The following is an 88,523-nucleotide window of genomic DNA, read 5'->3' on the forward strand; positions in this document are numbered from 1 at the left end:
TAATACAAATTGTATTAAAACCGTCCGGGGATTCCTATTTGTCTTCAATTATGCAGCAGGCAGTGGGGAAATCACTGCGTTAGGATCAATTTCAGGCTGCTGTGTTTCCCCGCTGGAAGGTGCGGTGGTTGTCTCCTCCGGGATCACCGGCGTGGTGCTGGGGACTCCGCCGGTTTCAGGAGAGGTTCCCGGCGTTGTTCCGGGGGGCGTTCCCGGCGCTGTTTCCGGTGGAACAGGCTCAGAGGAGGTTCCTCCGGTGGGCACGCTGGGCAGAGCGGGACCTTTTACAATGATTTTGTTGCGAACCTTGTAGTCGCTGCCGGCTTCATAGCTGCTGGAGATCAGCTTTCCATTGCCGTCATAAAGGTTGCGATAGGTTTCCACCTTATAACCTGTGTAGGGTGTGGTTTTCACCGTCTGCGTCCCGGCCGGAAGCGTAGGGTCGTCTTCGTAAATGGTTTCATACTCGGTGGTGGAGAGAACCTTGTTGGTCATTTTCACGGTGACGTCGTCAGTCTTGGTTCCGTACAGCGTCATGGTGAGATATCCTTTGGACAGCACCGCCTGAATCTTAATGGGGTAATTCGTGTTGTTGCGAAAGCGGTAATTCGGGCCGCCCCAGCTGACGGTGGCATCCATCCCCTTGGGAATGTATGCCGGAACATAGCGGTGGGCATACCGCTCCACAATTTCCAGATTGGATTTCAGCGTGGCCAGATACAGCGTGGAAGAGGGCTGACACACGCCGCCGCCGATCTCGTCCACCGTTTCACCCTGCACATAGGCGGGCGCGGCCTGATAGCCCCGGGCGGAGGTCCGCTGACCCACCACCTCGTTATAGTCAAAGATGTCCCCGGAGTTTAGAACCGTTCCGTTGACAGCGGCGGAGGACAGCTTCACGTTGCTGATGCGGGCGGCGCTGCCGCCCACGTGGGTGGTATAGGACCCCAGCTCATCCCGAAACAGGACGGGCTTCAGTTCTTCCGCCGTGACGGCGGGGTATTCAATCGCAGCCGAAATTTCCACCGTGCTCCCCGGGGCAGCGGAATCCATCGTGGATTGGGCTACAGCCACGTCAAACTCCGCTCCGGTCCGCTCGGGAATGATGGAGCGCGTTTCAGGATCGTAGCCCGCGTTCTTCATTTCACCGGATACTTGATCGTAGATTTCCTGCGCCGACATGGTTTGGGCCGTCTCAGTGGAATAGGGAACGTCCAGAGAAAGATCGGTGTCCCATTCGCCTGCCGCCAGATGTTTTGCCAGTATTTCCGAATCAATGGACCTGCCGTCTTTTGCCATGTGAACCATGAGAGCGGAATCCGCCACTTCATAGGAGGTGTCTTCTTTGGGATAAGAGAGGGAATCCGTTGCCGCCTGCGCCGCAGATGCGGTTTTATCCGCATCTAAAGAGATCAGACCGGCGGCGCTGCAAGAGACGCCGTGATTGGTCAGGTACCGCCAACCAAGGGTTAGAAAATTGCCCTTCAGGTTTTTTTGATAAGCGCTCTGCGCCAGCGCAGAGGTGTCCGCCGTGATTCCCAGATCGGCCAGAGCAATTTTGGCGTCCGGCGTATCGGCCCGCTCCGGCGCTTCTTCCAGACTGCCGTCGTAGAGATAGACGCCAATCTTCAGCTTTGGAAGGGTGGAGTCCAGCTTTCGCGCAGCCTGTGTCACGGTCAGCCCGCTCAGGTCCTGTCCCAGAACCTCGGTGCCCCTCCAGATTGCGCCGCTGTTTGCAGCGTAGGCGCATAGTCCCATGTACCCAGCCGTCAGCGCACCCAGCACGCATAAAAGGACAACCGGTAATTTGGAATGTTTTTTCCGCTGCTCCTGTACTTCCACTGTATTCATGGATTCCTCCCTATACGTGATTCGCCCCAAAATGGGACGGAAAAGTCTTAACTTACATCAGTATAGCACGTTTTCGGAGGAATGACGTTACAATCCTGTAACAATGCCGGGGCCTTGACATGGGCATCCCGGGGGATGCGAATGGTAAGGATGATTGCCTCATCCGTTTCCTCCCGCTGACTTTTGGCGTCAATCCCAGCGCTTTGAATCATCTGCAGCCCGTGATCCACGCTGTTGAGAAACAGCCGGACGTCCTTGATGATGTATGTACGCCGCCCTTTCATGGGAGGACGGCGCAGAGCCTCTATCCGCCGCTGGACATACTGCTCTGTCTGGGCCACGTTCAGTCCCGCCGCTGCGGCGTGATTTGCGGCGGCGAGCCGCTCATCCTCGCTGTCCAGCTGCAGCAATGCCCGGGCGTGGCGCTCGGTCAGCCCGCCCTCGGACAGAACCTTGCGGCACACAGGCGTGAGCCGCAGAATGCGCAGCTTGTTGGCAAGGGTAGAGGGGGAGAGCCCCAGCTTTTTTGCCGCCGCGCCCTGCGTCATGCCCGTTTTTTCCAAAAAGGCCGCAATGGCTTCCGCCTCCTCGAAATAGTGCAGATCTTCCCGCTGCAAATTCTCTACCAGCGCCAAAAGGGCCGCTCCGGCATCGTTGGCGGCCCACTCAAGACAGGGAACGGCGGCGAGCCCCGCCAGCTTCGCCGCCCGAAGGCGGCGTTCCCCGGCCACCAGTTCCCAGTGGTTTTCATCCTGCTGGCGCACAGTGAGAGGCTGCAAAATTCCGTTCTCACGAATGGAGGCGGCCAGCGCCTCCAGCCCTGCCGGATTAAACCCCTGCCGCGGCTGAGACGGATTGGGAGAAATGCTTTCCACCGGCAGCATCAGGACCCGCTGTTCCAATTCCATAAAAACGCCCCCTTTTCACAATTTCCTATATTTTACAGATGAGTAGTAAAAAAAGGACGCTTTTTTCGTCGAACTGAATAAAAATCTATGGCAATCTAAAGAAATAGCGCGCGCAAGGGGAGGGAAGAAACTGATTTAACAGAAAAAAGACGACAACGCGGCACGGAGAAGGCTTGACCGCTGAAAGGTTTGCGCCGTTTTTGCGGATTACGGAAAGGCAGAAATATCAAAAAACAACCGGAAACGAACCTTTCGTTTCCGGTTGTTTTCGTAAGAGTCCCATTTCAGGCGGCGCCATGTTCCGCATCGTATGCGGCCTGATCCGCCTGTCCGGCTTTTGTCCGGCGCAGGAGCTTCACCACGAACGCCAGCATAATCTGAGTAAAGATGGGAGAAAAGGCCACGGGGAACAGGACGTCCGCCGGGAAATACTGGGCCGCAAGCACTGCTCCGGCACTGATGTTCCGAAGACCCACGATGATGGTCATGGTCTGGCAGGAGGGGAATTCCAAATGCATGACTTTGTGGGCCACAAACCATCCCAGCAGATACGCGAACACGCACAGCCCAACCAGCACGACGATTACCAGCAAAAGCGTCCGGTTAAACTCCTTCAAAAACGGAGCCACGCCCGTGGAGTTGGAAATGATGATGCAGAACATCACCAGCTTTGCCAGCGGGGATAGGCGGGGCTTCCACGCCGCGGCAACGCGGCCATCCCGGATATGGTGGCACAGCAGGGCGAGGGCGGCAGGGAGTGCCACCATGAAAAGAAGATCCATCATCATCCCACCGGCATCCATCTCCACCATAGAGCCCACCAGAATTTTCATGCTGAGAGGGACAACCACGGGGGCAAACAGAGTATCCAGCAGCACGGCCGACAGACACAGCGGCAGATCGCCCCGGCCAATGGTCACCCACATCAAGGACGCCACGCCGGTAGGCAGTACAAAGTTCAGCACCAGCCCGGTGGTAAACAGAGGGTGGTTGGGGAACAAAAGCGTACAAAGGCCCAGACACAGCGCCGGGAGCACAATGTGCAGCAGGGCCAGCATCACCAGCACCGGAACGGGATGGGTAATGACATGGCCGATTTGGCGAAAGCTGCAGCCCAGCGTGTTGATAAAGGTCATCACCGCAAAGAGCGCGGGGGTGATGGGAACCAGAAAGCTGAGGGGTTCGCAAAAAAAGACGCCAAGCCCCAGACACACGAGAGTGAACCAGATGATCTTATCTGAGAGAAATTGGTCAAGCTTTTGCAGTTTTTCCATACCCGCTCCTCAGCGGCAGGTGTAGGCAAACCAGCCGCTTTCCTGCCGAGTCTCTAAAATTGCCCAGCCGCTGCGGCGTAATCCGTCCGCCACCTCCACGGCCCGGTCGTCGATGATACCGGAGCAGAGGAACAGCCCCCGGGGCTTTAAAAACTGCCGCACCATGGGCGCAAGGCCCAAAATCACGTCCGCCACGATGTTGGCCACCACAATGTCATAGTCTCCGCCAAGGTCTTTTTGCAGCTGCCCGTCACGGAGTACGTCTCCCACACGAACGGTGTACCGGTCCTTGCCAATGGCGTTAAGGGCGGCGTTTTCATAGGCCACATCCAAGCACTTGTCGTCAATATCCACCGCTTGGGCAGAAACGGCGCCCAGCTTCAGCGCGGCGATGGAGAGAATGCCGCTTCCGCAGCCCAGATCCAGCACGGTGTCGCCGGGCTTCACCGTCTGCTCCAGTGCCTGAAGGCACAGCTGCGTGGTGGCGTGGCTTCCGGTGCCAAAGGCAAGGCCCGGGTCCAGGATCAGGGGCACGCGGCCCTTGCAGTCGGTGGAGTCCTTCTCCCATTCCGGAATCACCAGCAGGCGGCTGCCGATCTCAATGGGCTTGTAATATTTTTGCCAGCCGAAGGCCCAGTCCTCCTCCTTCAAATTATCCAGTGTCATCAGCAGAGGGCCGCAATCCGGGTGAGCGGGCTTAAAGTCGGCCAGAGCCACACGGATCTCGCCCAGCCGGGCAAAGCCCGCCTCGTTTTCCTCCAGATAAAAGGTGATCCGGGACGCACCGGCCTCTTTTTTCAAAAGTTCCTCGTCCACATAGTCCCAGCTCTTCCGGTTTTCCTCCAGAAATTCATGAAACTCCGTCTCGTCGTCGATCACCACATCGTCGATGCCGAGCCCGGAGAGAAATGCCGCCACCGTCTCCAGCCCGCTGTGGTTCGTCTGAATGTGTATTTCCATCCAACCCATGGATATTCTCCTCCGTTTTCTAAAGTCGCGTTTCTTCTATTCTGAGCCGTCTCCGCCTGCGTATCCGGCGGTTTGGAGCGGCCTGTCGAAGGCGGATGAAATGGATTGCCGGGGGTAATTCATCCGCAAATGATAAAAAAGCCCCGTGCGCCCTCCGAAAAGCGGAGGGCGGCTCCGGGACTTTTTCAGCTGTTTATCTGCTCTTTCCCAAGAAGAACAGCGCAATGGTACCGGGGCCGGAATGGCTGCCGATCACAGGCCCCACATAGTTGATGAAAATGTCCTTCGTGCCGAACCGGCGGCGCACCTCGTCCGCCACAAATTGAGCGTCCGCCTCGCAGTCGCCGTGGCTGATAAACACGGTTTGATTGCCAGGGTCCACCGCGCTCTTTTCCATCTCGTCCACCACGGCCAGCAAAGATGCCCGCCGCCCCCGAACCTTGCTGATGGGGATCAGACGGCCCTCATCGTCCACATGAAGCACAGGCTTTACAGACAGCATGGTGCCAAACAGCGCCGCGGCGGCGCTGACCCGCCCGCCCCGCTTCAGGTGGTTCAGGTCATCCACCGTGAACCAATGGCAGACGCGGCCCCGCGTTTCCATGGCAAAGTCGTATACTTCCTCCAGTGTTTTGCCCTGCTTTTTCTGCTGGGCGCAAAGCCATGTCAAAAGTCCCTGTCCCAAAGAGGCGCAGAGGGTATCAACCGTCAAAATCTTCCGGTCGGGAAACTCACCCTTCAAATCTTCCGCCGCAATGACAGAGGATTGATAGGTGGTGGACAGGGCGGAGGAAAAGCTGAGGGATAAAATGTCCTTTCCGGATTCCAGAATGGTCCGCATGGCAACCTCAAAGTCCCCCACGCTGACGGCGGAGGTGGTGACGGTTTCCCCGCTGCGCACCTGCTCGTAAAACGCATGGAAGGGGATCTCCCGTCCGTCCAGATAGTTGCGGTAATCCTGCTCCTTCAAATGGAACATCAGCGGCAAAACGCACAGTCCCAGCTCCTGCGCCATCTGGTCGGTCATGTCGCAGCAGCTGTCGGTTAAAATCACAAAGTCCGGCATTAGATGGCCTCCTCCTCTTTTTTCTGCTTGGCCCGTTTTTCACGGGCCGGTTTTTCGCCGCTTTCGCCTCTCTGGGCGCGCAGCAGCGTTACATACCGGCGGCTGGCTGCCCCGGCGGCATAACTCAAAAGGGCAAAATGGATGGCGGAGTCCGCCAGCTTTTCCGGGTCCTGATACCGGTCCATCTGGTCGGCGGTCAGCGTCATCGAGGAGTCCAGACTTTGGCAAAAGGTCTGATATCCGGCCTCCACACTGCCAGAGTCCTTTAACTCCTGATCCAGCAGCAGCTTCATGTCCTTGGTGGAGAGTACCTGCTTGAGTACGCAGATCACCGTTAAATAGGCCAGATGCTCCCGGCTGTATTTTTTCCCGTCAGCCCGGGGCAGAAGCCCGCCTTTTGTATAATTGTTCACCATGGCGGCGGTCAGCCCGTCGTCTCCGTCAAAGCGCAGGACTTGACGATCCATGTAATTCAGCACCTGATCCATATACAGGGAAAAGTCCGGCAGCTGGTCCCAGTCCACCGGTCGCTGCTGACGCAGCCGCTCCTGTAATTCCGCTTGATCTTCCATTGTGCGTCTCCCTTCCGCGTAAATTTGATTCACAGCAAGAATAACACAATTATCTGGTTTTGTAAATCAGATTTTACGGAAACCGATATTATATAAACGACAAATTTTCCCTTATTTCCCCACGCAAAACCGGGAGAAGATGGCAGAGACGATATCCTCGCGGGCCGTGCGACCCGTCAATTCGCCCAGCGCGTTCATGGCCTCCTCGGTATCGGTGAGAATCACGTCCGGGGTCAGCCCGGATTCCAGCGCGTTCAGTCCCCGCCGGATAGCGTCCCGTGCCCGGGAGACTGCGTCCGTCTGCCGGGGGTCGGTCAAAAGCTCGCCGGGATTCCCCGCATCCGTGGGGAACAGCGCCGCGACCGCATTTTCTAAAACGTCCAGCCCCTCGCCGGTGGCGGAGGAAACACAGACCGATGCGGCAGGGGGATTCGCAAGCGCCGGGGGAATTTTCGGAATGGGAACCGACACGCCCATCAAGTCCGACTTGGAAACCACCAAAATCCAATGGGGACAGGCGGCGGCCAGCTCCAACGCGGTGTAATCCTCCGGAGAAAAGACGGCGAAACCGGCGGCTGCGTTCACCAACGCCGTGCCGTCCACCACCGCAAGCGCCAGATCGGCGGATTTCAAAGCGACCTTGGACCGCTCCACGCCCAGCTTTTCCACCCGGTCCTCCGTATCACGGATTCCGGCGGTGTCGATCAGCCGCAGCAGCACGCCGCCGCATAAAACAGATTCTTCCACCGTGTCCCGGGTGGTGCCGGGCACATCGGTGACAAGGCACCGGTCAAAGCCCGCCAGCGCGTTCAGAAGGGAGGACTTTCCGGCGTTGGGCCGGCCCACGATGGCGGTGCGGACGCCGGACTTTAAAAGCCGGCCCCGACCGCAGGTGGCAAGCAGGCGGGTGAGAACCTCATCCGATTGGCGGAGGGAGGATTTGATCTCGTCCAGCTCCAAATCCTCAATGTCCTCGTCCGGATAGTCTACCACTGCGTAAAACTGAGAGGCCATAGCCGTCAGCGCATCATATACGCCGGACAGCGCCCGGCCCAGCGCCCCGTCCAGCTGGGCGGCGGCATTTCGGGCGGCGGCGGGCGTCTCCGCGTCAATCAGGTCGATCACGGCCTCCGCCTGTGTTAAATCCAGTTTGCCATTTAAAAACGCCCGCTTTGTGAATTCCCCGGCCCGCGCCTGCCGCGCTCCGGCGGCAAAGAGGGCGGAGAGAATTTCCCCCATGGCCACGGGGGAGCCGTGGCAGTGAAGCTCCGCGCTGTCCTCTCCGGTGTAGCTGCCGGGGGCGGGAAAGCGGACGGCCATGCCGCTGTCCAGCACGCGGCCCTGCGCATCCAGCAAGTCGCCCAAAAACAGCTTGCGCGGCTCCAGCTCGGAGACAATTTTTCGGCACTTCGGGCAAAAGACCCGATTCAATACCGCGTCGGTCCCCGGACCGGAGACGCGGATCACGCCGATGGCGGTGGGGACTTTTCCGGTAGCGATAGCGGCAATGGTATCCATGACAAGCTCCTTTCGGCGGTTTTCGCCGGGTCTGCGTCAAATCGCGCAAAACAGCGGGGTCGGGGCTTTCACCCCGCCCCCGCATTTCAGGCAAAATCGGAAGATTACTGAATAGGCTCGCCCTTGGCCTTCTTGGCCTCGATTTCCTTCATGGCGTCCTTGTGAGAGAGGTTCCAGCGGCCCTTCTCGTCGATCTCCATAAACTTGACCCACATCATGTCGCCCACCTTGCAGGCGTCCTCCACCTTTTCAATGCGGTGGTCAGCCAGCTTGGAGATGTGGCACAGGCCGTCCTTGCCGGGAGCGATCTCGATGAACACACCAAAGGTCATCATCCGCACCACGCGGCCGTAGTACAGCTTGCCAACCTCGGGAACGAAGACGATATCGTCGATGCACTTCTTGGCGGCGTCGCAGGCGGTGGAGTCGGCGGCGGCAATGAAGATGGAACCGTCGTCATTGATGTCCACCTTCGCGCCGGTGTCGGCCACGATCTTCTGGATGACGGAGCCGCCCTTGCCGATGACCTCACGGATGCGGTCGGGATCAATGTGCATGGTAATCATTTTGGGGGCGTAACGAGATACTTCCTTGCGAGGCTCGGCAATACAGGGAATCATCACCTGATCGAGAATCTCGCACCGGGCGTCAAAGGTGATGTCCAGCGCGTTGCGGATAATCTCCATGGTCAGTCCGTCGTTCTTCAGGTCCATCTGAATGGCGGTGATGCCCTTCTTGGTGCCAGCCACCTTGAAGTCCATTTCGCCGTGGAAATCCTCCACGCCCTGAATGTCGATAAAGGTGGTAAAGCCGCCGTTGTCGTCCTGAATCAGGCCGCAGGAGATGCCTGCCACGGGAGCCTTGATGGGTACGCCCGCGTCCATCAGAGCCAGCGTGGAGCCGCAGATGGAACCCTGAGAGGTGGAACCGTTGGAGGAAACGACCTCGGAAACAACACGGATGGCATAGGGGAAGTCCTCCACAGAGGGCAGCACGGGGACCAGCGCGCGCTCAGCCAGCGCACCGTGGCCGATCTCGCGGCGGCCGGGGCTACGGGCGGACTTTGCTTCGCCGACGGAGTAGCCGGGGAAGTTGTAGTGGTGCATATAGCGCTTTTCCGTCTCCTCCCAGATGGTGTCCAGCTTCTGGTTGGCGGAGAGGGTGTCCAGCGTGCAGGCGGAGAGCACCTGCGTTTGACCGCGAGTGAACAGGCCGGAGCCGTGAACCCGGGGCAGAAGGCCAACCTCCGCGCCCAGAGGACGGATCTCGTTCTTCTGCCGGCCGTCCACACGGTGGCCTTCCAGCAGCCATGCCTTGACAATCTTCTTCTGGAACTTATAGGTGATCTCGTCCAGATACTGATCCATGGTGGGATATTCTTCGAGGAACAGCTCGTGCCACTTCTCGATCAGAGCGTTCCAGCGAGTCTCGCGAACGTTCTTGTCGTCGGTGTCCATGGCGGCCTTGGCGTCGTCCATAGTGGCGGCAACGATCTTGTCGAACAGTTCCTGATTGAAATCAGCGTGGGGATATTCAAACTTGGCCTTGCCGATTTCAGAAACCATCTGGTTAATCAAGGCGATCTGCTTCTGGTTTTCCTCGTGGGCGGCCTTAATGGCGGCGTACATGGTGTCGTTGTCCACCTCGTTGGCGCCGGCTTCAATCATGACGACCTTCTCGCCGGTGGAAACCACGGTTACGTCCAGATCGCTGACCTTGCCCTGCTCGTTGTTGGGGTTGAAGACCAGCTTGCCGTCCACAAGGCCCACCTTCAGAGCGGCCACGGGGCCGTTCCAAGGAATGTCGGAAATAGCCAGAGCCGCGGAGGTGCCGATCAGAGCCGCGATCTCGGGGGAGCAGTCCCGGTCCATGCTCATGACGGTGGCCATGATGGAAACGTCGTTGCGGAAGTCGTGGGGGAACAGGGGGCGGATGGGCCGGTCAATAACGCGGCTGGTAAGAACGCCCTTTTCGCCGGGACGACCCTCGCGGCGGTTGAAGGAGCCGGGGATGCGGCCCACGGAGTACATCTTCTCCTCAAAGTCCACGCTCAGGGGGAAAAAGTCGATCCCGTCCCGGGGACGGGCGGAGGCGGTGGCGCACACCAGCACTCGGGTGTCGCCGTAGCCCACCATGACGGCGGCGTTGGCCAGCTCTGCCAGCTTGCCCACTTCCAGAGTCAGGGGGCGGCCGGCCAGATCCATCTCATACTTGTGATAGCCGGGGTATTGACGCTTGGTAATAATGGTTGACATGTTGCTTCTCCTTAAAATTAATTTTTTCGCGCAATGCCAGCCATTTAGCACTTGAAAAAAAGCCTTCGTATTTCGTCTCCCGTAAAAAAACGCCGAGCGGCGAAATGAGCGAGCTTTGACCTTTAGGCCGAAGCGAGGGATACGGAGCATACGAGGACGCGAAGACGCTTTTTCAACTGCTAAAGGCATTTTGGCGGCGCGAAATCTATGAAAAGGGGGCGGCGCGGAAAACCCACGCCGCCCACGGTTCATCTTACTTACGGATACCCAGCTTGGCAATCAGGGCGCGATAGCGCTCGATGTCCTTCTTCTGCAGGTAGTCCAGCAGGTTCCGCCGCTTACCGACCATCATGATCAGACCCCGGTTGGAGTGCTTGTCCTGAGGGTTGGCCTTCATGTGCTGAGTGAGGGTGTTGATCCGCTCAGTCAGAATGGCGATCTGAACCTCGGGAGAGCCGGTGTCCGTTGCATGAGTGCGGTTTGCGTCGATGATAGCGGTCTTTTCTTCTTTGCGCAGCATAATTGTATCCACCTTTTAAAAAAATTACCCACAGGACTGCGCGCCGGGCAGGTGTCGCCACGGGACGAAGCGCTGGGGCGCCGCATATTTGCGTGCTTAGTCACTATATCATAAGGATACCCGGTTGTAAAGGAGTTTTTCGCGGTCTGACCAGAAAAATCCGCTTGACAATTTTAAGGGGCCATGATAATCTAACTGTACTAATACGGATAATACAGTTCGCCTTTGGCGGACAAACGGAGGTGGAGAGATGATCAGCCTGAATTATCGGGATTCGCGGCCCATCTATGAGCAGATTAAGGATGAACTGCGAAAACTGATCGTCACCGGTGCGCTGGCGGCGGGAGAAAAACTGCCGTCGGTGCGCGCGCTGGCTACCCAGCTCAGCATCAACCCGAACACCATTCAAAGGGCCTATAACGATCTGGAGGCGGAGGGGTATATTTACTCCGTGCCGGGCAAAGGGAGCTTTGCCAGCGACCGGGGGGACGCAGACGCGGCCCGGCGGGGACTGCTGGAAGAAAAGGTACGGGAGCTGCTCCGGGAGCTGCGGGTATTGGGCGTCACGCAGGAGGAACTGATGGCGCTGCTGAAAGAGAGGGAAGCGACATGATCGAAATTCGGGACGCGGTGAAAAAGTTTGATGGCTTTGCGGCGCTGGACGGCGTGACGCTGACGGTGCCCAAGGGTGCGGTATACGGACTGGTGGGACCCAACGGCGCGGGCAAGTCCACGCTGCTGCGGAGTCTGAACGGCGTATATAAGGTGGACAGCGGCGCGGTGACCATCGAGGGGGAGTCCATTTGGGAAAACCCGGCGCTGAAGGCACGGGTCAGCTCTATCCCGGACGACTGGTATTACTTTTTGCAGTCCAGTACACAGGATATGATGAAGCTTTATCGGGGAACTTATTCCACTTTTTCCATGGAACGCTATAAAAAATTAGAATCGGCGTTTCCCATTGACCCCAAAAAGCCCATTCGGCACCTCAGCAAGGGTATGCAGAAGCAGGCGGCCTTTTGGCTGACCATGAGCTGTATGCCGGACTATCTGCTGCTGGATGAGCCGGTGGACGGCTTGGACCCGGTGATGCGGCGGCAGGTCTGGTCTTTGGTGCTGGACGATGTGGCGGAGCGTGGCACCACGGTGCTGGTTTCCAGCCACAACCTGCGGGAGCTGGAGGATGTCTGCGACCATGTGGGAATTCTGGATCATGGCAAGGTGCTTCTGGAGCGGTCTTTGGCCCAGCTGCAGGATAACATGGTCAAGCTTCAGGTGGTGTTCCCCGATGGGATGACGGAGGTTCCCGCAGACCTTCCGGTGCTTCACGCGGCAAAGATGGGCCGCATCCATACCCTCATTATGCGGATGAATGCCGAAAAGGCCACGGAGCTGTTGACGCGGTATCATCCCCTGCTGGTGGATGCCGTGCCGCTTACGCTGGAGGAGATTTTTATTTACGAGTTGGGAGGCGCGGACTATGCAGTCAAAGACATTGTCCTCTAAGGGGCTGTTCAGCCCCGCCCTGTTTCGCAACAACCTGAGCCGCTTCTGGCCCCTTTGGATGCTGTATTTGGCAGTGTGGCTGCTGGCCATGCCGGCAGTGCAGTTTTTGCAGCTGTTTGGTCACAACCGCCACTGGATGGAGGAGGGGGAACTGTGCTTCGACGCGCTGGGCGGTGTGCTGGCCATGTCCGAAAGCGGCGGGACGATCATTGCCCTAATTTTTGGCGTACTATTTGCCATGGCGCTGTTTTCTTATCTGGTTTCCGCGCGTTCCGTGAGCTATGCCCACGCGCTGCCTGTCAAGCGGGAGGGATTATTCCTCACCCACTATCTCACGGGCGTGGGCGTGTTTTTGATGGTTCACGCACTGGCGGCAGTGCTGACTGCGGCCATCTGGGCTGTTGCCGGTGTACAGCAGGTGTGGATTATCGGCGTGTGGTTCCTGTCTACCACGGGGCAGATGCTGTTCTTTTACAGCTTTGCCGTCTTTTGCGCCATGTTCGCCGGGCAGCTTTTGGCCATCCCTGCGTTTTACGGAATCTTTAATGTACTGGTCTTGGGCGTGAGAGAGCTGATTAGTATGCTCTGCGAAATGTTTATCTACGGCTGGAACGGAATGAACGAATCTGCCGCCGTCACATGGTTGACACCGGCCTACAAGTTGGCGAGCCAGCTGGGGGATATCTGGGCACGCGACGCGCAGGGATACCGGACGGGGATTGTGTCGGAGGAAATCCAGCGGAGTCTGGGCGTGGTGAGTGTTTACGCGCTGGCGGGTGTGGTGCTGGCTGTGTGTGCGCTTCTGGTGTACCAACGCCGCCGCAGCGAGACTGCCGGCGACGTGGTGGCCATCGGCTGGGCACGGCCCATCTTCCGGTACGGCGTGGGCGCTTGCTGCGCGCTGAGCTTCGGACAGCTGATGTACGCCATCTTATGGAGTTCCTTTGGCGGTAGCGAAAACTCCGTCGTCGCGCTAGCAGTGTGCATGATTCTGGTGGGCCTTGTGGGCTATTTTGGGGCGGAAATGCTGCTGCAAAAGTCCTTCCGCATTTTGAAAAAAGGCTGGAAGGGCGGAGTGATCCTCTCTGCGGCGCTGATTGTGCTGTGTATCGGATTCTCTGTGGATTTGCTGGGCATTGAGAAGCGCGTCCCGGCGGCGGCGGACGTGGAAACACTGGATTTCGGAATTTACAGTGCCAGCTCGGTCAACGGCAGCACCGCCGATCCGGAGATGATTCAGCGCTTTTTGTCCATCCATCAGAGCTTGGCGGATCAGCAGCCGAAATACAACTGGCAGGATGAGGATACGGAGAGCATTACCGTTCGGCTGCGTTACATGCTGAAAAACGGGAAAACACTGTCCCGATATTATAGCCTCACCTATCAAAAGCAGGGGCCGAACGAGGAGGTTCTGACCCAGTTGGCTTTGCTGGCGAGCGACGCCGCCGTGCGGCGGGCCGATCTGGAGAATCAGATGTTGAACCGGCTGGACCGTCTGACCAGTGCGGAAATTCAGCTGTATCAAACGGCGGACATGAGGGGCCAGACCATGAGTTTTGATGCCGATACCGCCCAAACTCTGCTGGACGCGCTGGAGGCAGACATTGACGCGGGTCACGCGGGGATGGACGCCATGGACTCCGCTCGCTGGTACGAGAATACCTATACGAACCGTCTGACGTTCTACTATCGGGTGAAAACCACGCCGGATTCCCACCGGAGGGATGAGAGCGATTCGTTCTATTTGGAATTTTCCAAAAACTACACGAATCTGATTGCGGCACTGGAAGCGGCAGGTGTGGATACCGATATGCTGGTAACTTATCAGGAGAATGACGCCATATCCGACGGCTCAATGCCGGCTAAGAGTGCCTACGAATCCGCACAGGAGGGAATCGGCGGGGCATACGAAACCCCCGATTCCGGGACTTCTGTCGCCATTATCGGCGGGGCGGACGGCCCCACACAGGTGATCGTAGCCGACGAACCGGTTCCCGCCGATACTGCGGTGGGAGGCTGAGTCCATGGCGCGCAGAGAAAAAAAGCGCATAAATCCGCGTTTTGTAGCGCTGTGTCTTGCGGCGGTTTTTGCGATCTCCGCCGGAGGATTTGGGATTTGGCAGCTGCTGCACCCCGGCGTTCCGGGGAAAAATGTGAAGGCGCCGGACTATGTAACTGAGGACCTGCTGACGGAAAATCCGTGGTCCCGGCCCGGCACGGAGCTGGAGAAGATCAGCGGCGTGGTGATCCACTACGTGGGCAACCCCGGAACCTCCGCCGAAGCCAACCGCAGCTATTTTGAAAGCCTGAAGGACGGGACGGAGGACATCTACGCCAGCGCTCACTTTATTGTGGGGCTGGAGGGTGAGGTGATCCAGTGCATCCCCATGACGGAGTGGGCCTATGCGTCCAACCAGCGCAACGAGGACACCCTTTCCATCGAGGTCTGCCACCCGGACGACACGGGGATGTTTTCCCCCGTGACTTATGACCGGTTGGTGGAGTTGACGGCGTGGCTGTGCGACACGTTTGACCTGACGACCGCCGATGTGATTCGGCACTACGATGTGTCCGGCAAGGACTGCCCGAAGTATTATGTGGAGAATGAGGATGCGTGGCAGCAATTTCTGGAAGATGTGAACAACGCCATAGCGGCCTTGAAAGAGGCGCGGGCGAACGAAAAAAGTTGAGAGAGCTGAAACTTTTCCTGTATAAAAAGCGTCTAATAAAATGAATGCGGCGGAGAGGGATTCCGCCGGAGAGAATTGTGTGTATGTGTAGAAACCTGTATTTTTAAACGCAGACGGCTGGTTGGGCGACAAAATTGCTTTGTCTGCGAATGCGGGTTCTAAATGAAAAGAAGGGAGTTCTCCTATGGAAACCACAAGAAATGTTATGCTTTGGCGGGTTTGGGTAGATACCGTGAACCGCATCGTCTCCTTCCACGAGGCGGAGGGCTTCCGGCCTATTGAATTTCGCAGCCGGGAGATGTTTTTGTCCTGCGTGGATGAATACACGGGACAGCACTACCGGTATCAGTAAGCGGCAGCGCCGCTGTATGCTCCATGTCCCTTTCACGAACCATGAAAATTCATCTTGACAAATTGAGAAAACCGGGTATAGTATAATGTACAATAGAATATCCGGCGTGGAAAAGGACGAGTAAGACCCCACCCCCTGCACAGAGAGCGGCCCGTTTTGGTGGAAGGGCAGTCAGCGAAGGGGTTTGAAAATCACCTTGGAGCCTCCTGCTGAAAGACGACGCGAGTAAGCGTGGACGATTGACCTTCGTTACCGGGTCGGCCTGTGGATGCAGGCTGTGAGTGGCTTTTCCTGCGAGGGGAAGGCAACGAGAGTGGTACCGCAGAGTGTTTTTTCGCACCCTGTCTCTTTGGAGACAGGGTGCTTTCTTTTTGGAGAAATGCCATTTCTCCAAAAAGAAGACACCAGTCTGAGGACTGGTGAACGTGTCCCGGGCGCTTGCGTCGCGGAATTTTGACCATGTATATGCCGCGGTCAAACTGATTTCAATTTTTTCGGCTGTACCGAAATTCTGTGAAACCATACGATCAACAAATATTTATCATATAGGAGGAACTGAGATGGATTACAACAAGACCATTAATCTGCCGAAAACCGACTTTCCCATGCGGGCGGGCCTGCCCAAGCGGGAGCCGGAGATGCTCAAGCGTTGGGAAGAGCAGGATCTTTATAACGAGCTTTTGAAAAAGAACGAGGGCAAGCCCCTCTTCAACCTGCACGATGGCCCTCCGTTCTCCAACGGTAACCTTCATATGGGTCATGCGCTGAACAAGGCCCTGAAGGATTTCATCACCCGGTCCTATGCCATGCGGGGCTATTACACCCCCTATATCCCCGGCTGGGATAACCACGGAATGCCCATCGAATCCGCCATCATCAAGCAGAACAAGCTGGACCGCAAAGCCATGAGCGTGCCGGAGTTCCGCACGGCCTGCCACGAGTTTGCCGACCATTATGTGGACGTACAGCGGGACGGCTTTAAGCGCATGGGCGTGGTGGGCGACTGGGAGCATCCCTATAAGACCATGGACCCCTCGTTTGAAGCGGACGAAGTCCGTGTTTTCGGCCAGATGTATCAGAAGGGCTATATCTACAAGGGCCTCAAGCCCGTGTATTGGTGCCCACGGGACGAAACCGCGCTGGCCGAGGCGGAGATCGAGTATAAGGACGATCCCTGCACCACCGTTTATGTGAAGTTCCCCATGAAGGACGACTGCGGCAAGCTGGCCAATTTTGACCGCAGCAAGCTCTTTTTCGTGATTTGGACCACCACCATCTGGACCCTGCCGGGCAACCTTGGCATCGCCCTGCACCCCGAGGAGAGCTATGCGCTGGTGAAGGCGCCCAACGGCGAGACCTATATCATGGCCGAGGCGTTGACTGAAAAGGTTATGAAGATCGGCGGGTTCGATTCCTTTGAGATCGTGGAGACGCACCCCGGCTCTTTCTTTGAAAACATGCTGGCCCAGCATCCCTTCCTTGACAAGACCTCCCGGTTGCTGCTGGCGGACTATGTCACCATGGATTCCGGCACCGGCTGCGTCCACACCGCCCCCGGCTTCGGCGCGGACGACTATCAGACCTGCCGCCGGTACGGCATGGATATGGTGGTGCCCGTAGACGATCAGGGCCGCCACACCGACTATGCCGGAAAATATGCCGGTATGAAGACCGAGGAGTCCAACCCGATCATTTTGAACGACATGAAGGAGGCGGGCAGCCTCTTTGCCGCTGAGGACATCGTCCACAGCTATCCCCATTGCTGGCGCTGCAAGGGCCCCATCATCTTCCGTGCCACGCCCCAGTGGTTCTGCTCTGTGGACTCCTTCAAGGACGAGGCCTGCGCCGCCTGCGAGGACGTCCGCTGGGTTCCCGAGTGGGGTCTGGACCGCATCAAGTCCATGGTCCGTGAGCGCACCGACTGGTGCATCTCCCGCCAGAGAAAGTGGGGCCTGCCCATCCCCGTGGTGTACTGCAAACACTGCGGCAAGCCCGTTGTAACCGAGGAATCCATTGAGTCCATCGCCTCTATCTTTGAGAAGGAGGGGTCCAACGCCTGGTTTGCCAAGGAGGCGGAGGAGCTGCTGCCCAACGGGTTCAAGTGCCCTCACTGCGACGCGTCCGAGGGCTTTACCAAGGACGAGGATACGCTGGACGGCTGGTTTGACTCCGGTTCCACCCACTTTGCCTCCATGCAGCGCGACCAGAAGTTCTGGCCCGCCACCATGTATCTGGAGGGTCTGGATCAGTATCGCGGTTGGTTCCAGTCCTCTCTGCTGGTGGGCGTGGGCGCTCTGGGACGGGGCGCGCCGTTTAAGGAATGCGTCACTCACGGCTGGACCGTGGACGGCGAGGGCAAGGCCATGCACAAGTCTCTGGGTAACGGCATGGACCCCGCTGAGATTTTCAATAAATACGGCGCGGACCTGCTTCGCCTTTGGGCGGCCTCCGCGGACTATCATGTGGACGTGCGCTGCTCCGATGAGATTTTTAAGCAGCTCTCCCAGAACTACCTGAAGTTCCGCAACACTGCCCGGTACTGCCTTGGCAATCTGGACGGATTCAATCCCGACGATCTGGTTTCCGCCGACGAGATGGAAGAGCTGGACCGCTGGGCCGTCACCCGGCTTAACGCCCTGACGGAGAAATGCCTGAAGGCTTATGACGAGTATGAATTCCTTGGCGTGACCCACGCGGTCAACGACTATTGCGTGGTGGAGCTGAGCAACTTCTATCTGGATATCATCAAGGACCGGCTGTACTGCGAGGAGGCGGACGGCAAGCGCCGCCGCAGCGCCCAGACCGCGCTGTTCCTGATTCTGGACACCATGACAAAGCTGATGGCCCCCGTTCTGGCCTTCACCTGCGACGAGATTTGGCAGGCCATGCCGCACCGCGCCGGAGACGACGGCCGCAACGTGCTGCTTAACCAGATGAATCAGCCCTTCACGGACTACGCGCTGGACGACAAGGGCATGGAGAAGTGGGATACCATTATCAAGCTGCGGGATGATGTGAACGCGGTTCTGGAAACCGCGCGGTCCGAGAAAAAGATCGGCAAGGCGCTGGAGGCCCACGTTTCCCTCCATGCCGACGACGACGCGGCGGCGCAGGCGCTGCTTTCCACCATCGGCGTGAGCCTTGCGGATGTGTTCATTGTATCCGACTGCAACATCACCACCGCCGATCCCGCGGCGGACTCCACCGTGGGCAAGGGGAGCAATTTCCCGGGCCTGACTGTGGAAGTTTCCGAGGCCAACGGACAAAAGTGCGAGCGGTGCTGGATGCACTCTCCCAAGGTGGGCGAGGACCCCAATCACCCCACGCTCTGCCCCCGCTGCGCCAGCGTGGTATCCAAGCTGCCCCAGTTTTAATGCAAACCGGCCCCGGAGATTTCTCCGGGGCCGGTCTTTATGTTTCGGGACTGCGGGCAAAGTCAAACAGTGCGCCCTCCGCCTCCTCATACGCTTCACTTTCCAAAAATTCGCCAAAGACCTTTTCAAATTGATCGCCGCGCATAAACTCACCTCAACAACATATTACTATTAAATGATAGTAATATCAACCTTTGTGTTTTCACAGCAAATAAAATCATACATGGGGGTGGAAGCCATGTATGATTATCCAAGATTGCGAGAATTACGGGAAGACCGCGACCTTGTGCAAAAAGAGGTTGCCGCCGTTTTGCAGATTGATCAGCGGGTATACAGCAACTATGAAACCGGAAAGAGGGAAATCCCACTGCATTTGGCAATTCGTTTGGCTGCATTTTATGAGGTGAGTCTGGATTATTTGACGGGGAGAACCAACGACCCCCTTTTTCGCAGCAAAAAGTGAGCGACGGATGCGCCGTGCAAAAAAGGCAGCGCCCACAGGGCGCTGCCAATTATTTTTTTGCGTCCAGCTTGCGCAGCTGCGTCTGAAACTCCTCCGGCAGAGGGCAGGAGAGCGTGACCGCTTCTCCCGTCCGGGGATGGAGAAATTGCAGTCCCACCGCGTGGAGACACTGCCCCTGCAAGCCGGGAACCGGCTTTTTCGCGCCGTACACCGTGTCCCCCAGAATGGGATGACCGATATAAGCCATGTGGACGCGGATCTGATGGGTTCGCCCGGTCTCCAATCGGCAGCGGACATGGGTGAAGCCCGGGTAGCGGGCGATGACCTCCCAGTGGGTGACGGCTCTGCGCCCGTCCGCCACCACGGCCTGTTTTTTTCGGTCTGCCGGACAGCGGCCGATCGGGGCGTCCACCGTGCCGGAGTCCTCCCTGAGATTTCCCACCACGATGCACTCGTAGGTTCGGGCCAGCGTATGATCCGCCAGCTGGGCGGCAAGCTTTTGGTGGGCAAGGTCGTTTTTCGCCGCGATGATAAGGCCGGAGGTGTTCCGGTCAATGCGGTGAACAATGCCGGGGCGCAAAACGCCCCCAATCCCGGAGAGAGAAGCGCCGCAGTGGTAAAGCAGGGCGTTGACCAGCGTACCGTTTGGATGGCCGGGAGCGGGATGAACCACCAGCCCCTTGGGCTTGTTCACCACGATCACATCCCCGTCCTCGTACACGATGTCCAGCGGAATATCCTCCGGCTGTACGTCCAGTGGCTCGGGGTCGGGCAGCTCCACAGTGACCGTCTCGCCGCCGCCCAGCCGCAGGCTTTTTGCGGGGCGTTTTCCATCTACCAGCACCCGGCCCTCTTCAATGAGCCGCGCGGCTCCCGAGCGGGTCAGGTCTTCCGCCTGCGCGGCAAGAAACGCGTCCAGCCGCCCGGCGTCTTCAGGATTTACCAGAAATGTCAGCGTTTCCATGGCCGTTTTCCCTCTTGTCGTACTTTTCGTAAAACCACAGGTAGTAAATAGCGCCCAGAATGGCTCCGGACACAATGCAGATGTCCGCCACGTTGAACACGGGGTAGTTCATGAATTGAAAATTAAACATGTCCACCACGTAGCCCAGCCGCAGACGGTCAATGATGTTGCCAAGACCGCCGGAGATGATGAGCGTGGCGGCGGCCAATCCCAGCGGATGGCGTACAAATTTTTTCCACACCGCCCAAGCCACCGCCACAACAATCGCGCTGGTGAGCGCCAGCAGCAGCCAGCGCATTCCGGAAAAGCTGGACCAAGCCGCGCCGTAATTGTGGACGCGGAACAGCTCCACAAAGCCGGGAATCAGCGGTGTAAAGCCGCCCAGTTCCAGATGGGTCACCACCCAGTATTTTACCCACTGGTCCGCGGCCAGCAATCCAACGCCGACAATCAGATAGAGCATAAAGACCTCCATGTGTGTTTCACGCGAATTTTTCTTCCGAATATTTTCCCCTTATCCTACCCCAATTCGGTGGAAAAAGCAACTTCCGCCTTGCCAATTTCCCGGTTGGGTGATATGATATTCGCGTTATAGTATCGAAATTTGGAGGATGGTTTTTTGGAACGCAAAGATGTTTGCATTGCCCCGGCGGACATTGCCCGCCAGCGGGATTTTACACAGCAGATTCGCGCCATGTTTGCTGCAAGGCAGGCGCACCCCGCCGCCTGCGTGGACACCTTTGGGTGCCAGCAGAATGTGGCCGACGGCGAGCGGCTCATGGGAATGCTGAAGGAGTGCGGCTTTTCTTTCACGCAGGACGTGAAGGAGGCCGATCTGGTCATCCTCAATACCTGCGCCGTGCGGGAGCACGCGGAGCAGCGGGTCTTTGGAAATTTGGGCGCGCTGACCCACACAAAAAAAGAGAATCCGGAGCAGGTGATCTGCCTTTGCGGCTGTATGGCGCAAGAGGAGCGGGTGTCCAGCCGGGTGAAGGAATCCTACCGCCATGTGGATTTGGTCTTCGGCCCCCACGCGCTTTGGAAATTCCCGGAGCTTTTGTGGCAGGTGTACGATACCCGCAAGCGGGTCTTCTCCGTGGCGGACGAGGCCGGGACGATTGCCGAGGGCATTCCCACCGTGCGGGAGGCGGGCGTGAAGGCATGGGTATCCATCATGTACGGGTGCAACAACTTCTGTTCCTACTGCATTGTTCCCTATGTCCGGGGCCGGGAGCGGAGCCGGGACAAGGACGCGGTGCTGGCAGAGGTGCGGGAGCTGGTGGAAGCCGGGTATAAGGACATCACCCTGTTGGGCCAAAACGTGAATTCCTATGGCAGCGATTTGGGCGGGGAATATGATTTTGCCGATTTGCTCAGCGACATTGACCAGATTCCGGGGGATTACCTGATCCGCTTCATGTCCAGCCATCCCAAGGACGCAACGCACAAGCTGTTTGACACCATGGCCCGCTGCAAGCATGTGGCAAAGCAGCTGCACCTGCCCTTCCAGTCCGGAAACGACCGGGTGCTGAAGGAGATGAACCGCCGCTACACCCGCGGGCAGTATTTGGAGGAGATCAACTATGCCAAGGCGAAAATGCCCGATTTGGTGCTGACCAGCGACGTAATTATCGGCTTTCCCGGCGAGACGGAGGCCGAGGCCATGGATACCGTGTCCCTTGTGGAAGAGGTGGGATTTGACGCGCTGTTTACGTTTATTTACAGCCCCCGTCCCGGGACCAAGGCGGCGGAGCTGCCCGACCCGGTGCCCCGGTCCGAGAAGCAGAAGTGGTTCGACAAGCTGCTGGAGGTGCAAAATGCCCATTCCGCGGCGGCTCACGCCGCCTATGTCGGGAAAACGCTCCGGGTGCTGGTGGATGGATTGAGTGACGACGCGGACCACCCGCTTTCCGCCCGTACAGAGGGAAACCGTCTGGTTCGATTGAAGGGGGACAAGGCATTGATCGGGCAGTTTGCGGATGTGAAAATTACCGACAGTAATACTTGGGCGCTGTGCGGAGAGGCGGAATGAATCCCGCCCTTTACATCTGCTGTTTCCTGCCGTTGATTATGATCCTGCTTCAGCAGGGAAGACGACGCAGGGCGGCGGTTCGGCGGCACTTTAATCGAAAACGCGGAGGAGGAACGGCGCTTATGCTGCACCCGGAACAATATTTGGGCAAAATCTGCACGGTAATCACCATCAACGACTCCAACGTCAGGGGAAAGATCGTGAGCATCGACGACGGCTGGTTGACCGTGGATAACGGAAAAGTAAAGAATACGCTGAATCTGGATTATATCGTTCGCATCTCCTGTGCGGACAAGGATAATGAGAGGAGCTGACCGCCATGAAAATCACGACTTTGCTGGAAAACACCTCCTGCCGCGCCGACGTGGCCCATGCCCACGGTTTGAGCCAGTACCTTGAGACGAAGAACCACAAAATCCTGTTTGACATGGGGCCAAGCCCCGCCATCGTGGAAAACGCGAAGGCGCTGGACGTGGACCTTTCCGCCGTGGATACGGCGGTGCTGTCCCACGGGCACTATGACCACTCCGGCGGCCTTGCCGCGTTTCTCGACTGCAACAAAACGGCAAAGGTCTATCTCAGCCGGCTGGCCCTGAAACCGTACTATGCCGTGGCCGCCGGAAAAGCGCCGGAATTTATCGGCGTTCCGGACGATGTGAAGACCTACGAAGACCGGCTGATTCTGACCGGAGACGAGCTTTTCATTGATCAGGAGCTGCGGCTTTTTTCCGACGTGAAAACGACGGACTACCGCTCCCATGCCAACGACAAGCTGCGGGAAAAGCAGGGCGAGGACTATCCTATGGACGAATTCCGCCACGAGCAGAATCTGCTGGTGACAGAAGGGGAAAAAGCCGTTTTGCTGGCGGGCTGCTCCCATCGGGGCATCGTGAACATTCTGCGCCGGGCAGAGGAGCTTTTGGGCCGCGCGCCAGACGCGGTGTTCGCCGGATTCCATCTCCACAATCCCGGCACCGGAGAGACGGAGCCGCGGGAACTGGTGGAGGCCGTGGGCCGGGAGCTGCTGGCGCGGGAGGGGACGGTTTATTACACCGGCCACTGCACCGGCCCGGACGCGTTTGCCATTTTAAAAGCTCAGATGGGCGAGCGGCTGCAGGCTATGACCGGCGGCGCGGTGGTGGAAATCTGAGACGGCGGAAGCCGCAAGGGTTTGAACATTTTGGAATTAGAAAGACAATGAGGTGTGGCTCATGGCGGAATTGACCCCCATGATGAAACAATATCTGAAAATCAAAGAGGAAAATCCGGATTCTATCCTGTTTTTCCGGCTGGGGGACTTTTATGAGATGTTCGACAGCGATGCGCGGACAGCGTCCCGGGAACTGGACCTGACACTCACCAGCCGGGACAAGGACCCCAACAAGGCCCCGGAGGAGCGGGTGCCCATGTGCGGCATTCCGTACCATTCCAGCGACGCGTACATCGCCCGGCTCATCGCCAAGGGCTATAAGGTGGCCATCTGCGAGCAGATGGAGGACCCCGCCACGGCGAAAGGCCTTGTGGAGCGGGGTATCATCCGGGTGGTAACGCCGGGAACGGTGATTGATTCGGCGTGTCTGGACGAAAAATCCGGCAATTTCCTGTGCGGAATTTATCTGGACTCCCAAAACGCGGGCGTGGCTTTTTGCGACATGTCCACCGGCGAGACGCACGTTACCTCTTTTTCCGGCAAGGACCGGCTGGAGCATGTCGTCAACGAGCTGGGCCGGTTCTCTCCCGCCGAGGCGGTGGTGAACGACGGGGCCGCCGTCGAGGAACGGCTGACGGAGGTTTTGAAGGAGAAATTTCACTGCCGCATGGAAAACGGCGGCGAGGGCCGCTTTTTCCCCCGCGAGGCGGAACAGAATATCCGCGCTCAATTCGGGGACGCGGGGTGGGAGAGTCTCCCCGCCGGAAACCCGGCGGCGGGCATGGCGCTGGGCGGACTTTTAAAGTACCTCTACGAGACGCAGAAAACGGACCTGAGCCACATTAACCACTTGGATTACTATGAACAGGGGCGGTTCATGGAGCTGGACCTGACGGCTCGGCGGAATTTGGAGCTGACGGAAACCCTGCGCAATCAAGAGCGGCGGGGGAGCCTTCTGTGGGTGCTGGACAAGACCAAGACCTCCATGGGTGGGCGGTGTCTGAAAAGCTGGCTGGAGCGGCCCCTGCTATCTGTCATTGCCATCAACAAGCGGAATTCCGCCGTGGCGGCTCTGGTGGGCGACACCATCCGGCGGGAGGAACTGGCCGCCGCCATGAGCGGTTTGGGTGATTTAGAGCGGCTGATTGGACGAATTACCTACGGGACTGCCGGAGGGCGGGACTTGGCGGCGCTGCGGTCCGCCATTGAAAAGCTGCCGGACATCGCATCTCAGCTCTCCGCCTTTTCCGACCGGCGGCTCAAAGAGCTGACGGACCAGCTGGACCTTTTGCAGGATGTGGGGGAGTTGATCTCCTCCGCTATCTGCGACGAGCCGCCGTTTTCCGTCCGGGAGGGGGGCTTCATCAAGGCGGGATATGACGCCGAGGTGGACCGTCTCCGCTCCGTCATGGACGGGGGCAAGGGCCTGATTGCAAATATCGAGGCGCAGGAAAAGGAGAAGACCGGTATCCGCACCTTAAAGGTGGGATTCAACAAGGTCTTTGGGTACTATATCGAGGTCAGCAAGTCCATGACCGACAAAGTGCCGGATCATTATGTCCGCAAGCAGACCACGGTGAATGGCGAGCGGTATATCACTCAGGAACTAAAGGATTTGGAACACGAGATTTTGACCGCTTCCGAGCGGGCCGTGGCGCTGGAATACCAGCTGTTCACCGCTCTGCGGGAGAAAATCGTGGCGCAGGCGCCCCGTATCCAGCGAACCGCCGCAGCCGTGGCGGAGATTGACGCGCTGGGGTCCTTGGCAAATGTAGCCGTGCGGGACGGGTACTGCCGCCCCGACGTGGACGAGTCCAGCGTCATCGAGATCACCGCCGGGCGGCATCCGGTGGTGGAGCGGGTGCTGAAAGACAGCCTGTTTGTCCCCAACGACACGTTTATGGGGGAAAAGGAACAGCGGGTAGCGATTATCACCGGCCCCAACATGGCGGGTAAGTCTACCTATATGCGTCAGGTGGCCCTGATCGTGCTGCTGGCCCAGATCGGTTCCTTTGTTCCCGCCGCCGCCGCCCACATCGGCGTGGTGGACCGGATTTTTACCCGCATCGGCGCCAGCGACGATTTGGCGGCGGGCCAGTCCACCTTTATGGTGGAGATGACCGAGGTGGCGGACATTCTCCGCCACGCCACAAAAAAAAGCCTGCTGATTCTGGATGAGATCGGACGGGGAACCTCCACCTTTGACGGGATGAGCATTGCCCGGGCGGTGGTGGAACATTGCGCGGACCCCAAAAAACTGGGGGCCAAGACCCTGTTCGCCACTCATTACCACGAGCTGACCGAGCTGGAGGATACGCTGCCCGGAACGGTGAATTACAACATCGCCGTGAAGACCCGGGGAGAGGATATTATCTTCCTGCGTAAGATCGTCCCCGGCGGGGCCGACCGAAGCTACGGCATTGAGGTGGCGAAGCTGGCGGGGCTGCCGGACAAGGTGGTGGCCCGGGCCAGAACCGTTCTGGAACAGCTGGAAAGCGAGAACGGCGTTCAGTATGTCCAGCCCCGGCGGGAAAAGGAACAGGTGTCTTTGGACGCGGTTCAGGAGGGCGAGGTGCTGGACGCGCTGCGCCGCTGCCAGCCGGATACCCTGACCCCCATCGAGGCCATGGGCCTTCTCTACGAGCTGAAGCAAAAGCTCAAGTAAAGAGAATGCTTCGTCCCATGGAATGAGAGAGAATTAGAGAGAATTGAGAGGAAACGGCCTATGGCCAAACGGCAATCGAACGCATACCTATCCTCCGGCGAATTGGTGGGAGGCACAATTTTTTTCGTGGTATACCTGCTGGTTCTCCCCTTTGCCACGGAGCCGCTGTTCCGGCTTATCAGCATTTTGCTGGATGTGAACATCGGCAAGGGGTTGCAAAACACCATTTATTACTATGTGATTTTTGCGCTCACCGTTATTATTTTTCATGGCTTGCTGGCCCGCACCTCCCGAAACCTGATGGATAATCTCGGAACAGCCGTAAAAACGCTGGGGGCGGGGCTGATCGCGCTGTATGGGCTGAATGAGCTGGTGTATCGCCTGACCCACATGCTGATCGGAACGCAGACGAACCTGAATGACATGACCATCAACGCCCAGATCGACACCGCCCCCCGTTCCACGCTGGTCATTGTGATTTTGCTGGCTCCGTTTGTGGAAGAGGTGCTGTTTCGGGGGTTGGTCTTCGGTGGACTGCGCAGCCACAGCCGGACGGTGGCGTATCTGGTCAGCTGCCTGCTGTTTGCGTTTCTCCATGTGTGGCAATATGCGTGGGGAAGTCACGACGTGGCCTATTTTTGGCTGATGGTGCAGTATTTGGTGCCGGGAATGGTGCTGGCTTGGGCATACGATCACTCCGGCACCCTATGGACCTCCGTTGGGCTTCACGCGGCAGCCAATGCGTTGAGCGTACTGGCACTGCATTTTTAAGGCAACACCGCACAAAGAACGCCTAGCCGTTTTGCGCACAGCTTACTTGCATAGTTTCCGCGACATTGCACAGAAACTTTTTGCCATACGTCAGTATGGCGGCAGAATTCCGATACAATCTGACTGCGCAATCTACACGCAATCTCTGTGCGGTATTTTCTTAGTAGGAATTTGGAACCGGTATTTACAGGTGCGGACCATGGCCTTTGCCTGTGACTCCGGGTGCTTAGAAAGGTTATCGACATGACCATACCCCACATTCAACAATTGGATTCCCATGTGGCCGACCTGATCGCCGCCGGCGAGGTGGTGGAGCGCCCTGCCAGCGTGGTCAAGGAGCTGGTGGAAAACGCCGTGGACGCGGGAGCGTCTGCCGTGGCGGTGGAGATTCAAAACGGCGGAATGCGCCTCATCCGGGTGACGGACGACGGCTGCGGCATTGCTCCTGAGGAACTGCCCACCGCCTTTTTGCGCCATGCCACCAGCAAACTGCGCTGCGCCGAGGATTTGGGAAAAATCGGAACACTGGGTTTTCGCGGCGAGGCGCTGGCCGCCATTTCCGCCGTCAGCCGGGTGGCTGTTTCCAGCTGCCGTTTGGGAAAGACCGGGGCATCCCTTCGTCTGGAGGGCGGCGTTGCGGAAGAGGTCGAGGCGGCAGGCGTACCGGAGGGGACCACCATCTGCGTCCGGGATCTGTTTTTCAATACCCCCGCCCGGCTGAAGTTCATGAAGAAAGACAGCGCGGAGACGGCGGCGGTAAACGGCCTGATGCAGCATTTGGCCCTGAGCCATCCCGAAATCTCCTTTAAATTCATCAAGGACGGGACCGAAGCGCTCCACACCCCCGGCGACGGAAAGCTGGACTCCGCGATTTACGCCGCGCTGGGCCGGGACTTTGCCCGGACGCTGACGCCGGTGGAGGGCCGGGGCGGCGAGGTAAGCGTCTCCGGCTTTGTGACAAAGCCGCTGTGCGGCCGGGGTTCCCGGGGAATGCAGGTTTTCTTTGTCAACGGGCGGTTCATCAAATCCCAGCTGTTGACCGCCGCGCTGGAGGAGGGATATCGCAACCAGCTGATGAAGGGTAAATTTCCCGGCTGTGTTCTTAAACTGGACCTGCCGGTGACGGCGGTGGACGTGAACGTTCACCCCGCCAAGACCACGGTGAAATTCTCTCGGGAGAGGGAGGTGTTTGACGCGGTGTACCACACCGTGCTGGACAGTCTGGCCGCCGACGGTCTGTCCGGAACGGAGACCCCGAAGCCGGAGACGGTGGCGAACCCCCGACAGGATTTCTATCAGACCATGGATGTCAAGACCTTTCGCCAGCGGGCGGAGACTGGCGGCGCAAAGTCCTCGTTGAATTGGAAGGCCGCGCCGTCTGCCGCACCGGCGTGGAATTCGGAGGAAAAAGCATCCGCTCCCGCCGGATGGAACACGGAGCGCGCCGCCTCCGTCCGGGTGGCGGACAGCGCGAAGCAGCCGTTTGCCTATGCGCCGTCCCATACAGTGCAGGTTCCTGCGCCGAAGGACGCGCCGGATTTGGCGGAAGCGACCCTGACAGTGGGACCCTTACGCTCTGCGGACGCGGAGCACCCGGCAAAAAATTCCACTCCACCCGAAAGCGGAAAGGCAGTCCCGGTGGAAACGCAGTTTACCTCTCAAAGCGGGTCCGCGTCCCCGGAGAGTGCGCCCTTTGTACCGGCCATTCCTATGGAGCAGGCCGCTTTGGTCCTGCCGGAGGAACGGGTAACCAAGACGGGCCGCGCCGCCCCATGGCGCATTGCGGGAGAGGTTTTAAAAACCTATATCGTCTGCGAGGACGAGGAGCAGAACGTGTGGCTCATAGATAAGCACGCTGCCCACGAACGGGTGAATTTTGAGCGTTTGATGGCGGCGACAGAGCCGCCCATGCGCCAGACGCTGCTGCGCCCTGCGGCGGCGGAGCTTTCCCGGGAGGACTGCGCCCTGCTGTTGGAAAATCTGGAGCTTTTAGAATCTCTGGGCTTTGCCTGTGAGGACTTTGGAGACGGTGCGGTGCTGGTGCGGGAGGTCCCGGCGGATTTAGACGCGGAGGATGTTACCGCCACGCTGGAGGAGCTGGCGGAAAACCTGCGCACGGGCCGCAGCCCCACGGAAAAGCGGCAGAACTTGCTCCACACCATCGCCTGCAAGGCCGCCATCAAGGCGGGCTGGGACAGCGACGAAAGCGAGCTGCGGGTGCTGGTGGACAAGGTGCAAAGCGGCGAAATTCAATACTGCCCCCACGGACGGCCCGTGAAGGCGAAGCTGAGTAAATACGAGTTGGAAAAGATGTTCAAACGGGCGTAAAGGCCCCGGCTGAGAGAAGGAGGCGGAAGTCCGGGTGAAAAAGGTGATCTGCGTCGTTGGCCCAACGGCCTGCGGCAAAACAAAGCTGGGCGTTCTGCTGGCCCAAAAATACAACGGGGAAGTGGTTTCCTGCGATTCCATGCAGATATACCGGGGCATGACCATCGGCACCGCCGCCGCCACGCCGGATGAAATGGAGGGGATTCCCCACCATATGCTGGCGGTGGCAGACCCAGAGGAGAGCTGGTCCGCCGCCCGATACGCGGAGGCGGCCACCCCGGTGGTGGAGGATATTTTCGCCCGGGGAAAACGTCCCATTCTGGTGGGCGGCACCGGACTTTGGCTGGATGCGCTTTTGCGGGGACACCGCTTTGCCCCCGGCAGGGCGGGGAGCGCCGTGCGCACCCATCTGGAAACCCGGCTGGCGGAGGACGGCATTGGCCCTTTGCTGGAAGAACTGCGCCGTGTGGACCCAGTCTCCGCCGAAAAACTGCACCCCTCCGATGAAAAGCGGATTCTCCGGGCGTTGGAGGTTTTTCGGGAGACGGGACAGACCATTTCTGCCCACGACGCGGCGGAGCGGGCCCTGCCGCCCAAATTTCCGTCGGTGAAGATTGGCCTGCGCTTCGCCGACCGGGAGGACATGAAGGCCCTCATCGACCGCCGGGTGGACGCTATGGTGGAAAACGGCCTTTTAGACGAGGTCCGCGCACTGTTGGACAGGGGGCTTCCCCGCGGCGCAACGGCTCTGCAAGCCATTGGCTACAAGGAGTTTGCCGGGGTGCTGGAGGGGGAGAAAACCGAGGCCGAAGCCATCGACGAGGTGAAGCTCCGCTCCCGGCAGTATGCCAAGCGGCAATTGACTTGGCTGCGGCGGGATGAGAGCATCCATTGGATTGATTGGGAAAAAAACCGGGATTTTGTCCGAGCCATGCAAATTTCGACTGAAATTCTCTCTGCGGAAGGCTTATCCTAAGTCCAAAGCGGACAGAGAGATTCGTGTTCGCCCGAGGCAACTCCGCGCAAAGGCCGCCTGAGCGCGGCGCCGCCTCAAAAAAGAAAAGGAGCGGATACTTATGCAGAGCAAGGCTAATTTGCAGGACATTTTCCTCACCAAGGCCCGGAGGGATCGGGTCCCCGCCACATTATTTTTGATGAATGGCTTTCAGATGCGGGGGACTATCACGGGGTTTGACTCCTTTGTGGTGGTTTTGGACTCTGAAGGAAAGCAGCAAATCATTTACAAGCACGCGATCTCCACCATTGCGCCCGTGCGGCCGGTGGATCTGACGGAAGAATAAGGGCAAGCCGCCGCGGGGTGGAGAGATGCGCCGCTCCGCGGCGCGGCGAGCCGCAGACAGAGAAGGTTCCTATGAAGAAAAACGACGCGCCAAAAATTGAATCAGCCCAGAAAATACCGCCGGAGGGCGACCGCACCCTTGAAGACCCCAAGAAGAAAAACGGATCGCCGGGAACGAAGGTGCTGACGGCGCTGATTTGTCTTGCGGTGCTGACCTACTTCGGCGTCCAGATTTACAACGCCTATGCCGACCCGTTGATTTCCGCCGTGGCCTATTCCTATCAGGTGGAGGACACCGTCTCCGTCACTGGCTTTTTGGTGCGGGACGAGCTGGTTCTGGAGGATTCCGGCGGCGGGCTGCTGCGATTGACCCGGTCAGAGGGCGAGCGGGTCAGCGCAGGGGGCAGAGTGGCGCAGATTTATTCCGATCAGGCGTCCTTGGACCGCCAGATGGAAATTGACAAGCTCCAAACCCAGTTGGATCAGCTGAACTATGCGTCGGAAGCTGCCTCCGCCAGTGAGGCGGCGCTCCAGCTGGACAGCCAGATTGCGGAAAGACTGGTTTCCATGCGCCGGGCGGTGACCTCGGACAGGCTGGACACCGCGTCCGACAGCGTGAAGGAGTTGGAGGCGCTGGTGCTGCGCCGGGACTATACATACACGGATGCGGAGGAGCTGAAGGCGCAGACGGCGGATATCCAAAGCAAACTCTCTGCGCTGAAGGCTCAGTCCGCCGGATCTTCCCGAAAGGTTACCGCGCCAAAGGCGGGGCTGTATTCCGCTGTGGTGGACGGCTATGAAACCGTTCTCACACCGCAAATGCTGGAAACTCTAACGCCCTCTGTACTTAGCAACCTGAAGCCCTCGGGCGTGTCCAGCGATCTTGGAAAGCTGGTGCTGGGGGATACCTGGTATTATGCGGCCACCCTTTCCGCCGCCGACGCAAAAGAAATTGACGAAGGGTCTACGGAGACGCTTCGTTTTGCCAAGGGGGTGGATCGGGACCTGAACGTTACCGTCCAGTCCATCAGCGCGGAGGAAAACGGCCGAGTGACCGTAATCTTTCGGGGACGGACTTATCTGGCCCAGCTGACCCTGCTGCGCCAGCAATCTGCCGATGTGGTGCTGTCCTCTGTCTCCGGAATTCGAGTGCCGCAGCAGGCCATCCGGGTGAACGAAAACGGCGTCACGGGGGTTTACTGCGTCGTAGGCGTGGAGGCGCGGTTCAAGCCGGTAAAGGTGGTTTGGTCCGACGACAACGAATACGCGCTGGTGCGCGGCGAGGGGGTAGATGCCACCGCCCTGCGTCCCGGAGATCAGGTGATTTTGTCTGCCGGAGGATTGGAAGACGGCGCAGTTGTCAGCTATACGGGATAAAGAGAAAGGAAGTCATTGTCATGTCGATCAAGGAGAATATTGAGGCTGTGCGGGAAAAGATCGCGGAGGCGGCAAAAGCCGCCGGACGGGACCCGTCGAGCATCACGCTGGTGGGAGCCAGCAAGATGAACGATGCCGCCGCCTGCCGGGAGGCCATCGCCGCGGGGATCGACGCGCTGGGGGAGAACCGGGTTCAGGAAATGACCGAGAAGCTGGCGGAGAACGCCTATGACGGCGCACCGCTCTATTTCATCGGCCATTTGCAGCGCAACAAGGTCAAGCAGGTGGTGGGAAAGGTGGCGCTGATCCAGTCGGTTGGGTCCGACCCGCTGCTGGACGAGATTGAAAAGCAGGCGGAAAAACTGGGAATCGTGCAGGACATTCTGCTGGAAGTAAACGTGGGCGGAGAGGAAGCCAAGAGCGGCTATGAACCTGCGGCGGTGTTTGCCGCCGCCCTGCGGGCGAAGGGAATGGCGCATGTCCGTCTCCGGGGATTGATGACAGTTCCCCCAATCGAGACAGAAGTGGGGCAAAATCTTGCAAATTTTCAAAAAGTGTACCGGCTTTATGTTGACATAAACCAAAAACTGTATGATAATACATTCGATATATTGTCGATGGGGATGAGCGGCGACTATGCGGACGCGGTTCGCGCCGGCGCCACTATGGTCCGCGTGGGAACGGCTATTTTTGGTCACCGGGCGTACCCCGCCGCAAAACAGGAGGGAACTGTATGAGCCTTTTGGATGAACTGAAGAAATGGACCCACCCGTACGAAGATGAGGACGAGGAATACGACGATTTCGAGGAGCCTGCCCGGAAAGACAGTATGTTTGACGACCGGAGATTCTCCCGGACGGAGGACCGCCATAACAAGGTGGTGAATATCCATGCTACCACCCAGCTGAAGGTCGTTCTGGTGAAGCCCGAGCGGTTTGAAAATGCCTCTGAAATTGCGGATCATTTGAAGGACAAGCGTACCGTGGTGCTGAATCTGGAATCCACCAACAAGGATGTGGCCCGGCGGCTGATTGATTTCCTGTCCGGCGTGGCTTATGCCGGAGAGGGCAAGATCAAAAAGGTGGCGGCCAATACGTATATCATCACGCCCTATCATGTGGATATCGAGGGCGACCTGATTGATGAACTGGAGAACAACGGCCTTTACTTCTAAGGCTGTTTGCATAGCACTGAGAGAAAATTTTAAGACCGGCGTCCGCTGAGGACGCTAAGGGGGTATTTGCATTGCTGACACCGCAGGAGGTTTCCGGTCACGCATTCACAAAAGCCGTCATGGGTGGCTATAACATGGCCATGGTGGACGAATTTTTGGATGAGCTGACGGATGACTATACCGCGCTCTATAAGGAAAACGCGGCGCTGAAGGCAAAGATGAAGGTTCTGGTGGAAAAGGTAGAGGATTATCGTGCCACCGAGGACTCTATGAGGGCCACGCTTCTGACCGCCCAGAAGATGGCAGATTCCATTGTCCGGGAGGCAGAGGCCAAGCGGGACCAGCTGCTCAGAGAGGCCCAGACGCAGGCGCAGGAGAAAATCGGCGCGTTGCGCAAAGAGGCGGAAGAGGCGCAGGAGCGTCTGCGCGCGGGTCAGCAGGAGATGGCGTCCTTCGCGGAAAAAGTGCGCGCTGTCTGCCAGCAGGAAATTCTGTTTTTGGATCAGCTTCCTCAGGCCCCGGTGGCAACCCCGGCGGTGGAGCAAAGCGTCCCCGCCAAGGAGATCGAGGCGAAGATTCTGGATACCTACCGTCAGGAATCTCCCGCGACAGAGGTGTTTGCACCCCAGAGCGTCCCCGCGCAAAATCCGGTGACTCAGCCCGCGGCGGCTGCATCGGAACCGGTGAGCGCTCCCCGGCAGGAGGAGCCGTCCCCCAAGCCAGCGGAAGAGGAGCAGGGAGATGCGTTCCCCTATCCCGAGGGGAATCCCTTTGTCCCCGTGGTGGATGAGCCGACCCGGAAAATTGAACTGGACGAGCTGAAATTTGGCCGGAACTACAATCAGACCGAATAAACCCAGTCGGGCTATAAACGAGGATACATACCGGCCTGTCGGCGGATACGAGCGGACGAGCCGGGCCGCTTCAAAAAAGCACAACAGGCACTTATTTGATTTTCGCATCAGGGCGGTCCAACCGGACCGCCTTTTTATACGTTGCAGCTGCGGAAGGGAGATGTTTTTGTGAGTCAGAGCAACCGGCCCATTGTGGCGTTCTTATATGATTTCGACAAGACTCTTTGCACCACCGATATGCAGGATTATGCCTTTATTCCCAGTCTTGGCATGACCCCAGCGGAATTCTGGGCTGTGGCCAACAACTTTGGCTGCGAAAACCACATTGACGGGATTCTGGCCTATATGTACACCATGCTCCGGGAGGCGGAACGAAAAAATCTGCCCTTCACCCGGGCCGATCTGGTGGAAAAGGGCAGAGGCATTGTGCTGTTTCCCGGTGTGGAGGATTGGTTTGCCCGGGTGAATGCCTACGGCGAGGAGCAGGGCATTCAGGTGGAGCACTATGTGATTTCCTCCGGCCTGCGGGAGATTATCGAGGGCAGCGCCATCAGCGGGGAATTCAAAGAAATTTACGCCAGCGAGTTTTACTACGACGAGGATGGCAAGCCCGTCTGGCCAAAGCTGGCGGTGAATTTCACCGCCAAGACCCAGTTCGTCTACCGCATCAACAAGGGTGTGCTGGACGTGTCCAACGACCGGGATTTGAACGCATCCATGCCCGACGACAGCAAACGGGTGCCGTTTACCAACATGATCTACATGGGCGACGGCCTTTCCGATGTTCCCTGTATGAAAATGATGCGTTCCTATGGTGGGCAGGCCATCGCGGTCTATCAGGAATCCAACCGCACCGGGGTGGAGGATCTGCTGGCCAAAGGCCGGGTGGACTTCATTTTCCCGGCGGACTACTCCCGGGGAACGGCGCTGGACGAGACGGTGAAAAATATTCTCCGCCGCATGGCCATCACCGACCGGCTGACGGAAGAGAACGCACAGCAGCTGCGTGCCATCGGCCGCAGCGAGATTCCGGAGCAGGCCTGTTTGTTTTAAGGGATGTTTCGCAATTGCCGACGTGGCCAAGCGGTGGTTTTTTTCGCTGTGCCGCGCTTTCGTGGCTGTAAATCCTTTAAATCTTGCGCCGAAACAGATGAATTTTACAAATTTGCTTTACACGCCGTATAGTTTCTGATAAACTATACGGCGTGTAATACTTCCGTGATCAAACTGTTTTTTAATGGCTTGGTCACGGTGTGCCATGCCGCCGTGGAAAACGGCGGCTGTTAATCGCCATGAGGATGTATGTACCAACATAAAGGAGAGAGAAACCATGAAGACGGAATTTCCAAGAACCCTGTCCCTTCTACGGCAAGAGCGGGGTGTCTCTCAGCGAACGGCGGCGGGAGATTTGGGCATTTCCCAAGCACTGTTGAGCCACTATGAAAACGGGATTCGGGAGCCGGGGCTGGCGTTTGTAGTCCGGGCCTGTGAATACTATCATGTGTCGGCGGACTTTCTTTTGGGCCGGACGCTGTCCCGGGAGGGGGGCGCGCTGACCGACGACGATATCCTGAATATGGCCGATCAGGGCAACATCCTGCGGGGCAGTGTGTTGGCAACGCTGCAATCCAAGCTGATTTCCGGCGCGGTGAGCGTTTTGTTCGATCTTTTGGGCAAACTGAATGACAAGGCCGCCGTGAATGAGGCGGCTCAAATGCTGAATGGGGCAATTTACATTCTGTTCCGGCGGCTGCACCGCGCCGCGGGCGGTAACGAGGCCATGTTCTCCGCTCCGGCGGAGCTGGTGGCCATGGGCCTTCCCGCAGCCGAGATGAAACTGGCGGAGGCCCGGTATGTCCGGACGCTGGAAGCGCTGCGGGAACGGGAAGCGGTATTCCCGGAGCTCACCGGAGAAAGCCTGAGCAAAAACTATCCCGGCAGCGGCCAGTGCATCACGCAGGTGCTTCACAGCGCGGACGCCAAGGCCGCCGGCCTTGTGAAAGAGTGATCGAATGGGATTTCAATCGCTGGCATTTCTGGTGCTTCTTGCGCTGACGGCAGTGCTGTGCCCGCTGGCGGCGAAAAAAGACCGCCGGGCGGGAACCGCGCTGGCGATGCTGGTTTCCGCGGGATTTTACCTGTGGGGACTGGGGGACCGCGTCCTGCTGGGGTTCAACATTTTGCTGATCGGCGGGGCGGTTACCTTCGGCGCCGCGCGGTATTGGCGCTCCGGCAAGGCAGAGAACCGGCGACGCACGGTGCTGCTGCTGGCGGCGGTGTGGCATATTGCGGTGCTGCTGGGCTTTAAGTATTTGGGCTTTTTCACCGGTGGCGCCGTGTCGCTGGGGTGGGCGCCGCTGGGCCTGAGCTTTTTCACCTTCCAACAGCTCTGGTTTTTGAAGGAGGTCCGAACGGGACAGCTGCCTCCGGCGGAGCTTGAAAAGCTGGATGCGGACACGTTTACTCTGTTCTGCCTGTTTTTCCCCACGGTTTCCTCTGGCCCCATTTTGCGCCCCGGTGCGTTTTTTCCTCAGACCCGGGGTGAAAAATACCTGCGTCCCGACTGGGACGACCGGGCGGCGGGGCTGTATGCCATTGCCTTTGGCATGGCAAAAAAGGTATTGCTGGCGGACGCGCTGGGCGCGGTGGTGAACAATGGCTATCAACATCTTGACCAGCTCACCGCCCCAGCGGCGTGGCTGGTGATTCTGGGCTATACCCTGCAATTGTACTTTGATTTCTCCGGTTACTGCGATATTGCCACCGGAGCCGCCCGTCTGCTGGGTATCCGTTTGCCGGTGAACTTTGACTCGCCCTATCGCGCTCTGAGCGTTGGGGAGTTCTGGAAACGGTGGCACATGACGCTGACGGCTTTTTTGCGGGAGTGCGTATACTTTCCGCTGGGGGGAAGCCGGCTGGGGACGGCGAAGACCTATCGAAATATCCTGATTGTGTTTCTCATCAGCGGGTTCTGGCACGGGGCCGGGTGGACCTTTCTGGTCTGGGGCGGACTGCATGGGCTGGCACAGGTGCTGGAGCGGGCTTGGGGGCCGGGGAGGGAGCGCCTTCCCAAAGCGATTCGCTGGGCAGGAACCTTTTTGTTTGTAAATTTAGCGTGGGTGTTTTTCCGTGCGCCGTCCCTCAGCGCGGCGGGGTCAGTGCTGAGGGCAGCGCTTTCCGGCGGGTGGGGTCTTCCCGCCTTTTTAACGGAGGGACTGCTCCCCTCCGAGGCAGAGGCACTGAACGTGCTGGGCCTTGGGGGAAAGACGGGTGTTTTGCTGCTGGCGGCGGTGTTCCTTATCGCGCTGATTGCTGCTTTAAAGCCGGGCAATACCATCCGGCGGATGGATGCCTTCCGGCCCACGGCGGCGCGGTGCGCGCTGTGCTGCATCCTGCTGGTCTGGGCAACGCTGTCGTTTTCCGGGGTTGCCACGTTCATCTATGCGAATTTCTGAGGAGGGCGGCTTTGAACAACTCTAAAAAACGCTGGGCCGTGGGACTGTTGGCTGGCTTTCTGGGGATTTTGTCCCTGTGCGGGCTGACGGTTCGGGTGATCGACCCCTTTTTTCACTATCGCGCCCCCGACCCGGAGGCAGAGGTCTGGTTTGACGAGCGGTATCAGAATGCGGGGCTGCTGCGCAGCCAGCAGTATGAAACCGTGCTGATGGGAACGTCCTTGGCGGCCAACTACCGCCCCTTTTGGTTCGATGTGTTTTACAACACCTCCACCGTAAAGGTGACGATTCCAAACGGCGGATTCCACGAATTCACACAGGCGCTGGACTATGCCTTTCAAAAGCAGAATGTGAAGCGGGTGATATTCGGTTTGGACCCCAACATTCTGGCCCGCGACCCGGCGGATGCGCCGGATCAGTTGCCGGAGTATCTTTATGATGACAATCCGTGGAACGATGGACGGTATCTTTTCAGCAAGGATGTGCTGATCCGCTCCGGCTATACGGTTATAAAAAAAGCCCGGGGCGAGACACAGCCCTTGCAGGACGCTTTCGTGTGGGACGGGACGCTGTATTTCAGCAAAGAGCTGGCCCTTGCGGGTTATGAGCGGCCCGAGGTAGCGGAGCGGCCCCAGCCGGAGGACATGTTTCTGGATGCCTGCGGCGAAAATCTGGCGGTGGTGCAGAGCTGGGTGGAAGACCACCCGGATACGCAGTTTGTCTTTTACCTCTCGCCATACAGCATTCTCTATTGGGACAAGATGCAGCGGCTGGGGGAGACAGAGGCCATGTTTGCTCTCCTGCGCCGTACGGCGGAGACGCTGCTGCCCTATGACAATGTGGAATTGCAGTGCTTTTTGACCGATACGGATACCATTACCAACCTCGACAACTACGCGGATCACATCCATGTAGCCGGACGGGTGACCTATGCCATGGCGCAGGCCATGCCCGGCAAAGAGAATTGCCTGACCGAGGAGAATTACCGGCAAAGACTGGACGCGCTTCATGAGTTTGTGGTACACTACGACTACGAAAAAATCTTCGCATAACAACCTGTCAGCCTGCTTCTTTTGAATTTTCCAAGGAGGTCTTTTCTATATGACCGATCAATCTCATATCAGAAACTTTTCCATCATCGCCCATATTGACCACGGCAAGTCCACGCTGGCGGACCGCCTGCTTGAAAAGTGCGAGGCCGTCTCCGCAAGAGAAATGTCCAGCCAGCTGCTGGACAACATGGACTTGGAGCGGGAGCGCGGCATCACCATCAAGGCCCGGGCAGTGAAGCTGAACTACAAGGCGCAAAACGGCGAGGTTTACGAATTGAACCTCATTGATACGCCGGGCCATGTGGACTTTAACTACGAGGTTTCCCGTTCCCTTGCCGCCTGCGAAGGGGCGGTGCTGGTGGTGGATGCCACGCAGGGCGTGGAGGCTCAGACGCTGGCCAACACCTATCTCGCCATGGAGCACGACCTTGAAATTCTGCCGGTCATCAATAAGATCGACCTGCCCGCCGCAGATCCCCAAAAGGCAAAGCACGAGGTGGAGGACATCATCGGCCTGCCCGCCATGGACGCGCCGGAGATTTCGGCAAAAATGGGCATCAATATCGCCGCGGTTCTGGAAGATGTGGTGAAAAATATTCCGGCCCCCAAGGGTGACCGGAACGCGCCGCTTAAAGCGCTGATTTTTGACAGCCAGTACGACGCCTATCGCGGCGTGGTGGTTTACATGCGGCTGATGGACGGGATGATCCGTCCGGGGATGCAGGTGAAAATGATGGCCTCCGGCGCGGTATACACCGTGGTGGAGTGCGGCCATCTGCTGCCGCTGGGACTGGAGCCGTGTCAGGAGCTGGAGGCGGGAGAGGTCGGTTATTTTACCGCCAGCATGAAAAATGTGCAGGATACCCGGGTGGGCGACACCGTCACCGGGGCGGAAAAGCCCGCCGCCGAGCCGCTGCCCGGCTATCGTCCGGCGCAGGCCATGGTGTACTGCGGCATTTACACCGAGGACGGGTCCAAATACCCGGACCTGCGGGATGCGCTGGAAAAGCTCCAGCTGAACGATGCGTCCCTCTCCTTTGAGCCGGAATCCTCCGCGGCGCTGGGCTTTGGTTTTCGCTGCGGCTTTTTGGGAATGCTCCATATGGAGGTCATTCAGGAGCGGCTGGAGCGGGAATTTGACTTGGACCTTGTGACCACCCTGCCCTCTGTGATCTACCACGTTACCAAGACCGACGGCACGGTGGTGACTGTGGACAACCCCCACAACTATCCCGACCCCGCATCCATTGAGATTGCGGAGGAGCCGTTTGTCAAGGTTTCCATCATCAGCCCCAATGAGTATGTGGGCAACATCATGCCTATGTGCCAGAACCGCCGGGGCGAGTTTAAAGATATGCAGTATTTAGATACAAACTTGGTGGAGCTGCACTATCAAATGCCTCTCAACGAGATTATCTACGACTTTTTTGATACTTTGAAGGCCAACACCAGAGGCTATGCCTCGCTGGACTATGAGCTTTCGGACTATCGGCCCAGCGAGCTGGTAAAGGTGGATTTGAAGCTGAACGGCGACGGCGTGGATGCGCTGAGTTTCATCGCCCACAAGGACAAGGCCTATCCCCGGGCCAGACGGCTGTGTGAAAAGCTGAAGGATAACATTCCCCGCCAGCTTTTTGAAATCCCCATTCAGGCCGCCGTGGGCGGCCGGGTCATCGCCCGGGAGACGGTAAAAGCCATGCGCAAGGACGTTTTGGCCAAGTGCTATGGCGGCGATATTACCCGGAAAAAGAAGCTGCTGGAAAAGCAGAAGGAGGGCAAGAAGAAAATGCGCTCCCTCGGCACGGTACAGGTGCCCACCGAGGCATTTTTGGCGGTTCTCAAGCTGGACGAGGACGAATGAGCGGCTTGGAATTATCCATCCTCAACGTAAAAAACAGGCGGCAGGCACGAAAAGTGCCTGCCGCCTGTTTCATTGTGTCGGGAGAAATTTTTTAATGAGGCCGACTTGATATTATCCGGCGGCATCCTCCTCAAACGCCTCGTCCAGATGGAGAACCACGTCCAGATACTCGCCGTCCCGCCAGATGGTCATGGGAAGGTCGTCGCCAATGCGGAACTGTCGGCGGACGCTTAAAAGCGAGTGCCGCTCGGAAACGCTTTGTCCGGCGGCGGAGACAATTACGTCTCCAGCTTTCACACCGGCAATGTCGGCGGCGGAGCCGGCGCTGACGTCCTGCACCTCCACACCCCGAGAGCCGTCCGGCAGCTCCTTGGGCAGGTCGTATACCGTGACGCCCAGCCGAGGCTCCGGAAGAACCTCGCCGTATGCGAGAATGTCGTTCACCATTTTCTGAACCGACCGCATGGGGAGCGCAAAGCCCAGCCCCTCCACGTTGGAGGTAAAGGACATCATCTTAATGGTGTTGACACCCACCACCTGACCATACACATTGATGAGCGGGCCGCCGGAGTTGCCCTCGTTCAGCGCTGCGTTGGTCTGGATAAGAGTCATGGTGCGGCCTTGAACCTCCACGTCCCGGTTGATGGCGGAGACGATGCCGTCTGTCAGCGTTCCCCGCAGCTCAACGCCCAAGGGGTTGCCGATGGCATATACCGTGTCGCCAACGGTCAGGCTGTCGGAGTCGCCCATCACCGCCGCAGGCAGGCCGGTGGCGTTCAGCTTTAAAACCGCCACGTCGTTCCCGCTGTCACCGCCCACGTATTTTGCCTCATAGGTTTTACCGGACGCCAGCGTGACGTTGCAGTCATCGCTGCCGGCCACCACATGGTAGTTGGTGAGGACATACCCATCTTGGCGGAAAATGACGCCGGTTCCCACCGACGCGCCGTAATCCAGCTGGGCCATAACGGTCACCACGGCCGGATTGACCAGACGGTAAACTTCCTGAATGGTCAGTTCGCGGCCATGTCCGGTGTCCAGCTCCAGCGTGGCTCCCTCGCCAAAGGGATAGGAGGCAATGGAGACTTCTTCCTGATCCCAGTCTTCGTTCTGCGAATATTCGTCCAATTCATCGCTGGGTGGTGCAAACTGGGCAAGGCCGCCGTCCAGACAGAATGCGCACATCGCCAGCGCCGTTACCACGGCGAGACAGATGAGAAAGATCAACAGCCCCTTTCGACTGCGGGTCTGTTTCGCCGCCGGAGCGGCAGGGCCGGTTGAACGCGCGGACAACGCGGCTTTTTTCACCGCTGGGGGAAGCTCTGCCCGGCCCGGCATCCGCCGGGGCTGGACATAGGTTTCCACGACTTCCTGCGGCTTTGGAAGCGGCGGATAGTATTCCACCACTTCGCGGGGGTCTGACAGGAAAGCGCTTGACGAATCGACGTCCGGTGTATCAGAAGGGAAGTTGCCTGCCGCGCCGCCGGTCTGCGGGGAAGCGGGCGCGGCCTGACCTCCCACCTCTAAAGCGGGCGACGCAGGTGGCTGGGTAAACGCAGGTTCCGCCGGATTGGGCGAAAGCGGTGCGCCTAAGGGAGTGCTGGGGTCAAAAATATGGTCATTCATGTGCGATGCCTCGTTATTCCGCGGTCAGGGAGAACGAAAACGTAGTAACGCCGTCCTCGCTGGTCACATCAATTTTTTCTCGATGCTGTTCCAAAATGGTTTTTACGATATACAGGCCCAGTCCCACGCCGGTCTTGTCCTCGCTGCGGGACTTGTCGCTTTTGTGGAACCGCTCAAACAAGAGCGGCAGTTCCCCGGGGGGAATGGTGTCTCCCAGATTGCGGACGGTAATGCGGGCCTTGCCGTCCCGCCGTGCGACGCCAAGGTACAAAACGGAGCCGGGGGTTGCAAATTTTGCGGCGTTTTCCAACAGATTATAGATCACCTGCGTGATCATGTCGTTGTCGCCCAGTACCAGAATCGGCTCGTCGGGGATGTCCGCGTCCACGTCCAATCCCCGGTCCGTGATCTTCTTTTCCATGGAGATCAGCACCCGGCGCATGCTTTCGCACACGTCGAAGTGGCACCCGTTTTTCAGCGGGTCCATGGCCTGCAGCTGGCTCACGTCCAGCATCCGCCGAACCAAACGGCTCAGGCGGCGGCTCTCTCCGGCAATGATCTGCAAATACTGCTTTTCGCTCTCATAGGGGATCGTTCCGTCCAAAATGCCGTCGGTATATCCGGCGATGGTGGTCATGGGGGTTTTCAGCTCATGGGAGATGTTGGCGATAAACTCCCGGCGCTTGCGCTCCGTCTGCTGCAGGCTCTCCGCCATAGTGTTAAACGAGCCGGCCAGCTCGCCAATCTCGTCGTTGCGGTCTGTGTCTTTCATGCGAATGTCAAAGTCCCCGTCGGCGTATCGCCGGGTGGCGGCCACCATTTCCCGAATGGGCCGAACCTGACGCATGGCGGTGACGGAGGAGGCCATAAACGCCACCATCAAAACCACGCAGGCCGTCATAATAAAGAGACCGATGAACCCCTGCCACATTTCGTCCAAAGAGGAGTGAACCACGGATACGGCGAACACCGCCCCCACCTGCGCTCCGCTGGAATCCACCACCGGAACGCCCACGAGCAGGCGCTTTTCGGGATACACGCCGTTCAGATTGGTGCGGCTTGAGCCGGAGCCCTTTACCATTGTCTCGTTCATCAGGTTCTGGGGAATCGTGACGGACAGGCCGTCCAGTCCGCTGTCGGTGGAGAGCAGGGTGCGGCCCTGCGAATCGCAGATCAGAAAATTCAGATCGGATACCGACGCGGCAAAACCGGTCAGGGTGGACAGCTCTGCCTCGCTGGTAAAGCCGCCGTTGCGCAGATACCCGGCGGAGAGACGGGCCACCACGGCGGCCCGAGTGGCCATGTCGCTGGTTCGCTCCTGACGAAGAAAATTATAGCCCAGCGCGCAATAGGACGCGCCCAGCAATGCCAGCGTCAGCAGAACGGTGCCCATGGTCACGAACATCTGCCGCCAGTAAAGACCGCGAAATCGCGCACCCAATCGCTTCATGCTTTATCCGGCTGCTTTGCCGCCGCGCCCATCATTTCAAACTTGTATCCAACGCCCCAGACTGTCTTCAAAGCCCACTGATCGGATACGTTTTCCACTTTTTCCCGCAGGCGCTTGATGTGTACGTCCACCGTGCGGCTGTCGCCAAAGTAATCAAAGCCCCAGACCTCGTCCAGCAGCTGATTGCGGGTGTACACCCGATTGGGTGTGGCCGCGAGATGGTATAAAAGCTCCAGCTCCTTGGGCGGCGTATCAATTTTCGTGCCGTCCACGATCAGTTCATAGGAATCCAGGTTGATGACCAGCTTGTCAAAGGTCAGCTTTTTCGATGTGTCGTTGGGAATCTCCGTCCGGCGCAGCACCGCGTTGATGCGGGCCAGCAGTTCCTTCATCTCAAAAGGCTTGACGATGTAATCGTCCGCGCCCATCTCAAGACCCTGAATGCGGTCAAACACCTCGCTCTTGGCGGTGAGCATGATGATGGGGACCTTGCTGGTTTCCCGAATTTTAGCGCATACGGACCAGCCGTCCATCACCGGCAGCATAATGTCCAGAAGGATCAGGTCCGGCGCCTGCTTTTGAAATTCTTCCACGGCCTTGCCGCCGTCGGCAGCAATGCGGACGTCAAAGCCCTCTTTTACAAGATACATGTGGATCAGGTCGGAGATGTTGTGATCGTCTTCGACCACCAGTATATTTCGCGCCATAGTCCTGCCTCCGTACTTTTCAAAATGTGAAATTAATTAAATCACTCGTTGTAAGCAAAAAATTTTCGTTTCTTTTATCCTATTATATACGTCTTATCAAATGGGTGTTGAATTTTCTGTAAAATGCGTGCTTAACTGGCAATTTCCGTCATGGCAAGCAGCCGGTCCTCGCCCTCCTCGGCGGAGGAGAGAAAGGTTCGCAGCGCCCCGGGGGCCACGTTGCTCCCCAGCCACACGGATACCGCGCCGCGGCGGTTCCCGATCTGCTTCAAAAGTGAAGAAGCGCCGCTGGAGGCGGTCAGCCCATATTTGGAGCGGTCGATTTTGGCGCTTAGGGGGCAGTATCCCGCCGATTGAAGGGAGGTGGCGTCGGCCGCTGCGCCGTAGACCAAGCGGGTCTTCACGCCGGCGGCGGCAAAAACGGTCCGGTTCATGCGGTCAAGCTGCTCGGCTGCGGGTTCGTTCCCAGCGGTGAGCGCCAAGCCGATGGCGCTGCCGGACACCGCCAGCCGCCGCAGCTGATCGCCGCAGCGGGAGAGCGCTTCCTCCGTGAAATAAAACGCGGCCCGCCCGCCGTAATTTTCCAGTGTATCCAGCCAGCCGTCCACTGTGGCCGTATCCTCCGCCAAAAAGCAGAGGTAAATGGATTTTCCGGAAGTCGGATCATCCGGCAGTTCTGGATCGCCGGATTCCTCAGGATCCCGATCCGGCGTTTGCTCGGCAGAGTTTTTCTTCTGATACTGCTGATACTTGGTATCCAGCTGATAGGTGGCCGTCTCGGTGAACATGCTGTCCGGCAGGACGGCACTGCTGCTTTTCACGCGAATCAGATAGCCGTGATTCACGCGGGTGTTGCTGTAAGTCCGGCCGAAGAAAGAGGCCACGGGGGAGGCCGCCACAAAGGTCACGCCGCCGCGGGTGACGCACACATGATCGTAAAGATTGCCCTGTCCGTCGGTGCCGGCGCCGGTGGCAATGTCAAACACCAGAGAACGGCTGGAATCGTACAGCACCAGAGTCTGGCTGACAATGTTGTAGGAGTATCCCACGCCGGATTCCCGAAACACCGTGGCGGCAACGTATAGGTATCCGCCGAACCAGAACGGCATGGTGGAGTCGTTCAGGTCTAAAACCCGCTCGTCCACGGCTGTGAAGTAGACCGAGTCTTCCGCCACAGCGGCGGGGGATAGGGAAAAAAGCATCGCCAAGGCGAGTGCCATGGCGGCAAGGCGCTTTTTCACGGGGCCACTTCTCCTTTCTGCCGGGCTGCGGCAAGCGTACGGACCTATGTATTCTCTCCCATTTTATCACGTTTCAAGCCAATTTGTAAAGCGTTCCTGCGTCGCGGGCCGCAGTGGCGCGAACCACCGACAGGGGGCGCTCTGCGGGGCGGAAGATGGGGAAAATCCAATCTTGCGCTTTGCAGTGCAAGGCGGTATAATGTTACGACAGCTTTCAGATAGCTGAGAATCCCGCGTGGCCGGGAGAATTCTGTGCTTTCCCCCGTCCATTTGGCTGGGCGGAAAGTTCTGATAAGGAGTTCACTGCATCCATGTCAAAAAAACACCGTCGCCGCCGCATTACTGCGGGCCAGCGCTGTCTTATTATGCTCACCGCGGTTTTATCCGTGGCTCTGGCTTTGACCTGCGCCTATAAAGCCCTTGTTCATCCGCCCCAGCAGGGGAGCGGGCCTGCGGCCGTTTCGGCGGCAGTGTCCGAAGTTCCTCCCGAGGAGCAGGACGCCGACCAGCTTGCGCTGGCCGCGAAAGCCGCGCATTCAGCCCGCAAAGCCGATTTTTACACGGTCCTGATTTCCGGCGTGGACGACGGAAACGGCGGCAGCGACACCAACATTCTGGTGGCGGTGGATGCCGGGGCCGGACAGATCTACGGGGTCAACATCCCCCGGGACACCAAGATCAAGGTTAATGGCAAGAACCACAAGTTCAACGCCGCATATAACATCGGCGGCATGGATCAGGTGGCCGCCACGCTTTCCCAGCAGCTGGGCATCCCGGTGGACTACACCGTGGAGGTCAGCCTGAAAGCGTTTTCCGCCTTGGTGGACGCCATTGGCGGCGTGGATTTTTACGTGCCCATCGACATGAATTATGACGACCCGATCCAGAACCTGTCCATTCACTTCAGCGCCGGAATGCAGCACCTGTCCGGGGCGCAGGCCCTGAAGGTGGTTCGTTTCCGCCACAATAACGACGGCACGGGCTATGGCAGCGAGGATATCGGCCGGATGAAGACCCAGCAGGACTTTTTGAAGGCTGTGGCCAAGCAGACGCTTCGGCCCGCCAATTTGGCCAAGGTTTCTGAGTTTTCCAAGATTTTTCAAATGTATGTAAAGACCGATCTGGAAGTGGGGGAACTTGCGTGGCTGGGGCAGGAGGCATTTACCGTCGGTGCGGACAACATTGATTTTTCCACCCTGCCCGGTGAATGGAAATCCCCCTATATCTATCTGAACGCTGACGAGGTGCTGAATATCGTCAACGAGCACCTGAACCCCTACGTGGAGAACCGAGTTCTGGAAGACTTGGGGATCCTCACCTGAAGCGCGTTTCAGCGCGCCTGCAAAAAGGAGGACTTATGCTGAACCTGAAAAAACGCCTGTCCGGACTGATTTTGACAATTGCTCTGGCGGCGGCTCTGTGCGTGCCGGCGGCGGCCGCTCAGAATTCCACCCAGAATTTTACGCGGAGCAAGACCTATGCCGGAGAGTTTTCCGACGTGGCTCCCGGAACGACGTTTTACGATAACGCGGCGGCCTTGTATGAATACGGCCTGTCCGTGGGCAAAAGCGACGGAACCTTTGGTCTGAAAGACAGCGTGACCGTAGGGCAGATCGTGATTTTCTCCGGGCGCATCCACAGCCTGTATGCCACGGGGGACGCAGAGTCCGGCGCTGCCGGATTTCGGAAGGAAGGGCAGGCGGCCTATGAGCCGTATCTCGCCTATCTGCAAACCGCCGGGGTGCTGGGGACGGAGATGGACGGCCTGTATACCGCTCCCGCCACCCGTGCGCAGGTGGCCCATGTGCTGGCGGCGACACTGCCGGCCTCCGCGCTGCCGCTGGTGAACGATTCTCTGGTGACCACGGCGTATGCCTCCCGGCAGTACATTACCGATGTGACGGAGTATACGGACTATTACGATGATATCCTGACGCTCTACAAGGCGGGCCTTTCCGTGGGGTCCGACGCCAGAGGAACCTTCGCCCCCAACGATAGAATCACCCGCGGCGCGGCTGCGGCCATGCTGACCCGGATGGTCGATTCCGCCCTGCGACTGACACCGGCGTGGACCGTGACTACCGGGCCTGCCGCTTCCGAGAATTACAGCGCGGCGGGTACTTCGTGGGCCGATCTCATTACGGGGGACACCACCTATTCCGCCGCTCCCACCACAAAGGGGCAGATCGCGGCGGACATCGCCTACATGCTTTCCAGAGAGAGCAACGTACTGGAGCTGGATTACGGTGGAGCCGTTACCTCCCAATACGTGGATAATGTGATGAATACGGCTTTAAACGCCGTCAAGACCTATTGCGAGCAGATGTACAACTCTGTGGAGTGCACCTATCAAAGCAGCATCGGCAAGGTGACGCTTACCTTTTCCGCCGTGGCGACGGGGGCGAACCTGCCTTCCTATCGGGACTATACGCTCAGCACCGCCATCGCCGTTCATGACAAGCTGTGGAGCGAGGGAACCATCACCGCCAATATGACGCAGATGGAGAAGGCCCGCGCCTACTACAAGTGGATCTGCGACAACTGCGTTTATGACACCGGCGCGAAGGACGACTCCATTTCCCACATTGCCTACGCGCTGTTCCGCAACGGCCGGGCCGTGTGCGACGGGTATTCCGGGGCCTATAACCTCCTGCTGAAGCTGGAGGGGATCGAGTGCTACGCCCTGTCCAACAGCGACCACATCTGGACGGTGGCGACCTTGGACGGCAAGTCCTATCACATTGATACCACATGGGGAGACGCCTCGAACGGCGTGGATTACAGCTACTTTGCCATGACGGCGGATCAGTCTTGGAAGCACCACAGCTGGTAAAAGACAAGACGTTTCTGCGCGGCCTTTTGCCAAGCCTTCAACAAAAAGCACACCGGAGAATTCTCCGGTGTGCTTTTTTGGAAAACTACCATTCTATTGAGCGCCGCTCATGAAAATAGGGGAGTGGGGAGGCAAATCAGTCCGTTTCGACGGAGACGGCGGCGTTGTATAACTCGTTCCGGGAAAGCCCTGTGGCGTCCGACACCTGCCGGACTGCGTCTTTCATCCGCGCGCCCTGCGCTTTCAAAGCGAGAACTTGCGTTACGCCCTCGTCCAGCGTGACCTCTGCCTCTGCTTTCGGTTCCGCGCCGGCCAGCACCAAAACGTATTCCCCCCGGGGGGCGTTCTCCCGGTAATAATCGGCGGCTTCGCCCAGTGTACAGCGCATCGTCTCCTCGTGGAGTTTTGTCAGCTCCCGGCACAGGGCGATTCTGCGTTCCGGGCCGAAGGCGGCGCAAAGATCGTCCAGCGTGTTCCAGAGTTTATGGGGCGCTTCGTGAAAGAGCATGGTGCGCCGCTCGTTTTGCAGGGAGACAAGATGCTCCCGCCGCTCTTTTTTATTGGTGGAGAGAAAGCCCTCAAAGGTGAAGCGGCCTGTGGGCAGTCCGCTGACTGCCAAGGCGTTTACCGCCGCGCAGCAGCCGGGAATGGACAGAACCTCCACGCCGTTTTCCGCACACAGCCGCACAAGATCCTCTCCGGGATCGGAGACGGCGGGGGTTCCCGCGTCTGTCACCAGTGCGCAGCTTTCGCCCGCCAGCAGGCGGCCCAGCACGGACTGTCCGGCGGAGACATGATTGTGTTCGTGATAGCTCACCAAGGGCCGTTTGATGTTGTAATGGTTCAGCAGCTTGACGGAGACTCGGGTGTCCTCGGCGGCAATAAAATCCACCGATTCCAACGTTTCCACTGCCCGGGGGGAAAAGTCGCCCAGATTCCCAATGGGTGTGGCGACCAGATACAGCGTTCCGCTCATGGCGTTTTCTCCTTTGTTCGGAAATAGGCGGCATTCATCTCCGCCGTGTCTGCGCCCGTCTCATCGACCAGACGCAAAGGCGGCTCCACCGCAAGACCGGGCTTTCCGCCCCGGCGCGCCTCCAGCAATACAAGGGACGGCGCGCATCCCGGACGGGCCTCGACCATGCGCAGTCGCTTTGGCTCCAATCCGTTTTCCCGCAGGGCGCACACAAGATCGCACAGCCGCTCCGGCCGGTGAACCAGACAAAAGTCTCCGCCCCAGCGAAGCAGATATGCCGCCGCGCGGCACACGTCGGAAAGGGTGCAGTCCGTTTCGCTGCGGGCCGTGCGCCGGACAGCGTCCGGCGCGGATTTGCCGCTGCCGGAAGGAAAGTAGGGCGGATTGGAGACACACAGGCCAAAGCGCCCGCTGCCCAGCAGCGTCCGAATGTCCCGCAGATCGCCTTGCAGCGTAACGAGCCGATCCGTCAGGGCATTTTCCTCTGCTGTCCGGTCAGCCAACGCTGCCGCAGGGCCTTGCAGTTCCACACCCGTGACATGCAAATCCCGCTGCCGCTGGAGCAGCAGCAGGCCCAAAAGTCCCGTTCCGCTTCCCAGATCGCATACCCGCAGACCGGGCCGCAGCCGGGGAAAACTGCCCAGCAGAAAGGAATCCGTCCCGGGTTTATGGGCGGTTTCATCCCAGCAGAACCGAAGGCCGCCGGGACAGAGGGTATCCCAATGTTCCATAGCGTTCCTCCTTTTTCGCGGCAGTTGGGTTTTCAGACCTTATTATATGGCAAAAACGCCGTTTCCGCAAGGAAATCCCCAATCTAAGACGGGGCATAATAAAAGTGCCGCAGGAGTTCCTGCGGCACTTTTATGTACGTGTTTCCTTATTCTGCGGGAACGATTGCGCCGTTGGGGCAAGTATCGCAGCAAGAACCGCAGTCCAAGCAAGCAGAAGCGTCGATGACATAGGCATCATCGCCCTGGCTGATAGCACCGGCGGGGCAGACGTCCGCGCAGGAGCCGCAGCTTACGCAGGCAGAAGTAATTTTGTAAGCCATGGGAAAGCACCTCCATAAAAATTAGTGAATTCATTGTAACACACGTTAAAAAAAAAGCAAGCAGTTTCACAAAAATTATATAGGAAATTCAGTGAGTTTGTTGCGTATAACTCGGTTTTTTGTCACTTTTGAAGCGCATTTGCCCGCGTTTACAAATTGTTTTCAAATTGGTCAAAGAAAGTCAAAAAATACCCCTTGACATTTGATCGAACCGTGCTATACTACGTGTCAGAACGAAGGTTAAAGAAAGTCAAAGTCAAAACACGAACAACAGAAAGGGGTGGGCAGATATGGGGATTTCCGATTTGATCGCCAGCTTCCTGCAAGAGAGCTTGGACGAGTCCGACGGAGGCGTGCTGGAGGTTCAGCGGAGCGATCTGGCCCAGCGGTTCAACTGCGTGCCCAGTCAGATCAACTATGTGATGAATACCCGTTTTTCCCCCGAGCACGGCTACATTGTGGAGAGCCGCCGGGGCGGCAACGGATACATCCGGATTACCCGGGTGCGGATGGACCGTCAAACGCTTTTGATGCACGTCATCAATTCCGTGGGCGGTGGGCTGGACCTTCCGTCCGCCAGAGCCATCCTGAGCAATCTGGTGTCCTCTGGGGCACTGGATGAGAGCGTGGGCGAGACGATGCTGATCTGCATGGGAGACAGGGCGCTGGGAACCGTGCCGCGAGACGCGCGGGACGCCGTCCGGGCCGAGCTGATGAAGCAGGTCCTGATCCACCAGATGGGGTAAGTTTCCCGGCGCGCGAGGCAGCGCGTATACCAATTGTTTTTAATATTTATATTGTCTTTAAGGAGGAACCGATCATGAAATGTGAGAATTGTGGAAAGAATGAAGTAAACTTCGTTTATCAGAGCAACATCAACGGACACGTTGAGGAAAAGCACCTTTGCAGCGCCTGCGCTGAAAAGCTGGGGTATATGCAGGCCGTGGCGGCGCAGAGCCGCAAAATGATGCGCGGATTTTTCGGCAGCGGATTGCTGGATGATTTTTTCAGCCCCCGGTCTGCCCTTTTGGGCGGGTCCTTCTTTGGGGAGAACCTGTTCGACGATTTCTTCCAGCAGATGCCCGCACTGGGCACCGCCGTGGAAGAAGTGCAGGAGCCTCAGGAAAAGCCGCTGGTGGAGGAGAAGGAGCGCAGCCGCTTTGCCAGAATGCGCCAGCTGAATGCCCTGCGTTTGGAGCAGAAAGCCGCCGTGCTGCGGGAGGACTTTGAAAAAGCGGCCCAGATCCGGGATCAGATCCGGGAGATGGAGCAGCAAAAGAAACCCGAGGTTAAGGAACAGGAGCATCCTCAGACAGAGTAAACCAACGATGCCCCCTTTTGAAAGGAGCGAGAGTTATGAATGAAGCAAAGTTCAGCCCCAGAGCCGAAGAGGCTCTGCGGCTGGGACAGGAGTCGGCAGGGGAGCTGGGCCACGGATACGTGGGAACCGAGCACCTTTTGCTGGGCTTAATCAGAGAGCCGGACGGCGCGGCCCACGGCGTTTTGGAAACCGCCGGACTGACGGACGGCATGATCGTTGAGATCATCAAAAAGAGCGTGGGGGCGGGCCTTCCCGGCGGCAATCCCGCGCAGGGCCTGACTCCCCGGGCCAAGCGGGTGGTGGAGCTGGCCGTGGAGGATGCGTCCAGAGGCGGATACAGCTTCGTAGGCACTGCCCACCTGCTGGCGGGCCTTCTGCGGGAGGGCAACAACATGGCCGTCCGCATTCTGCGCACCGCCGGCGTGGATGCAAAGCAGCTTTACACAGCCCTGATGCAGAAGCTGAACGAGACGCCCCGGGCGGAGAATCCGGGTGTTTCCCGCCCTGCCAACGCCAGTCGGGACGACAGTCGGGACAAGACCCTGCGGGAGTTTACCCGGGATCTGACTGCCGATGCCCGCGCGGGCAAGCTGGACCCGGTGATCGGCCGGGATACAGAAATTCAGCGGGTAATCCAGATTCTCTCCCGCCGGACGAAAAACAACCCCGTCCTGATTGGCGAGCCCGGTGTGGGAAAGACCGCCATCGCGGAGGGGCTGGCCAGAAAAATTGCCATGGGTGATGTGCCCGACGAACTGCTGGACAAGCGCATCCTCTCCATGGACCTCTCCGGCATGGTGGCCGGAACCAAGTACCGGGGCGAATTTGAGGAGCGCATCAAAAAGGCGCTGGACGAGGTGAAGCGGGACGGCGATGTGATTTTGTTCATCGATGAGCTGCACACCATCGTGGGCGCGGGCAGCGCTGAGGGAGCCGTGGACGCCGCCAATATCATCAAGCCGGCTTTGGGCCGGGGCGAGATTCGGTGCCTTGGCGCCACCACGCTGAACGAATATCGGCAGTATATTGAAAAAGACGCGGCTCTTGAGCGCCGTTTCCAGCCCGTCCAAGTGGGCGAGCCAAGCCAGAAGGCGGCGCTGGAGATTTTAAAGGGCCTGCGCAGACGTTATGAGCAGCACCATAAGCTCCGTATTACCGACGAGGCATTGTCTGCCGCGGTGGAACTGTCCTCCCGGTATATCAACGACCGCTTTCTGCCCGACAAGGCAATCGATCTGATGGACGAGGCATCTTCCCGGGTTCGTATGGAAGAGGAAGAGCCGTCTCCGGAGCTGAAAAGTCTGGAGGAAAAAATCGCAGCGCTGCAAAAAGACAAGAACGCGGCCGTGGCGGCGCAGGACTATGAAAAGGCCGCGCAGCTGCGCGACATTGAAAAGAACTATCAAGAGCAGGTGGAGCAGGAGCGGGACAAGCGCCGCAAGCACAACTCCACGCACCGCCCTGTCACAGAGGAGGACATTGCCGCCGTGGTGGCGGACTGGACGGGCGTTCCCGTCACCCGACTCACTGAGGACGAGGGGAAGCGTCTGCTGCACATGGAGGACCAGCTCCATGACCGGGTGGTTGGCCAAAACGAGGCTGTTGCGGCGGTGGCAAAAGCTATCCGCCGGGGACGGGTGGGTCTGAAAGACCCCAAGCGGCCCATCGGTTCGTTCCTGTTTCTGGGGCCCACGGGCGTGGGCAAGACCGAACTTTGCAAGGCGCTGGCGCAGTCCATGTTCGGCGACGAAAGCGCCATGATCCGCATCGATATGTCCGAGTATATGGAGCGGCACACCGTTTCCCGGCTGATCGGCTCTCCGCCCGGCTATGTGGGCCATGAAGAGGGCGGACAGCTGACGGAAAAAGTCCGCCGCAAGCCTTATTCCGTGGTGCTGTTCGACGAGATCGAAAAGGCCAACGAGGATGTGTGGAACGTCCTGCTGCAAATCTTGGAGGATGGGCGCATCACGGACTCTCAGGGCCGCACGGTGGACTTTAAGAACACCGTGATCGTCATGACGAGTAACGTGGGCGCAAGCAGCATCACCTCCGCCGGAAGCCGTCTGGGCTTTGACAGCGGCGCGGTGGTGACGGATGAGACGGGCGCCTATGAGAAGGGCAAGGAGCTGGTGATGGATGAGCTGCGCCGCACCTTCCGTCCCGAGTTCTTGAACCGGATCGACGATATTATTGTGTTCCATCGCCTGACGCAGGACGACATCACGGAGATCGCCCGCCGGATGCTGAAGGCCACTGAAAAGCGCATGGCCGCTATGGGTGTGACCTTGGAGGCGGACGACGCGGCGGTTGCGGAGCTGGCAAGGGAGGGCTTTGACCCCAAATACGGTGCGCGCCCCCTGCGCCGGGCCATTCAGAGCAAGGTGGAGGACGCTGTGGCAGAGCAGATGCTCAGCGGCGGACTGAAGTCCGGCGACACGGCCCATCTCACCTTTGCCGATGAAAAACTCTGCGTGAGCAAATAACAAAAACCGCCCACAGTCCGATCAGGACGGTGGGCGGTTTTCTTCTGGCTCTGCGCAGCGGAGCGGTCGATAAGCGAAATGCCCTGCCGCTTTTCTGCGCAGCAGGGCAGAAAAAAGCCTCCGAAATCATTCCGGAGGCTTTCTCTGTTCGTAATTGAAGAACGTTTTATCCCTGCACGGGCTGTTGCTCAGTCGCGCCCACAAGAGGTTCCTGCGTAATCCCGTCTGCCGACTGGGCGCCGCCGCCCTGTGCGGCGGGGGTTTCCGCTTCTGCGGCAGGGGCCGTCTCCGGCAAAACAGTTTCCGCGGTTTTGCCCTCTGCGGTCACCTTGCCGCCGGCGAGAATACTGCCCTCGCTCCCAGTGGTGTAGGTGATGGTGATCCGGTCGCCCACGTTTAGGATGACCGCCAGCGGATTTTCGGCGGCACTGACGGCGTAGAAGGTGTCCGCGCCCTCCAGCCGCAGGAAGTAGTAGCTGTTGCCATCCATCACCGCCGTGCGGATTTCCGCGATAGCGCCTGTGGTTTCCTCCTGATCAGAGGGGACCACGTCCGTCTCGTTCTCCTTAATCAGGCCGCTGTCCGCCAGTGCGGTGCGGTAGTTCACCTCGCACTCCGCCAGCGTGGACCCGGTGGCCACGATTTGGTACTGCTGGACATTGACCATGGCATACATTTTCACCAGACCGTCCGCGCCCTTTAGAGACATGAAGTACGTGGGCTGGTCGGCGATGTTCAAAAGCAGGGGGAAGGTGGCCATATAGTTCATCTGCTGAACCTTACTCTGGGCAGAACCACGGGCGGAGTTTTCCGTGGCGCCGGCCACAGAGTAGAAATGAGTCTCCTTGGTCCGCTGATTGCTCAGAAGGAATCCGATATTGGACTCGTCGGAGGTGACGGAAGTGACGCCGGTGTACATATACACGTCGTCACCGATGGCAATATAGTTATAGCCGTCGGTGGACTTTGTCACATCCCGCTGACCGAAAATGGAATTGAGGAAGCCGTTGTGATAGCTGCCGTAAAAATCATACTGCTGCATGATGAGGTCGCTGTTGTACACCCGGTCCACCCAAGCGGGAACCTCTTCATAGTATTCGCTTTCTCCGGTGATGGCGTTTACCAGTACCGCGCCCTTGATATCCGTTCCGCCGAAAAGACCGATGGTCTTCACGATACGGGAACAGACCCAATAGGGCGTACCCTCTTCATCAATCTCAAACACCGGCGTGTCAAACATCATGGTGGGATAGCCGAACCGAAGGTGACGATAGAGATTGCGGTTGAAGTGTTCCGCTACGGTATACTTCATGCCCTCTTTCAGCCGGACGACCTCGGCCTCCTGCGTCACCATGTCGATGATGAGGTAAGCGGGAAGACCGTTGGCCCGGTTGGTAAACCACTTGATGATATCGCCATAGGCCAGAGAGGTGACCCGCACGGGCCGGCCCTGATAATTGATCTGGGTGTAGGTATCCAGAATCTCAAACTGGGACACCATGTCCGCCAGCTCGCCCAGCTTCCGGTTGCCCAGCAGCACGGCGGAGTCCGCATCCAGCATGGGAATCTGGTCGTAGGAGATCTCGTCCACCTCTTGGGTAAAGTTTCCGGTTTGAATGGGCAGCAGCTCGCTGTATGCCTTTGCCCGAATGACCACCCAGCCGGTAAGGGACCCTACCGCCGTTACAATAATCATGGCAATGACAAGAGACAGGGGAATGGTGCACTGCTTTTTCACAAAGTGGAAATACCCCTTTGCTCCGTCCCCCTGAAAGCCGGAGGTGATGATCGCACAGACACAGTAGACCGCGCACAGCAGGAACAGGAAAATATAGACGTCCTGACTCTGAAAGTTCAGCGCGGGCAGCTCCACATAGAAGTAAATCGCGCCGAAGACCAGCGTCACCAGCAAATTGATCAGCACCCGGGTAAACCCGTTGCCGATGGCTTTGCGGGGCTTGCGCTCCTTGTGGGGCCGCGGGGGATTAGGCGGGGTCGGAGGTGTCGCCCCGTTCCCGCCGCCGCCGAAACCGCCGGTTCCGTTGGTGGGATCAAAATTGCTGCCTGGGGTAAAATTAATGTGAAAAGGCATTGCCGCAGAGTCCTCCTTTAAAGTTGTGCACTAAATTCGTGAACATTTTGTATGTATTGTATGCTAAATATATGAACAAATCAACCATTTCCATTTTCCGTCGCGTCAGAAGGCCGGACGGACGTAGGGCTACTGCCTGTGCCGAAGCGGACAAGGAGAAAAAACACCGTCATCTGGTAGTGGGTGAACTGGAGCGAAATTTTGCTTAAAAGCCAAGCTTTCTATAAAATTGTACGATTTATACAAAATATTCTGTGGAAATTTTGAACCTCTCCTACTTTTGCACTTTATTTGTGTCTTGTCTTTCTTGCAAAATCCTTATATAATGGTTGTGTTCAATCATTTAGGCAATCGTTTACTGAACTTCCCTGCCTTAGGGCAATTATAAAACGGAGGAGAAACACATGGCAAAAAAATATGTCTATAAGTTTTCCGAGGGCAATAAGGACATGCGCGAACTGCTGGGCGGCAAGGGTGCAAACCTGGCCGAAATGACTCTGGCAGGCATGCCGGTTCCTCAGGGCTTCACCATCACCACCGAGGCCTGCACCCAGTATTATACCGATGGCAAGCAGATCAATGCCGACATTCAGGCGGAGATCGCTCAGTGCATGACTTGGCTGGAAGGCGAGAACGGCAAGAAGTTCGGCGATTCTAGCGACCCCCTGCTGGTTTCCGTCCGTTCCGGCGCACGGGCCTCCATGCCCGGCATGATGGATACCATCCTGAACCTGGGCCTGAACGATGTGGCTGTGGAGGGCTTTGCCGCCAAGACCGGTAACCCCCGCTTTGCTTACGATTCCTATCGCCGGTTCATCCAGATGTTCTCCGACGTGGTCATGGAGCTGAGCAAGAAGCGCTTCGAGGAGATTATCGACGAGGTCAAGGCCAAGAAGGGCGTGACGCAGGACCTCGATCTGGATGCGGACGACATGAAGCAGCTGTCCATCCGGTTCAAGGAGTTCTATAAGAAGGAAAAGGGCGAGGACTTCCCGCAGGATCCCAAGGTCCAGCTGATGGAGGCCGTAAAAGCCGTGTTCCGTTCTTGGGACAATCCCCGCGCCAACGTCTATCGCCGCATGAACGAGATTCCCTATGACTGGGGCACCGCCGTGAACGTTCAGTCCATGGTCTTCGGCAACACCGGCAATAACTCCGGCACCGGTGTGGCGTTTACCCGCAATCCCGCCACCGGCGAAAAGGCTCTGTTCGGCGAATACCTCATCAACGCACAGGGCGAAGACGTGGTCGCCGGCGTTCGGACTCCCTCTCCCATCAGCAAGCTGAAGGAAGAGATGCCCGAGGTCTACACCCAGTTTGCTGAGATTGCGAACCGGCTGGAAGCCCACTACAAGGACATGCAGGACATGGAGTTTACCATTCAGGATCGCAAGCTCTATATGCTCCAGACCCGCAACGGCAAGCGCACCGCCGCCGCCGCGCTGAAGGTGGCTGTGGATCTGGTGGACGAGGGAATGATTTCCGAGAAGGAAGCCGTTCTGCGCGTGGAGCCTAAGCAGCTGGATGCACTGCTGCATCCCCAGTTTGACGCGGCGGCTCTGAAGAAGGCCGAAGTCATTGGCAAGGGCCTGGCCGCCTCTCCCGGCGCCGCCTGCGGCCGTGTGGTCTTCTCCGCTGAGGAAGCCAAGGAGTGGCACGAGCGCGGCGAGAAGGTTATTCTGGTCCGTTTGGAGACTTCTCCCGAGGATATCGAGGGCATGCAGGTTGCGCAGGGCATTCTGACCGTTCGCGGCGGCATGACCTCTCACGCTGCCGTGGTGGCCCGCGGCATGGGCACCTGCTGCGTTTCCGGCTGCGGCGAGATCGTGGTGAACTACGAGAAGAAGCAGTTTGAGCTGGCCGGCAAGACCTATCGTGAAGGCGACTGGATTTCTCTGGACGGCTCCACCGGCAATATCTACGGCGAGGCTGTGGGCACGGTTCCCGCAGACGTTGGTTCCGGCTACTTTGGCCGTCTGATGGGCTGGGCCGACCAGTACCGTCAGCTGGAGGTCTACACCAACGCCGACACCCCGAAGGATGCCGCTCAGGCCCGCAAGTTTGGCGCGGAGGGCATTGGCCTTTGCCGCACCGAGCACATGTTCTTTGAGGGCGAGCGCATTAAGGCCATGCGCGAGATGATCGTGGCTGAGAGCGAGTCCGAGCGCCGCAAGGCGCTGGCAAAGCTCCTGCCTTATCAGCAGGGCGACTTTGAGGGCATTTATGAGGCCATGGAGGGCTGCCCCGTGGTCATCCGCTTCCTCGATCCCCCTCTGCATGAGTTCCTGCCCACCAAGGAGGCCGACATTCAGGAGATCGCCGGCGAGTTGAACATCACCGTCGAGAAGCTGAAGAATGTCATCGCAAGCCTGCATGAGTTCAACCCCATGATGGGCCACCGTGGCTGCCGTCTGGCGGTCAGCTATCCCGAGATCGCCGAGATGCAGACCACCGCTGTGATCAACGCTGCTATCGCCGTCACCAAGAAGGGCGTTTACAAGATCAGCCCCAACATCATGATCCCCCTCACCGGCGAGGTGAAGGAGCTGAAGTACGTCCGCGATATCGTGACCTCCACCGCTGATAAGATCATCAAGGATGCCGGAATCGACATGACGTACGAAGTGGGCACCATGATCGAAATTCCCCGCGCTGCGCTTACCGCCGACGAGATTGCCAAGGAGGCTGACTTCTTCTCCTTCGGCACCAACGACCTGACTCAGATGACCTTCGGCTTCAGCCGCGACGACGCGGGCAAGTTCCTCAACTCTTATTATGAGAAGAAGATCTATGAGTCCGATCCGTTTGCGCATCTGGATCAGACCGGCGTGGGCAAGCTGGTGGAGATGGCTGTGACTCTGGGCCGCAAGACTCGTCCCAACATCCATCTAGGCATCTGCGGCGAGCACGGCGGCGACCCCACCTCTGTGGAGTTCTGCCACGGTGTGGGTCTGGACTATGTTTCCTGCTCTCCCTTCCGTGTGCCCATCGCGCGCCTTGCCGCCGCTCAGGCTGCTATCAAGGCTCCCCGTGCGAAGTAATTGACCCAAGCACACTGAGTATTTAAGTATCTAAGCGTTTCAGGCGCACCGCTCATAGAGCGGTGCGCCTGTTTTTTAGGAAGGGTTGGGTCTTGGACAAGGCGATGTGTCAACACTACCCCAAAACAGGGGAATGAGTTTATAAAAGAACACTCTATTAAAAAATCCGGCTGCAAATCCCGCAGCCGGATTTTATTAATATTTTACGCGTCTTCGTCCAGCCGCATCATCAGCACGAACGCCGCGGCCTGAAATACCGCCGCCGCCAGAATGGCGCGCTGAGGAAAGTACCCGCACAGCACACCGCTCAACGCCGCCCCTGCAATAAAGAAGAGAATCACGCCGTAATAGCATCCGCTTTTTTCCGCCGCCTTCCGATCCCCGGTTGTGATTTGGCGGTAAAGAGCCTCTGTTCCGCTGCGCAGGTTTCCGGTACACATGGTGGAGGCAAAAGCGTTGCCCCGGACCTTGCGAAACGTTTCCACCTGAAGGGCGCAGACAAATGCCACCAGCACGTTTACCACAGAATCCAGCTCCCCCAGCGGCACAAAAGAGGCGGCTGCCAAGATCACAATCTCCATGCCCAAGGTAACATGACGCCAGTGGAGCCGCCCCGCCTTATCGCGGCGGCGGCTCTTGATCCACTCCGCTGCCAAAATGCCAAGGGCAAACGCCACAATCGGCGCAAGGTAGCGCAGCGCCGTGCCCCATTCCTGACGGGCGAGGTGCACGCCCAGCAGCACAATGTTTCCTGTTTCCGCATTGGCAAACACCCCGCCGCGGCAAAGATAGGTGTAAGCGTCCAGAAACCCTCCGGCCAGCGCAAGCAGCGCCGCCACCAAGAAGCTCTCTGAACGCTGGAGCTTTTGTGCGTTCAAAATAAAATCTCCTCTGTTTTAAAATCACTCCGCGTATCCGCCCGAAAGTGCCGGCATCCAGAAAGGATGCCGGCACCGTAGACGGTACGTAATTTTCTCAGTTCCCCGTGGAGATAAAGGGCCGAATCGTGGCCGCCACATTGCTGATGGGCATGGTCTGAAGATAGATTTTGCCCGGGCCGGTGACCACTGTGTTGAAAAGCCCCTCGCCGCCAAACAGCGCGTTCTTCACGCCCGGTACCGTCTGAATGTCCATGGAGCAGGTGGCGTCCATTGCCGCCAGATACCCGGTGTCCACCACAATGGACTGACCCGGCGCCAAATCATACTCCATCACATGACCGTCAAATTCCGTGAAGGCGATGCCGCTGCCGGACAGCCGCTGCATGATAAAGCCCTCGCCGCCGAAAAAGCCGCTGCCCAGTTTTTTCTGGAAAAACACAGAGAGCTGAACGCCGGATTCACTGGCCAAAAAGCTGGATTTTTGGACAACCAGTTCCCGACCCGGCCTGATGTCAAAGGCCCGGATATCACCGGGGAAGCTGGACGCAAAGGCAATCATGCCCGGTCCGCCCTGTGCGGTGTAACGGTTTTGGAACAGGGCCTCGCCCGCGAACATACGGCCCAAAGCCTTGCCGATTCCACCGTTGGAGGTGGTTTCCATTTTCATGTTGGGGCTCATCCAGCTCATGCTGCCCCGCTCGGTCACCATGTTCTCACCGGCGTTGAGCTGGCAGACCACAACGGGAAGGGGCTGACCTTCGATTTTATATTCCATGCTTCTCTCTCCTTTTTCGGGGTTTACCCCGTTTTTGTTCATTATAAAGGGAGTAATTCCCACTGTCAATTTTATTCGTGGGGTGCGCAGCGGGTTCGGCGCGGAAAAGGGAGGAGGCGGTTTCGATCAATACTCCACCACGCCCTCGTAGACCAGCTTTGCGTCGCCGGTAAGGCTCATCTCGTCGTCGGTGTAGTTGACGGTCAAATCGCCGCCTGCGGTTTTCACCGTGATGTCCCGGCCCTTTTCACAAAGACCGCCCGCCACGGCGGCCGCAACTGCCGCGCAGGCGCCGGAGCCGCAGGCCATCGTCTCGCCGCTGCCCCGCTCCCAGACGCGCATTTTTATGGTATTCTCATTCACCACCCGAATGAACTCGGTGTTGACGCGTTCTGAAAAAATTTCCGCGCGCTCAAATTGAGGACCAATTACCGGAACATTTATGCCTTCCACCCACGGACAAAAGACCACACAGTGGGGATTTCCCATGCCTACGCAAGTAATGTGCCAAAAGTTTTCACCGATTTCCACAGAATAATCCACAATTTTTGATTTTTCCAATGTAGTGGGGAAATCTGCCGCGTCCAGCGAAGCCTGTCCCATGGAGACGCAGGCGGAGGTGACCTGTCCGCTCATGATATAGAGCTGGACGGTTTTCACGCCGCTGCCCGTTTCAATTTCCAGCGTCTCCTTCTTTACAATACCCTTGTCGTAAAGATATTTGCCCATGCACCGCAGGGCGTTGCCCGCCATCTGGCCCTCGGAGCCGTCGGCGTTGAACATCCGCATTTTCGCGTCCGCAATTTCCGACTGCTCCATCAGCACGATGCCGTCCGCGCCAATGCCGGTGTGCCGGTCGCAGAGGGTGATGCAAAGAGACTCCGGACAGGTGATGGACTTGTCAAAATTCTCCAAGAAGATGTAGTCGTTGCCGCAGGTTTCCAGCTTGGCAAAGGGCAGCTTGCGCCGCTGTGTCCGCAGGTGGCAAATGTCCACCAGTTCGGTGTTTTGCTGGGTGTAACGGCTGGCGAGGATATCCGTCAGCGCGTCGGCGGTGTCCAGACTGGTCAGGCAGGGAATCCCCAGCTGGACGCAGCGGTGGTTCAGATGAATGAAATCCCGGATGTAGGCCGGTTCCGTGGAGCCGGTAAGGATGACGAAATCAATCTTCCCATCCTCCAGCAGCTGGAAGACCCGGTTGTCCTGCCCCAGCTTTCCCACGACTTCCACGTCGGTTCCCAGCTGAGAAATCTCGTGGGCGGTGCGCTCTGTGCCGTACAGTTTGTAGCCCATGTCCACCAGCTTGCGGGCGATGTGGACGACCTCCGGCTGGTCGCGGCGGTTCACGGAGATCAAAATGCCGCCCCGTTGTTCCTTTTCCACCTTGTAGCCTGCGGAAACCAGACCTTTGAACAGTGCCTCCTGCAAATTCTTGCCCAGGCCCAGCACCTCTCCAGTGGACTTCATCTCCGGGGACAGCGACGCGTTGGCGTCCGTAATTTTTTCAAAGGAGAATACCGGAACCTTCACGGCCACATAGGGCGGCGTTTTGTAAAGCCCTGTGCCGAAGCCCAGCGATTTCAAGGGCTGCCCCACCATGACGCGGGTCGCCAGATCCACCATGGGCACGCCGGTGACCTTGGAGATATAGGGCACGGTGCGGCTGGCCCGGGGATTCACCTCGATGACGTACAGCTCTCCCTGATAAATGAGGTACTGGATGTTGATAAGGCCGTGGGTTTTCAGGCTCAAAGCCAGTTTTTCCGAGCAGTCCACAATGGTTTTCAGCATTTTGTCCCCAATGTTGAAGTGGGGATACACGGCGATGGAGTCCCCGGAGTGAACGCCTGTGCGCTCAATGTGCTGCATGACGCCGGGAATCAGCACATCCACGCCGTCGGAGATCACGTCCACCTCCAGCTCCCGGCCCTGTAAATACTGATCCACCAGCACCGGATTTTCTATTTTTCCGGCGAGGATCACGTCCATATACCGGCGTACCTCGTCGTCGTTGTGGGCGATCACCATGTTCTGCCCGCCGATCACGTAGCTGGGGCGCAGCAGAACGGGGTAACCCAGTTCCTTTGTGGCGGCGAGGGCCTCATCCAGCCCCAGCACGCCCCGGCCCTGCGGACGCTTGATGGAAAACCGCTCCAGCAGCTCGTCGAACCGCTCCCGATCCTCCGCCATGTCGATGGACTCGGCGCTGGTTCCCAGAATTTTGATGCCGTGGCCGTCCAAAAACTTGGTCAGCTTGATGGCGGTCTGCCCGCCAAAAGCCACCACCACGCCCACGGGCTGTTCCACGTCGATGATGTGCATCACATCCTCGGGGCACAGCGGCTCAAAGTACAGCCGGTCGGCAGTATCGTAGTCGGTGGAGACGGTTTCGGGATTGTTGTTGACAATCACCACCTCGTAGCCAAGACTTTTCAGCGTCCACACACAGTGGACGGAGGAGTAATCGAATTCAATGCCCTGCCCGATGCGGATGGGGCCGGAGCCGAGCACCATAATGACGGGCTTGCCGCTGCGGGGAAAGGCGCGGGATTCGCACACCTTGTCGAAGCTGGAGTAAAAATAGGGGGTTTCCGCGTCAAATTCCGCCGCGCAGGTGTCCACCATTTTATAGACGGCGGCCTTCGCCCCAACCGGCAGATTGTCCGCGCGGGACAGGCGGCGGAGCGCCTCGTCGGTGTAGCCGAATTTCTTTCCGGCTTCGTAAAGTTCCTCCGTCAGACCCTCGGCTTCCAAGCGGCCCTCAAACGCCGCGAGATTGCGCAGCTTGCAAAGGAACCAGTTGTCGATTTTCGTAATGGCGTGGATTTCCTCCACGGTCACGCCGGACTTCAACGCCTCGAACACGGTGAACAGACGGTGGTCGTCCACCCGGGTGAGCCGTTCCCGGATGGAAGCGGTATCCTCCTCGTCCTTCTTGCGGTTCAAGGTGTCCATCCCAATCTCCGCGCCACGGACAGCCTTCATAATTGCCATTTCAAAGCCGGGTCCCATGGCCATGACCTCGCCGGTGGCCTTCATCTGGGTTCCCAGCTTGCGGGAGGCGTCCGTAAATTTGTCAAAGGGCCACTTGGGCATTTTCGCCACAATGTAGTCCAACGCCGGTTCAAAGCAGGCGCAGGTCTTGCCAGTGATGTCGTTTTTGATTTCGTCCAGCGTGTAACCCAGCGCGATTTTCGTGGTAATCTTGGCAATGGGATACCCGGTGGCCTTGCTGGCCAGAGCGGAAGAGCGGGACACTCGGGGGTTCACTTCAATCACGGCGTATTCAAAATTGTCGGGATTCAGGGCAAGCTGGCAGTTGCAGCCGCCCACGATGCCAAGAGAGGAGATGATGTCCAAGCTGGCGGTGCGCAGCAGCTGATATTCCTTGTCGGAGAGGGTCTGGGTAGGAGCGACCACGATGGAGTCCCCGGTGTGAACGCCCACGGGGTCAAAGTTTTCCATGGAGCATACCGCGATCACATTGCCAACCGCGTCCCGCATTGTTTCAAACTCAATTTCCTTCCAGCCGAAAATGGCCCGTTCCACCAGAATCTGACGGATAGGGGACGCGTCCAGTCCGGTAGCGGCGATAATTTTCAGTTCCTCGGAATCCTTTGCCGCGCCGCCGCCCGCGCCGCCCAGCGTGAATGCGGGGCGAACGATGACGGGATAGCTGATTTTTTCCGCCACCGCCAGCGCTTCGGATACGGTGGTGGCAATGTCGGAGGGAATGCAGGGCTGACCGATGGCCTCCATGGCCTCTTTAAACATCTCCCGATCCTCGGCCCGGGAGATGGCCTCCGCATCCGTTCCTAAAAGGCGCACGCCCTCGGTTTCCAGAAAACCCTCCTTGCCCAGCTGCATGGCGATGGTCAAGCCCGTCTGCCCGCCAAGAGAAGCCAAAACGCTGTCGGGACGCTCTTTTTTAATGATGCGCTTCACCGTTTCGGTGGTCAGGGGTTCCAAATAGATTTCATCCGCCATGGCCTGATCGGTCATGATGGTAGCGGGGTTGGAGTTGCACAGTACCACCTCCACGCCTGCCTCTTTCAGAATGCGGCAGGCCTGCGCCCCGGCATAGTCAAATTCGGCGGCCTGACCAATGACGATGGGGCCGGAGCCGATGACAAGAACCTTCTTAATACTCGTATCCAATGGCATTACCGGTTACCTCCCATCAAAGTTACAAAGCGGTCAAACAGAAATCCTGTGTCCTTCGGCCCGGTACAGGCCTCGGGGTGAAACTGGACGGTGAAGGCGTTCAGCTCCGGATAGTCAATGCCCTCACAGGTTGCGTCGTTGGCGTTGGCAAAGCTGATTTTCCCTACCTTCACGGAGCCGGAATCCACAGCGTAGCCATGATTTTGGCTGGTGATAAAGGTGCGGGGGCCGTTTTGCTCCCGAACGGGCTGGTTCACGCCCCGGTGGCCGTATTTCAGCTTATAGGTGCTGCCGCCCATGGCCAGAGCCGTCAGCTGATGGCCAAGACAGATGCCGAACATGGGCGCTTTTCCAATGATTTTTTTAATCTGTTCAATCTGGAAGACGGCCTCCGCCGGGTCGCCGGGGCCGTTGGAGAGCATGATGCCGTCCGGCTTTGCCGCGAGAATTTCTTCCGCTGTGGCGGAGGCAGGCAGCATGGTGACTTCGCATCCCCGCTTTTGCAGCTCACGGGTGATGTTGCTCTTTGCGCCGTAATCCAGAAGAGAGACGGCGTATTTTTTCTCGCCCACCGCCGGATGGACGGAGGGCGCGGCGCAGGTGGCGGAATTCACCGCGTCGGTGACGGCGTATTGCTTTACCACGGTCAGGTCTTGGGGAATGCTGTCGCAGATGACGGCGTTCATCACGCCATGCTCCCGGATGATTCTCGTCAGTTCCCGGGTGTCCACGCCGCAGATACCCGGCACGTCCTCCTGCTTTAAAAATGCGTCCAAATCCATCTCACAGCGGAAGTTGGACGGCGCATCGCACCACTCCCGGACGACATAGCCCCGGACGGAGCATTTCCCCTCAAAATCCTCGGGGATCACGCCGTAATTTCCCATCAGGGGGTAGGTTTGTAAAACGATCTGTCCAAAGTAGCTGGGGTCTGTCAACGTCTCAATGTAGCCGCACATGCCGGTGGTAAATACCAGTTCCCCCACGGTGTCTCTCTCTGCGCCGAACCGGACCCCCTCGAAAACCTGTCCGTCCTGTAAAACCAGATACGCCTTTTTCATGTCTTTAGACCATTCCTTTCGCTTTACGCCACACTTTGCCAGCCTAATCTTTATTAACTCATTATTATCTGCTTTTCACCAGCTGCCGTCAATATTTTCCTTTAAAATATTCATAAATTTGTATATAGACTTTTTTAAAAATAGGTATTACTTTTTGTGAAATTTGATAAAAGCAATCCCATGACATACAAGGATGCCTTTCACATTGCAGTCTGCTCCTAAATATTTGCTTACATTGCAGAATGGAATTTTATACATAATTTATGGAAAAAATTTAGTCTGAATTCCCGGGGATATTGCCGCCGCAGCGCGTCCGTTACTGCCGGATGAAGTATCCGGCAGCAGATTTTTTATAGCAAAGCAATAAAAAACGCCATGCGCCGCTCTGCGGCGCGGCTAGAATCGCAAGCATGGCCCCAGAGGGGCCATATGCCGTGAAAAATAGCGTGAAACGCTATTTTTTATAATCGCTCTCATTCAATCCGGACCTTTTTTAGATCAGCGACAGCTGCGTAGCGGACTCGTATAAACGAAAAGCCGGAGTGGGAATAATCACCTTGTCTCCAAAAGTAAAATGGAAAACGGGAAAATAAAGCAGGTCTACTGAGTTCCTTCGGCGCAATGGTTAAAATTCGGAATTCCATTTTTCAAAAAACCGTGGTACAATTACTTAGATTTCGCGCAAAATGAAACTCGCCCCATGAAATGGGGCGAAGAAAGGGGTCGGAATGGCGGCACTGAAGGAAAAGGAAAATACCGCTGTGGAGTCCCGTATTCGTGCCGCGGCGGAGCGCGGCTCTTTGGCCCATGCGCTGCTGTTCACCGGCCCGGGCGACCGCATTGCCGCTGCCCGATTTGCCGCCGCCGCCATGGAATGCACAGCGGAGCGCGGAAAGCCCTGTGGTGTGTGCGCCGCGTGCCGCAAGGTTCTGGAAAACATTCACCCCGATGTGATGACTGTTCAGGACCCGGAGCACAAGAATATCGCGGTGGACGTGGTGCGCGCCGTCCGGTCGGACGCCTATATCCGCCCCAACGAGGGATTGCGGAAGGTCTATATTTTTGAAAATTGCGCACTTTTAACGGAGCAGGACCAGAATGTGCTTTTAAAGATCGTGGAAGAGGGGCCGCCCTACGCGGCGTTTCTCTTCTGCGCGGAAAACTCCGCGGCGGTGCTGCAAACGCTGCGTTCCCGGTGCGTGGAGCTGAAGCTGCGCCCCGCCGAACAGGGCGGGGATGCGGACGAACAGCTCGCGTCGGCAGAGGCTCTGTGCCGCGCGGTGGGAGAGAAAAAGCGCGGCGCGGTCACAGAACTTTTGGTGGAGCTGGAACGCAAGAAGACGGATCGGGAGACCCTCCAGACGCTTTTGGAGCAGGCCCACGGTATCTTCACAGAGGCGCTTTTGACCATTTACGGGCAGGGAACACCGGGAAACACCGAAAAAACCGCGCGATTCCTTGCAAAAAACTTGACAAAGCAGCAAATCATGCACACAATAGAATTGTTACAGACATATTGCCGGGAATGCGCATATAACGTGGGGGTAAACCATGTTCTGGGCGCTCTGGCTGTGGAATTGGAGGGTATCCTTTGACCGAAGTAATCAGCGTCCGCTTTCGTGGCGGCTGCAAAAACTACTATTTTGACCCCGGAGATCTGGAGATCAAGATGGGGGACCAAGTGATCGTGGAGACTGCGCAAGGCCCCGAGTTTGCCACCTGTACGGAGGGCAACCACGAGGTGGAGGATTCCGCCATTGTCCGCCCCCTGAGCAATGTGGTCCGCATGGCCACGGAAAATGACAAGCGCACCGTGGAGTACAACCGCAAGCGGGAGAGCGAGGCCTTTGACGTCTGCGAGAAGAAGATTGCCGACCACGGGCTGGAGATGAAGCTGGTGAACGTCTCCTGCAGCTTTGAAGGCACCAAGATCATTTTCTATTTCACCGCCGACGGGCGGGTGGATTTCCGTGAGCTGGTTCGAGACTTGGCGGGCGTGTTCCGCGCCCGGATCGAGCTGCGCCAGATCGGTGTGCGGGACGAGGCAAAAATGATCGGCGGCCTTGGCATCTGCGGACGGCCCTTTTGCTGCTCCCAGTTTTTGGACGGATTTTTGCCCGTGTCCATCAAAATGGCCAAGACCCAGAACCTTAGCCTGAACCCCACAAAGATTTCCGGCACCTGCGGGCGGCTGATGTGCTGCCTGAAATATGAGCAAAATGCCTATGAGGACGCGACAAAGCGGATGCCGAAAAGCGAGTCCTTCGTCCAGACACCGGACGGTCCCGGCAACGTGAGAAGCGTCAACCTCCTGCGGGAGACGGTGAAAGTGAGTCTGGACTCCGCACCGGAGCCTCAGAAGGTGTACCGCAATTGCGAGATCCGCATCCTGCGCAACGGCAAGGGCAGCCGGGAGGGGATTGAGATTCCCCGGGAGCGGCCCGAGCGCTATGTAGAGGAACGGGAAGAAGAGGAAGAATTGCAGTTTATGTCCTCTGAGCCGCTGATGTCCATTGGAAAGTTGGATGAACTGCCCAGTCGGGAGCGCATTGCCCCGCCGGAGGATGGAGAGCGCCGAGGATCTTCCCGCCGCCGTCACCGGGGCGGCCGAGGCGGCGGGCGGAGCGGAAGTGGGCAGGGCGAGAAAAAACCGGAGGGCACGGCCCCTGTGGCCAAGCCCGGCCAGACGCCCCGCGCCGGAAAGCCCAAGCCTTCCGCCAAGCCTCAATCCAAACCCCAGCTCCCCAAAGGTGATAAGCCCGCCGTGGAAAAGCCCCGGCAGGAAAAGAACGAGGGTGGGCAGCCTTCCCGCAGGCCCCATCACCGGGGTGGCCGCCGCAGAGGCGGCGGCGGTGGAAACGCCGGAAGCGGCGGAACGCCTGCGGAATAAATCTCTTTCCGCGCATACGGATGGAAAAAAAGCAGGTTCCCCGCTGTTGGTTTTGCGAAAGTACCCTTTGGTGATGTCCGGGGGAAATGAAAACACGCGGCGATTGGTGAAAGTCAAAAACAGGGAGAGGGAGTTTCCCTCTCCCTGTTTTTTGCTGAGAACAGAGACATAAATTTATGCCCCTAACCGGGGATATTGGTTTACTCATTTATAAAAGGAGAGCTTTATGGGAAAATTTGACGGCGTACTGCTGGCCAGTGATTTTGACAACACCCTGATCTATACGGAGGATGCTTTGCGGACGGGAAAGCCCATTCCGCCGCTGTCAGCGGGGAACCGGGCGGCGCTGGAGTTTTTTATGGAACAGGGTGGTTATTTCACCGTGGCCACCGGGCGTGCTCTCCCTGCCTTTGAAAAGCTTGCAGACATGATTCCCACGAACGCGCCCTGCGTCATCTGCAACGGCGCGGCGATTTACGACTTTGCCAAAGGCGAGTATCTGGAGACGGCGCTGTTGTCAGAAAAGAGCCGGGAGCGGGGACAGCAGGTGCTGGATGCGTTTTCGCAGGTGGGCGTGGAGGCGTATCACGTGGAAAACGTGATCCACGCGGTGCAGATCAACGACAGCATCCGCGCCCACGAGCATCTCACCGGCGTTGGAGTAGAGGAAAAAGCCAGCCTGCTGGACGTACCCCTGCCTCTTGGAAAGCTGCTGTTTGAAGCGGAGCGGGAGGATCTTGAGCAGGTGGAGCAGTTCATCCGCAACTGCGGTTGGGCGAAGGATTACGAGCTGATTTACTCCGGAAAAACCCTGTTGGAGTTGACCGCCAAAGGCGCCAGCAAGGGCGGGATGCTCCGCAAGCTGGCCCAGCGCCTTGGCGTCGCGCCGGAGAATACTTACGCGGTGGGCGACGAGGGAAACGACCTGTCTATGCTGGAGATGTCCGCCGTGGGCTTTGCCCCGGCCAACTGCGCGCTTTCTGTACGGCAGAGCGGAGTGCAGATCGTCTGCGACGCCCACGGCGACGCGTTGGCGGAGGTAATCGCCGCGCTGGAGAAACGGTATTCTTAAAAAAGAAAGCGCGGCTCCCTGCTTGCTATGGGGGGCCGCGTTCTTTTTGGATGATGACACCGGCGGTAAGACTGCGCAAAAAAATTTTTTAAATTCCATAAAACTACTTGACAAATCCCAGAATTGTGTTATTGTATTACTTGCTTAAGACAACGGCACAACGTAGGAGGTGCACAACATGAAATGGCAGTTTTCAAACGACGCCCCCATCTACTCTCAGCTAATTGAGCAGGTCACGGTGGGCATCGTATCCGGTGCGTTCCCGCCGGGAGAGCGGCTTCCGTCGGTGCGGGATCTGGCTGTGGAGGCCGGAGTGAATCCCAACACCATGCAGCGGGCGCTGACGGAGCTGGAGCGGGACGGCCTGGTATATAGCCAGCGAACCGCGGGCAGATTTGTGACGGAGGACAGAGACATGATTGGAGCGGCGAAGCAGAATCTGGCGGAGAGTCAGATTCGGAATTTCCTGACGGCAATGGTTCGTCTGGGCTATGACAAGGAAGAGATCGTGGCGCTGGTGCGTCAGGAAAATGTGGGGGAGGAACTGAGAAATGGCGATTTTGGAATGTAAGGAGCTGGTGAAAAGCTACGGAAAAGCTGCGGCTCTGGACGGTGTGAATCTGACGGTGGAGTCGGGGCATATCGTGGGACTGCTGGGTCCCAACGGCAGCGGCAAGACCACGCTCATCAAGCTGGCAAACGGCTTGCTGACGCCAACTTCGGGCGAGATTTTGGTGGATGGGAAAAAACCCGGAAAGGAAACCCACAGCGTGGTGTCTTATCTCCCGGAGCGCACCTGCGTTCCTCTGTGGATGAGTACCCGAAAGCTGTTGGATTTTTATCAGGACTTTTACGCCGATTTTCGTCGGGAACGGGCGGAGGAGATGCTTCAGCATCTCAACATCCGCATGGATCAGACCATCAAGCAGATGAGCAAAGGAACGCGGGAAAAGGTGCAGCTCATCATGGTGATGAGCCGGGCGGCGAAACTATACCTGCTGGATGAACCGATTGGCGGCGTGGACCCGGCCACCCGGGATTACATCCTGAACACCATCATCAACAACTATGACCCCGAGGCTGCCGTCATCATCTCCACCCACCTGATCGCGGATGTGGAGCAGGTGCTGGACGAGATCATTTTCATCAATCAGGGACAGATTGTGCTGCAATCCTCCGTGGATCAGATTCGGGAGGAAAAGGGTATGAGTGTGGACGCATTGTTCCGGGAGGTATTCAAATGTTGAGAAAGTTATTAAAGCACGAATTCCGTGCCACGGCGCGGGTAATGGGTCCGCTGTTTCTCGTAATTCTGGTGCTGGCGCTGGGCGCCAACCTGTCCATCCGGTTTATGCTGGATGCGGATTCGTTTATCCCCAATTTGCTGGGGGGGCTTCTGATGATGGCCTTTGTCATCGGTATGACCGGACTAATCATCATGTCCATCGTGCTGATGGTAAACCGGTTCCGCACCAACCTGATGGGAGACGAGGGCTATGTGATGTTTACCCTGCCCGCCTCCAGCCACCAGCTCGTTTGGTCGAAAATTATCGTCTCCACCGTTTGGTTCATTGCCACGGGAATTGTGGAGTGTGCGGCGCTGTTAATTTGCGCGGCTGATTTGGATTTGATTCAGGAGATTTTCAGCTCCGACTTTTTCTTCCGGGTTTCTCAGGTGATACAGGAATTGGTTCAGGAGTACGGTTTGAATCTGCCGGTCATGGCGCTGGAGCTGATTGTGCTGTGCTTGGTGGGCTGCGCGGTGCTGTGTCTGGAATTTTATGCAGCCATGGCGGTGGGACATAGTTTTGCCAACCATAAGATGGCGCTGAGCGTAGTGTTCTTCTTCGGATTCCAATTTGTAATGCAGTTGGCGGGCGGTCTGATTTTAAATAGCAACGGGCTGTGGGAGTCCTTCTACTATTTGGATGGAATGGAGTCTTTCCACCAGATGATGGGCATTTCCATCGTCATTTCTCTGGTGACCGGTGTGATTTACTATTTTATTACCTCCACCATGCTGAAAAAACGGCTGAATCTGCAATAAGTAGCGCAAAATTAAAAGCGGAGCGGGAATTTTCCCGCTCCGCTGTCCCGGCTCATATAGGAAAGGAGCTTCCATGGCGATTTTAGAGACAATGGCAGGACGGGCGCTGCTGACTTTTTTGATGGCGATGGCGCCGGTGGTGGAACTGCGGGGCGCCATCCCCTATGGCGTGGCGGCTGGGTTGCCGCTGTGGACGGCCTATTGGCTGGCGGTGGTGGGTAATCTGCTGCCGGTGCCGGTAATCATGCTGCTGGTGCGGCAGGTTTTTGCGTGGCTGCGCCGGGGTGCATGGTGGGGGCCGAAAATTGCGGCACTGGAGCGCCGCGCCCATTTAAAGGGCCGCATTGTCACGAAATATCGCCTGCCCGGCCTTATTCTGCTGGTGGCAATTCCCCTGCCGGGGACCGGTGCTTGGACTGGTGCGCTGGTGGCGACACTGCTGGATATCCGAATGAAGGCCGCCCTGCCCGCCATCACGGTGGGCGTTTTAATCGCGGGAGTGCTGACGAGCTTGATTACCGGCGGCGTGGTGCATCTTTTTTCCTGAGAAACGGGAGCGGCGGCGAGGCATTTGCCTCGCCGCCGCTCTTTTTTTTCGCAGTTCTCTTTTTTTACAGAACCCGCCGTCCATCGCTCCAGACCGCGCGGACCGCGCCATCCTGTCGGCGGGTGATAAAGCGGCTCAGCCGCTCTTCCGGTGTGGAGAGCGGGGGCAGCGCTCCGTCATCCAGCACCAGTGCGTGCAGTGGTTCGCCAATGGCAAAGCCCGGCTTTGCGCCAAAAAATGCCGCTCCGGCGGAGGTTCCCAGATACCAGCCCTCGGCGCTGGTGAGAAAATCGGTTTTCCAGTCGTCCAGAATCCGCCGGGCCTTGGAGGCGCGGATGGTGGAGGCGACCACATCGAACATGGACAGAGTATCTCCACCCGCCACGTCGCTGCCCAGCGCCACCTTGACCCCCTCGTTTAACAGCGCCCGCACCGGAGACACGCCGGAACAGAGGTTCAGATTGGAGTCCGCACAGTGGACGGCGGTGACGCCCGCCTTGCGCATAGCGGCGCGCTCCCGCTCGTCGGACCAGACGCAGTGGGCCATGGCGGTCTGCTCCGTCCAAAGGCCGTATTTGGCATAGGTTTCCCAATATTGGGCGCAGTTCGGGTGAAGCTGACGAACCAGTTCCAGTTCCGCTGTGTTCTCGGACAGATGGGACTGGACGGGAAGACCGCGCTCCACTGCCAGTTTTCCCAGAAACGCCATCAGCTCGTCGGAACAGGAGGGGGTAAACCGGGGCGTCAAAACGGGTTTGATATGAGGGAAATCCTGACATTCCTCCAGCCAGCGGAGCGTTTCCTGCATGGATTCTTCTGTCGTCTCCTGCAAGTTTTTCCCGCCGTTTCGGTCCATGTTCACCTTGCCCACAAACCCGGTCAGCCCGGCCTTTTCCAGTTCTTCCATTAAAATCAGCGTGGCTTTGCGGTGCAGGGAGGAGAACATGCAAACGCGGGTGGTGCCGTTTCGGATCAGCTCTGATGCCAGCTTGCAATACATTTCCCGGGCATAGCCCTCGTCGGCAAAACGGGCCTCCGTTGGAAAGGCGTAGGCGTTCAGCCAGTCCAGCAACGGCAAATCCAGCCCCGTGCCCAGCATGGGATACTGGGGCGCATGGAGATGAAGATCGGTAAAAGACTGGGTGATCAGGCGGTTTCCAAAATCCTCCACCAAAACCCCGGCGTACCGCTGGGGGAGCACGTCAAGCACTTCAGAAACCACGCCGTCCTCCAACACAAGGTATCCGGGGGCATGGATTTCCAATTCTCCCAGGGAAGGAGCGGAGACGAGAACGCCCTTTAAGATCGTAGTCACAAAATCGCTTCCTTTCAAAAAAGTACGGTACAAAAAAGAGCGCCCGCCTGCGTCACTGCGCTGCGGACACCCATAGCAGGACCTTTCGGCGGCCCCGTAGAAACTTTCGCACCGTTTCCAGCGAAATTATATGAGTCTTTTATTTACCTGATTTTCAGAATAGCATAGTTCCCATTGGATTGCAAGCCCCTCACCCCTGTCAACCGTCCTGCTTATACTGACGTATGGGCGGTGTTCCGTCCAGAGCGGAAAGGCGCGGGCAGGGCATTGCCCGCATACCGCACTTTATTGGGTGTCCCGCGGGCAGAGCCGACCTTTCCCCGGCAAACCCGCGAAGACGCCGTGAAAGGTATGATTCGGATGATACAGGCACTTTTGTGGGCGGCGGCCGGCACGGGATTTACCTTTACCATGACCATGCTGGGGGCCGCCACGGTGTTTTTCTTTCGGGGAACACCGCAGGAACGGGTTCAGCGGGTTCTGCTTGGGTTTGCCGCCGGCGTGATGACGGCGGCGTCGGTTTGGAGCTTGCTGCTGCCCGCCATTGAACAGGCGTCGGCATGGGCGATTCCGGGCTGGGTTCCGGCGGCGGGGGGAATGCTGCTGGGCGTGGTATTTCTGGCGGCTTTGGACGCGCTGCTTCCAAAACTCCGCCGGGAGCGGGAGATTGCCGACGCGGGCTGGAAACAAACCACGCTGTTGGTGACGGCCATCACATTACATAACGTCCCGGAAGGAATGGCGGTGGGCCTTGCATTTGCCCTTGCAGCACACGGAGAGAGCGCGGCGGGAGCGGCGGCGCTGGCCATCGGCATCGGGATTCAGAACTTTCCTGAGGGAGCGGCCATTGCCCTGCCCTTGCGCCAACAGGGGTGGACGCGGCTGAGAGCCTTTGTGGGCGGCACACTGTCCGGCATCGTAGAGCCGATCTTCGGCGTTTTGGTGGTGCTGGTGGCAGCGGGTGTTCGGCCCTTGATGCCGTGGCTGCTGAGTTTTGCCGCCGGAGCCATGCTGTATGTGGTGGTGGAGGAGCTGGTTCCGCAGGCCCACAGCCGGGCCGGAACCTGTGGATTTGTGGTGGGCTTTCTCATCATGATGGTGCTGGATGTGGCGCTGGGTTGATGGCGGGATTTCAACACACTGAGCAAATACAAAAACCCAGCGGGAAAAGCCCGCCGGGGTTCTTGTTATGAGTGAGCCGGTTCCAGCGGAAGACCCGCCAGATACCGCCGCACGATGTCCAGCGCTGTGTTGGCCGACACATTGCGAATGCGGTCCCGCCGCCGCTGGCCCAGATCCAGTCTCCGGCAAAAGGTGCCGTCGGGGGTGTGAAGCCCCAGATACACAAGGCCAACGGGATTGCCCCGCTCGTCGCTGTCCGGCCCCGCCACACCGGTGACGGACACGCCGATCTCCGCGCCCGTGACGCGGCAGACCCCCTCCGCCATGGCCCGGGCCGTTGGCTCGGACACCGCGCCGTATTCCGCTAAAATCGCCTGCGGCACACCCAAAACGTCCGCCTTAACACTGGTCCAATAGGACACGACACCGCCCCGGTATACGGCGGACACCCCCGGCAATGCGGTGAGCCGCTGGGCGATGGTTCCGCCGGTGCAGGATTCCGCCGTGGCGAGGCTCAGTCCCTTTTCCAGCAAAAGCTGCTTGCAGACTTCTTCCAGCGAGGAAACGTCCACGCCGTAGGCCACGTCGCCCAGCGCCGCCTTTACATCCGCCACAACCGGTTCCAGCATGGCTTGCGCCATCTCAGACGAATCGGCCTTTGCCGTGGCGCGCAGACGCACCTCAGCGGGTTTGGCGTAGGTGGCAAGCGTTGGATTTTCCATATGGGTCATTTTATCGTGAAGCAGCTGATCCACAGAGGACTCTCCCATCCCAAAGACCATAATATCGTGAGAGACGATAACCTCCTTAGAAAGCGCCCGGAGATACGGCTCCACGTGGCGGCGGAGCATCGTCTCGCACTCAAAGGGCGGGCCGGGCAGCATCAGCACATGAATGCCCTCTGCTTCAAAGGCGCAGCCCGGCGCGGTACCGACGGGGTTATCGAATACGGTGCAGCCCTGAGGCAGTTCCGCCTGCTGCAAATTGTTCTTCGGCATGGGAACGTGAAGCGCGGATTCATAAAACGCGCGAATGTCCTCGGCAATATCCGAATGCAGCACCAGCTTTTGACCAAAGACTTCGCAGATGGTCTGCTTGGTCAGGTCGTCATAGGTCGGCCCCAGACCGCCGATGGTGAGAAGGATGTCCGCCCGCCTCCGGGCGGTTTCCAGAGCCTCCCGAAGCCGCAGGGGATTGTCTCCCACCACCGTGTGCCAAAAGACGTTGACCCCAAGGCCCGACAGGCTTTGGGACAGCATTTGTGCGTTGGTGTTGGCAATGTTGCCGAGGAGCAGTTCCGTCCCCACGGCGATGATTTCAGCGGTGTGCGCCATTGTTTGGCCTCCTGTCGCCAACACCAATCGGCGGCGAGTGCCGCCGCAAATACGCGTGTCAGCGAAGTATTTCCGCAGGGCGGATTCACTCCGCCCGAGGATGCTGAAAAGAAGAGGGCTCCCGCCCGGCTCAAAGGCCGGGTGGGACGTTGGCGATGTTGCCGAGGAGCAGTTCCGTCCCCACGGCGATGATTTCAGCGGTGTGCGCCATTGAAAAGCCCCTCTTTACTTTGATTTGGAATTCCGGCGCTGGTTCTGTCGGCGGGCAAAGAGCGTCGTGCCGCCCGCCAGAACGCTCAGCCCCGACGCGGCGAGATAGAGAACCTCAAAGCGGTTCAGCGCCGCTATAATCAGCCATCCCGCCGCTGCCACAAACCAGAACACAGCGGCTCCCAGCTGCACGGTGGATTTTTTCACGGCTTCACCCGAATCCGTTCCCGGCCCGCCATGGCCTCGTTCATCAGAGCCTCCACGTCCAGTACGGCCTCCGCCGCCCGCACGTCCTCCAGCTTGGGCCGGGTGCAGGGGTGGCGGGGCGTAAAGACGGTGCAGCAGTCCTCATAGGGGAGAATGGATGTTTCAAAACAGCCGATTTCCCGGGAAATGCGGATGATCTCTACCTTGTCCATGCCAATCAGGGGCCGCAGAACCGGAAGGCTCGTCACGTCCTCCGTCACGTTCAGGGCGGGCAGCGTCTGGCTGGCTACCTGACCCAGCGATTCGCCGGTGACCAGCGCGCCTGCGTGGACGTTCTTTGCCACGTTCTGGGCAAGACGCATCATAAACCGGCGCATAATGAGGGTGAAATACTCCTCCGGACAGTTTTTTCGGATTTCCTCCTGAATTTTGGTAAAGGGAATGACGTGAACGGTGGTCCGTCCGCACCACACCGTCAGCAATTTTGCCAGCTCCAGCACTTTGTCCAGCGCCTGCTGGGAGGTATAGGGAGGGGAGACAAAGTGGACCATCTCCAGCTGAACGCCCCGCCGGGCCATCATCCAAGAGGATACTGGAGAATCAATGCCGCCGGACAGCAGACTTACCGCCGTGCCACCCATGCCGATGGGCAGACCGCCCGCGCCGGGGGCTGCGGGTGCGTGAACGTAGGCGGCCTTTTCGCGAATCTCCACGTAGACCGTCAAATCCGGCTTGTGGACGTCCACACCCACGTCGGGAAACCGCTCGCCCAAAAGACCGCCCACGGCCTGAGAAATCTGAATGGAGTTCAGGTGGAACAGCTTGTCCGCCCGCTTAGACTCCACCTTAAAGGTCTTTGCGGCCGCAAATTCGTCTTTCAGGTATACCGCCGCCGTCTCGGCAATGGCGTCCACGTCTTTTTCACAGGGTACCGCCCGAGCCACGGACACTACGCCGAATACCTGACGGCAGGCGGTCAGCGCCCCGGACATGTCGCACTCCGCGTTCTGCGGCTCCACATAAATAGTACTCTGGCGGAGATACACGTTGAAGCTGCCGCAGTGCTTGACCCGGCGGCAGACGTTGCTGACCAGCTTGTCCTCAAAGACCCGGCGGTTCAGACCTTTCAAAACCACCTCACCCAATTTTAGCAGAAAAATTTCTTGGCGTTCGTTTGCCATATCATAAAAACCTCCGGTTGAATTTTGCGGCTCCGCCGCAGGACAAATGCTTTTTCTGATGCAGAAAAAATAGCGGCAGTATTCCGTGGGAAGAGCCAAACTCCGTACAAAAGCATTGCAGATTCTTTTGCCTCCATTCGGTTACACGTTGCGTGTCGCCTGCGGCGGCAAAAGATACTGGGCGGCGGGATTTTAAGGGTGGAACCCTGCAATCCCATGTGGGAGCACACCCCGGAGGGCTGTTTAGCCCTTTAAAATTTCCGTGTTCCGGTATTGGATAGCCTCTGCCAGATGGGGAGCTTCAATGCGCTCCGCGCCCTCCAAATCCGCGATGGTCCGGGCCACCCGAAGCACCCGGTCATGGGACCGGGCGGTGAGGCCCATCCGCTCAAAAGCGGATTTCATCAGCGCGTCTCCAGCCGCGTCCAGAGAGCAGGTGTCCGCAAGCATGGCGGGGGGCATCTGGGCGTTGCAGGATATGTCGCCGCCCCCAAAGCGGGCCAGCTGGAGCTTGCGGGCCGTCTCCACCCGCTGGCGCACGGCGGCGGAATCCTCCGCCGTGTGCTTGCGCCGCAGCGCTTCGTATTCCACGGAGGGGACGTTCACATGCAGATCAATCCGGTCCAGCAGGGGACCGGAAATTTTTTCTACGTATCGCTCCACATCCCGGTCGGAGCAGGTACACCGGCCCGAAGGGTGTCCCCTCCAGCCGCAGCGGCAGGGATTCATGGCGCAGATGAGCTGAAACCGGGCGGGCAGACGCAGCGTCCCGCCTGCGCGGGAAACAGTGACCTCTCCATCCTCTAAGGGCTGGCGCATGGCCTCCAGCACGTCTCGGTGGAACTCGGGCAGCTCGTCGAGAAACAGCACGCCGTTGTGGGCCAGCGACATCTCGCCGGGCCTGAGATACGGTCCGCCGCCGCTGAGCGCCACGGCGGAGGCCGTGTGGTGCGGGGAGCGGAAGGGACGGCGCAGCAGAAGGGGATGCTTTGGGTCCGTCAGTCCCGCTACGGACCAGATGCCGGAGACGGCCAGCGCCTCGCGCCGGGTCATATCCGGCAGAATGGAGGGCAGGCGTTTTGCCAGCATGGATTTTCCGGAGCCGGGGGAGCCGATCAACAGTATGTTAGGTAGCAACCTCATGGTTCTGTTTTGCTTTGTATTTATGCGGTTTTTAGTGTTTGCTTATACGTAAGAAGAGTGCCATTATAGACACCCCCTTATAGCAAAAATCTGAAATTAGAAAATTTTTTCGCCAACCATACTATAGCACAACGCCTTTTGATTTATCCAGAGGTGTAAAATCCATAGCATTAACAAGGCAAAGGTCATGAAAAGTCACTTTATACCCACGATAGTACCAACCATCCACCTCTACATAAATCCTGTCTTCTTTAATTTTGGTGTATCCAATCTTGACTTTCCCACTATTTGTAGTTATAAGACGTTGTTTTCCCTTAATCACATCTGACTCATTATGAGCAGTTGTTGTATGCACAATAACTGGGTCCGCCATAAGAACATAATTGTGGAAGGTTCTTTCCCCTTGATTCTTAATCAAATCAAAAGCGCCCTGATAAAACTCAATAAACTCTTTGTTAGTAGTAATAAAATGTCTGAACTCTGGTGTTTTTGGATAAAAATTCGGACTTCTGCAGCACACCAAGTAAAATTGCTGTTTGCTCATAATAACCCTCACTTGTAGATTTAGTTCTCTACAGGTTATTCCCAAACAGCGACTAAATAATCTTACTTCAGGTTCATCTGAAAGTACCAGTTTCAGGTGCAAATTTGCATATTAATTCAGTATTAAAAAGTCTGTATTTTTTTCAAATCTCAGATTTTTGGTTCTCTATAATTCTTGATTAACATGCGCCATACATTTTGCCTCTTAACAGGCTATCCTCAAAAACCTTGATATTTCAAGGTTTTTCGCTGTTTTGCCAGCATGAATTTTGCCAATCCGTGAACTAAATTTCATGCTTATGTTAGGTAGCAACCTCATGGTTCTGTTTTGCTTTGTATTTATGCGGTTTTTAGTGTTTGCTTATACGTAAGAAGAGTGCCATTATAGACACCCCCTTATAGTAAAAATCTGAAATTAGAAAAATTTTTTTGCCAACCATACTATAGCACAAACTAATGAAAATTTGAAGCAATAAAATATTCTGTGAGCTTACAGGTTAAAGTCTTTTGACAAGTCCTCAAACATTTTTGAACTTTGGAACTCTTCCATTCTAGATTCTACTCGCTCATTTATCACGTTTCTTTGTTTATCACTTATTTTAGATGCTAATTCTTTTGCATTCTTTAACATATCAAGCAGTTCGTTCCCACATGCACCTGCAAGTTTTTGATTTGAAGCCTTTATTACACCTTCTCCATTTGTTATCTCCGTGTTAACTAATATCTCCCTATCGCCCTTGCTATATAATGTAAATAAAACTATACCCATCATATTAGTAATTGTCGCATAGGTTTTTAATTCTTTGTTAAAAAAAGTGTAACTTCCAATACTTCTATGCATTGTGGCATGAGGCCTCGTGTCAACCAGCTCTTGCATTATAGATTGTATATCCTCGAAAAAGAAAATGTGGTGCTCTATACCTTCAACTTTCTCTTCTTCTTTTAAAAGATACCGCCTCATTCTTCCTTCTCTATCAATAAGACACTCTAATGTTTCTACATCAATATCTACTTCTTTGGAGTGTTGTACAAAGTCCAATATATCCAAATATAAGCTTCTCCAACTGAGAGAAGTTAGAAAATAATAAATGTCTTTATCGTATTGAAATTCTTTTTTTCCACCAGACATATATGGATGAAAAAAGGTATTTGCAAATTTAGTTTCATATGTACTAAATAAATCCTCACATTTGCCACATAGTAAATAATGCTTTTCACTATCTTGAACTACTCTGTCAGGGTTATCTAAACTCCTTATTGCACTCACTGATGTCTTCTTTAAATAGCGAACTACAAATTTGGGTACTATGTGACTTAATTCTAAGACTTCAACGGTTTCTCTGCATAAAGCACATTGTTTATCTGACATAATACGTCACCTCCAGTTTTAGTAAGCTTCTTTTGTATGACAAGATAATGGCTCTCCAAGTGCACTTCTAATAAGCAAATAAACATTTAATCCCTTAAAAAATGATTAAGGTTGTCCATTAAATACATTTGATACCCAGTATGTAGATTATTGTGAAATACCTCCCCTGAATAAAGTCGTGATGTGTGTTGACTTAATTCAAGTAAATAATCGTATTCAAAGTTTTCCTTTAATTTATTTATTTTGCTACGGCTTTCCCAAAAAGCACCAACTACCCCTATTCCAAGACCTAATGCACCTAGTTTTTTTAATGTGTCATCAGGCATATTAAAAAATGATTGCATAACCGGAAGTGTTGCCGGAACCATAAGACTTTTTACTCCCATCCAACCTAACGTCTTAATATCACTCATACTTTTTTTATACTCTTTAATAGATTCTTCAATCTCTTTAAAGTAATCTTCAATAATATCCCGTATAATTGTTTCATCTTCACATGTAGATATTTTTGTGGCTAATTCTTTTATGCTTGTAAAAAAACGTTGTCGTTCGGTTTTTTTTGTATCTCTAATTCGTATCAATTCTTTAGGAAAAATATCTGTTATACTAATTGGTAAAAATCTGTTAATAGTTATACAAGCTAATTGAGTTTGAGATTGTTCTTCATAATCAGATATATTCCCATCATGCTGAAAGAAATTTGAGCCACACCATGCTTCGGCATAGTCAGTAGAGAGCGATATATTATTCTTTTTTGCAATGTGATTTGCTAAAAACAACATATATATAGAAGCCATATCATGTGGTACATTAAGCCAATTTTTTTCTTTTGAGTTTTTTGCTAATATAATTTCACGTAGTTTTACATCAGCCTTATCTTTATGCATTCTAATATATTCTTCTTTTTTATAGTTGGACTCATCTAGTGCAGCTGCCCACCAAGTTTCTTTTTTACACCCTTTTATAAATTCTTCACTTGCTTCAGAAGAATACTTACTTGGGTCAATATCTCGAATAAAGCCTCCATTATCAATGAGTTCTTTTACATTTCTAGTGTCTTGTGGCGAATAATCGTTTGGTACAATTCTATATATTTTGTCCCATAATAAAGCCGCAGACCATAGCCATTGGTGACTACTAAATTCAATAGTAGGATAGTATAATGTGTAATTATTATCCATATTTTTCTCCTATCCATTTTTATTTAATTTCAAAGATTGATTTATTAAAATTCCCTTCTTCAGCCAAGGCACGAACTTTTGCCCAAAGAAATTCTTTGAAGTCTTTCTTTTGTGATAATGCTATAGCTAGTTCCTGAACAGTCATTAACACAACATTAACTGTTCTCCCTGAGGCAAAAGTATTTAAAGCTTCTTCGGAATACCCTGAATAACTAATAAACAAGCCACGAGTAAATCCGGATTTGGAGGACACCTTTTCATTAAAAATTACAAGATTCCCTTTGTCTATAGGCTTGCTTGTCCATTTTGCTTCCAAGAGATAAACTTCATTATGTAGAATAAAGCTACCATCGATTTGTTCGCCTTCAATTTTGAAACTACCTCGTGGCTGCAGTCCATTAAGTTCAAAGAATTCTTTTAAATACTTTTCAAAGGCGAATCCCCTTGATTGAGGGCTTTCGTCAAAGTCAGAAAGGGATTGCAATTCTTTAATATACTTATCATAATCTATAAAATCTGTTATAGGTTCTGATTTTTTATTTTCAGGAGCCTTGTGCTTGTAAGAGCCTAGCCTACCTATAAGCCTATTGCCTATGTCAGCACATTGTTTGAACACTTCTCTATCTTCGTCATTAACCATGCCCTTTGCCTGCATATATCTCATTAACTCTAAAAGCAATTTCCCTACAGAAACATTATCATACTCAGCAATAATTGCTCTAAGTATCTTCGCTTTTGAAAGGTTTGGATACTTTACATAAATATCAAAAGATAGTATTTCATAAACAAATTCTTGAAAAGTGCGGTTAGAAAAATCCAAAACATACCCTGAACTCATACCAAATAATCTTTCAAAACAGTCTTTTTCTACAAAATTTAGTTTTGCCAATGTTATTCACCCTCTCCCTTGTTTTTTTCTTTATACTTAAAATATAAAAGGCTCTATATCATACTTAGTTAAAACTTTATTCTTCTTTTTACTTCACTCTATAGAGATTTAGAAATGTATTTCGGTAGGCTTTTTTGACGCATCATCTAAATGCCATACCACAAAACCCCAAGTCACAGTTTACAGTAAAGTGCCAATACAACGGAGCTTAACACTAATTAATAATCCTCATGTACTTTACCCCCTATAGCAATATCTTCTCCGTTTATGTTATAAACCCCTTTATAATAATCAAATGCATACGGAAGTTCTAGTGTCTTGCCTGTGCTTAGATTATGAGCATAGACCTTATCTTCTATTGAATAGTAAAGATTTTCTTCATCTACACCAAGTAATTCTGTTATGCCAGATATAACGTCCTTTGGATAATGTTTATTTAAATTAAAGGAAATCACCTTATCGTTATTCTGTACATATACTCTACCATTAAAATAAAACTTATTTACGTTAGCTAAGGTCCACTTGTTAACACCCTGAAAAGAAGTTAAATAAAGATTATTGCTATAATCCAGATACAATATTGTATCTGCTACAATCGTGAAGGTTTTTATATTAGCTTCAAGTACCAAAGCAGGTTCTTGTCCCTCCAAGCTGTATTTATATAGATTATTGCCTTTTGAATAATTAACATAGTAAATATCTTTACCCACCAGAAGAACAGTACCCACATTATCGTTTACTATATTTGCCTTTTCAGTTCCGTCATAATTACTTGAATACAGCTTTCTATCAGCACCACGATAAATAACCTTGTTATTAGCTATGTTCACTTGAGAAATTGGCTCTGTGTTAACAATGGTTTCTTTACCATTAGCATTTAATACGGTCTGATTATTTTCGTTCAAACATGTATAACCATATTGGTTTTCAGCCAAAAGCCCATAATTCAAAGAATGAAAGCCCCTGTTTCCTAAATAAGCATTTTCATATTTTGAATATAAATCAGCATATCCTAACAATTCTGAGGAGTTTGCTATTTCCGTAATTTTTTCCGTATCCGTTATATTTACATCCTTAAAGCTATTATAAGAATCGTTTTTATCTCCAAGGTCAAGAGCAAATATAACAACGATTAGTGCTAAAAAAATGCCACCAAAAACTATATTTCTTTTCTTGAAGTTTGCTTTTCTGCTTTCTAATTTTTCATTTTTCTTTAGATAAGCTATTTCTTGCGCTTCTATATGTTCATCAAGATTTTGTCCTGTAGCCATTTTGTCCTCCTTAAACTATAATAAAGCAGACTATTATTAGTATTGTGGATGCTAATGTTAATGCTGCAGAGCCCCCCGAACTTAATAATTCAAAAGAATTTATAATAGTTAGTAAAATAATCACCAACCCCATAAAAGTAAGTTTTTTTAGAAGCAATCACCTTTTTGCTTGTTTTATTTCCAATGATTTGTCCTGAATACTGGAAATCTCAGTAGTATATTCCTTTTGCATTACATTCATCTCCTTTGTTACTTACAACAACCATTTTCAGGTGATTACTAAGTCTTAAAATTTCACTTTATTTTGGGCGTATCTGGAAGAGTAAAACTTGTAGCAATATTGTCTGCCATGGTCATAGCATCACTCGCTGGAGGTGTCTTAATACCAATACCCGACATAGACGGCATGGGGTCAACAGGTACAACGTTGGAGTGTGCAGGCTGTACGTTCTGTGTAGCACTACTATGGGAACTATGAGACCCTCCCGAACTTGAAACATGAGAAGTATGTGAAACATGAGATTCATGAGAGGAATGTCCACCTGAACCTGAGCTATGAGAGCTATGAGAGCTATGTGACTTATGGGAACTGTGCGACCTATGAGCCGCAAAAGCATCCGTTCCTAAAATAACCCCCATTATGAGCATCATAGACCCTATGGTCAGAACTTTATTTCTTGTAATATTACCTTCTTCTTCATACAAAAAGTCTTCAATTGATTTTATTATCTTAGGCAATAACTTTTCGCTCATGTTTAATTGCTCCTTTCAATGCTAGTGCATCTACCATTTGTCCATTTCGTTGTGTAATCCCCATCTGAATTATGGTAGGTATATGTTCCATTTAATGTGCCGTTTATAAAAGTTCCTTTGATATAGGTTGAGCTATCAAAATTATAAGTACCCTCACCATTCATAGAATCTTCTGTCCAAGTACCAACATAACTTGTGCCATCTTCCCATGTAAACGTTCCTTGACCATCTCTCTTGCCATTTGAAAAGGAACCAACATAGTTGCCTATACTTGGAAAAGTCATTGTTCCTGAACCTGATATTGCAGTGTTCAAGTATTCACCCGTATAAATAGTCCCTGTAGCAAAAGTAATTTCTATATTTTTTGTCAATACTGCATTTTCAACTGATAATTTATATGTACCCGTTTCGTTTGTGAGCGTAATATTGCCATTTGTGAATTCGTTATCTTCAAAGGTTCCACTATAAATTATGGTATTTGAACTTAATTTGCCCTCGCCTGAAAGCTTATCACTGACCCAACTGCCCGTGTATGTTGAACCATCGGGCCAAGTAAACGTACCTTGCCCACTTCTTGCTGAATCGGAAAAGTCACCTTCATAAACTCCTGTTGTATATGTTAATTTTCCGGCACCCGATATTTCGTTAGAATTCCAAGAGCCTTGATAAACTTCACCTGTATCGAAATAGAATGACCCCTTACCCGTTATATCACCAAGCGCTGTATCACCAGCATATTGGCCAGAGGGCAACTCTAAATATCTTGTAGAAACGGCATCAGCATTTAACACATCTAGAGTAGGTGTGTTCATAGTGCCTAAAATAGAAACTACAATAACAAATATAAATATAGCTCCTATAACCTTTAATATATTTATAAACCTACTCTTTTTGTTCATCACATTCCACTCCTAACCATTTATTAAAAACCTTCATTTCTTCTAGTTTGTTATCTTGCAATATTGAGAAGATGATATCTAACATACCGCCATAAATTTGACATCTAAACGATTGTGTATTTCTAAAAAACAAATCATTTTCTTGTGCCAAGTTTATTACAGGGCATGTCCCACAATAGGGTTGGTAGACACAATCACAGCAATTTAGTTGCCCTTCCAGCAAAGATGCTACACATACAGCCTTACAAGTCGAAGACTGTACTAAATCATCATAGCTGCTCTCAAATACATTACCCAATTTAAAGGCATCATTACCCATCTCGTATAACATCCGACCCTCGTCACAGGTAAATATAGCACCATCATAAAAATAAGCAATTTGTCCTATTGAAGCTCCACAGGGAGAACGTAGTTCCATATAGTTTTCTGAGTAACCGTCCAAGATTTTTTTCAAAAAAATTACTGCATGTCTTTCACAAATATCAATGCCTTCTTGATTAAGTCTTATAATATATCTTAAACAGGTTTCATAAAACTCTAGAAATTCAGAAGCAGTATATCCAACCTTATCCCAAACTCTTTCAGCAGTACCCAATTGGGTCAATGGTCTCACAAATATACTAGTCTGATTGCAACTCACATAAGTATCTATGATTTCTTTTGCATATCTTAAGCTTTCACGAGTAGTTGTCTGAATTGCACCAACCTCATAGCCCCTACCCTGTATGGTCTTAATTCGGTCTATTACAACATCATAAGTGCTTTCTCCATTTTGGAAAGACCGGTTACTATTATGTAAAATCTCATTACCATCTAGCGAAGTAGAGATGTTTATTTTATGTTCAATTAAAAAGTCTAAAATTTCTTCTGTCAGCAGAGATAAGTTGGTAACAATACTAAAGCTGATAATTTTACCCTTCTTATGTTCTTCTGTATATTCAACGATGTGTCTCAATACCTCGAAGTTTGCAAGAGGCTCACCACCCTGAAATTCAAAAGTCAAATAGCGTGAAGGAGACGACAAGGCAATATCAACACTTTTTTCGGCAATTTCATTTGTCATCATATGATGGACTATGTTTATGTCATCTTTTGCTTGACAATAAACACAACTCATATTGCAAACATTGGTTAACACAAATATGTGTAAAACTGTTGCACTGAAGAGATAGTTTTTGTTATCTCTTATGTAATATTTTATTTTTTCTGTAAAAACACTATCATGCTCATCATAAATAAAGAAGTTTTCTTTCAATTTATTATAAACATCTTCTGGCAACTCATTTTTTTGAATTAAAGATTTAAACGTATCTTCAGTTATAAATTGATACTTGCCTGTATCGTTGGTAATTAAATATAAACGACCAAATTTCTTGAAATTAAAGTAATTTAACAACTTATTCACCTCTTTATAGGAGTGCCTTTAAAATTTGCAACCCTTTTTGTGCTATCAAAGACACCACCACAAATTTCTTTTACATCACAATCTTGACACTCTTCGCTGTACCTTACTTTATAATCAGAAATACTTTTAGCACAGATTCCCCAATATTCCTTTTTGACAGCACATAAAGGTAGATTAAATAATTGAACATCAATACCATTTGCTATCAGTATTCTTATTGCTTTTTCTGATTTAATAAACATTTCCTCATAAGGCAACCAAACTTTTTCTTTATTTTTTGCAGCATTGCCTAGCATTTCTAATCCCATAAAATTCACACTGTGAACACCTTGAAAATACTTTGCAATATATCTCGCTACTTTTTCAATATAGTCGATATTGTGTTTTGTCAATACAACTCGAATTTCAACTTCTACGTTGTAATGTAAAAGATTATGGATACCAATTACCGTTTGTTTGAAACTCCCCGGAGCCTGCGTAATCGAGTCGTGAGTTTCTTCACAGTATCCATAGATAGGAATACCTATACGAATATTATCAGGTATACACTCCATAAATCGCTTCGTAAAGCTATAATCTCCCCAGGCTCTTCCGTTTGTTAGTAACAAAAAATAAGTTTCATCATAACCATATTGCAATTCTCTCATCAAGCCGAAAAAATCTTCATTTAGTAAGCTGGGCTCCCCACCTGTTATAGTTAAATATCTTGGAGATTTAGGAAAATATCTCAATAGTTCCTTTAAATCAGTCAGACTACATAGCTGACTGTGTTTTCTCGAGTTTTCACTGCAAGGACACATTACACAGTTTGAATTACATTGAAGTGTTAATACAAGAGCATTATCATCGGAGTTTGAATTGTATTGCTCATACACGATACCCTTGCTATCTATTGAAAAAACATCTTCAGAATTGCAATTTTCAAATAACTCACTTACACTTTTGTTAAGTGTAATATACCCATCATAGGTGTAAAGCTTATATGTATCTTGGTCCTTATAAATATGATTAAAACCAGTCCGCATATATTTGTAGTGTTCTTCTTCGCTGTAAGCCAATTTAAACACATAATAATCGTCGTTATAACCTTCTACGTATCTTTTCATATAATCAACACCTTCATAACTGTGTAAATAACA

75 protein-coding genes, 1 riboswitch and 1 other annotated feature are annotated in these 88,523 nt (G+C 55.6%); of the genes, 38 read left to right on the plus strand and 37 right to left on the minus strand.

What is annotated here, in order from left to right:
• Positions 1 to 48: 48 nt before the first annotated feature.
• The 9 genes from ON16_RS06905 to rpsO form a co-directional block, all read right to left on the minus strand.
• On the minus strand, positions 49 to 1,851 hold the full coding sequence (locus ON16_RS06905; RefSeq protein ID WP_040660604.1) for a VanW family protein: 1,803 nt from the start codon (positions 1,849 to 1,851) through the stop codon (positions 49 to 51).
• A 47-nt stretch (positions 1,852 to 1,898) separates the two neighbouring features.
• On the minus strand, positions 1,899 to 2,759 hold the full coding sequence (locus tag ON16_RS06910) for a ParB/RepB/Spo0J family partition protein (protein WP_040660605.1): 861 nt from the start codon (positions 2,757 to 2,759) through the stop codon (positions 1,899 to 1,901).
• Between the two features lie 284 nt (positions 2,760 to 3,043).
• Positions 3,044 to 4,033, minus strand: a complete 990-nt coding sequence (locus ON16_RS06915) for a bile acid:sodium symporter family protein (protein ID WP_051131592.1) — start codon at positions 4,031 to 4,033, stop codon at positions 3,044 to 3,046.
• Positions 4,034 to 4,042: 9 nt separating this feature from the next.
• Complete coding sequence (gene prmA / locus ON16_RS06920) at positions 4,043 to 5,002, minus strand: 50S ribosomal protein L11 methyltransferase (protein ID WP_040660608.1); 960 nt, start codon at positions 5,000 to 5,002, stop codon at positions 4,043 to 4,045.
• Positions 5,003 to 5,195: 193 nt separating this feature from the next.
• Positions 5,196 to 6,068 carry a DegV family protein gene (locus ON16_RS06925; RefSeq protein WP_040660610.1) on the minus strand — a complete coding sequence of 291 codons (873 nt, stop codon included), beginning with the start codon at positions 6,066 to 6,068 and terminating at the stop codon, positions 5,196 to 5,198.
• Positions 6,068 to 6,640, minus strand: a complete 573-nt coding sequence (locus tag ON16_RS06930; RefSeq protein WP_040660613.1) for a DUF1836 domain-containing protein — start codon at positions 6,638 to 6,640, stop codon at positions 6,068 to 6,070. The genes ON16_RS06925 and ON16_RS06930 overlap by 1 nt, the downstream gene beginning before the upstream one ends.
• Positions 6,641 to 6,751: 111 nt before the next feature.
• Positions 6,752 to 8,158: a tRNA uridine-5-carboxymethylaminomethyl(34) synthesis GTPase MnmE gene (mnmE, locus tag ON16_RS06935; protein ID WP_040660615.1), complete on the minus strand. Its 1,407-nt coding sequence runs from the start codon at positions 8,156 to 8,158 to the stop codon at positions 6,752 to 6,754.
• A 104-nt stretch (positions 8,159 to 8,262) separates the two neighbouring features.
• Positions 8,263 to 10,413: a polyribonucleotide nucleotidyltransferase gene (locus ON16_RS06940; RefSeq protein WP_051131593.1), complete on the minus strand. Its 2,151-nt coding sequence runs from the start codon at positions 10,411 to 10,413 to the stop codon at positions 8,263 to 8,265.
• 253 nt (positions 10,414 to 10,666) lie between these two features.
• Positions 10,667 to 10,933 (minus strand): 30S ribosomal protein S15, encoded by a 267-nt coding sequence (rpsO, locus tag ON16_RS06945; protein ID WP_040660617.1) that lies wholly within the window; start codon positions 10,931 to 10,933, stop codon positions 10,667 to 10,669.
• Between the two features lie 250 nt (positions 10,934 to 11,183).
• On the opposite strand from rpsO, the gene ON16_RS06950 reads away from it, so the two are divergent.
• From ON16_RS06950 to ON16_RS06975, 7 genes are all read left to right on the plus strand, one after another.
• Complete coding sequence (locus tag ON16_RS06950; protein WP_040660619.1) at positions 11,184 to 11,546, plus strand: GntR family transcriptional regulator; 363 nt, start codon at positions 11,184 to 11,186, stop codon at positions 11,544 to 11,546.
• Positions 11,543 to 12,439, plus strand: coding sequence for an ABC transporter ATP-binding protein (locus ON16_RS06955; protein ID WP_040660620.1), 897 nt, complete (start codon positions 11,543 to 11,545; stop codon positions 12,437 to 12,439). Before ON16_RS06950 ends, ON16_RS06955 begins: the two co-directional genes overlap by 4 nt.
• Positions 12,414 to 14,459: an ABC transporter permease gene (locus ON16_RS06960; RefSeq protein WP_040660623.1), complete on the plus strand. Its 2,046-nt coding sequence runs from the start codon at positions 12,414 to 12,416 to the stop codon at positions 14,457 to 14,459. The genes ON16_RS06955 and ON16_RS06960 overlap by 26 nt, the downstream gene beginning before the upstream one ends.
• A 4-nt stretch (positions 14,460 to 14,463) precedes the next feature.
• Positions 14,464 to 15,129 (plus strand): peptidoglycan recognition protein family protein, encoded by a 666-nt coding sequence (locus ON16_RS06965; protein ID WP_040660625.1) that lies wholly within the window; start codon positions 14,464 to 14,466, stop codon positions 15,127 to 15,129.
• Between the two features lie 184 nt (positions 15,130 to 15,313).
• Positions 15,314 to 15,481: a hypothetical protein gene (locus tag ON16_RS15910; protein ID WP_162829297.1), complete on the plus strand. Its 168-nt coding sequence runs from the start codon at positions 15,314 to 15,316 to the stop codon at positions 15,479 to 15,481.
• A 98-nt stretch (positions 15,482 to 15,579) separates the two neighbouring features.
• Positions 15,580 to 15,833: a binding site (T-box leader), on the plus strand.
• Between the two features lie 208 nt (positions 15,834 to 16,041).
• A complete protein-coding gene (ileS, locus tag ON16_RS06970; RefSeq protein WP_040660627.1) occupies positions 16,042 to 18,855 on the plus strand; it encodes an isoleucine--tRNA ligase in 2,814 nt (937 codons plus the stop codon).
• Between the two features lie 238 nt (positions 18,856 to 19,093).
• A complete protein-coding gene (locus tag ON16_RS06975; protein ID WP_040660628.1) occupies positions 19,094 to 19,318 on the plus strand; it encodes a helix-turn-helix domain-containing protein in 225 nt (74 codons plus the stop codon).
• Between the two features lie 49 nt (positions 19,319 to 19,367).
• Here ON16_RS06975 and ON16_RS06980 read toward each other — a convergent pair whose 3' ends face one another.
• The gene (locus tag ON16_RS06980) at positions 19,368 to 20,282 is read right to left on the minus strand and encodes an RluA family pseudouridine synthase (protein ID WP_040660630.1); all 915 of its coding nucleotides are present in this window, start codon (positions 20,280 to 20,282) and stop codon (positions 19,368 to 19,370) included.
• Positions 20,251 to 20,745, minus strand: coding sequence for a signal peptidase II (lspA, locus tag ON16_RS06985; RefSeq protein WP_243441786.1), 495 nt, complete (start codon positions 20,743 to 20,745; stop codon positions 20,251 to 20,253). Before lspA ends, ON16_RS06980 begins: the two co-directional genes overlap by 32 nt.
• A gap of 156 nt (positions 20,746 to 20,901) precedes the next feature.
• Here lspA and miaB point away from each other — a divergent pair, with 156 nt between their 5' ends.
• The 17 genes from miaB to lepA all read left to right on the plus strand — a co-directional run bounded on the left by miaB (position 20,902) and on the right by lepA (position 40,301).
• A complete protein-coding gene (gene miaB, locus ON16_RS06990; protein WP_040660633.1) occupies positions 20,902 to 22,314 on the plus strand; it encodes a tRNA (N6-isopentenyl adenosine(37)-C2)-methylthiotransferase MiaB in 1,413 nt (470 codons plus the stop codon).
• Positions 22,311 to 22,628: a DUF6897 domain-containing protein gene (locus ON16_RS15545; RefSeq protein WP_144032062.1), complete on the plus strand. Its 318-nt coding sequence runs from the start codon at positions 22,311 to 22,313 to the stop codon at positions 22,626 to 22,628. Before miaB ends, ON16_RS15545 begins: the two co-directional genes overlap by 4 nt.
• A gap of 5 nt (positions 22,629 to 22,633) precedes the next feature.
• A complete protein-coding gene (locus ON16_RS07000) occupies positions 22,634 to 23,464 on the plus strand; it encodes an MBL fold metallo-hydrolase (RefSeq protein ID WP_040660638.1) in 831 nt (276 codons plus the stop codon).
• Between the two features lie 61 nt (positions 23,465 to 23,525).
• Complete coding sequence (gene mutS / locus ON16_RS07005; protein ID WP_040660640.1) at positions 23,526 to 26,129, plus strand: DNA mismatch repair protein MutS; 2,604 nt, start codon at positions 23,526 to 23,528, stop codon at positions 26,127 to 26,129.
• Between the two features lie 60 nt (positions 26,130 to 26,189).
• The gene (locus ON16_RS07010) at positions 26,190 to 26,900 is read left to right on the plus strand and encodes a CPBP family intramembrane glutamic endopeptidase (RefSeq protein WP_040660642.1); all 711 of its coding nucleotides are present in this window, start codon (positions 26,190 to 26,192) and stop codon (positions 26,898 to 26,900) included.
• Between the two features lie 243 nt (positions 26,901 to 27,143).
• Positions 27,144 to 29,228: a DNA mismatch repair endonuclease MutL gene (gene mutL, locus ON16_RS07015; protein WP_040660644.1), complete on the plus strand. Its 2,085-nt coding sequence runs from the start codon at positions 27,144 to 27,146 to the stop codon at positions 29,226 to 29,228.
• A gap of 34 nt (positions 29,229 to 29,262) precedes the next feature.
• A complete protein-coding gene (miaA, locus tag ON16_RS07020) occupies positions 29,263 to 30,204 on the plus strand; it encodes a tRNA (adenosine(37)-N6)-dimethylallyltransferase MiaA (RefSeq protein ID WP_040660646.1) in 942 nt (313 codons plus the stop codon).
• Between the two features lie 100 nt (positions 30,205 to 30,304).
• On the plus strand, positions 30,305 to 30,529 hold the full coding sequence (gene hfq / locus ON16_RS07025) for an RNA chaperone Hfq (protein ID WP_040660647.1): 225 nt from the start codon (positions 30,305 to 30,307) through the stop codon (positions 30,527 to 30,529).
• Between the two features lie 71 nt (positions 30,530 to 30,600).
• On the plus strand, positions 30,601 to 31,905 hold the full coding sequence (locus tag ON16_RS07030) for a biotin/lipoyl attachment domain-containing protein (RefSeq protein ID WP_040660649.1): 1,305 nt from the start codon (positions 30,601 to 30,603) through the stop codon (positions 31,903 to 31,905).
• Between the two features lie 20 nt (positions 31,906 to 31,925).
• Positions 31,926 to 32,642, plus strand: coding sequence for a YggS family pyridoxal phosphate-dependent enzyme (locus ON16_RS07035; RefSeq protein ID WP_040660651.1), 717 nt, complete (start codon positions 31,926 to 31,928; stop codon positions 32,640 to 32,642).
• Positions 32,639 to 33,079 (plus strand): cell division protein SepF, encoded by a 441-nt coding sequence (locus tag ON16_RS07040; RefSeq protein WP_040660652.1) that lies wholly within the window; start codon positions 32,639 to 32,641, stop codon positions 33,077 to 33,079. Before ON16_RS07035 ends, ON16_RS07040 begins: the two co-directional genes overlap by 4 nt.
• A gap of 71 nt (positions 33,080 to 33,150) precedes the next feature.
• Positions 33,151 to 33,933: a DivIVA domain-containing protein gene (locus ON16_RS07045; RefSeq protein ID WP_040660654.1), complete on the plus strand. Its 783-nt coding sequence runs from the start codon at positions 33,151 to 33,153 to the stop codon at positions 33,931 to 33,933.
• Between the two features lie 168 nt (positions 33,934 to 34,101).
• Positions 34,102 to 34,986 carry an HAD family hydrolase gene (locus ON16_RS07050; protein WP_040661033.1) on the plus strand — a complete coding sequence of 295 codons (885 nt, stop codon included), beginning with the start codon at positions 34,102 to 34,104 and terminating at the stop codon, positions 34,984 to 34,986.
• A 277-nt stretch (positions 34,987 to 35,263) separates the two neighbouring features.
• Positions 35,264 to 35,941: a helix-turn-helix domain-containing protein gene (locus ON16_RS07055; RefSeq protein ID WP_040660656.1), complete on the plus strand. Its 678-nt coding sequence runs from the start codon at positions 35,264 to 35,266 to the stop codon at positions 35,939 to 35,941.
• Positions 35,942 to 35,945: 4 nt separating this feature from the next.
• Positions 35,946 to 37,388: an MBOAT family O-acyltransferase gene (locus tag ON16_RS07060; protein WP_040660658.1), complete on the plus strand. Its 1,443-nt coding sequence runs from the start codon at positions 35,946 to 35,948 to the stop codon at positions 37,386 to 37,388.
• A gap of 11 nt (positions 37,389 to 37,399) precedes the next feature.
• Complete coding sequence (locus ON16_RS07065; protein ID WP_040660660.1) at positions 37,400 to 38,440, plus strand: hypothetical protein; 1,041 nt, start codon at positions 37,400 to 37,402, stop codon at positions 38,438 to 38,440.
• Between the two features lie 49 nt (positions 38,441 to 38,489).
• Positions 38,490 to 40,301: a translation elongation factor 4 gene (lepA, locus tag ON16_RS07070; protein ID WP_040660662.1), complete on the plus strand. Its 1,812-nt coding sequence runs from the start codon at positions 38,490 to 38,492 to the stop codon at positions 40,299 to 40,301.
• Positions 40,302 to 40,412: 111 nt separating this feature from the next.
• Here lepA and ON16_RS14985 read toward each other — a convergent pair whose 3' ends face one another.
• From ON16_RS14985 to ON16_RS07090, 4 genes are all read right to left on the minus strand, one after another.
• Positions 40,413 to 41,927 carry a S1C family serine protease gene (locus ON16_RS14985; RefSeq protein WP_051131594.1) on the minus strand — a complete coding sequence of 505 codons (1,515 nt, stop codon included), beginning with the start codon at positions 41,925 to 41,927 and terminating at the stop codon, positions 40,413 to 40,415.
• A 13-nt stretch (positions 41,928 to 41,940) separates the two neighbouring features.
• Positions 41,941 to 43,377, minus strand: a complete 1,437-nt coding sequence (locus tag ON16_RS07080) for a HAMP domain-containing sensor histidine kinase (RefSeq protein WP_040660665.1) — start codon at positions 43,375 to 43,377, stop codon at positions 41,941 to 41,943.
• Positions 43,374 to 44,084 (minus strand): response regulator transcription factor, encoded by a 711-nt coding sequence (locus tag ON16_RS07085; RefSeq protein ID WP_040660667.1) that lies wholly within the window; start codon positions 44,082 to 44,084, stop codon positions 43,374 to 43,376. The genes ON16_RS07080 and ON16_RS07085 overlap by 4 nt, the downstream gene beginning before the upstream one ends.
• Before the next feature lie 131 nt (positions 44,085 to 44,215).
• Positions 44,216 to 45,325 carry a polysaccharide deacetylase family protein gene (locus ON16_RS07090; protein ID WP_040660668.1) on the minus strand — a complete coding sequence of 370 codons (1,110 nt, stop codon included), beginning with the start codon at positions 45,323 to 45,325 and terminating at the stop codon, positions 44,216 to 44,218.
• Between the two features lie 311 nt (positions 45,326 to 45,636).
• On the opposite strand from ON16_RS07090, the gene ON16_RS07095 reads away from it, so the two are divergent.
• Together ON16_RS07095 and ON16_RS07100 are read left to right on the plus strand one after the other, a co-directional pair.
• Positions 45,637 to 46,647 (plus strand): LCP family protein, encoded by a 1,011-nt coding sequence (locus tag ON16_RS07095; protein WP_040660670.1) that lies wholly within the window; start codon positions 45,637 to 45,639, stop codon positions 46,645 to 46,647.
• 35 nt (positions 46,648 to 46,682) lie between these two features.
• Positions 46,683 to 48,158: an S-layer homology domain-containing protein gene (locus tag ON16_RS07100; protein WP_040660672.1), complete on the plus strand. Its 1,476-nt coding sequence runs from the start codon at positions 46,683 to 46,685 to the stop codon at positions 48,156 to 48,158.
• Between the two features lie 136 nt (positions 48,159 to 48,294).
• On the opposite strand, the gene rsmI is transcribed toward ON16_RS07100, so the two are convergent.
• From rsmI to fdxA, 3 genes are all read right to left on the minus strand, one after another.
• A complete protein-coding gene (rsmI, locus tag ON16_RS07105) occupies positions 48,295 to 49,134 on the minus strand; it encodes a 16S rRNA (cytidine(1402)-2'-O)-methyltransferase (RefSeq protein WP_040660674.1) in 840 nt (279 codons plus the stop codon).
• Positions 49,131 to 49,865, minus strand: coding sequence for a tRNA1(Val) (adenine(37)-N6)-methyltransferase (locus tag ON16_RS07110; RefSeq protein WP_040660676.1), 735 nt, complete (start codon positions 49,863 to 49,865; stop codon positions 49,131 to 49,133). The genes rsmI and ON16_RS07110 overlap by 4 nt, the downstream gene beginning before the upstream one ends.
• A 146-nt stretch (positions 49,866 to 50,011) precedes the next feature.
• A complete protein-coding gene (gene fdxA, locus ON16_RS07115) occupies positions 50,012 to 50,185 on the minus strand; it encodes a 4Fe-4S ferredoxin (RefSeq protein WP_040660678.1) in 174 nt (57 codons plus the stop codon).
• A gap of 290 nt (positions 50,186 to 50,475) precedes the next feature.
• Between fdxA and ON16_RS07120 the strand changes: the two genes are divergently transcribed.
• From ON16_RS07120 to ON16_RS07130, 3 genes are all read left to right on the plus strand, one after another.
• Positions 50,476 to 50,931, plus strand: a complete 456-nt coding sequence (locus tag ON16_RS07120; RefSeq protein WP_040660680.1) for a CtsR family transcriptional regulator — start codon at positions 50,476 to 50,478, stop codon at positions 50,929 to 50,931.
• A 74-nt stretch (positions 50,932 to 51,005) separates the two neighbouring features.
• Entirely contained in the window at positions 51,006 to 51,506 is a 501-nt protein-coding gene (locus ON16_RS07125) for a UvrB/UvrC motif-containing protein (RefSeq protein WP_040660683.1), read from the plus strand.
• A gap of 35 nt (positions 51,507 to 51,541) precedes the next feature.
• The gene (locus ON16_RS07130; protein ID WP_040660685.1) at positions 51,542 to 53,992 is read left to right on the plus strand and encodes an ATP-dependent Clp protease ATP-binding subunit; all 2,451 of its coding nucleotides are present in this window, start codon (positions 51,542 to 51,544) and stop codon (positions 53,990 to 53,992) included.
• Positions 53,993 to 54,158: 166 nt separating this feature from the next.
• On the opposite strand, the gene ON16_RS07135 is transcribed toward ON16_RS07130, so the two are convergent.
• Positions 54,159 to 56,084 (minus strand): hypothetical protein, encoded by a 1,926-nt coding sequence (locus ON16_RS07135; protein ID WP_040660686.1) that lies wholly within the window; start codon positions 56,082 to 56,084, stop codon positions 54,159 to 54,161.
• A gap of 404 nt (positions 56,085 to 56,488) precedes the next feature.
• Here ON16_RS07135 and ppdK point away from each other — a divergent pair, with 404 nt between their 5' ends.
• Positions 56,489 to 59,125 (plus strand): pyruvate, phosphate dikinase, encoded by a 2,637-nt coding sequence (ppdK, locus tag ON16_RS07140; protein WP_040660688.1) that lies wholly within the window; start codon positions 56,489 to 56,491, stop codon positions 59,123 to 59,125.
• A gap of 203 nt (positions 59,126 to 59,328) precedes the next feature.
• On the opposite strand, the gene ON16_RS07145 is transcribed toward ppdK, so the two are convergent.
• The 4 genes from ON16_RS07145 to ON16_RS07160 form a co-directional block, all read right to left on the minus strand.
• Entirely contained in the window at positions 59,329 to 60,003 is a 675-nt protein-coding gene (locus ON16_RS07145) for a YoaK family protein (protein WP_040660690.1), read from the minus strand.
• 97 nt (positions 60,004 to 60,100) lie between these two features.
• Positions 60,101 to 60,781, minus strand: a complete 681-nt coding sequence (locus ON16_RS07150; protein ID WP_040660692.1) for a TIGR00266 family protein — start codon at positions 60,779 to 60,781, stop codon at positions 60,101 to 60,103.
• A gap of 126 nt (positions 60,782 to 60,907) precedes the next feature.
• Positions 60,908 to 64,945 carry a carbamoyl-phosphate synthase large subunit gene (gene carB, locus ON16_RS07155; protein ID WP_081579615.1) on the minus strand — a complete coding sequence of 1,346 codons (4,038 nt, stop codon included), beginning with the start codon at positions 64,943 to 64,945 and terminating at the stop codon, positions 60,908 to 60,910.
• Complete coding sequence (locus ON16_RS07160) at positions 64,945 to 66,006, minus strand: carbamoyl phosphate synthase small subunit (protein ID WP_040660694.1); 1,062 nt, start codon at positions 66,004 to 66,006, stop codon at positions 64,945 to 64,947. Before ON16_RS07160 ends, carB begins: the two co-directional genes overlap by 1 nt.
• Positions 66,007 to 66,734: 728 nt before the next feature.
• On the opposite strand from ON16_RS07160, the gene ON16_RS07165 reads away from it, so the two are divergent.
• The 7 genes from ON16_RS07165 to ON16_RS07200 all read left to right on the plus strand — a co-directional run bounded on the left by ON16_RS07165 (position 66,735) and on the right by ON16_RS07200 (position 72,562).
• The gene (locus tag ON16_RS07165) at positions 66,735 to 67,601 is read left to right on the plus strand and encodes a DNA polymerase III delta subunit-related protein (protein ID WP_040660696.1); all 867 of its coding nucleotides are present in this window, start codon (positions 66,735 to 66,737) and stop codon (positions 67,599 to 67,601) included.
• Entirely contained in the window at positions 67,598 to 68,896 is a 1,299-nt protein-coding gene (locus ON16_RS07170; protein ID WP_040660699.1) for a PSP1 domain-containing protein, read from the plus strand. The genes ON16_RS07165 and ON16_RS07170 overlap by 4 nt, the downstream gene beginning before the upstream one ends.
• A 226-nt stretch (positions 68,897 to 69,122) precedes the next feature.
• A complete protein-coding gene (locus tag ON16_RS07180; protein ID WP_040660704.1) occupies positions 69,123 to 69,968 on the plus strand; it encodes an HAD-IIB family hydrolase in 846 nt (281 codons plus the stop codon).
• A gap of 178 nt (positions 69,969 to 70,146) precedes the next feature.
• Positions 70,147 to 70,539, plus strand: a complete 393-nt coding sequence (locus ON16_RS07185) for a GntR family transcriptional regulator (protein ID WP_040660706.1) — start codon at positions 70,147 to 70,149, stop codon at positions 70,537 to 70,539.
• Complete coding sequence (locus tag ON16_RS07190; protein WP_040660708.1) at positions 70,520 to 71,215, plus strand: ABC transporter ATP-binding protein; 696 nt, start codon at positions 70,520 to 70,522, stop codon at positions 71,213 to 71,215. The genes ON16_RS07185 and ON16_RS07190 overlap by 20 nt, the downstream gene beginning before the upstream one ends.
• Positions 71,209 to 72,015, plus strand: a complete 807-nt coding sequence (locus ON16_RS07195) for a hypothetical protein (RefSeq protein WP_040660710.1) — start codon at positions 71,209 to 71,211, stop codon at positions 72,013 to 72,015. Before ON16_RS07190 ends, ON16_RS07195 begins: the two co-directional genes overlap by 7 nt.
• A gap of 73 nt (positions 72,016 to 72,088) precedes the next feature.
• Positions 72,089 to 72,562 (plus strand): COG2426 family protein, encoded by a 474-nt coding sequence (locus ON16_RS07200; RefSeq protein WP_040660712.1) that lies wholly within the window; start codon positions 72,089 to 72,091, stop codon positions 72,560 to 72,562.
• Between the two features lie 64 nt (positions 72,563 to 72,626).
• Here ON16_RS07200 and ON16_RS07205 read toward each other — a convergent pair whose 3' ends face one another.
• Positions 72,627 to 73,877, minus strand: coding sequence for an amidohydrolase family protein (locus tag ON16_RS07205; RefSeq protein WP_051131619.1), 1,251 nt, complete (start codon positions 73,875 to 73,877; stop codon positions 72,627 to 72,629).
• Positions 73,878 to 73,930: 53 nt separating this feature from the next.
• A riboswitch (purine riboswitch) is annotated at positions 73,931 to 74,031 on the minus strand.
• A gap of 206 nt (positions 74,032 to 74,237) precedes the next feature.
• On the opposite strand from ON16_RS07205, the gene ON16_RS07210 reads away from it, so the two are divergent.
• Positions 74,238 to 74,999, plus strand: a complete 762-nt coding sequence (locus ON16_RS07210; protein WP_193372952.1) for a ZIP family metal transporter — start codon at positions 74,238 to 74,240, stop codon at positions 74,997 to 74,999.
• 65 nt (positions 75,000 to 75,064) lie between these two features.
• On the opposite strand, the gene ON16_RS07215 is transcribed toward ON16_RS07210, so the two are convergent.
• The 13 genes from ON16_RS07215 to hxsC form a co-directional block, all read right to left on the minus strand.
• Complete coding sequence (locus tag ON16_RS07215) at positions 75,065 to 76,333, minus strand: competence/damage-inducible protein A (RefSeq protein WP_040660714.1); 1,269 nt, start codon at positions 76,331 to 76,333, stop codon at positions 75,065 to 75,067.
• 225 nt (positions 76,334 to 76,558) lie between these two features.
• On the minus strand, positions 76,559 to 76,750 hold the full coding sequence (locus ON16_RS07220) for a hypothetical protein (protein ID WP_040660716.1): 192 nt from the start codon (positions 76,748 to 76,750) through the stop codon (positions 76,559 to 76,561).
• A complete protein-coding gene (thiI, locus tag ON16_RS07225) occupies positions 76,747 to 77,931 on the minus strand; it encodes a tRNA uracil 4-sulfurtransferase ThiI (protein ID WP_040661045.1) in 1,185 nt (394 codons plus the stop codon). Before thiI ends, ON16_RS07220 begins: the two co-directional genes overlap by 4 nt.
• Before the next feature lie 243 nt (positions 77,932 to 78,174).
• Positions 78,175 to 79,074 carry a YifB family Mg chelatase-like AAA ATPase gene (locus ON16_RS07230; protein ID WP_243441787.1) on the minus strand — a complete coding sequence of 300 codons (900 nt, stop codon included), beginning with the start codon at positions 79,072 to 79,074 and terminating at the stop codon, positions 78,175 to 78,177.
• Between the two features lie 121 nt (positions 79,075 to 79,195).
• Positions 79,196 to 79,618, minus strand: a complete 423-nt coding sequence (locus ON16_RS07235) for a hypothetical protein (protein WP_040660718.1) — start codon at positions 79,616 to 79,618, stop codon at positions 79,196 to 79,198.
• 489 nt (positions 79,619 to 80,107) lie between these two features.
• Complete coding sequence (locus ON16_RS14990) at positions 80,108 to 80,986, minus strand: hypothetical protein (RefSeq protein ID WP_051131595.1); 879 nt, start codon at positions 80,984 to 80,986, stop codon at positions 80,108 to 80,110.
• An 86-nt stretch (positions 80,987 to 81,072) separates the two neighbouring features.
• A complete protein-coding gene (locus ON16_RS07245; RefSeq protein ID WP_040660720.1) occupies positions 81,073 to 82,167 on the minus strand; it encodes a hypothetical protein in 1,095 nt (364 codons plus the stop codon).
• A gap of 19 nt (positions 82,168 to 82,186) precedes the next feature.
• Positions 82,187 to 83,056, minus strand: a complete 870-nt coding sequence (locus ON16_RS07250; RefSeq protein WP_040660722.1) for a restriction endonuclease — start codon at positions 83,054 to 83,056, stop codon at positions 82,187 to 82,189.
• A 218-nt stretch (positions 83,057 to 83,274) separates the two neighbouring features.
• On the minus strand, positions 83,275 to 84,327 hold the full coding sequence (locus tag ON16_RS07255) for a DUF5050 domain-containing protein (RefSeq protein WP_040660725.1): 1,053 nt from the start codon (positions 84,325 to 84,327) through the stop codon (positions 83,275 to 83,277).
• 294 nt (positions 84,328 to 84,621) lie between these two features.
• Positions 84,622 to 85,080 carry a His-Xaa-Ser repeat protein HxsA3 gene (hxsA3, locus tag ON16_RS15985; RefSeq protein WP_081579616.1) on the minus strand — a complete coding sequence of 153 codons (459 nt, stop codon included), beginning with the start codon at positions 85,078 to 85,080 and terminating at the stop codon, positions 84,622 to 84,624.
• Between the two features lie 2 nt (positions 85,081 to 85,082).
• A complete protein-coding gene (locus ON16_RS15315; RefSeq protein ID WP_081579617.1) occupies positions 85,083 to 85,979 on the minus strand; it encodes an MORN repeat-containing protein in 897 nt (298 codons plus the stop codon).
• The gene (hxsB, locus tag ON16_RS07260; RefSeq protein WP_051131596.1) at positions 85,963 to 87,375 is read right to left on the minus strand and encodes a His-Xaa-Ser system radical SAM maturase HxsB; all 1,413 of its coding nucleotides are present in this window, start codon (positions 87,373 to 87,375) and stop codon (positions 85,963 to 85,965) included. Before hxsB ends, ON16_RS15315 begins: the two co-directional genes overlap by 17 nt.
• A gap of 5 nt (positions 87,376 to 87,380) precedes the next feature.
• A partial coding sequence (hxsC, locus tag ON16_RS07265; protein ID WP_207643784.1) for a His-Xaa-Ser system radical SAM maturase HxsC occupies positions 87,381 to 88,523 on the minus strand: 1,143 nt, incomplete at its 5' end.

The sequence above is a fragment of the Oscillibacter ruminantium GH1 genome (assembly GCF_000307265.1).
Classification (GTDB): Bacteria; Bacillota; Clostridia; order Oscillospirales; family Oscillospiraceae; genus Oscillibacter; species Oscillibacter ruminantium.

Coding starts and splice junctions, on each gene's coding strand:
- ON16_RS07110 (WP_040660676.1), bottom strand. CDS start 49,865: ATGGAACATTGGGATACCCTCTGTCCCGGCGGCCTTCGGTTCTGCTGG.
- ON16_RS07235 (WP_040660718.1), bottom strand. CDS start 79,618: ATGAGCAAACAGCAATTTTACTTGGTGTGCTGCAGAAGTCCGAATTTT.
- ON16_RS06905 (WP_040660604.1), bottom strand. CDS start 1,851: ATGAATACAGTGGAAGTACAGGAGCAGCGGAAAAAACATTCCAAATTA.
- ON16_RS07190 (WP_040660708.1), top strand. CDS start 70,520: ATGGCGATTTTGGAATGTAAGGAGCTGGTGAAAAGCTACGGAAAAGCT.
- ON16_RS07060 (WP_040660658.1), top strand. CDS start 35,946: ATGGGATTTCAATCGCTGGCATTTCTGGTGCTTCTTGCGCTGACGGCA.
- carB (WP_081579615.1), bottom strand. CDS start 64,945: ATGCCATTGGATACGAGTATTAAGAAGGTTCTTGTCATCGGCTCCGGC.
- ON16_RS07080 (WP_040660665.1), bottom strand. CDS start 43,377: ATGAAGCGATTGGGTGCGCGATTTCGCGGTCTTTACTGGCGGCAGATG.
- ON16_RS06950 (WP_040660619.1), top strand. CDS start 11,184: ATGATCAGCCTGAATTATCGGGATTCGCGGCCCATCTATGAGCAGATT.
- ON16_RS07095 (WP_040660670.1), top strand. CDS start 45,637: ATGTCAAAAAAACACCGTCGCCGCCGCATTACTGCGGGCCAGCGCTGT.
- prmA (WP_040660608.1), bottom strand. CDS start 5,002: ATGGGTTGGATGGAAATACACATTCAGACGAACCACAGCGGGCTGGAG.
- mutL (WP_040660644.1), top strand. CDS start 27,144: ATGACCATACCCCACATTCAACAATTGGATTCCCATGTGGCCGACCTG.
- ppdK (WP_040660688.1), top strand. CDS start 56,489: ATGGCAAAAAAATATGTCTATAAGTTTTCCGAGGGCAATAAGGACATG.
- ON16_RS06915 (WP_051131592.1), bottom strand. CDS start 4,033: ATGGAAAAACTGCAAAAGCTTGACCAATTTCTCTCAGATAAGATCATC.
- ON16_RS07055 (WP_040660656.1), top strand. CDS start 35,264: ATGAAGACGGAATTTCCAAGAACCCTGTCCCTTCTACGGCAAGAGCGG.
- ON16_RS07120 (WP_040660680.1), top strand. CDS start 50,476: ATGGGGATTTCCGATTTGATCGCCAGCTTCCTGCAAGAGAGCTTGGAC.
- rpsO (WP_040660617.1), bottom strand. CDS start 10,933: ATGCTGCGCAAAGAAGAAAAGACCGCTATCATCGACGCAAACCGCACT.
- ON16_RS06980 (WP_040660630.1), bottom strand. CDS start 20,282: ATGGAAACGCTGACATTTCTGGTAAATCCTGAAGACGCCGGGCGGCTG.
- ON16_RS07230 (WP_243441787.1), bottom strand. CDS start 79,074: ATGAGGTTGCTACCTAACATACTGTTGATCGGCTCCCCCGGCTCCGGA.
- ON16_RS07195 (WP_040660710.1), top strand. CDS start 71,209: ATGTTGAGAAAGTTATTAAAGCACGAATTCCGTGCCACGGCGCGGGTA.
- ON16_RS06930 (WP_040660613.1), bottom strand. CDS start 6,640: ATGGAAGATCAAGCGGAATTACAGGAGCGGCTGCGTCAGCAGCGACCG.
- ON16_RS07210 (WP_193372952.1), top strand. CDS start 74,238: ATGATACAGGCACTTTTGTGGGCGGCGGCCGGCACGGGATTTACCTTT.
- ON16_RS06965 (WP_040660625.1), top strand. CDS start 14,464: ATGGCGCGCAGAGAAAAAAAGCGCATAAATCCGCGTTTTGTAGCGCTG.
- lepA (WP_040660662.1), top strand. CDS start 38,490: ATGACCGATCAATCTCATATCAGAAACTTTTCCATCATCGCCCATATT.
- ON16_RS07125 (WP_040660683.1), top strand. CDS start 51,006: ATGAAATGTGAGAATTGTGGAAAGAATGAAGTAAACTTCGTTTATCAG.
- ON16_RS07255 (WP_040660725.1), bottom strand. CDS start 84,327: ATGGCTACAGGACAAAATCTTGATGAACATATAGAAGCGCAAGAAATA.
- ON16_RS07085 (WP_040660667.1), bottom strand. CDS start 44,084: ATGGCGCGAAATATACTGGTGGTCGAAGACGATCACAACATCTCCGAC.
- hxsA3 (WP_081579616.1), bottom strand. CDS start 85,080: ATGAGCGAAAAGTTATTGCCTAAGATAATAAAATCAATTGAAGACTTT.
- ON16_RS06940 (WP_051131593.1), bottom strand. CDS start 10,413: ATGTCAACCATTATTACCAAGCGTCAATACCCCGGCTATCACAAGTAT.
- hfq (WP_040660647.1), top strand. CDS start 30,305: ATGCAGAGCAAGGCTAATTTGCAGGACATTTTCCTCACCAAGGCCCGG.
- ON16_RS07180 (WP_040660704.1), top strand. CDS start 69,123: ATGGGAAAATTTGACGGCGTACTGCTGGCCAGTGATTTTGACAACACC.
- ON16_RS07030 (WP_040660649.1), top strand. CDS start 30,601: ATGAAGAAAAACGACGCGCCAAAAATTGAATCAGCCCAGAAAATACCG.
- fdxA (WP_040660678.1), bottom strand. CDS start 50,185: ATGGCTTACAAAATTACTTCTGCCTGCGTAAGCTGCGGCTCCTGCGCG.
- ON16_RS07040 (WP_040660652.1), top strand. CDS start 32,639: ATGAGCCTTTTGGATGAACTGAAGAAATGGACCCACCCGTACGAAGAT.
- mutS (WP_040660640.1), top strand. CDS start 23,526: ATGGCGGAATTGACCCCCATGATGAAACAATATCTGAAAATCAAAGAG.
- ON16_RS07185 (WP_040660706.1), top strand. CDS start 70,147: ATGAAATGGCAGTTTTCAAACGACGCCCCCATCTACTCTCAGCTAATT.
- ON16_RS06960 (WP_040660623.1), top strand. CDS start 12,414: ATGCAGTCAAAGACATTGTCCTCTAAGGGGCTGTTCAGCCCCGCCCTG.
- ON16_RS07245 (WP_040660720.1), bottom strand. CDS start 82,167: ATGGATAATAATTACACATTATACTATCCTACTATTGAATTTAGTAGT.
- ON16_RS07160 (WP_040660694.1), bottom strand. CDS start 66,006: ATGAAAAAGGCGTATCTGGTTTTACAGGACGGACAGGTTTTCGAGGGG.
- rsmI (WP_040660674.1), bottom strand. CDS start 49,134: ATGAGCGGAACGCTGTATCTGGTCGCCACACCCATTGGGAATCTGGGC.
- ON16_RS06925 (WP_040660610.1), bottom strand. CDS start 6,068: ATGCCGGACTTTGTGATTTTAACCGACAGCTGCTGCGACATGACCGAC.
- ON16_RS07000 (WP_040660638.1), top strand. CDS start 22,634: ATGAAAATCACGACTTTGCTGGAAAACACCTCCTGCCGCGCCGACGTG.
- ON16_RS07130 (WP_040660685.1), top strand. CDS start 51,542: ATGAATGAAGCAAAGTTCAGCCCCAGAGCCGAAGAGGCTCTGCGGCTG.
- ON16_RS07135 (WP_040660686.1), bottom strand. CDS start 56,084: ATGCCTTTTCACATTAATTTTACCCCAGGCAGCAATTTTGATCCCACC.
- mnmE (WP_040660615.1), bottom strand. CDS start 8,158: ATGGATACCATTGCCGCTATCGCTACCGGAAAAGTCCCCACCGCCATC.
- ON16_RS15545 (WP_144032062.1), top strand. CDS start 22,311: ATGAATCCCGCCCTTTACATCTGCTGTTTCCTGCCGTTGATTATGATC.
- thiI (WP_040661045.1), bottom strand. CDS start 77,931: ATGGCAAACGAACGCCAAGAAATTTTTCTGCTAAAATTGGGTGAGGTG.
- ON16_RS14990 (WP_051131595.1), bottom strand. CDS start 80,986: ATGTCAGATAAACAATGTGCTTTATGCAGAGAAACCGTTGAAGTCTTA.
- ileS (WP_040660627.1), top strand. CDS start 16,042: ATGGATTACAACAAGACCATTAATCTGCCGAAAACCGACTTTCCCATG.
- ON16_RS06910 (WP_040660605.1), bottom strand. CDS start 2,759: ATGGAATTGGAACAGCGGGTCCTGATGCTGCCGGTGGAAAGCATTTCT.
- ON16_RS07165 (WP_040660696.1), top strand. CDS start 66,735: ATGGCGGCACTGAAGGAAAAGGAAAATACCGCTGTGGAGTCCCGTATT.
- lspA (WP_243441786.1), bottom strand. CDS start 20,745: ATGCTCTATCTGATTGTCGGCGTTGGATTGCTGGCCGCGGACCAGTGG.
- ON16_RS07010 (WP_040660642.1), top strand. CDS start 26,190: ATGGCCAAACGGCAATCGAACGCATACCTATCCTCCGGCGAATTGGTG.
- ON16_RS15315 (WP_081579617.1), bottom strand. CDS start 85,979: ATGAACAAAAAGAGTAGGTTTATAAATATATTAAAGGTTATAGGAGCT.
- ON16_RS06955 (WP_040660620.1), top strand. CDS start 11,543: ATGATCGAAATTCGGGACGCGGTGAAAAAGTTTGATGGCTTTGCGGCG.
- ON16_RS07100 (WP_040660672.1), top strand. CDS start 46,683: ATGCTGAACCTGAAAAAACGCCTGTCCGGACTGATTTTGACAATTGCT.
- ON16_RS07035 (WP_040660651.1), top strand. CDS start 31,926: ATGTCGATCAAGGAGAATATTGAGGCTGTGCGGGAAAAGATCGCGGAG.
- ON16_RS07150 (WP_040660692.1), bottom strand. CDS start 60,781: ATGGAATATAAAATCGAAGGTCAGCCCCTTCCCGTTGTGGTCTGCCAG.
- ON16_RS14985 (WP_051131594.1), bottom strand. CDS start 41,927: ATGAATGACCATATTTTTGACCCCAGCACTCCCTTAGGCGCACCGCTT.
- ON16_RS06975 (WP_040660628.1), top strand. CDS start 19,094: ATGTATGATTATCCAAGATTGCGAGAATTACGGGAAGACCGCGACCTT.
- ON16_RS07200 (WP_040660712.1), top strand. CDS start 72,089: ATGGCGATTTTAGAGACAATGGCAGGACGGGCGCTGCTGACTTTTTTG.
- ON16_RS15910 (WP_162829297.1), top strand. CDS start 15,314: ATGGAAACCACAAGAAATGTTATGCTTTGGCGGGTTTGGGTAGATACC.
- ON16_RS07215 (WP_040660714.1), bottom strand. CDS start 76,333: ATGGCGCACACCGCTGAAATCATCGCCGTGGGGACGGAACTGCTCCTC.